Source organism: Streptacidiphilus sp. MAP12-16, from assembly GCF_041262165.1.
Lineage (GTDB): Bacteria > Actinomycetota > Actinomycetes > Streptomycetales > Streptomycetaceae > Streptacidiphilus.
Window position 1 is genome coordinate 1 of record NZ_JBGCBY010000005.1, and the last position, 112,547, is coordinate 112,547.

At 70.2% G+C, this 112,547-nt stretch carries 102 protein-coding genes and 5 pseudogenes (1 of these 107 running past the window's edge); 60 read left to right on the forward strand and 47 right to left on the reverse strand.

Translation table 11 applies throughout. The annotated features are described in order from the left end of the window. Positions 1 to 121: 121 nt before the first annotated feature. A complete protein-coding gene (locus ABIA33_RS07350; RefSeq protein ID WP_370078417.1) occupies positions 122 to 793 on the reverse strand; it encodes a VOC family protein in 672 nt (223 codons plus the stop codon). 174 nt (positions 794 to 967) lie between these two features. Here ABIA33_RS07350 and ABIA33_RS07355 point away from each other — a divergent pair, with 174 nt between their 5' ends. Beyond that, positions 968 to 1,507, forward strand: coding sequence for a transposase (locus tag ABIA33_RS07355; RefSeq protein ID WP_370078419.1), 540 nt, complete (start codon positions 968 to 970; stop codon positions 1,505 to 1,507). A 42-nt stretch (positions 1,508 to 1,549) separates the two neighbouring features. Here ABIA33_RS07355 and ABIA33_RS07360 read toward each other — a convergent pair whose 3' ends face one another. Further along, positions 1,550 to 1,729 carry a hypothetical protein gene (locus ABIA33_RS07360; RefSeq protein ID WP_370078421.1) on the reverse strand — a complete coding sequence of 60 codons (180 nt, stop codon included), beginning with the start codon at positions 1,727 to 1,729 and terminating at the stop codon, positions 1,550 to 1,552. A gap of 439 nt (positions 1,730 to 2,168) precedes the next feature. Further along, positions 2,169 to 3,092 carry an alpha/beta hydrolase gene (locus tag ABIA33_RS07365; RefSeq protein WP_370078423.1) on the reverse strand — a complete coding sequence of 308 codons (924 nt, stop codon included), beginning with the start codon at positions 3,090 to 3,092 and terminating at the stop codon, positions 2,169 to 2,171. Positions 3,093 to 3,162: 70 nt separating this feature from the next. Between ABIA33_RS07365 and ABIA33_RS07370 the strand changes: the two genes are divergently transcribed. The 3 genes from ABIA33_RS07370 to ABIA33_RS07380 all read left to right on the forward strand — a co-directional run bounded on the left by ABIA33_RS07370 (position 3,163) and on the right by ABIA33_RS07380 (position 5,300). Beyond that, entirely contained in the window at positions 3,163 to 3,639 is a 477-nt protein-coding gene (locus ABIA33_RS07370; RefSeq protein ID WP_370078425.1) for a MarR family winged helix-turn-helix transcriptional regulator, read from the forward strand. Positions 3,640 to 4,039: 400 nt separating this feature from the next. Further along, positions 4,040 to 4,774, forward strand: a complete 735-nt coding sequence (locus ABIA33_RS07375) for a class I SAM-dependent methyltransferase (RefSeq protein ID WP_370078428.1) — start codon at positions 4,040 to 4,042, stop codon at positions 4,772 to 4,774. 319 nt (positions 4,775 to 5,093) lie between these two features. Beyond that, complete coding sequence (locus ABIA33_RS07380) at positions 5,094 to 5,300, forward strand: hypothetical protein (RefSeq protein WP_370078430.1); 207 nt, start codon at positions 5,094 to 5,096, stop codon at positions 5,298 to 5,300. A gap of 89 nt (positions 5,301 to 5,389) precedes the next feature. On the opposite strand, the gene ABIA33_RS07385 is transcribed toward ABIA33_RS07380, so the two are convergent. Further along, the gene (locus tag ABIA33_RS07385) at positions 5,390 to 5,908 is read right to left on the reverse strand and encodes a winged helix-turn-helix transcriptional regulator (protein WP_370078432.1); all 519 of its coding nucleotides are present in this window, start codon (positions 5,906 to 5,908) and stop codon (positions 5,390 to 5,392) included. A 97-nt stretch (positions 5,909 to 6,005) separates the two neighbouring features. Between ABIA33_RS07385 and ABIA33_RS07390 the strand changes: the two genes are divergently transcribed. Both ABIA33_RS07390 and ABIA33_RS07395 read left to right on the forward strand, forming a co-directional pair. Beyond that, positions 6,006 to 6,791 (forward strand): SDR family oxidoreductase, encoded by a 786-nt coding sequence (locus tag ABIA33_RS07390; protein ID WP_370078434.1) that lies wholly within the window; start codon positions 6,006 to 6,008, stop codon positions 6,789 to 6,791. A gap of 25 nt (positions 6,792 to 6,816) precedes the next feature. After that, a complete protein-coding gene (locus ABIA33_RS07395; RefSeq protein WP_370078436.1) occupies positions 6,817 to 7,170 on the forward strand; it encodes a nuclear transport factor 2 family protein in 354 nt (117 codons plus the stop codon). A 259-nt stretch (positions 7,171 to 7,429) separates the two neighbouring features. Here the strand turns inward: ABIA33_RS07395 and ABIA33_RS07400 are convergent, their stop codons facing one another. Next, positions 7,430 to 8,347: a serine hydrolase domain-containing protein gene (locus ABIA33_RS07400; protein ID WP_370078438.1), complete on the reverse strand. Its 918-nt coding sequence runs from the start codon at positions 8,345 to 8,347 to the stop codon at positions 7,430 to 7,432. Positions 8,348 to 8,397: 50 nt separating this feature from the next. On the opposite strand from ABIA33_RS07400, the gene ABIA33_RS07405 reads away from it, so the two are divergent. The 5 genes and pseudogenes from ABIA33_RS07405 (at position 8,398) to ABIA33_RS07425 (ending at position 13,758) form a co-directional block, all read left to right on the forward strand. Next, the gene (locus ABIA33_RS07405) at positions 8,398 to 9,666 is read left to right on the forward strand and encodes a Tn3 family transposase (protein WP_370078440.1); all 1,269 of its coding nucleotides are present in this window, start codon (positions 8,398 to 8,400) and stop codon (positions 9,664 to 9,666) included. 125 nt (positions 9,667 to 9,791) lie between these two features. Continuing rightward, on the forward strand, positions 9,792 to 11,219 hold the full coding sequence (locus tag ABIA33_RS07410; protein WP_370078442.1) for a serine hydrolase domain-containing protein: 1,428 nt from the start codon (positions 9,792 to 9,794) through the stop codon (positions 11,217 to 11,219). Between the two features lie 368 nt (positions 11,220 to 11,587). Next, on the forward strand, positions 11,588 to 12,367 hold the full coding sequence (locus ABIA33_RS07415) for a heavy metal-responsive transcriptional regulator (RefSeq protein ID WP_370078444.1): 780 nt from the start codon (positions 11,588 to 11,590) through the stop codon (positions 12,365 to 12,367). Then, entirely contained in the window at positions 12,364 to 12,675 is a 312-nt protein-coding gene (locus tag ABIA33_RS07420; protein ID WP_370078446.1) for a hypothetical protein, read from the forward strand. The genes ABIA33_RS07415 and ABIA33_RS07420 overlap by 4 nt, the downstream gene beginning before the upstream one ends. Positions 12,676 to 12,782: 107 nt before the next feature. Beyond that, a pseudogene (locus ABIA33_RS07425) lies at positions 12,783 to 13,758 on the forward strand (arsenic resistance protein). Positions 13,759 to 13,970: 212 nt separating this feature from the next. On the opposite strand, the gene ABIA33_RS07430 reads toward ABIA33_RS07425, so the two are convergent. The 7 genes from ABIA33_RS07430 to ABIA33_RS07460 all read right to left on the reverse strand — a co-directional run bounded on the left by ABIA33_RS07430 (position 13,971) and on the right by ABIA33_RS07460 (position 19,242). Then, positions 13,971 to 14,483 carry a hypothetical protein gene (locus ABIA33_RS07430; RefSeq protein WP_370078448.1) on the reverse strand — a complete coding sequence of 171 codons (513 nt, stop codon included), beginning with the start codon at positions 14,481 to 14,483 and terminating at the stop codon, positions 13,971 to 13,973. Positions 14,484 to 14,553: 70 nt separating this feature from the next. After that, positions 14,554 to 14,853, reverse strand: coding sequence for a hypothetical protein (locus ABIA33_RS07435; protein ID WP_370078450.1), 300 nt, complete (start codon positions 14,851 to 14,853; stop codon positions 14,554 to 14,556). A gap of 242 nt (positions 14,854 to 15,095) precedes the next feature. Continuing rightward, the gene (locus ABIA33_RS07440) at positions 15,096 to 16,070 is read right to left on the reverse strand and encodes an aldo/keto reductase (protein WP_370078452.1); all 975 of its coding nucleotides are present in this window, start codon (positions 16,068 to 16,070) and stop codon (positions 15,096 to 15,098) included. Positions 16,071 to 16,111: 41 nt separating this feature from the next. Further along, positions 16,112 to 16,951 (reverse strand): SDR family oxidoreductase, encoded by an 840-nt coding sequence (locus ABIA33_RS07445; RefSeq protein ID WP_370078454.1) that lies wholly within the window; start codon positions 16,949 to 16,951, stop codon positions 16,112 to 16,114. Next, on the reverse strand, positions 16,948 to 17,736 hold the full coding sequence (locus ABIA33_RS07450) for a carboxymuconolactone decarboxylase family protein (RefSeq protein WP_370078456.1): 789 nt from the start codon (positions 17,734 to 17,736) through the stop codon (positions 16,948 to 16,950). The genes ABIA33_RS07445 and ABIA33_RS07450 overlap by 4 nt, the downstream gene beginning before the upstream one ends. After that, positions 17,733 to 18,767: an alcohol dehydrogenase catalytic domain-containing protein gene (locus ABIA33_RS07455; protein ID WP_370078458.1), complete on the reverse strand. Its 1,035-nt coding sequence runs from the start codon at positions 18,765 to 18,767 to the stop codon at positions 17,733 to 17,735. The genes ABIA33_RS07450 and ABIA33_RS07455 overlap by 4 nt, the downstream gene beginning before the upstream one ends. 73 nt (positions 18,768 to 18,840) lie before the next feature. Next, positions 18,841 to 19,242: a DUF2255 family protein gene (locus ABIA33_RS07460; protein ID WP_370078460.1), complete on the reverse strand. Its 402-nt coding sequence runs from the start codon at positions 19,240 to 19,242 to the stop codon at positions 18,841 to 18,843. A 231-nt stretch (positions 19,243 to 19,473) separates the two neighbouring features. On the opposite strand from ABIA33_RS07460, the gene ABIA33_RS07465 reads away from it, so the two are divergent. The 3 genes and pseudogenes from ABIA33_RS07465 to ABIA33_RS07475 form a co-directional block, all read left to right on the forward strand. Next, positions 19,474 to 20,373, forward strand: coding sequence for a helix-turn-helix transcriptional regulator (locus tag ABIA33_RS07465; RefSeq protein ID WP_370078462.1), 900 nt, complete (start codon positions 19,474 to 19,476; stop codon positions 20,371 to 20,373). Between the two features lie 264 nt (positions 20,374 to 20,637). Next, a pseudogene (locus ABIA33_RS07470) lies at positions 20,638 to 21,180 on the forward strand (aminotransferase class I/II-fold pyridoxal phosphate-dependent enzyme); the annotation flags it as partial. 95 nt (positions 21,181 to 21,275) lie between these two features. After that, positions 21,276 to 21,444 (forward strand): annotated as a pseudogene (locus ABIA33_RS07475) (transposase); the annotation flags it as partial. Positions 21,445 to 21,482: 38 nt separating this feature from the next. Here the strand turns inward: ABIA33_RS07475 and ABIA33_RS07480 are convergent. The 4 genes from ABIA33_RS07480 to ABIA33_RS07495 form a co-directional block, all read right to left on the reverse strand. Further along, a complete protein-coding gene (locus ABIA33_RS07480; protein WP_370078464.1) occupies positions 21,483 to 24,179 on the reverse strand; it encodes an RICIN domain-containing protein in 2,697 nt (898 codons plus the stop codon). A gap of 52 nt (positions 24,180 to 24,231) precedes the next feature. Further along, the gene (locus ABIA33_RS07485) at positions 24,232 to 24,777 is read right to left on the reverse strand and encodes a tannase/feruloyl esterase family alpha/beta hydrolase (RefSeq protein ID WP_370078466.1); all 546 of its coding nucleotides are present in this window, start codon (positions 24,775 to 24,777) and stop codon (positions 24,232 to 24,234) included. A 183-nt stretch (positions 24,778 to 24,960) separates the two neighbouring features. Beyond that, complete coding sequence (locus ABIA33_RS07490; protein WP_370078468.1) at positions 24,961 to 25,872, reverse strand: hypothetical protein; 912 nt, start codon at positions 25,870 to 25,872, stop codon at positions 24,961 to 24,963. Further along, the gene (locus ABIA33_RS07495; RefSeq protein WP_370078470.1) at positions 25,872 to 26,414 is read right to left on the reverse strand and encodes a SigE family RNA polymerase sigma factor; all 543 of its coding nucleotides are present in this window, start codon (positions 26,412 to 26,414) and stop codon (positions 25,872 to 25,874) included. The genes ABIA33_RS07490 and ABIA33_RS07495 overlap by 1 nt, the downstream gene beginning before the upstream one ends. A gap of 492 nt (positions 26,415 to 26,906) precedes the next feature. On the opposite strand from ABIA33_RS07495, the gene ABIA33_RS07500 reads away from it, so the two are divergent. Next, positions 26,907 to 28,550 carry a family 43 glycosylhydrolase gene (locus ABIA33_RS07500; protein WP_370078472.1) on the forward strand — a complete coding sequence of 548 codons (1,644 nt, stop codon included), beginning with the start codon at positions 26,907 to 26,909 and terminating at the stop codon, positions 28,548 to 28,550. A gap of 151 nt (positions 28,551 to 28,701) precedes the next feature. On the opposite strand, the pseudogene ABIA33_RS07505 reads toward ABIA33_RS07500, so the two are convergent. From ABIA33_RS07505 to ABIA33_RS07515, 3 genes and pseudogenes are all read right to left on the reverse strand, one after another. Then, positions 28,702 to 29,325 (reverse strand): annotated as a pseudogene (locus ABIA33_RS07505) (zinc-binding dehydrogenase); the annotation flags it as partial. Positions 29,326 to 29,350: 25 nt separating this feature from the next. Further along, complete coding sequence (locus ABIA33_RS07510) at positions 29,351 to 29,671, reverse strand: NIPSNAP family protein (protein WP_370078474.1); 321 nt, start codon at positions 29,669 to 29,671, stop codon at positions 29,351 to 29,353. A gap of 38 nt (positions 29,672 to 29,709) precedes the next feature. Further along, complete coding sequence (locus ABIA33_RS07515; protein ID WP_370078476.1) at positions 29,710 to 30,687, reverse strand: NADP-dependent oxidoreductase; 978 nt, start codon at positions 30,685 to 30,687, stop codon at positions 29,710 to 29,712. Positions 30,688 to 30,841: 154 nt separating this feature from the next. On the opposite strand from ABIA33_RS07515, the gene ABIA33_RS07520 reads away from it, so the two are divergent. The 5 genes and pseudogenes from ABIA33_RS07520 (at position 30,842) to ABIA33_RS07540 (ending at position 34,542) form a co-directional block, all read left to right on the forward strand. After that, positions 30,842 to 31,258 (forward strand): winged helix-turn-helix transcriptional regulator, encoded by a 417-nt coding sequence (locus ABIA33_RS07520; protein ID WP_370078478.1) that lies wholly within the window; start codon positions 30,842 to 30,844, stop codon positions 31,256 to 31,258. A 259-nt stretch (positions 31,259 to 31,517) separates the two neighbouring features. Next, on the forward strand, positions 31,518 to 32,177 hold the full coding sequence (locus ABIA33_RS07525; protein ID WP_370078480.1) for a GntR family transcriptional regulator: 660 nt from the start codon (positions 31,518 to 31,520) through the stop codon (positions 32,175 to 32,177). 58 nt (positions 32,178 to 32,235) lie between these two features. After that, positions 32,236 to 33,094: pseudogene (locus ABIA33_RS07530) on the forward strand (hypothetical protein). Positions 33,095 to 33,242: 148 nt separating this feature from the next. Then, complete coding sequence (locus tag ABIA33_RS07535; protein ID WP_370078482.1) at positions 33,243 to 33,824, forward strand: RBBP9/YdeN family alpha/beta hydrolase; 582 nt, start codon at positions 33,243 to 33,245, stop codon at positions 33,822 to 33,824. A gap of 250 nt (positions 33,825 to 34,074) precedes the next feature. Beyond that, positions 34,075 to 34,542 carry a hypothetical protein gene (locus ABIA33_RS07540; protein WP_370078484.1) on the forward strand — a complete coding sequence of 156 codons (468 nt, stop codon included), beginning with the start codon at positions 34,075 to 34,077 and terminating at the stop codon, positions 34,540 to 34,542. A 163-nt stretch (positions 34,543 to 34,705) separates the two neighbouring features. Here the strand turns inward: ABIA33_RS07540 and ABIA33_RS07545 are convergent, their stop codons facing one another. Next, positions 34,706 to 35,428 carry a hypothetical protein gene (locus ABIA33_RS07545; protein ID WP_370078486.1) on the reverse strand — a complete coding sequence of 241 codons (723 nt, stop codon included), beginning with the start codon at positions 35,426 to 35,428 and terminating at the stop codon, positions 34,706 to 34,708. 224 nt (positions 35,429 to 35,652) lie between these two features. Here ABIA33_RS07545 and ABIA33_RS07550 point away from each other — a divergent pair, with 224 nt between their 5' ends. Beyond that, complete coding sequence (locus ABIA33_RS07550; protein ID WP_370078488.1) at positions 35,653 to 36,132, forward strand: hypothetical protein; 480 nt, start codon at positions 35,653 to 35,655, stop codon at positions 36,130 to 36,132. Between the two features lie 97 nt (positions 36,133 to 36,229). On the opposite strand, the gene ABIA33_RS07555 is transcribed toward ABIA33_RS07550, so the two are convergent. The 3 genes from ABIA33_RS07555 to ABIA33_RS07565 form a co-directional block, all read right to left on the reverse strand. Continuing rightward, positions 36,230 to 36,676, reverse strand: coding sequence for a universal stress protein (locus ABIA33_RS07555; RefSeq protein WP_370078490.1), 447 nt, complete (start codon positions 36,674 to 36,676; stop codon positions 36,230 to 36,232). Between the two features lie 639 nt (positions 36,677 to 37,315). Continuing rightward, the gene (locus ABIA33_RS07560) at positions 37,316 to 37,648 is read right to left on the reverse strand and encodes a hypothetical protein (RefSeq protein ID WP_370078492.1); all 333 of its coding nucleotides are present in this window, start codon (positions 37,646 to 37,648) and stop codon (positions 37,316 to 37,318) included. A 469-nt stretch (positions 37,649 to 38,117) separates the two neighbouring features. Further along, positions 38,118 to 38,570: an ArsI/CadI family heavy metal resistance metalloenzyme gene (locus tag ABIA33_RS07565; RefSeq protein ID WP_370078494.1), complete on the reverse strand. Its 453-nt coding sequence runs from the start codon at positions 38,568 to 38,570 to the stop codon at positions 38,118 to 38,120. 93 nt (positions 38,571 to 38,663) lie between these two features. Between ABIA33_RS07565 and ABIA33_RS07570 the strand changes: the two genes are divergently transcribed. The 5 genes from ABIA33_RS07570 (at position 38,664) to ABIA33_RS07590 (ending at position 41,880) form a co-directional block, all read left to right on the forward strand. Next, on the forward strand, positions 38,664 to 39,050 hold the full coding sequence (locus ABIA33_RS07570) for an ArsR/SmtB family transcription factor (protein ID WP_370078496.1): 387 nt from the start codon (positions 38,664 to 38,666) through the stop codon (positions 39,048 to 39,050). Next, positions 39,047 to 39,793, forward strand: a complete 747-nt coding sequence (locus ABIA33_RS07575) for an aquaporin (RefSeq protein WP_370078497.1) — start codon at positions 39,047 to 39,049, stop codon at positions 39,791 to 39,793. Before ABIA33_RS07570 ends, ABIA33_RS07575 begins: the two co-directional genes overlap by 4 nt. Before the next feature lie 34 nt (positions 39,794 to 39,827). Beyond that, on the forward strand, positions 39,828 to 40,250 hold the full coding sequence (locus ABIA33_RS07580) for an arsenate reductase ArsC (protein ID WP_370078499.1): 423 nt from the start codon (positions 39,828 to 39,830) through the stop codon (positions 40,248 to 40,250). After that, a complete protein-coding gene (locus ABIA33_RS07585) occupies positions 40,247 to 40,399 on the forward strand; it encodes a hypothetical protein (RefSeq protein ID WP_370078501.1) in 153 nt (50 codons plus the stop codon). Before ABIA33_RS07580 ends, ABIA33_RS07585 begins: the two co-directional genes overlap by 4 nt. 266 nt (positions 40,400 to 40,665) lie before the next feature. Further along, a complete protein-coding gene (locus ABIA33_RS07590) occupies positions 40,666 to 41,880 on the forward strand; it encodes an FAD-dependent oxidoreductase (protein WP_370078503.1) in 1,215 nt (404 codons plus the stop codon). Between the two features lie 326 nt (positions 41,881 to 42,206). On the opposite strand, the gene ABIA33_RS07595 is transcribed toward ABIA33_RS07590, so the two are convergent. After that, positions 42,207 to 45,173 (reverse strand): CBM35 domain-containing protein, encoded by a 2,967-nt coding sequence (locus ABIA33_RS07595; RefSeq protein WP_370078505.1) that lies wholly within the window; start codon positions 45,171 to 45,173, stop codon positions 42,207 to 42,209. Between the two features lie 221 nt (positions 45,174 to 45,394). After that, positions 45,395 to 46,399: a LacI family DNA-binding transcriptional regulator gene (locus ABIA33_RS07600; protein WP_370078507.1), complete on the reverse strand. Its 1,005-nt coding sequence runs from the start codon at positions 46,397 to 46,399 to the stop codon at positions 45,395 to 45,397. 260 nt (positions 46,400 to 46,659) lie between these two features. On the opposite strand from ABIA33_RS07600, the gene ABIA33_RS07605 reads away from it, so the two are divergent. From ABIA33_RS07605 to ABIA33_RS07625, 5 genes are all read left to right on the forward strand, one after another. Next, positions 46,660 to 48,051 carry an ABC transporter substrate-binding protein gene (locus ABIA33_RS07605; protein WP_370078509.1) on the forward strand — a complete coding sequence of 464 codons (1,392 nt, stop codon included), beginning with the start codon at positions 46,660 to 46,662 and terminating at the stop codon, positions 48,049 to 48,051. Positions 48,052 to 48,111: 60 nt separating this feature from the next. Then, complete coding sequence (locus ABIA33_RS07610; protein ID WP_370078511.1) at positions 48,112 to 49,056, forward strand: carbohydrate ABC transporter permease; 945 nt, start codon at positions 48,112 to 48,114, stop codon at positions 49,054 to 49,056. A 5-nt stretch (positions 49,057 to 49,061) separates the two neighbouring features. Beyond that, positions 49,062 to 49,952 (forward strand): carbohydrate ABC transporter permease, encoded by an 891-nt coding sequence (locus tag ABIA33_RS07615; protein WP_370078513.1) that lies wholly within the window; start codon positions 49,062 to 49,064, stop codon positions 49,950 to 49,952. Between the two features lie 45 nt (positions 49,953 to 49,997). Further along, positions 49,998 to 52,631 (forward strand): discoidin domain-containing protein, encoded by a 2,634-nt coding sequence (locus ABIA33_RS07620; RefSeq protein WP_370078515.1) that lies wholly within the window; start codon positions 49,998 to 50,000, stop codon positions 52,629 to 52,631. A gap of 91 nt (positions 52,632 to 52,722) precedes the next feature. Beyond that, a complete protein-coding gene (locus tag ABIA33_RS07625) occupies positions 52,723 to 54,390 on the forward strand; it encodes a glycoside hydrolase family 13 protein (RefSeq protein WP_370078517.1) in 1,668 nt (555 codons plus the stop codon). A gap of 7 nt (positions 54,391 to 54,397) precedes the next feature. On the opposite strand, the gene ABIA33_RS07630 is transcribed toward ABIA33_RS07625, so the two are convergent. Beyond that, entirely contained in the window at positions 54,398 to 55,528 is a 1,131-nt protein-coding gene (locus tag ABIA33_RS07630) for a LacI family DNA-binding transcriptional regulator (protein WP_370078519.1), read from the reverse strand. A gap of 239 nt (positions 55,529 to 55,767) precedes the next feature. Then, positions 55,768 to 56,151, reverse strand: a complete 384-nt coding sequence (locus tag ABIA33_RS07635) for a VOC family protein (RefSeq protein ID WP_370078521.1) — start codon at positions 56,149 to 56,151, stop codon at positions 55,768 to 55,770. A 158-nt stretch (positions 56,152 to 56,309) separates the two neighbouring features. Between ABIA33_RS07635 and ABIA33_RS07640 the strand changes: the two genes are divergently transcribed. Beyond that, positions 56,310 to 56,606, forward strand: coding sequence for a hypothetical protein (locus tag ABIA33_RS07640; protein ID WP_370078523.1), 297 nt, complete (start codon positions 56,310 to 56,312; stop codon positions 56,604 to 56,606). 381 nt (positions 56,607 to 56,987) lie between these two features. Here ABIA33_RS07640 and ABIA33_RS07645 read toward each other — a convergent pair whose 3' ends face one another. After that, complete coding sequence (locus tag ABIA33_RS07645; protein ID WP_370078525.1) at positions 56,988 to 58,316, reverse strand: recombinase family protein; 1,329 nt, start codon at positions 58,314 to 58,316, stop codon at positions 56,988 to 56,990. A gap of 235 nt (positions 58,317 to 58,551) precedes the next feature. Beyond that, a complete protein-coding gene (locus ABIA33_RS07650; RefSeq protein WP_370078527.1) occupies positions 58,552 to 60,702 on the reverse strand; it encodes a putative Ig domain-containing protein in 2,151 nt (716 codons plus the stop codon). Between the two features lie 706 nt (positions 60,703 to 61,408). Here ABIA33_RS07650 and ABIA33_RS07655 point away from each other — a divergent pair. The 3 genes from ABIA33_RS07655 to ABIA33_RS07665 are packed head-to-tail and all read left to right on the forward strand — an operon-like array spanning position 61,409 to position 64,985. Continuing rightward, complete coding sequence (locus ABIA33_RS07655) at positions 61,409 to 62,233, forward strand: xanthine dehydrogenase family protein subunit M (RefSeq protein WP_370078529.1); 825 nt, start codon at positions 61,409 to 61,411, stop codon at positions 62,231 to 62,233. Then, positions 62,230 to 63,117, forward strand: a complete 888-nt coding sequence (locus ABIA33_RS07660) for a 2Fe-2S iron-sulfur cluster-binding protein (protein WP_370078531.1) — start codon at positions 62,230 to 62,232, stop codon at positions 63,115 to 63,117. Before ABIA33_RS07655 ends, ABIA33_RS07660 begins: the two co-directional genes overlap by 4 nt. Beyond that, complete coding sequence (locus ABIA33_RS07665) at positions 63,075 to 64,985, forward strand: xanthine dehydrogenase family protein molybdopterin-binding subunit (protein WP_370078533.1); 1,911 nt, start codon at positions 63,075 to 63,077, stop codon at positions 64,983 to 64,985. The genes ABIA33_RS07660 and ABIA33_RS07665 overlap by 43 nt, the downstream gene beginning before the upstream one ends. A gap of 259 nt (positions 64,986 to 65,244) precedes the next feature. On the opposite strand, the gene ABIA33_RS07670 is transcribed toward ABIA33_RS07665, so the two are convergent. Together ABIA33_RS07670 and ABIA33_RS07675 are read right to left on the reverse strand one after the other, a co-directional pair. Continuing rightward, a complete protein-coding gene (locus ABIA33_RS07670; protein ID WP_370078535.1) occupies positions 65,245 to 66,684 on the reverse strand; it encodes a cytosine permease in 1,440 nt (479 codons plus the stop codon). 5 nt (positions 66,685 to 66,689) lie between these two features. Next, on the reverse strand, positions 66,690 to 67,544 hold the full coding sequence (locus tag ABIA33_RS07675; RefSeq protein ID WP_370078537.1) for an N-acyl homoserine lactonase family protein: 855 nt from the start codon (positions 67,542 to 67,544) through the stop codon (positions 66,690 to 66,692). A gap of 428 nt (positions 67,545 to 67,972) precedes the next feature. On the opposite strand from ABIA33_RS07675, the gene nadE reads away from it, so the two are divergent. The 4 genes from nadE (at position 67,973) to ABIA33_RS07695 (ending at position 74,345) form a co-directional block, all read left to right on the forward strand. Next, positions 67,973 to 68,842: an ammonia-dependent NAD(+) synthetase gene (nadE, locus tag ABIA33_RS07680; RefSeq protein ID WP_370078539.1), complete on the forward strand. Its 870-nt coding sequence runs from the start codon at positions 67,973 to 67,975 to the stop codon at positions 68,840 to 68,842. A gap of 456 nt (positions 68,843 to 69,298) precedes the next feature. Continuing rightward, positions 69,299 to 70,495 carry an alanine--tRNA ligase-related protein gene (locus ABIA33_RS07685; protein ID WP_370078541.1) on the forward strand — a complete coding sequence of 399 codons (1,197 nt, stop codon included), beginning with the start codon at positions 69,299 to 69,301 and terminating at the stop codon, positions 70,493 to 70,495. Positions 70,496 to 70,691: 196 nt separating this feature from the next. Next, on the forward strand, positions 70,692 to 71,900 hold the full coding sequence (locus ABIA33_RS07690; protein ID WP_370078543.1) for a serine hydrolase domain-containing protein: 1,209 nt from the start codon (positions 70,692 to 70,694) through the stop codon (positions 71,898 to 71,900). A gap of 225 nt (positions 71,901 to 72,125) precedes the next feature. Beyond that, entirely contained in the window at positions 72,126 to 74,345 is a 2,220-nt protein-coding gene (locus tag ABIA33_RS07695) for an NADP-dependent isocitrate dehydrogenase (protein ID WP_370078545.1), read from the forward strand. Between the two features lie 182 nt (positions 74,346 to 74,527). Here ABIA33_RS07695 and ABIA33_RS07700 read toward each other — a convergent pair whose 3' ends face one another. After that, positions 74,528 to 74,803, reverse strand: a complete 276-nt coding sequence (locus ABIA33_RS07700) for a hypothetical protein (RefSeq protein WP_370078547.1) — start codon at positions 74,801 to 74,803, stop codon at positions 74,528 to 74,530. 167 nt (positions 74,804 to 74,970) lie between these two features. Here ABIA33_RS07700 and ABIA33_RS07705 point away from each other — a divergent pair, with 167 nt between their 5' ends. Further along, the gene (locus ABIA33_RS07705) at positions 74,971 to 75,615 is read left to right on the forward strand and encodes an MOSC domain-containing protein (RefSeq protein WP_370078549.1); all 645 of its coding nucleotides are present in this window, start codon (positions 74,971 to 74,973) and stop codon (positions 75,613 to 75,615) included. Between the two features lie 66 nt (positions 75,616 to 75,681). Beyond that, on the forward strand, positions 75,682 to 75,894 hold the full coding sequence (locus ABIA33_RS07710) for a hypothetical protein (RefSeq protein ID WP_370078551.1): 213 nt from the start codon (positions 75,682 to 75,684) through the stop codon (positions 75,892 to 75,894). Between the two features lie 76 nt (positions 75,895 to 75,970). Here ABIA33_RS07710 and ABIA33_RS07715 read toward each other — a convergent pair whose 3' ends face one another. After that, entirely contained in the window at positions 75,971 to 76,492 is a 522-nt protein-coding gene (locus ABIA33_RS07715) for a winged helix-turn-helix transcriptional regulator (protein ID WP_370078553.1), read from the reverse strand. A 60-nt stretch (positions 76,493 to 76,552) separates the two neighbouring features. On the opposite strand from ABIA33_RS07715, the gene ABIA33_RS07720 reads away from it, so the two are divergent. The 5 genes from ABIA33_RS07720 to ABIA33_RS07740 all read left to right on the forward strand — a co-directional run bounded on the left by ABIA33_RS07720 (position 76,553) and on the right by ABIA33_RS07740 (position 83,609). After that, positions 76,553 to 78,028 carry an MFS transporter gene (locus tag ABIA33_RS07720; protein ID WP_370078555.1) on the forward strand — a complete coding sequence of 492 codons (1,476 nt, stop codon included), beginning with the start codon at positions 76,553 to 76,555 and terminating at the stop codon, positions 78,026 to 78,028. A 125-nt stretch (positions 78,029 to 78,153) separates the two neighbouring features. Continuing rightward, on the forward strand, positions 78,154 to 79,143 hold the full coding sequence (locus tag ABIA33_RS07725; RefSeq protein WP_370078557.1) for a Gfo/Idh/MocA family protein: 990 nt from the start codon (positions 78,154 to 78,156) through the stop codon (positions 79,141 to 79,143). A gap of 420 nt (positions 79,144 to 79,563) precedes the next feature. Then, on the forward strand, positions 79,564 to 82,164 hold the full coding sequence (locus tag ABIA33_RS07730) for a discoidin domain-containing protein (RefSeq protein ID WP_370078559.1): 2,601 nt from the start codon (positions 79,564 to 79,566) through the stop codon (positions 82,162 to 82,164). A gap of 45 nt (positions 82,165 to 82,209) precedes the next feature. After that, positions 82,210 to 83,259, forward strand: coding sequence for a LacI family DNA-binding transcriptional regulator (locus tag ABIA33_RS07735; protein ID WP_370078561.1), 1,050 nt, complete (start codon positions 82,210 to 82,212; stop codon positions 83,257 to 83,259). A gap of 17 nt (positions 83,260 to 83,276) precedes the next feature. Continuing rightward, positions 83,277 to 83,609, forward strand: coding sequence for a ribosomal protein L7/L12 (locus tag ABIA33_RS07740; RefSeq protein WP_370078563.1), 333 nt, complete (start codon positions 83,277 to 83,279; stop codon positions 83,607 to 83,609). On the opposite strand, the gene ABIA33_RS07745 is transcribed toward ABIA33_RS07740, so the two are convergent. From ABIA33_RS07745 to ABIA33_RS07755, 3 genes are read right to left on the reverse strand one after another with little or no spacing between them, the layout of a single operon-like run. Continuing rightward, on the reverse strand, positions 83,594 to 84,463 hold the full coding sequence (locus ABIA33_RS07745; protein ID WP_370078565.1) for an amidohydrolase: 870 nt from the start codon (positions 84,461 to 84,463) through the stop codon (positions 83,594 to 83,596). The two genes, ABIA33_RS07740 and ABIA33_RS07745, sit on opposite strands and share 16 nt — an antisense overlap. Then, entirely contained in the window at positions 84,460 to 85,212 is a 753-nt protein-coding gene (locus ABIA33_RS07750) for an SDR family NAD(P)-dependent oxidoreductase (RefSeq protein WP_370078567.1), read from the reverse strand. Before ABIA33_RS07750 ends, ABIA33_RS07745 begins: the two co-directional genes overlap by 4 nt. Then, positions 85,209 to 86,600 carry an enolase C-terminal domain-like protein gene (locus ABIA33_RS07755; protein WP_370078569.1) on the reverse strand — a complete coding sequence of 464 codons (1,392 nt, stop codon included), beginning with the start codon at positions 86,598 to 86,600 and terminating at the stop codon, positions 85,209 to 85,211. The genes ABIA33_RS07750 and ABIA33_RS07755 overlap by 4 nt, the downstream gene beginning before the upstream one ends. A 323-nt stretch (positions 86,601 to 86,923) precedes the next feature. On the opposite strand from ABIA33_RS07755, the gene ABIA33_RS07760 reads away from it, so the two are divergent. The 3 genes from ABIA33_RS07760 to ABIA33_RS07770 all read left to right on the forward strand — a co-directional run bounded on the left by ABIA33_RS07760 (position 86,924) and on the right by ABIA33_RS07770 (position 90,668). Next, a complete protein-coding gene (locus ABIA33_RS07760) occupies positions 86,924 to 87,979 on the forward strand; it encodes a sugar ABC transporter substrate-binding protein (protein ID WP_370078571.1) in 1,056 nt (351 codons plus the stop codon). 77 nt (positions 87,980 to 88,056) lie between these two features. Beyond that, positions 88,057 to 89,592, forward strand: coding sequence for a sugar ABC transporter ATP-binding protein (locus tag ABIA33_RS07765; RefSeq protein WP_370078573.1), 1,536 nt, complete (start codon positions 88,057 to 88,059; stop codon positions 89,590 to 89,592). Continuing rightward, entirely contained in the window at positions 89,592 to 90,668 is a 1,077-nt protein-coding gene (locus tag ABIA33_RS07770) for an ABC transporter permease (protein WP_370078575.1), read from the forward strand. The genes ABIA33_RS07765 and ABIA33_RS07770 overlap by 1 nt, the downstream gene beginning before the upstream one ends. 7 nt (positions 90,669 to 90,675) lie before the next feature. Here the strand turns inward: ABIA33_RS07770 and ABIA33_RS07775 are convergent, their stop codons facing one another. The 4 genes from ABIA33_RS07775 to ABIA33_RS07790 form a co-directional block, all read right to left on the reverse strand. Then, the gene (locus tag ABIA33_RS07775; RefSeq protein WP_370078577.1) at positions 90,676 to 92,289 is read right to left on the reverse strand and encodes a peptide chain release factor 3; all 1,614 of its coding nucleotides are present in this window, start codon (positions 92,287 to 92,289) and stop codon (positions 90,676 to 90,678) included. Positions 92,290 to 92,477: 188 nt separating this feature from the next. Further along, positions 92,478 to 93,557, reverse strand: coding sequence for a Zn-dependent alcohol dehydrogenase (locus ABIA33_RS07780; protein WP_370078579.1), 1,080 nt, complete (start codon positions 93,555 to 93,557; stop codon positions 92,478 to 92,480). A 41-nt stretch (positions 93,558 to 93,598) separates the two neighbouring features. Next, the gene (locus ABIA33_RS07785) at positions 93,599 to 95,017 is read right to left on the reverse strand and encodes an aldehyde dehydrogenase family protein (protein ID WP_370078581.1); all 1,419 of its coding nucleotides are present in this window, start codon (positions 95,015 to 95,017) and stop codon (positions 93,599 to 93,601) included. 164 nt (positions 95,018 to 95,181) lie between these two features. Next, positions 95,182 to 97,065, reverse strand: a complete 1,884-nt coding sequence (locus ABIA33_RS07790) for an anti-sigma factor RsbA family regulatory protein (RefSeq protein WP_370078583.1) — start codon at positions 97,063 to 97,065, stop codon at positions 95,182 to 95,184. Between the two features lie 250 nt (positions 97,066 to 97,315). Between ABIA33_RS07790 and ABIA33_RS07795 the strand changes: the two genes are divergently transcribed. After that, positions 97,316 to 98,026, forward strand: coding sequence for a TetR/AcrR family transcriptional regulator (locus ABIA33_RS07795; protein ID WP_370078585.1), 711 nt, complete (start codon positions 97,316 to 97,318; stop codon positions 98,024 to 98,026). Positions 98,027 to 98,098: 72 nt separating this feature from the next. Here ABIA33_RS07795 and ABIA33_RS07800 read toward each other — a convergent pair whose 3' ends face one another. The 3 genes from ABIA33_RS07800 to ABIA33_RS07810 form a co-directional block, all read right to left on the reverse strand. Then, positions 98,099 to 98,815, reverse strand: coding sequence for an anti-sigma factor (locus tag ABIA33_RS07800; RefSeq protein WP_370078587.1), 717 nt, complete (start codon positions 98,813 to 98,815; stop codon positions 98,099 to 98,101). Next, positions 98,812 to 99,372, reverse strand: coding sequence for a sigma-70 family RNA polymerase sigma factor (locus ABIA33_RS07805; protein WP_370078589.1), 561 nt, complete (start codon positions 99,370 to 99,372; stop codon positions 98,812 to 98,814). The genes ABIA33_RS07800 and ABIA33_RS07805 overlap by 4 nt, the downstream gene beginning before the upstream one ends. 116 nt (positions 99,373 to 99,488) lie before the next feature. Further along, the gene (locus ABIA33_RS07810) at positions 99,489 to 100,064 is read right to left on the reverse strand and encodes a hypothetical protein (RefSeq protein ID WP_370078591.1); all 576 of its coding nucleotides are present in this window, start codon (positions 100,062 to 100,064) and stop codon (positions 99,489 to 99,491) included. 289 nt (positions 100,065 to 100,353) lie between these two features. Here ABIA33_RS07810 and ABIA33_RS07815 point away from each other — a divergent pair, with 289 nt between their 5' ends. Further along, complete coding sequence (locus ABIA33_RS07815) at positions 100,354 to 101,406, forward strand: CHRD domain-containing protein (RefSeq protein ID WP_370078593.1); 1,053 nt, start codon at positions 100,354 to 100,356, stop codon at positions 101,404 to 101,406. A 31-nt stretch (positions 101,407 to 101,437) separates the two neighbouring features. On the opposite strand, the gene ABIA33_RS07820 is transcribed toward ABIA33_RS07815, so the two are convergent. Next, complete coding sequence (locus ABIA33_RS07820) at positions 101,438 to 103,039, reverse strand: phytoene desaturase family protein (protein ID WP_370078595.1); 1,602 nt, start codon at positions 103,037 to 103,039, stop codon at positions 101,438 to 101,440. Between the two features lie 242 nt (positions 103,040 to 103,281). On the opposite strand from ABIA33_RS07820, the gene ABIA33_RS07825 reads away from it, so the two are divergent. Further along, positions 103,282 to 103,842 (forward strand): hypothetical protein, encoded by a 561-nt coding sequence (locus ABIA33_RS07825; protein ID WP_370078597.1) that lies wholly within the window; start codon positions 103,282 to 103,284, stop codon positions 103,840 to 103,842. 22 nt (positions 103,843 to 103,864) lie between these two features. On the opposite strand, the gene ABIA33_RS07830 is transcribed toward ABIA33_RS07825, so the two are convergent. Continuing rightward, complete coding sequence (locus ABIA33_RS07830) at positions 103,865 to 104,080, reverse strand: hypothetical protein (protein WP_370078599.1); 216 nt, start codon at positions 104,078 to 104,080, stop codon at positions 103,865 to 103,867. A gap of 113 nt (positions 104,081 to 104,193) precedes the next feature. Between ABIA33_RS07830 and ABIA33_RS07835 the strand changes: the two genes are divergently transcribed. Next, positions 104,194 to 104,907, forward strand: a complete 714-nt coding sequence (locus ABIA33_RS07835) for a bifunctional DNA primase/polymerase (protein WP_370078601.1) — start codon at positions 104,194 to 104,196, stop codon at positions 104,905 to 104,907. A 19-nt stretch (positions 104,908 to 104,926) separates the two neighbouring features. Here the strand turns inward: ABIA33_RS07835 and map are convergent, their stop codons facing one another. Continuing rightward, entirely contained in the window at positions 104,927 to 105,775 is an 849-nt protein-coding gene (map, locus tag ABIA33_RS07840; RefSeq protein WP_370078603.1) for a type I methionyl aminopeptidase, read from the reverse strand. A 115-nt stretch (positions 105,776 to 105,890) separates the two neighbouring features. Between map and ABIA33_RS07845 the strand changes: the two genes are divergently transcribed. The 6 genes from ABIA33_RS07845 (at position 105,891) to ABIA33_RS07870 (ending at position 111,369) form a co-directional block, all read left to right on the forward strand. Next, positions 105,891 to 106,088 (forward strand): hypothetical protein, encoded by a 198-nt coding sequence (locus ABIA33_RS07845; RefSeq protein ID WP_370078605.1) that lies wholly within the window; start codon positions 105,891 to 105,893, stop codon positions 106,086 to 106,088. A gap of 443 nt (positions 106,089 to 106,531) precedes the next feature. Then, entirely contained in the window at positions 106,532 to 107,602 is a 1,071-nt protein-coding gene (locus ABIA33_RS07850) for a DUF4129 domain-containing protein (RefSeq protein ID WP_370078607.1), read from the forward strand. Continuing rightward, complete coding sequence (locus ABIA33_RS07855) at positions 107,599 to 108,162, forward strand: hypothetical protein (protein WP_370078609.1); 564 nt, start codon at positions 107,599 to 107,601, stop codon at positions 108,160 to 108,162. Before ABIA33_RS07850 ends, ABIA33_RS07855 begins: the two co-directional genes overlap by 4 nt. Positions 108,163 to 108,323: 161 nt before the next feature. Beyond that, a complete protein-coding gene (locus ABIA33_RS07860; RefSeq protein WP_370079052.1) occupies positions 108,324 to 109,286 on the forward strand; it encodes an AAA family ATPase in 963 nt (320 codons plus the stop codon). Next, a complete protein-coding gene (locus ABIA33_RS07865) occupies positions 109,283 to 110,773 on the forward strand; it encodes a DUF58 domain-containing protein (protein ID WP_370078611.1) in 1,491 nt (496 codons plus the stop codon). Before ABIA33_RS07860 ends, ABIA33_RS07865 begins: the two co-directional genes overlap by 4 nt. Next, positions 110,770 to 111,369 (forward strand): hypothetical protein, encoded by a 600-nt coding sequence (locus ABIA33_RS07870; protein ID WP_370078613.1) that lies wholly within the window; start codon positions 110,770 to 110,772, stop codon positions 111,367 to 111,369. Before ABIA33_RS07865 ends, ABIA33_RS07870 begins: the two co-directional genes overlap by 4 nt. A 181-nt stretch (positions 111,370 to 111,550) precedes the next feature. On the opposite strand, the gene ABIA33_RS07875 is transcribed toward ABIA33_RS07870, so the two are convergent. Next, positions 111,551 to 112,165 (reverse strand): hypothetical protein, encoded by a 615-nt coding sequence (locus ABIA33_RS07875; RefSeq protein WP_370078615.1) that lies wholly within the window; start codon positions 112,163 to 112,165, stop codon positions 111,551 to 111,553. A gap of 47 nt (positions 112,166 to 112,212) precedes the next feature. Between ABIA33_RS07875 and npdG the strand changes: the two genes are divergently transcribed. Continuing rightward, positions 112,213 to 112,547, forward strand: the 5' portion of a protein-coding gene (gene npdG, locus ABIA33_RS07880) for an NADPH-dependent F420 reductase (RefSeq protein ID WP_370078617.1). 367 nt of this gene lie beyond the right edge of the window; 335 of the gene's 702 nt are visible here — the first part of the coding sequence; its start codon is at positions 112,213 to 112,215; the stop codon falls past the right edge of the window.

Sequence of the window (112,547 nt, forward strand, 5' to 3'; positions counted from 1 at the left end):
ACTTCACACTGTGGCGGCAACCAGAAGCCCACACCAGCCCTCCGACCAGGTCACTCCCACCAAAGCCCCGGACTTCTTCAGGGGCAAGTAGCTAGCCCCGCGTTCTGCCGCCTACGACGCGTCAGTCACGGTCCTGCCATGTGCACACGCAGACTTCATTGCCCTCGGAGTCTGCCAAGACCCAGAATGCTCGCGCACGGTCGTCGCTGACGAGCCGACCGCCGACCGCGAGGGCGGCTTCGACTCGGGCAACGGCATCGTCGTGCGGAACAGTCAGATCAAGATGAATTCTGTTGCGCTGCGTGCGCGGTTCGTCCATCTGCTGGAACCAGAGAGATGGACCGCCATAGGACGGGTCCACTAGGTCGGCGGGCGAAGTGACGTCGTCATACCCGAGTACCGCCTTCCAGAACGGGCGCACTGCGGGGATGTCCATCGCATCGATCGCGATTGCAAGGGACTGAACCGAATGATGAGCAGGGTGCGCGACCGTCTGGTAACCGGCCGTGCGAACTGCCTTCGTGATAGAGCGGGCTAGATCAACGTCCTGCGTAGTCACTCGAAATTTGCCACGTGTCTCCAGCGTGAGTTCCACTCGGTCGGCGGTCGCGCGCAGGCGCAGATGGTCGTTCGCGTGTGGGCCGGCGATGTCGACCGCAGCGCGGATGACTTCGCACGCGTCGAAGAGAGAGTCGACCGTGACAGCGGTGGTGAGGCAGTCGAGGAGGTACCGCCAGCCGAGGTCTTCAACTGCCAGCGACGCTTCGCTTTCCGTCAGAATCGTGTCAGCCATATGGTCATGCTCTCCAGTGTCGTCGTGGCTTCTCTGTACCCTACTCGGGCGTTTCGTGGAGGCGTGGTAGCAGCACGGCAGCTGTAGATCGTGACCTGGTGGGTGTCGGTGCTGGTCAGCGATACCGGAAGGCGTCTGTGGGTGTGACAGTGACCTCCGCGATCATGACGAGATGTGACTCACGATCAGTCCGCGGCGGCCGCGGCAACGGTAGCGCACGAGCGGCACCTGGAGTGCCTTGAGGACCTGATGGGCCGGTTGGCCTGCTGCTTTCCTCGGCGGGAGACGCGCGGGACGTTCCGTGAGCTGGCCGAGGGCCTGCTGATGGAGCTGGAGGACGTGAACTGCTGGACCCTGGCCGAGGCGATCGGGCATCCGGGGCCGCACCGGCTCCAGCACCTGCCCTCCCGCGCCCGCTGGGACGACCGGGCGGTCCTCGGCCAGGCGGCGGCGTGGGCCGTGGAACTCCTGGACGACGGCGACGGTGTGCTGATCGCGGACGAGACCGGCGACGCCGGTGCGACAGGAAGTAGTGCAGGGGTGCGCCCTCGTCGTTGCTGGAACAGGCCGACGGCAATCCGCTGGCCATCATCGAACTGTCCCGTGCCGCCCTCGAGGACTCCTCCTCCGGGCTTCGCGTCGGCGGGCCAGGGGAGGAGTTCGAGCTCCTGCTCCTGCAGGGCGATGACCAAACGCGCCACAGCGGCCGGGTGATGGGGGGCCGGGTGACGGACGGTCAGGCGACGGCGGGATCGGTCACAGGTCGGCCAGTTGGCAGGCCGGTTGCCGGTCCCGCCCGGCAGCGTGCGGCTCGGCGCCACGCCGGTGCACGCGCTCGGCGGTACGCCCCAGCCCGTGGCCGTCGCTGTCGGCGAACTCCTGCTGCTCGCGGCGGGATGGGAGCTGCTGGAGGGCCTGCCGCAGCTCCTGCAGCACTTGGCGCGAGCCGCCGACGCCGCCGGACGCCTTCTACACCTCGGCCCTGGCAGCCTCGGGCAAGCTCGACCCGAAAACCGTGCAGGCGCTGTCGCGGCACCGGCGCTTTGCGATGACCTGGGACACCTACGCCCATCCGCCCGTCGTAGCAGGCGGCGTACGAGTCACAACCTTCACTGCACTCGCCCGCCGAGAGTCCGGTCGGCTAGAAGCCGACGACGAGGGCACCGGATGATCCGTAGCGCCGGGACCCAACTCGATGGGCAGCCCCCGGTTTCCCTCCGTGGCGGTGGTGCATCTGGAGGCCAAAGGTGAGTTATCCACAGATTTCCATGACGGCTGTGGATAGTGGAGACCACATCCTGCTGGTGGATCGGGTCCAGCGCCAGTCGCCGTTACGAGCCGCCCAGCCTGCTGAATGGCCAGACGGCTCCGAGCTTCACCCGGCTGACGCGGCCGCCGTGTCGGGAATGTGGACGTGCTGGGTGAGGAAGAGGGCTGCGCGGTCCAGTGCCTGGTCGGCCTCGTCGAGAACGCCGGCGAAGGACTGGAACACGTGGGGTAGGTCGGCGGTGATGTCGAGGATCACGTCCACTCCGGCTACGCGGGCGCGGGCGGCCATGCGGGTGGAGTCGTCCAGGAGTACTTCGTTGGCGCCCGCTTGGAGGAGCATCGGGGGGAAGCCTGTCAGGTCGGCGAGGACGGCGGGGCTGAGCATGGGCAGGAGCGGGTCGGCTCCCGCCAGGTACATGGCCCCGGTGTGTCCCAGGCTCTCGCGGGTGAAGAACGGGTCGATGCCCGCCTTGGTGTCCATGCTCTCGCCCGTCCGGGTGGCGTCCAGGCCGGGGGAGAAGGCCACGATCGCGGCGGGCATGGGGAGACCGGCGTCGCGGGCGGCGAGGCAGGTGGTGACGCTGAGGCCGCCGCCGGCGGAGTCCCCGGCGAACGCGATGGTCGAAGGGTCTTCGCCGCTGTCGAGGAGGGCGCGGTAGGCGCTCAGTGCGTCCTGGATCGCGGCTGGGAACGGGTGTTCGGGGGCGAGCCGGTAGTCGAGCGAGTACGCCCTGAACCCGGTCCTGGCCGCGAGGTTCCCCGTCAGCGACAGCGCGGTCTCGGGGGAGCCGAACACGTAGGCGCCGCCGTGGAAGTACAGGATCGTCCCGGTGCGCGTCTCGTTGCCTGGCTCGACGTACAGCGCGGGTCGGTCGCCGAGCGTCGTCTCCGTGGTGCGGAGGCCGTCCGGGACGATCATCTGGGCCATCATCGCCTTGAATCCGGCTCGGATCGCCTCGACCGACTGGGGGCCCTCGGGCCGGGGCTGCCGCAGCATCGCATCGACCTGCGCGCGCTGTTCCTTGCTCATGATGTCTGCTCCTGCCGCAAGTATCTTCCGCTGCACTATATGCCGTGGCATCTAACCTAGACTACATGCCATGGCATCTAAAGTGAGCGGTGCGACGATCGACCTCCCGGGCTTCTTTGCCGACCTGGTCCGATGCGAGACGCGTCTGTACAACGCCCTCAACGACCGTCTTCGCGAGCGGCACGGGATCGTCACGTCGCAGTTCGAGTTCCTGCGCCACCTCCGCGACCACCCCGGGGCCCGGGTGGCGGACCTGGCGGCGGAGTTCGCCATTGGCATCGGGGCCACCAGTAAGGGCGTCGACCGCCTGGAGCGGCAGGGATGGGTTGCCCGCATGCCGAACCCGTCGGACCGCCGGTCGTCACTGCTCGAAGTGACCGACGGCGGCCTGCAGTTGGTCGACGCGGCAGAAGGGACCTTTACCGAGCGCTTGGCCGAGCTGATCGCAGATCCGCTCAAGGCGTCCCCCATGGCGGCCGCCGCGCAGGCCCTCTCGGAGCTGCGTTCCGTCCTGGAACGCGACCAGATCGGCACGCCCACAGGCTGACGCGTTTTCGCAACCCGGTCGAAACGCCAACAGCCAGGCATGATCAGCCTCGGTGCACCATCGGGGTTCTGCCCCCGGACTGATGCCTCTCCGCGGTCCGCAACTGGGAGCCGTAGGCCAGGACGCGCGTATATGCGTTCCGTGCCTGGCTTCTGGGTCGACCCGCCCGCCAACTCCTGACGACCAGCCAACTTCACACACGCCACCCGCAACCCAGCAGCCGATCACGAAAATGGCGAACCTTCAGTTGCCACGTTGAAGCCACTGCAAGGGTGTGGTCTCGTGGCGATCACCGAGAGTCCGGGGCGGGACAGGAGTTCTCTGAACTAGCGATCTCCTATCAGGGGGGCCGAAAGCAGGTTCTGGAGCGCCCGTATGGATCTCCAGTAGGTTGGCTCGGGTGATCGACTACAACGCCGAAGCTGACTCGTATGACGCCTCCCGCGGGGGTGAAGCCCGTGCCGCGGCGGCCGCGCAAGCCATCGAGCGCCTGCTGCCAGTGGGTATGCGGACGCTGGTGGATGTCGCATGCGGCACCGGAATTGTGACGAGGCGACTTTGCCGCCCCGGCCGGGTGGTCCTCGGACTGGACCGTTCGCCCGGCATGGCCACCATGGCAGTGAGCCGACTTCCGCGATCGCTCGCGCTTGCCGACGCCACCCGCCTGCCCGTAGGTACTGCTCGCACGGACGCGGTGACCATGATCTGGCTGCTGCACTTGCTTCCTGATGCAGCGCCAGTACTCGCCGAGGCCGCACGAGCGCTGCGCGGGGGCGGCGCGCTGGTCACCACTGTGGACAAGGACGAGGCGGCCTTCCATGTCGACAGTGACATCGCAGGCGTGACGGCGGAGGTGCGGAGCAAGCACGCCCCGGCGGCTGCCGACCAGTTCGACCAGGTGGTGAGCCTGGCAGCCGAGCACGGAATGCGTCCGGTCGGTGAGGTGACGTTTGTGGGAGTCGGTCAGGGCCGCAGTCCGCGCCAGTGGAGCGAGCGCATCGCCGCCGGCAGCTTCCCCTGGAGCCGACAGGCCGCACCGGCCGAGCTCGGTGAGATCTGCCGCAACTTGGCTGCGCTGCCCGCTCAGGACGTGCCCCGGCCAGATCCCGTCTATCGTCTCATCGCACTGGCGTGAGCCCCGCCGCGGACTGCGGCGTGACGAGCTCCTGACTGCATACCACCGGAAGTCCTTGCCCTCTCGAAGCTGCCGTCGCTTGAACATTCGACACCCCCTCGAAGCGGTGAGGCGGCCAGCTCGTCCATGACTGCCGAGCCGTCGGTAGAGTCGTGCCGGTGACAGTGAGCCGGGGCCGGTGGCCGAAGATCGACCAGGACAGTGCCATCGAGGACGTCGGGGAGCGGCTGGCCGACGCGGGGCTTGCCTAGCATCGTCACACGGCTCCGCCGGACCGAGCGCCATCAAAGCCGCGGCGAAGGACGGTGGCCAGATCAGCGTGTCCGCCATCGCCCGGCAGGCACGGGTGGACCGCACTTTCCTCTATCGCCACCGTGACCTCCTCGCCCTGGTCCACGCCGCCGCGCTTGAGCCGGCCGGGCAGGATCCGGCGGGCGCCACGCCGGTTGATGAGGATCCCCGTTGGAAACGACCGGTGTTGCTCCTCGCCTCACTTGATCCGGTTCTCAACGGCTGGGGAGGATAGGCAGGCGTATGTCGGCGATGAGTCGTTGCTGCCTGGTGGATCGGGTACGGCCCGTATTCCCGGCCCGGCTCAAGTCTGTCCGAGCAGCCTTACGCCTCTTCCGCGGGGATGGCCTGCCGTGTTACGTAGCGGTTGCGCATCGCGTCGCTCGCTGCGGGACCTGCGGTGAAGACATAGGTGCCGCTGTCGTCGAGTCGGCGGCCGGTCTTGGCGTCGACGACGACGGGCTCGACCTCCTCGCCGCTGCGCGCGTCGATGAGGATCATGCTGCGCTCAGCCGGTGTGAGACGGGAGTTGCCCCATGCAGCGAGGGCGACGATCACCGGACGCAGGGAGTGCCCGAGTTCGGTGAGGACGTACTCGTGGCGCACGGGGTTGGTCTGGTAGAGCCGGCGCTCCAGGAGTCCGTCCGCGACGAGCGTTTTCAGCCGCGTAGTGAGCATGCTGGAGGAGATGCCCAGGCTCTCCTGGAACTGGTCGAAGCGGGTGTAGCCGTCGAAGGCGTCGTGGAGGATCAGCAGCGTCCACCACTCGCCGACGTGTTCCACCGTCGTGGACAGCGGGCACTCCCGGTCCTCCAGCCTGATCCGGCTTGCCACGGCGACCATCCCCAGTTACTGCTAAAGTAGAAGTAAGTAGCTTCTATTCTAGCAGTCGTAGCGGGAGCGGTGCTTTCTGTGCCCGCACCCGGGAACGGAGCACACCGTGACCACATACATCAGCGAATCCCTCGAAGGCCGACGCGCTCTGGTCACCGGCGGCACCAAGGGCACCGGAGCCGCCATCGCCCGACGGCTCGCCGAGGCCGGCGCGACCGTGCTGGTCACCGCCCGCACCCGCCCCGACGACGCCGAGGAGAAGGCGTTCATCACCGCCGACCTGTCCACCGCCCATGGCGCGGCCCACGTCGCCGCCGAGGTGGACGCCCGCGTGGGAGGCGTTGACATCCTGGTCAACACCCTCGGCGGTTCCGAGGCACCGGCTGGAGGGTTCGCGGCGCTCGGCGAGGACGACTGGGCCAGGGAGCTGAACACGAACCTGCTGGCCGCCGTCCGCCTGGATCGCGCACTCCTGCCGTACATGATCGCCACGGGCAAGGGCGCGGTCGTGCACGTCACCTCGATCCAGCGCCGCATGCCGCTGTGGAACGGCACCCTGGCCTACGCCGCCGCCAAGGCCGCCCTGACCACCTACAGCAAGGGCCTGGCCAACCAGGTCGCCCCGCACGGCGTCCGCGTCAACACCGTCTCGCCCGGCTTCGTCCAGACCTCGGCCGCCGACAACCTCGTCGCCCGGATCGCCCACGACGCGGACATCACCCAGGAAGCGGCGCTGGGCCGGCTCATGGACTCCCTGGGCGGCATCCCGCTCGGCCGTCCCAACCGGCCCGAGGAGGTCGCCGAGCTCGTCGCCTTCCTCGTCTCCGACCGCGCCTCGGCCATCGTCGGTGCCGAACACGTCATCGACGGCGGCACCACCCCCACCGTCTGAACCCGCCACCACCCCAAGGATCGTCATGCACGACAACCAGCCCCGAACCCCGGACACCCTGCCCGAGGTGATCACCCGCTACCTCAAAGCGCACCGCGCCCACGACACCGCCACCGCGGTCACGGCGTTCACCGGCGAAGCCACAGTGATCGACGACGGCAACACCTACCAGGGCACCGAGGAGATCGAGGGGTGGCTCGGCCGATCCGCCACCGAATTCACCTACACCATCCACCTCACGAACGCCCAACAGACCGACGCGACCCGCTACATCGCCACCCACCACCTCGAAGGCAACTTCCCCGGCGGCACCATCGATCTGCGCTACCAGTTCACACTCCGCGACGACCTCATTGAACGCCTCGTCATCGAGCCCTGAGTCCGCTCACCTGCTGCCGCCTGCGCGACAAGCCCCGCTCACCTGAACCGCCCGTCCCAGCCGTCGTGCCAAGCCAGCCACCCGGCAACCAGGCCAGCCCTCACATTCGGCATCCACCCGCAGATCAGCACGCGCATGCCTGAGGAATCAAGGCGAGCAACTCCGGGCCATACCTCAGCACAGCGTGAGGAGATTCAAAGATCCCCATCACGGTGAGCCTGGCGTCTCGGCACGACGACGGTTGCCGCGCTGCTTGCCTTTATAGGCGGGCTACGATCTCTTCGTCTATTAGGGCTGTTATAGAGGTTCGCTGGGAGCCCCTCCCTTCCACGTGGGCGGTTACGGTTACCACCGCTTCCTTATCCGGGGAGATTATGCAGAGCTGGCCGTAGAGGCCTGCCATTTTGTACGTTTTATCCCCGGGGGTGCACCAGACGCCGAGGCCGTAACTGTCCGAGAGGCGGAAGCCTTCGTCTGTTGGATCCTTCACGGTCGGGACGGTTTCAGTCGCGATTCGTGCGCAGTATTCGGCGGGGACCAGCTGGCGGCCTTCGTGGCGGCCCTCGTCTAGCAGGAGGCGGCCGAAGCGGGCCAGTTCGGACGTCCTCAGGTAGAGGGCGCTCTCCGCTACCGGATGGCCGAGGGGGCAGGTGTGCCACTGGGGGTTGTGGATGGCCAGCGGGGTGAAGAGGCGGGGCAGCAGGTAGTCGCGGACGTTGGCGCCGGTCGCGGCGCGCAGAGAGCGGGCCGCTATGTACGGGCCGATGCCGGTGTACCTGAAATACGTGCCGGGCTCGTGCGCGAGCGGGGTCGCGAAGAAGTCAGCGGCTAGGTCCGGGACTACGACGGGGTCGTAGGCGGACCAGGAGTACGGGCTGCCGGACGTCATCATGAGCAAGTGCCGGAGCGTGACCTGGTCCAGGCGGGGCGCGGCAGAGCCGGCTAGCTCGGGGAAGTACTCGAGGGCGGGGTCGTCCAGGGCGAGGCGGCCTTCGGCTTCGGCGATGCCAAGCGCTACGGACGTAAAGGTCTTCGAGACCGACCGCACGTCGACCCGGTCGTCCGAGCGGAGCCTGCGTTCGACCGGCTCGGCACCGCGGCGGTAGATGTGCACTCCGTAGAGTTCCATGCCCTCTCGTTCGGCGGACCGGACCAGGGCGTCAATGAGTTCTCGCATGGCGGGGAGCCTAATAGCGGGGTCTGACATTCGCGCAGCTCACCGCCGAGTTGAAGAAGGTCCGCGGCAAGGAAGGCATCGTTTTCAAGTTGGCGGCGGCCGCTGTCGACAAGCCCGACGAGGTCGTACGCCGAGCCCTGTTGCCGGTGGTCGGGGAGAAGACGCTCCGTGAGCTGGTGGCCGAGGCGAAGGCGAATGAGAAGGTCTTCAAGGCCAAGGTCCGCACCACCCTGCGCTCCTCCTACAGCTCGTACTACCGGCAGATGCTGCCGCCGCTGCTGAACACGCTTGGCTTCAAGTGCAACAACACCGCCTACCAGCCGGTGACGGACGCGATGAGGCTGCTGAAGAAGTACGCCGACGTCGACGGAAAGACCCGCTTCTACGACGCCACAGAGGCCGTGTCGATGGACGGCGTGGTGCGTAAGGACTGGCGCGAGGCGGTCGTCGACGACAAAGGCAAGGTTGAGCGCATCCCGTACGAGCTGTGCGTCCTGGTCGCGCTACGGGACGAGGTCGCGGCGATGATCGAGGCCCTGCTGCGGCATTGCACGGACGCCGAGATCGAGTCCAACTACGTCGACACGCACGGCGCGAGCGTCGTGGGGTTCGCCTTCACCGAATTGCTCAACTTCCGTCTGCTCCCACGGTTGAAGAACATCGGCAGCATCCGTCTGTACCGGCCGGACGACACCCCGCCCGGCTGGCCTGCGCTCGGCGCCTCGCTGACGCGGCCGATCCGCTGGGAGCTGATCGAGCAGCAGTACGACCAGATGGTCAAGTACGCCACCGCACTCCGGCTCGGCACCGCCGAGGCGGAGCAGGTCCTGCGGCGCTTCACCCGAGGCGGCCCCAAGCACCCCACCTACGCCGCGCTCGAAGAACTGGGGCGCGCAGTTCGTACGGTCTTCGCATGCGATTACCTCGCGGGCCCCGGTCTGCGCCGCGAGATCCACGGCGGACTCCAGGTCGTCGAGAACTGGAACAGCGCGAACGCCGTGCTCCACTACGGCAAGGACGGCGCCCTGACCGGCCCGGGCAAGGAACACGCCGATTCCTCGATGCTCGCCCTGCACCTGCTGCAGTCCGCGCTCGTGCACGTCAACACCCTGCTGGTGGAACAGATCCTGGCCGAACCCGCGTGGGCGAAGAGGCTGAGCGACGAAGACCGGCGCGGCCTGACCGCGTTGTTCTGGTCGAACGTCAACCCGTACGGGACCTTCCGCCTGGACATGGACAAGCGCCTCGACCTGGGGCTCGCAGTGCCCCATCCCCGCACCCCAGCGGACACCGCCGTTGACGGTCCGGTCCTACCTTGATCCTCGTAATATATCGAGGTCATCGGTGATCCTGCTTCGTGATGACGGAGCCATTCCGTCACGGGGAGATGTGCTGTCGGTCGGCGGCGCGTCCCGGATCCGTGTGGATATGCTAGAAAGCCGGAATGCCGTCTCAGCGCACCCTGCTTCCCCGTTCGGCGCCTGCCGCCTCGGGGATATCGTCCCGTTCGATCTCCGCGATGCTGGACAGGCTCGAAGCACGATCCGGCGAGAGCCACTCCATTATGGTCGTGCACCGCGGTCACGTCGTGGCCGAAGGCTGGTGGGCGCCGTACTCGGCCGACCGCCCGCACCTTCTCTACTCGCTGACCAAGTCGTTCACGTCGATCGCCGTGGGGCTCGCGATCGGCGACGGGCTGCTCTCGCTGGACGACCGTGTGGTGGACGTGCTGCCCGACCGCGTCCCGGCCGACGTCTCGGAGCAGGGTCGCCGTATCACCGTTCACCACCTGCTGTCCATGACGTCCGGGCACCCCACCGACAGCCTCGCCGAGGCGTGGGAGCGGGAACCCGACGACTTGGTGAAGGGCTTCCTGAGCCTGCCGTTCGCCGCGGCCGAGGGAACGCGGCACGTCTACGACAACTCGACCACCTACATCCTGGCCCGGATGGTGGAGCGGGTCACGGGCCGCGGTCTTCCGGAGTTCCTCGACGTGCGCCTGTTTACGCCGATGGGCATCGACCACGCCGAGTGGGACCGGGTGGCCAGTGGCGCCGCCTTCGGATTCCACGGACTGCACTTGACGACCGAGGGCGTCGCCGCCTTCGGCGAACTGCTGCGGCGCGGAGGCATGTGGGGCGACCAACAACTCGTCCCACGCGGTTGGGTGGAGCTGGCGACCAGTCGGCACATCGACAGCGAGTGGATCCTGGACGGATCGGACCAGGCGGACTTCTCTTACGGCTACGGCTATCAGTTCTGGATGTCGCGTCACGGCTACCACGGCCATGGCTCCTATGCGCAGCAGTGTGTGGTCGTCCCGTCCCACGATCTCGTCGTCGCCGTGACCGCCCAAGGAGAGTCCCAGGACGTGCTCGACGCAGTTTGGGAGTGCCTGCTGCCCGGCGTGGGTCACGCGGGAAGCACCCAGGACGACGCGATCCTCGCTGATCGGCTGCAGCGACTGTCGCTGCAGCCGGTGCTGGGTTCGGCCGCTCCGGGGCGTGCGGCCAGTGCGAAACTCGACGCCTCGGCCGAGAGGTCGGCCCTGCCCGACGGAACGACGGTCACCGTCGATCCCACCGACGGCGGATGGCTCGTACGATTCGAGTCGCTCTTCGACGTTGAGGTCGGCCACGGCGACTGGCGGGAAAGCTCCCCGCTCGGCCGTCCTGTCGTCGCGGTCGGTGCCTGGCAGGGCAGCACCTACGTCGCCGATCTATACGTCATCACCACCCCGCACCGCGTTCGGCTGGCCGTCGACGCCGACGCAGGAACCGCGACGGCGACATGGAGCACCCTGCCCCTGACCGGCCCCAGCCTGGAACTGCACGTGCGGTCGCCGCTGATGACACGACCTGACGTTGCGTAGGACGGCGCTCCAGGACCTCTTGGATGTACACCGCATTCCTCGCCCAGCGGCACCTTGACCTCGACGAGTTCCACAACCGCGAGTGGAGCCGTATCCCCGGCGAACTACTTGCCCGCGATGCCGACCCGGGTTTCCCCTGTCTGCCAAGTCGTTTTGGCAGACTTTTTGGCAGATGTCGACTCTCTTGGAGCGTCCAGTCCAGGAATTGGCTGTGTCATCGATAAGCGACAGCGTTTGTTGCGGAGGGCTGACAGCATCCCGGTCGGCGGGAAAATGGTGTTGTTCAGATTTGGCAGCGGCCCGGTGGTTGCTTCTGATGTCGGAAGGTGCTTGACCTTCGAGTCGGGTCGAAGGTCTACCGTCGCGGCATGACCACGTACCGAATCTCGCAGTTGGCGGAGCGCTCAGGTGTTCCGGCCACGACCCTGCGCTTCTACGAGAGCGCCGGGCTGCTGCCGGCGGAGCGCACCGCGTCGGGCTACCGGCTCTACGGTGAGGCGGCGGTGGAGCGGCTGGCGTTCATCTCCTCGGCCAAGCTCCTGGGGCTGGCGCTGGAGGAGATCCGTGAGCTCCTGGAGGTGCGCGAGGACGGCGTGTGCGCCTCGGTCCGCGACCGTATGGTGCCGCTGGTCGCGGACCGGATCGCCGACACGCACCGGCGGATCGCGGAACTGTCCGCGTTCTCCGCGCACCTGGCCGCCGTCCACACGGGCCTGTCCGGGCCCGCGCCCGCGGGTGCCTGCGGGCCGGACTGCGGCTGCACGACCACCACCGCCAGCGCCCCGGGACCGGTGCCGGTCACCCTGTCGCCCAGCCGCCCCGAAGCTGTGCCCGGCCCCGAGGCGTGGCGGCAGGCTCCGGTGGCGTGCACCCTGGGCCGGACGGAACTGGCGGACCGCACCGACCAGTGGCGATCGATGGTCGACCGGGCCAAGGACCGGCACGCGATCGCGGACGGGGTACGGCTGGTCTTCCCCGCCACGGTGGAGCTGGCCGGTGAAGTGGCGGCGCTGGCAGCAGCCGAGCAGGGTTGCTGCGGGTTCCTCGACTTCACCCTGCACCTGACTCCCACCGCCCTGGAACTGAGCGTCCGCGCTCCCGAGGGCGCGGCGTCCATGCTGGCCGACCTGTTCGGAGCGACCGTATGAGCAATCCCCCTTCACCGCGTCCCGCCCGCCCCTGGGGCGTCCTCGGGGCCGGCGCGGCGGCAGCCCTGGCCTGCGCGGTGTGCTGTGCGGGCCCGCTGCTGGCGGTCCTCGGCACGATCGGCGCGGCCTCCGCGGTCGCCTCGGTGTGGGTGCCCGCACTCGCGGTTCTGGCCGTGGCTGTGTTCCTGGTACTGCTCCTGGTGCGCCGACGCCGACGCGCGGCGGCCTGCCGCACCGACCGCGCACCGGGGCCGGTGGATCTGCCCATGCCCCTCGCCGCGGGCACCACCGCCAAGCCCCGGTCCTGAACTACGGCGACACCGGGGCGGTGGCTGCTCGGATGCTGTGACCTGTGAGGATGGCTCGGCAGTGGCCGCCACCGGCGCGGTCGGCACGTGAGCAAGGAGCTTCCCCGGTGTCGCAGGAGTCCACGGGCGCGGTCGAGCGCATGGAGGACCACCAGGTCGCGGTCTACCTCGGGGCCATGGCGGCGGGGAGCCCTGGTCGGCTGGGCCGCGCCAGGCGCCGGGCCGGGCCTGGAGCACGCCATCAACCCGGTGCTGGGCACCCTGCTGTTCGTGACCTTCCTCCAGGTCCCCGCCGCGGAACTGCTGCGCTCGCTGCGCGACGGACGGTTCCTGATCGTCGCACTGGTGGTGAACTTCCTGGTGGTGCCGCTGGTGGTCGCCGCGATGTTCACCTTCCTGCCCGCTGACCAGGCCGTGCGGGTCGGGGTGTTGATGGTGCTGCTGTGCCCGTGCGTGGACTACGTCATCGTCTTCAGCGGGCTGGCCGGCGGCAGCAACCGCCGTCTGCTCGCCGCCACCCCGCTGGTCCTGCTCGTCCAGATGCTGCTGCTGCCGCTGTTCTTGTACCTGTTCTTGGGCTCGGACCTGGGCTCCATCGTGGCCGTGAGCCCGTTCCTGCGAGCCTTCGCCTTCCTGATCGCTATCCCCCTGGCCCTGGCCTGGGCCACCCAGGCGTGGGCCGCCCGCCGGGCCGCCGGCCAGAAAGTCGCCGATGCGGCGACGACCACGATGGTGCCGCTGATGGCCGCCACCCTGCTGGTCGTTGTCGCCTCCCAGGTCCCCAAGATCGGCAGCCACCTGGGCGACGTGGCCGCCGTCGTGCCCTTCTACGCCGCGTTCCTCCTCGTCATGGCCTTCGCCGGACGCGCCGTCGCTCGCCTGTTCGGCCTGGACGCCCCCGCCTCGCGGGCCATCGTGTTCACCGGAGCGACCCGCAACTCCCTGGTCGTCCTGCCCCTGGCCCTCGCCCTGCCCGACCGGCTCGCCCTGGCCGGCGTCGTGGTTGTCACCCAGACCCTCGTGGAAGTCGTCGGCATGGTGATCTACGTCAGAGCTGTGCCCCGCCTGGTCCCCAGCCCCTGACTCCGCGTGGCACGCGCAGCGCGGTGATGCTACTTCCCGACAACATTCTGCGAGCCAGTGATCAACAACCGCTGCCAACCCATCAACAAGCGCTCTCCAGTCACACCTACGTAGCCAGGGAATGTTGCCTCGCCCGCAGGCTCTCGGATGTTGCTGAGATGTGAGAGCAGCCATGTCAGAGCGAGGATGACGCTGCGCACCTGCGTCGGGATCTACTTCGGGTCGTCCGGGATGCTCGGCGGGAAGCCACAGGAGTCGATCAACTCGAAGACCAGGTCCTCAACGAACGGATGCGCGCGCTTGGCCAGGACGTCCGCGAGCGCTCTGGGGTCAGCGGAGAATCCGGCTGCGGCCGCCCACCGCTGGATGTGTTCGGCGGCGCCCGGGGCAGGCTCAGGTGCTCCGTATTCGGCTGCCATGGCCGGGTCCAGGAAGGTCGACCACACCGCCCCTGACGGGTCCAGGCCGCGAACCTGGCAGACGTCGCTATCCATCACGTTCGCGATCAGGATCGGGGCGCCGGTGGCTTCGACCAGCCCCTGGAAGGCGGCGAGCGAGTCATCTCGCACTCCGTGGTGGACCTGCAGGGTCTGCCAGCCGTCGGGACGCGGCCAGCACGACGACACGCAGTCGAGATGGCCGTCCGTGCAACCGGATGCGAACAGGGCGAATTCGCGGAGCGGTTGATCGCTGCGCGCCAAGACGAAGTCCCCAGTGAAGCCCACTACCCCTCCTCAGTCGATGGGCTCAAGGTATGCGATGGCAGTGACAGCGCGGACAGCGGGACGGCGGGGTTCAGCGGATCGCCAGCAGGAGCACGTCCAGCAGGCAGAGCACCCCCGTGGCGAGGAAGGGAACGCTCAGCACGATGATCACCAAGCCGCTGATGCGCCGGCTTCGACTTGTCGAGGGGCGCTCGACCAGTTGGCCGCCCCACTGCGCGGGCGATCCGGACGCGAGCGCCGAGTCGGCCATCGTGCGCTGGTGCCTGCCGGCCATCAGCAGTATCAGTCCTATCGCCAGGGAGAATGCGGCGGTCTCCAAGACGCTGCCGATCGTCGCGTGCTGCTGCGCCGCCGCGATTCGCAAGACCACGTGACTTGTTCCTTCTCCCCGGGGCAGAGTTACCCGGGCGATCTCCTCATACGGCCAGCAGCAGTGTCAAGATCCACCGCTCCGTTCCCCCTCACCCCGGCCTCCTCTTCGCACACAGCACAACCAAAGTCCCGAAGCAAGCACCAACCCGCTCTCACAACTCAGCGACATCAATCTCACGAGCGACCAGGCGCTCTCACGGCTGGGCAACATGCGCTCTCACAACTCACGAACAAAGCCAGTCAGCGCTCCATCATGCGCATCTGCGCCTCGTTGTGGGTGTTCCCGGCAGCCGCAGGGAGGCTGCTGAGTTGGGCGAGCTGCTCGTCGGTCAGCTGGACCGCGTCGGCGCCGGCGTTCTCCTCGATCCTGGCCACGCGGCGGGTGCCGGGGATGGGGGCGATGTCGTCCCCCTGGGCCAGCAGCCAGGCCAGGGCGACCTGGGCGGGGGTGGCGCCGATCTGGGTGGCGATGGCGGCGACCTGGTCGGCCAGGTGCAGGTTGTGCTGGAAGTTCTCGCTGCTGAACCTCGGGTTGCTGGCGCGGAAGTCCGAGGAGTCGAACTGGTCGGCGGAGCGGATCGTGCCGGTCAGGAAGCCGCGTCCGAGCGGGGAGAAGGGCACGAAGCCGATGCCCAGTTCACGCAGCGTCGGCAGGACGCGGGCTTCGGGGTCGCGGGTGAACAGCGAGTACTCGGACTGCACGGCGGTGACCGGGTGGACCGCGTGGGCGCGGCGGATGGTGTCGGGTCCGGCCTCGGACAGTCCGATGTGCCTGATCTTGCCCTCGGTGACCAGCTCCGCGAGGGCCCCGACGGTGTCCTCGATCGGGGTGCCGGGGTCGACGCGGTGCTGGTAGTACAGGTCGATGTGCTCGGTCCCCAGGCGCTTGAGGGAGCCCTCGACGGCGGTGCGGATGCTCGCCGGGCTGCTGTCCGGGCCCTGCTCGCGGCCGGTGTGGGAGATCAGACCGAACTTCGTCGCCAGCTGGACCTGGTCTCGGCGGCCCTTCAGGGCGCGGCCGACCAGTTCCTCGTTGGTGTAGGGGCCGTAGACCTCGGCGGTGTCGAGGAAGGTGACGCCCAGCTCCAGGGCGCGGTGGATGGTGCGGACGGACTGGTCGTCGTCGGTTCCGGCGCCGGTGTAGGCGGAGGACATTCCCATCGCGCCCAGCCCGATCCGGGACACGGCCAGGTCGCGCAATTGGATGTGCTGCATCGCTGCTTCTCTCCTCGTAGGTCGCTCTCGCGCTTGGTCGGTCATTCCCCGGCGGGGAAGTCGGTGGAGGCAGCCAGCTCGCGCTGCGCCTCGAAGCCCTCGACGCGCTTGCGCAGCACGCCGAGCGTGGCGTCCAGGGCCTGGGAGCCCAGCACGATGCGCAGCGGTGCGGGCTCGGTGTCGACGGATTCGATGATGCGTGCGGCCATGCGCTGCGCGTCACCCGGCGCCGGCGGGGCGGCGGGGTCGAGCATGGCCCGGAAGCCGTGGGCGGGGTTGCCCTCGTAGGCGTCCATGGGCTCGGCGATCTGGGCGCTGCCGGCGCGGAACTCGGTGCGGGCGCCACCGGGTTCCACGATGGTCACCCCGATGTTGAAGGGGGCGACCTCTTGGGCGACGGACTCGGTGAAGCCTTCGATGCCCCACTTGGTGGCGTGGTACATCGAGTTGCCGGGGAAGGCGACCTGCCCGCCGTAGGTGGACAGCTGCACGATGCGTCCCCCGCTCTGGGCGCGCAGGTGCGGCAGCGCCGCGCGGATCAGGGTGATCGAGCCGGTCAGGTTGGTGGCGATGATGTGGTCCACCTGCGCGTCGGTCACCTCCTCGGCCGCGCCGAACAGGCCGTAGCCGGCATTGGAGACCACCACGTCCACGCGGCCGGCGGCAAACGCCTCGTCCACGGCGGCCCGCACTGCGGCGGGGTCGGTGACGTCCAGGACACGGGCGGTGAAGGTGTCGGGGTATTGCTTGGTCAGGTCTTCGACCTTGGTCGTGTCGCGGACGGTGCCGATGACGCGGTCGCCGCGCTTCAGGAGCTGGGTGGTCAGAGCGTGGCCGAAGCCGCTGCTGACGCCGGTGATGAGCCAGGTGCGCGCGGTCATGACTTGTCCTTCTTGTCGGTGGCTGGGGCGGTGTCGTTGACGGCGGCCAGGGCGTTGAGAGTGCGGGGGTAGCCGATGAACGGCAGCAGCGCGGTCAGGACCGCGATCAGCACGGCGCGGCTGTTGCCGACGTTCAGGTTCGCGGCGACGTGGCCGCGGACCTGCGGGTCGGCACCGCCGAGCGCGGCGAGCATCGCGAAGGTCAGCAGCTCGCGGGTGGGCACGTCGATGCCGGTGCGGGTGTAGTGGTCGCCGAAGCAGTTGGCGCTCAGCAGCTCCTGGATGTGCCGCAGGTCAGCGGGCGCGTTCGCGTACATGGCGTCCACCGCCTGGTCGCCGACGATCTTCTTCTGCACTGCCAGGCCGTCTGCGGCGCGGGTGGCCGGGGTGGTGGTGGACTGCCCATCCAGCGGCAGCTCCACGCCGTGCTCGGTCAGCACTGTGTTGGTGGCGTGCAGGAAGTCGAAGACGCGGGCCATGCCCGCGTACGGCACGGCCTGGTAGACGATCTCCTTGGCTTGCACCGGGGTGACGCCGACGGTCAGGGCCGCGCCCAGCATCACGCGGTACTCGGCTACCGCGCCGATCGCGATCATCGCCGCGAGCTGCGTCATCAGGCGAGTGCGCTCGGGCAAGTCTGCGGTGTGGCGCAGGGTCTCGTCGAAGGCGAAGTCGTCGAAGTAGGCGATCAGTTCCGGGTCGGTGACCGCCAGGGTGGACACGTGGCCAGGGAACAGCCGCTCGTGGGCAGCAGCGGCAGCGTCGTTCGGCTTGGGAGTGGTCACGGGCGGATCGCCACCTTGAGGCTGGCGCGCTCGTTCATCGCCTGGTAGCCCTCGGCGATGTTTTCCAGGGGCAGGGTGCTGTCGAAGACGCGTCCGGGGTGGATCGAGCCGTCGAGGATGTGCGGCATCAGTTCCTCGATGTAGGCGCGGGCGGGGGCGACGCCACCGGTGAGGGTGATGTTGCGCAGGAAGTCGCCGAAGCCGAACGGCACCTCGGGGTACTGCGGGGCGCCGACGCGGCTGATGGTGCCTCCGGCCCGGACCACCCCGAAGCTCTGCGCCAGCGCGTCCTTCAAGCCCACGCACTCCAGGACCTTGCGGCTGCCCTCGCCGCCGGTCAGCTCCTTGACTCGGGCCACGCCCTCCTCGCCGCGCTCGGCAACCACGTCGGTGGCGCCGAAGTCGCGGCCGAGGTCGGTGCGGACCTGGTGGCGGCCCATCAGGATGATCTGCTCGGCCCCGAGCAGCTTCGCGGAGATCACCGCGCCCAGGCCCACCGCGCCGTCGCCGATGACGGTTACGGTGTCGCCGCGCTGGACGCCTGCGGTGCGGGCGGCGTGGTAGCCGGTGCACAGGACGTCGGACAGGGTCAGCAGGTCCGGCAGCAGCTCGGAGTCCTCGGCGACCGGGAGCTTGACCAGGGTGCCGTCCGCGTGCGGGACTCGGGCCGCTTGCCCCTGGCCGCCGTCGACGCCGTTCACGCCCCACTGCCCGCCGTGCACGCAGGAGGTCTGCAGGCCCTCGCGGCAGTACACGCAGGTGTTGTCGGAGTAGACGAACGGGGCCACCACCACATCGCCGCGCTTGAAGCCGCGTACCTCCGAGCCGGTCTCCTCGACCACGCCGAGGAACTCGTGCCCCATGTGGCGGGGCTGGTCGGTGGGTGCGAGGGACTTGTAAGGCCACAGGTCGCTGCCGCAGATGCAGGACAACACGATCCGCACCACAGCGTCGGTGGGCTGGTGGACCTTCGGGTCGTCGACGTCTTCGACACGCACATCGTCGGCGGCGTACATCAAGGTGGCGCGCATGATCAGGCACTCCTCAAAGAGCTGGGCTGGCTTGGGCGGGGTGGCCGGTGCATGGGCCTTGGCACGGGTGGGGTCAGCGCGGTTCCAGGCGCAGGGTGGAGGCGCGGGCCTGGTCGGTCAGGACGTGGTCGACGATGCTCGTGTAGCGCCCGTACTTGGTCCGGTAGGCGGCGTCGACGGCGGCGTGCTCTTCCGGGGCGGCCTCGCGGAAGGCGACGTCCCGCTCCAGGCCGCCGGCCTGGATGCGGCCCTGGCGGCGGGACTGCGCGCCGCGGTACCAGGGCCCGCTGGTGCCCTTGACCGAGCGCACGTACAGGTGATCGCCAGCGCGGACCACCCACATCGTCACCGCGTCCCGCAGCGTGCCGTCGGCGCGCTCCGAGCTCAGGTCCAGCTCCTCGGTCGAGCCGACCTGCGCCAGGTCGGTGCCGTCCCATTCCGCCATGATCATTCCCTTCATCCGGTGGAGCGCCATGCCCGGACCACCGTCGCCCGACGCCAGAAGGGGCGCCAGTCGGGCACGGTCCGTCCGGCGTTTGCCGCGCTGATTGCCGTGGTCTATTGCGGGGACCGCTCCACATCTTCGAGACTGCCCGAACGCGCTCGTGCCAGGCAGGCCGAGTTCTGCCAGGGAGCCGCCAGCGGGGGTATGACAGGGCCCCCCTGTGCGGGCGTGTCGCAGGGGCGGCGGGGTGAGACTGGGTGGATGGCACCCGAGCAGCACAGCAGCGGCGAGGAACTGGGACGCTTCCTGCGGGCCCGGCGTACTCAGACCAGTCCCCAGTCCGCCGGCCTGACCCCCGGCCCCGGCGTACGGCGCACCCCTGGGCTGCGACGCGAGGAACTGGCCACGCTCGCCGGGGTCAGCATCGACTACTACACCCGCCTGGAACGCGGCAAGGAGACCCGGCCCAGCCCGGCCGTGGTCGACGCCCTGGCCCGCGCGCTCCAGCTCGACGACGCCGAACACCAGCACCTGCACGACCTGGCCGTGCGCGCCGCCCGCTACGCACCCCAGCCCGCACCGGCGCCCAGCCGCACCGTGCGCCCCCACGTGAAGCTGCTGCTGGAGGCGGTGCGCCCCAATCCCGCCTACGTCGTCAGCCGCAGCATGGACCTCCTGGCCCACAACCCCGGCGGCCTGGCCCTGTACGCCGGGGTTGAGGACTGGCCCGTCACCCAGCGCAACCTCGCGCGCTACCTTTTCCTGCACCCCGCTGCCCACGAGGTCTTCCCCGACTGGGACAACCAGATACGCGGCTGCGTGGCCCGGCTGCGCGCCCTGGCCGGCACCGACCCCGACGCCCCCGACCTCACCCGCCTGGTCGGCGAGCTACTGCTGAAGAGCCCGGACTTCGCCGGGCTGTGGGAACGCTACGAGGTCACCGGCCGTAAGAACACCACCAAGACCTTCCAGCACCCCCAGGTCGGCACCGTCACCCTGGCCTTCCAGGGCATGGCCCTGGAAGGCACCCCTGGCCACCGCCTCGGCGTCTACACCGCCGAACCCGGCACCCCCGACCACGACGCGGTCCTCCTGCTCGACATGACCGCCCCACAAACAGCGGCCCAGCCGGGTTCCCGCACTGGTAGCCACGCTGACTGACCGGACTGCGCAGGCCCCGTATCGAACGCCGGTGGGGTCGCAGCCTGTGATGTCACCCTCGTAGGGATCCGCCAAGGTGTTCGCGCGCGCCCGGTGACCGTCGCTCGGGACGGGGATGGGGCGTCGAGGAGCATGGGGATGCACCTTGGCCGCCATGTCACTCGGACGAGTGAGGTGGCCGCACGCGGAGGCTGTTCTGGACGACGCTGATCCGTAGCGTCGGCGGAGGGATACGTCGTTGTCTCGACAGCCAGTTGAGCCCTACTGGCGGCGGAGGGGACAGTGGTGACACGCCCGGGCAGCGGCACATTCGTCGCCGCCCGCCGCACTCGCGCGGGCATCGAAGTCCCGGACACCTCCTGGCAGGCAGTGGCGCTGGCGGGACGCGACCTGGATCCGAGTGCTGCGGACGGTCCGTCAGGTAGCCTGCCGGACGGGGTGATCGCGATGGCCGGTGGCTACCTGCACGAATCGCTCCAGCCGACCAGGGCGTTGGGCGCGGCCCTGGCCCGCGCGGCGCGCCGCCCGGATGCCTGGGACCGCGCCCCGACAGCGGGCCTGGCGCCGCTGCGTGCGATCTTCGCCCGACAGGTCGGTGGCGCGGTGAGTCCGGACGACGTGCTGGTCACCGGCGGTGCGCAGGGCGCCCTGTCGATGGTGTTCCGCGCGATCGCCGCACCGGGCAGCCCAATCCTGGTCGAGTCGCCGACCTACCCCGGCGCCCTGGCCGCCGCCCGGGCGGCGGGGCTGCGCCCGGTGCCCGTCCCGATGGACGACGACGGCATCCGTCCCGACCTGCTGGCCGACTTCGACTGCACCCATTCCATGCATGTTTCTGACAGGCCGGGCGGGAGCCCCTGCGGCATGTGGAGCATGAGCCACTGCTTGGGCACCGGGAGGTCGTGAGCGAGTGGCAGAACCGGCCCGTCTACCCCGGTGCTGTTCGTCGACGCCATCCAGGTCAAGATCCATGACGGGCAGGTCGCCAACCGGGCGATCTACGTGGTGCTGGGCGCCACCGTGGACGGCACCCGCGACATCCTGGGCTTGTGGGCCGGCCAGCGGCGTGGCGGGGCGGCTCAGGGCCGCCCCGCCACCTGCGGGTTGGGTCAGGACGGGTCGGCGTAGAGCACGCCGCGTCCGTTGGTGCCGAGGTAGACCCGGCCGTAGACGTCGGGGTCACCGGTGATGACGCCGCCGAGGCCGCCGAACTGGTGCTGGTCGTCGTTGATCCGGGTCCAGGTCGCGCCGGCGTCGATCGAGCGGAAGACCCCGGTAACGCCGCTGACTGTTCCGGTGAGGTAGAGGGCCTGGTAGCTCGTGCCGGGGGCTGCCTTGCCGAAGCCGATTCCGATGGCCGACTGCACGGCGTCGGCGGCCGTCTTGGCGAAGCTGGTGCCGCCGTTGGCGGAGTGCAGCAGTCCGCTGCCGGTGGCGATCCACAGCTCCCCGGCGATGCCCGGAACGGCCTTGAGTTGGCCGCCGCCGAGCCCGGTGGTGCGGGCGGTGAAGCTCCTGCCGCCGTCAGTGCTGGCGTAGAGGGTGCCGTTGCTGAGGGAGTAGAAGACTCCGGCGGTCGAGCGGTCCGCCGCCACCAGCACGTCGGTGGGTAGCCCGGCCACGGCGCTCCAGGTCGCGCCCTTGTCGGTGGAGCGGTACGGGCTCTGGCCTGCCGGGGCCCATACGACGGTGGCGCCGTCCGCAGACACGGCAACCGTGCCGCCTGCGGCGCCAGGGACCGGGACACCGGTGAAGGGGGACCAGGTGCTGCCACCGTCAGTGGAGTACGCGCCGTGCTGCGCGCCGCCGGTGCCGACGCGGACGATGAAGGCGGGCGAGGACTGGGCGAAGTCGATGCCGGTGGTGTTGTTGAACAGCGGTCCGGACAGGGCGCTGCTGGGTTCCTTGGTTACGTCGACGTGGCGGAACCCGCTGACATCGCCGAGTGCGCTGATGATCGAGGCGCCACCAGGCGGGGCGATCAGGCCCAGTACTGCGGTCTCCTCCAGCCCGTGGGCTCCCACTGTCCAGTGGGTGCTGCCGCCGCTGTCGGAAGCGGTCACGTCAGCGCTGGTCCAGATGCCCGAGCCGGTGCCGTACAGGACGTGCCCGGAGGCGAAGGGGTCGATCGCAAGCGCGCCCATCCAGTGGCCGATCCTGGTGCCCTCGTACGGGGCGGCCGAGTCGTCGCGAACCGAGGTGGCACCCAGCGCTGTCCAGGAGGAGCCGCCGTCGGTGCTGCGGTAGATCTCGTCGGACGGCCACCAGCGATCGAGGGTGGTGACCATGACGGTGGACGGATGCTGGGCGTCCACTGCGAGTCCCGCGAAGCCGTAGTTGCCGCTGGACGGCGAGATATCCTTCCAACGTCCGCTATTCGGCGTGTACTTCCATACCGATCCGGCCGTCACCCCGTTCGGCCCGACGGCGTTGCCGTAGGTCAGATACAGGGAGCCGTCGCCGGAGAGAACACCGTGCTGCGGCAGCTGGCCGCTGGGCTGGCCGGGCACCGCCTGCCAACTGCTGCCCCCGTCGGTGCTGCGGTACAGCGAGGTTCCGCTGTCCGCGACCCCGACGTAGATGGTCCCGCTGTGGGCCGCGTCGAAGGTGACGAAGGACAGGCCGACTCCGCTGCTCGCGCCGCCGTTGACCGGAAAGCTGCCGACCTGACTCCACGTCACACCGTAGTCCGTGCTGCGCCACAGGCCGTTCTTGCGCGTACCGAGGTAGAGCGTGCCGTGGTTGTTCGGGTCGATCGCCAGGCGCTCGCCCATCGAGCGGCCGTCCTCGTTCGAGCCCAACTTGAAGGGCAGGTCGGTTCGCTGGAAGGTCCTGCCCGCGTCAGTGGAGCGCAGGATCGCGGCGTTGCCCGCCCAACTGCTGGTGTACGTCCCGACTGCCAGGTACAGGCGGTCGGGGTCGACGGGATCGGTGGCCAGGCTCTCTATGCCCAGCAGGTTCGCATCCTTGCTGCTTACCCAGTCGGTGAGCGGGATCCACCTCTTGTTGGTTGCGTCCCAGTGGTAGGCGCCGCCCATGTCGGTGCGCGCGTACAGCAGGTCCTTGCGGCTGGGGTTGAACACCAGCCCGTCCACGAATCCGCCGCCGTTGATCTCGGCATTGCGCCAGGTGTACGGGCCCGAGGAGGCCGCGGGCGAAGCCGAGGACGAGGGCGAAGACGGCGCGGTGGGTGCCGCACCGGTACCGGACACCTTCACCAGTGTCCACTGCTGGTTGGCGCCTCCGTTGGAGGGCCACTGCTCGACGGTGGCGCCGTTGGCGCCGGAATGGCGTTTGACGTCAAGCAGTTCGCCGCTGTTGCGCGAGGTGAGGGTGATCGTGCCGCCGGCCGTGTCCCCGATCTTCCACTGTTGGCTGGCGGAACCGCTGACGCTCGACTGCTGGACCGTGGCGCCCTTGGTGGTCGCCGCGCCTGTGACGTCCAGCGCCTTGCCGCTGTTGCGGTTGACCAGTTCGTAGAAGCCGTCGCTGGTGGGTTTCACTTGCCACTGCTGGTTGGCGGTGTCCTGATCGGTCCACTGGTCGACCAAGGCGCCGTCAGCGGTCGAGAAGCCTGCCACGTCCAGCGCCTTGCCGCTGTGCACGGATATCAGCCGGTAGTACGCGGTGGCATCGACCGTTGCTGCCTCGGATCGTGGCTGCGACAACAGCAGGTAGGGCCCAACGATGGCGGGTACTCCCAGCAGTAGGACGGTCGCGCTCCACCGCCGCCGGTGACGACCGCGAGCCGGCGGGGGCTGGTGGCCTGCACGGTGGGAGGGGCGCAGGCCCCTGATGTCGCTCATAGGACGCGATCTCCTTGACTGCGGCGTGGTGAGCCGCGTGAACTTGGCAGACTCAGGAACAGATCGCTGGGTCTGCCCGTAAGTGGTCGCGGTGCGGGAAAAGGTTGCCGCGCCTGTGGAATTTTTTCCTCACGTCCAACCGCGCCCGGCGGGCTCGAGGCCGAGCAACAGTCAAAAGTTGTGGATGAGTTGACCTGGTGCTCAACGCGACCTCTCTGCATGGTTGATGCCGCGTTTGCCCTTGCGCCGCCTGCAGCCCCGGCGACCATGCATGGCAGACGTCCTGCTGTCGAGCGCTCGGGTGCGAGAGCCGCTGGTAGTAGTCGAGCATCCCGGCCGGCGGGGTTGTCTGGTCGGCCCAGCCGTCCCAGATGATGAGCTTGCCGCCGGCGCGCCGGAACGAACTCAGGTCCAGGCTCATGGCGTTGCCGTCGACGCCGGCCGGTGTCAGTTGGTGGAGAGCCTTGGCGGTGAACTGGAAGGTGTCGACGGAGGATCCGGGGGTGCCGATCGGGTAGGCGGCATTGCTGAGGAAGCTGTCCGGGAAAGGGCGCAGGGACTGCCCGTTGACGGGGACGGACGTGCCGGCCCAGGCCAACTCCGATCTCATCGAGAGGGTCGGCTCATGCAGTCCAGTGGCGTGGCCTGATCAGCACCGTTGGGGGCGGGCGTACGTGCGTCTCGCGCCTCGCGGGCCTCCGGACTTCCGGCGCGTGCCGCCCTGTCGGCCGCGGCGAGTCGTCCCACATAGTCCGCGAGCGTCAGGCCCGCCTCGATGTGTTCAGTGCGTCGCGTAGAAGTTCCCGAACACCTCGACCTGGGTTGTCCGGGCGGTCGCAGTGGCCCAGTACGTGTCCTGGCCCGCGTCCCGACCGCCGGACGCGTGGTTGTACTGGCCCGCGAACTCGTACGTGCCCGGCGTCAGAGTGGCGCCCGGCTTGAGGGTGAACTCGTAGACGAGCGCGTCGCTGTCGCGGGTCACGGTGGTGACCAGATCAGCGGCGGGGACCGTGGACCAGGCCCCGGTGTTCGCCAGAGCCGGGGTGAGCGCCACGCGCAGCCGCACGTCGAGAGCGGTGATGGTCTCGTGGTTCTTCAGCGTGATGTCGCTCTGCGACCAGTTGTCGATGCTGTTGGGGTCGACCGAGCCGTCCGACCACAGGAATCCCTGTTGGACCCGGGTGCTCGCGGTCGGGCTCGCCGTTGATGAAGCGGTCGCGGTCGCGGTCGCGGTAGCCGAAGCGACCGCGGACGCGGGCGATGTGGCGGCGTGGCCGGGCGGCCCCGTCCCCGTCGTGGGCGCCGCGGAGGAGCCGTGGCTGCGGGCCGGCGTGCTGGTCGCCGTGCCGACCTGTGGAGCCGGCCTCGCCGGTGCGCTGGACTCGACCGGTCGCGGATCGGTGTAGTGGCCCACCGCAGCCCACGTCCCGGCAACGCTCAGCCCGAGAACGGCGGCGACCGCCGCCGCGGTCCCTGCCACCCGGAAGCCCGAGCGCCGCGCCGCGACGGGCTTGCCCCGCCTCGGCGCCACCCGGCCCGGCTCCCTGCGACCGCGCTCGATCCGGGCCAGCATCGCCTCACGATCGGGCCGGTGGCTTGCGGCTTCGGCCTTCAGGTCCCCGCGCAGTTCGTCGCGAAGCCCGTCACCGCACACGTCGTGGAGCGCGTCACCGCGGGCGTCATGGTGCGCCATCAGCTCTCCCCTCCGTTCTCGGGCTGCGCGCGCAGCAGCTCGGCCAGCTGCGCCGCACCGCGCGCGGTCTGGCTCTTCACCGTTCCCACCGAGATGCCGAGAGTACGCGCCGTCTCCTGCTCGGAGAGATCGAAGGCGTAACGCAGCACCAAGCAGGCCCGTCGCCGGTACGGGACCAGCCGCAACGCGCTGCGCACGTCAACAACGGCCGGCACGTCCGCGTCCGTGCTGTGTGCCCGGTCGCGCCACAGCGTGCCCCAGCCGCGCTGGCCCAGGCGTTCCCGTCCGAGCTTGCGGATTCGGTTGCGGCACAGGTTGGCGACCACGCCGCGCGCGTAAGCAGACGGGCTGTCCGCGGCGCTGACCCGATCCCAGTGCCGCCAGACCTCGAGCAGCGCGTCGGCGGCAATGTCGTCGGCCGCGTCCGGCTCGCCGGTCAACAGGTAGGCGAGGCGGGACAGTTCGGCGTGCCGCCGTTCGAAGAAGGCGTGGAACTCACCGTCGGTGACGGCATCGCGAGATACGGTCGTGCCGAATGTCACCGTCGCCCCCTCCTGAACTCCCGTACCTTGCCGAGCCCGCCGCCCCGGACCACCTCACCGGATGCAGCGGTGCAGGAGTGCAGGAGTGCATGACCTTACCGGCAAGTACGTCGATGTGGTCGACCGGGCTCAGTCGACGAGACCGCCACCACCACGCCGGTGAGGAGTCGTTCGCGCGGCGTCAAGTACAGACCTTGTACCGGCAGTGCTCTCCTGCCCAGGCCACCGGCACCACGCTCAAGCTCGCCCTGCGCCGATGGAACGGCTGGCGTCGCTATCCACGCGCACGCAGCAGCATTCACCCCGTCGGCCTCCTCGTCGCTCCGGCCAATCGAGCCATGCCCGTCCGCAGTCCCGCCCCACGCAGCGGTCGTCTCCCCGCCGTGGCGCGCACAGGGCTGGCCCATTGCTCGCGAATACGTTCGACACTACATTCGCCGACTGTGCCCGGGGCCCTGGGCGACCTGCCCGCCGTGACGAGGACCAGCTCAGATGAACCCCACCCCGATGATCCGCAATCCGATCCTGCCGGGGTCGCACCCGGATCCCTCACTGCTGCACGTTGGCGAGGACTTCTACCTGGCGACCTCGACCTTCGAGTGGTACCCCGGCGTACGCCTGCACACCTCCCGTGACCTGGTGCACTGGCGGCCACTTGGCGGCGCGCTCGACAGCCGGGCATTGCTGGACCTGGCGGGCTGCCCGGACTCCGGCGGCGTGTGGGCCCCGAACCTGAGCCATGCCGACGGCCTGTTCCACCTCGTGTACTCCAACGTGTCTACGTACGCGGGCGGCTTCACCGACTGCCCCAACTACCTGGTCACCGCACCCTCGATCCGGGGGCCGTGGTCCGATCCGATCCCGCTGCACGCCCGCGGGTTCGACGCGTCCCTCTTCCACGACGGGCCCGACAGCTGGCTGCTCAACATGGTCCACGACTGGCGGCCGGGACACGGCGGCTCGGCCGGGCTGGAGGCCACCCGCTACGACCGGACCGCCCGCTGCCTGGTCGGCGATCCCGTACCGATCGACCTGGGAGCCCAGGCAGGCTGGATCGAGGGTCCCAACCTCTACCGCCGCGATCCCTGGTACTACCTGCTCACCGCCGACGGCGGCACCGGCTACCAGCACCAGGTCATGGTGGCCCGCTCCCGTTCACTGGCGGGGCCGTACGAACGCGACCCGCACGGTCCGCTGCTCACCGCGCGCGACCACCCCGAACTGCCCCTGCAGAAGGCCGGGCACGGCAGTCTCGCGCACACCGGCTCCGGCCAGTGGTACCTGGCCTACCTCGCTGCCCGCCCCGTCAGCACCCACGGACCCTGCGTGCTGGGCCGGGAGACCGCCCTGGCCCCGGTGACATGGACGCACGAGGACTGGCCGAGGACCGAGACCGGACTACCCCAACTGCTCGTCCCTGCACCGGACCTGACCCCTTCAGCATGGACCGCCTCCCAGGCCGAACACGGACCAGACCAGCACGAGCAGGACGAGGACGACTTCGACCGCTGCGAACTCGGCCCGCACTGGTCGACTCTGCGGCGCCCCGCGACACCTGACTGGCTCTCGCTGACCGAACGCCCCTCGCACCTGCGACTGCACGGCGGCCGTTCACCACAGAGCCTGGTCGGCCCCAGCCTGGTAGCCCGCAGGATCACCGCCGCGCGCTGCTCCTTTGAATCCGTGATGGAGTACCGGGCACGCGGCTACCAGCACCTGGCCGGGATAACCGCTTACTACAACACCCGGAACTGGTACTACCTTCACGTCACCACGGCCGACGACGGAAACGCCGAAATCCGCCTGGCCACCTGTGACCAGGGTCGCACCACCGTCGACACCACACACCGGGCAGTCATAGGCGACCTCACACGCCTGCGCCTCGGGCTGGACCTCGATGGACCGGACCTGCGATTCCGCCTCGACACAGGCACCGGCTGGCGGCCGTTCGGAACCCCGCTCGACGCGACTGTGCTCTCCGACGAACATGCCGAAGACTTCGATGGCGATCAGATCCGCTCCCTCGGCTTCACCGGAGCGTTCGTCGGCCTGTGGGTATGGGATCTCAACGGCCACGGCCACTACGCGGACTTCGACCAAGCCACCTACGCCACCACCTTGCCCACCTGTCTTTGAGAGAGGATGTTTCGTCTTTATATGATGCGCTATTAGGTTGTTCCGTCCCTGGTTTGGATGGGACTGCTGATGGTGGACGGGCTGCTGGTACTGACGTTGCTTTGAGGAGACGGTCTCGTCCGGCCTCTCCCCGCAGGGAACGGTGAACTACGGTGAGGGTGATGTTGCGCAGGAACTCCATGAACCCGAAGGGGACTTCGGGGTACTGCGGGGCACCGACTCGGCTGATGGTGCCGCCGTCGCGGACCACGCCAGCCGACTGGACCAGGGCGTCCTTGAGGCCGACGCATTCCAGCACCCGGTCGGTGCCGGTGCCGCCAGTCAGCTCGCGCAAGGCGGCGACGCCGTCCTGGCCGCGCCCGGCCACCACGTCGGTGGCGCCGAACTCGCGCCCGAGGTCGGTGCGCTGGATGTGGCGGCCCATCAGGATGATCCGCTCGGCGCCGAGCAGCTTCGCGGAGATGACCGCGGACAGGCCGACCGCGCCGTCGCCGATGACGGTGACGCTGTCGCCAGCTTGGACTCCGGCGGTGCGGGCGGCGTAGCAGCCGGTGCACAGCACATCGGACAGGGTCAGCAGGTCGGGCAGCAGCTCGGAGTCCTCGCCGACCGGGAGCTTGACCAGGGTGCCGTCGGCGAAGGGGATGCGGGCGGCCTCGCCCTGGCCACCGTCGACGCCGCCGACACCCCACTTTCCGCCGTGGCGGCAGGAGGTGGTCAGGCCCCGGCGGCAGTTCTCGCAGGTGCCGTCCGAGTAGGTGAACGGGACCACGACCTGGGTGTTCTCCTGCGAGGTGGCGTTACTGCAACGGTGAGGCGGGCGTGGGGATGGCGCGGGTGACGACGGACTGCTCCGGGATCAGCAGTCCGTAGACCACCGGTCCGATCTCGTTCTTCCAGCGGTCGCTCTCGTACACGGCCGCGTACTGCGCCTCGCGCTGGGCCTCGTCCTCGAAGCGGCGGATCCAGATGTAGCCGTCCTGGTCCTGCTCGTCGGTGAACGAGGCGACGACGTCGATGCCCTTGGAGGTCTGGAACGGGATGACCACGGCCTCCATATAGCGGACCCATTCGTCGCGCCGTCCGGGCTGGCTCTGGTAGCGGCGGATCTCGTAGAACATGTGGGTGCTCCTTTCCCGTCGGGGATCCCGGTCGGGGATCAGGCCGTGGTGCGGAGGACGAGCTTTCCGCGGGTGCGGCCGTGCTCACCCCGGATGTGGGCGTGGGCGGCCTGCTCCAGTGGGAAGACCTCCTCGACCTCGACCGCGACCTCTCCCGCGTCGATGAGTGCGGCGATGCGCGCGAGCGCCGGGCCGTCCGGCTCCACGAGGAACGGGGTGACCCGGACCTCGCGCGCCGCCGCCGCGTCGGCCAGTTCAGGCGAGACGCCGGCGGGGATGGCGACGAGGAGGCCGCCGGGGTGCAGCACCTCCAGCGAGCGCAGGCTGGTCTTGTCGTGGGCATCACCGACCAGGTCGATGACGACGTCGATGTCCCGGGCAGCGTCCTCGAAGCGGACGGTGCTGTAGTCGATGACCTCGTCGGCCCCGAGCTCCTTGAGCCACGCGTGGCGGGCGCCACTGGCGGTGGCGATGACGTGCGCGCCGAGGTGCTTGGCGAACTGGACCGCGAAGTGCCCGACCCCGCCGGCCGCAGCGTGGACCAGCACGCGCTGCCCGGCACGGATGTCGGCGGTGTCCACCAGTGCCTGCCATGCGGTCAGTGCCGCGAGCGGCACGGCGGCGGCCTGCTCGTGACCGACCGTCGCCGGCTTGCGGGCGAACTGCCGGGCGGGGGCGGTGACGTACTCGGCGTAGCCGCTGGCGGCGCGCGGGAACCAGGGCATCCCGTAGACCTCGTCACCCACCGCCAGCGTGGTCACGCCGAAGCCGACCTCTTCCACCACGCCGGAGACGTCCCAGCCGAGCACGAAGGGCGGCTGACCGAGCACTCCGGCCATGCCGGTACCGCCCCGCGTCTTCCAGTCCACCGGGTTCACCCCGGCGGCGTGCACGCGCACCAGCACCTCCGTCGGCAGCGGCTGCGGCCGGGGCACCTCGTGGACCCGCAGCACCTCCGGCCCCCCGAAACCGTCCTGGACCACTGCGCGCATCGTCTTCGTCTTCTCTGCGGACATGTTTCATCCCTCGAAATCGCATGGTGCGGAAAGCCGTTCGGCGCTCCTGGGCCGTGGCCTCCGCGCTGGCGGGAATGACGCTAGGCCCGCGGGTGTAGTTACCTGCAAGGGGAACTACTTCCCGTTGGGAAGCATCCAGGTGAGGAGCGCATGAATGACGACCAGCTGCCCGACCGGCCAGCACTCGCACCACGACGTCTACGCCGCGCAGTGCCCGTGTCGCGCGCTGCTCGACCTGCTGGCCAACAAATGGTCCGCCCTGGCCGTCGGGGCACTCGAAGAGGGACCCCAGCGGTTCGGCGCACTCCAACGCCGGCTCCAGGGCGTCAGCCCCAAGGTGCTCACCCAGACCTTGCGCCGCCTGGAGGACTTCGGACTCGTCGACCGCACCGTCTACCCGGCCGTTCCGCTGCACGTTGAATACGCCCTCACCGCCCTCGGCAAGAGCGCCGCCGTCCCCCTCAACCAGCTCCGCACTTGGGTCGAGGACAACATCGATCAAACTCGGGCCGAGCCGCGTACATGCCAGCATCGAGACGCCGTGGCTGCTGTTGCCGACACTTTGCAATGAATGGCCAGATCGCACGGGAGGCGTGGTGGTGAAGTCGGCCTGGCACTCTCGGGGCTCCGGCGAATGTGTTGTGTTCGGGCTCCGCGGCGGTGGATTCCTCGGTCGCCGGCGGTCGTTGTGCTGTGTGCGGGCCGGCCGCATACGGTGGCGCTCCCCTGCGGTGTCTGCCTCGCCGTGGTACGGCTCGTTCCCCGCTGCTGCTCGTCGCCACGGCCGTGGTGATCAGGAAGAGCCCGGGCACGGTCGCGGGCTCGATGCGTTGCCCCATCAGGCCTACGCCCGCCTGCGGGACGCGATCATGCGAGGGGACTACGCCCCCGGTGACGCCCTCAAACCGCAGGACCTCGCCAGGGAACAGGGCGTGAGCCTGGCCGTCGTGCGCGAGGCGCTCGTACGGGTGGTCGGCGAGGGCCTCGCCGACCGGCTGCCCAACCGCGGATTCGCCGTCCCTGCCTTCTCCGACCGCCGCTGGCAGGAGATCACCGAGGCCCGCTGGACCATCGAACCGGTCATGCTGCGGATGTCCGTCGAGCGCGGTGACGTCGACTGGGAGGCCCGCGTACGAGCCGCCCACCACCGTCTGACCCGCACCCCGGCGTACGTGCCGGAGGAGGGCGAGTACTACAGCGGCGCATGGTCCCAAGCCCACCGGGTCTTCCATCGCACCCTGCTGGAGGGGTGCGGCAACCCCGTCCTGCTGGAGACCTTCGACCGGATGTGGACCGCGAGCGAACTGGCCCGCCGCTGGTCGGCGCACCGCAATCCCGACCGGGACGGCGTCGGCGAGCACCGCCGGCTGGAGGAGACGGCGCTCGCCCGCGACGCCAACACCGCGGCCGAGGTACTGGCCCAGCACCTCACGCTGACCGCGGCCGAACTGACCGGCGGTACCTGCCACGAACCCGCAAAGGAAGCCTGATGCGCCTCGCCGACCCGGCCGGACGACCGCACCCGATCACCGACACCGGAGCCACGGCATGACGTCATTCGAGGCGAGTGCGGGCCGCCACTGCCACAACGCCGTCAATCCCCTGCACTCATGTGTGTACTTCGCGCCGGAGCTGGGGGACGAACTCGCGGGGCTCGGGCTGGAACGCGGAGCCATGGCCTACTTCGCGGGTCGCGCTGCCCCGCTCGGGGCGGTCGACGCGGGCACCGTCACCGCGACGTTCTACAACTTCAACCACGAGCATGTGCGGCGGTACATCCCCGCCGCATGGGCCGTCACCACGCCGAAGGCGGTGCTCACAGCCCGGCTGCGCGGCGCGGACGGAACGCTGCGGCGGCTGCTCGGGCAGGAGACTCTCGCGTCGAAGGAGATCGCCGAGGCGGCCGGGCTGGCGCTGCGCGCCACCGAAGCGTGCCGCCCAGAGGCGCGGCCGCTGTACGCCGCGAACGCCGGCCTGCCTGTGCCCGAGGAACCCCACCTGGCCCTGTGGCACGCTGCGACGCTGCTGCGCGAGCACCGCGGTGACGGTCACCTCGCCGCCCTGGCGGTCGCCGGCCTGACCGGGATCGAGGCGCTGGTCCTGCACAACGCAACCGGCAAGGCGCCGACGTCAGAGCTGTTCAAGCGAACCCGCGGCTGGTCCGCGGAGCAGTGGGCCGCCGCCCGGGACCGGTTGCGCGAGCGCGGCCTGCTGGACGCGGCGGGCGACCTCACGGAGTCGGGCGCGGCCCTGCGCGATGAAGCCGAGGTGCTCACCGACCGCCTCGACGCCGCCCCGTACAACCACCTCGGCCGCCACCGCGCGCCTCACCGAGCTGGCCGGCGGCGTCACCAGAACCCTCAGGACGGCGGGCGCTTTCCCCGTGGTGCACTTCGGCCGGGGCTGAGGGCCGGGGCACACATCTTGCGTCGGGAGTTTGCAGCTGTCTGTTGTCCGTTTACGCAGTGAACTGGTCACCGGTCTCCGCTGCACTCGCCACCCCGCGATAGAGAGTGCCGAACAGCACGGACATCCACGGCTTGTAGGGTGCGGCCATGTGGAACCGCAGCTTTCTGATCCTCCATGGCGTCGAGAACCGCCGCCCGGCCGAGCACTGGCAGTACGACCTCGCCCAGCGGCTCAGGGAACACCGGGAGCAGGTCTTCTACCCTCAACTGCCCGACCCCGACCGGCCGACACTCGCCGCCTGGATCGAGGCGATCGAGGCCGAGTTGGGAATGATGCGCGGGGAGCGCATCGTCCTGTGCCACAGCCTGGCCTGCGCGGCCTGGCTCCACCTCGCGGCAAACCGCGGTGACATACCCGCTGCCGATCGCGTGCTCTTGGTGAGTCCGCCGGGGCCGGCGATGTTCTCCTGGGAGGTGATAGCCGGGTTCACGCCGGCGTCCCTCGATCTGACCAGGTTGAAGCTCGCCGTGGCAACACCTCGGCTGGTGTGCTCGGACAACGACCCGTACTGCCCGGAGGGCGCCGCCGAGATCTTTGGTCAGCCGCTCGGCTGCGACGTGGATCTGTTGGCGGGCGCCGGGCATGTGGCCGTCCCTGACGGCTACGGCCACTGGGCCTCGGTGCTGGACTGGTGTGTGGATCCCACCACACGCCTGACCGTCAACTAGCCACAAAGGGCGGAGAAAGGGCGGCCGTCGCCGCGGCTTCGACTTCCTGGCGGAAGTGGTGGCTCTCCAGGGACAACCTCTGGATGTCGGCCACGGCCAGCCCGAGATGCTCGGACAGCTCAGTGCAGGAGCGCCGCAGTACGGCGTTGTTCCTGCGCAACTCGTCGTAGCGGTCGCCGCCCGGGGCGTCGCCCCCAGCCGGGCAGCGGGATCAGGCGGCGGTTCGTACTGCCTCGGTCATGTCGGGGAAGTGCCGCCAGAAGGTGGCGTTGGCGAGGCCGAGGCGGCGGCGATCAGGCTCGCCACGCTGCCCGAGGGCGGCCCGACCGGTTCGCTCTTCGAGGACGAGGGCGTCGTCCCCTGGTGGCCCCGAATCCGCCAGTCATTGGCCAACGCCTATGCGCAAGCCGGCCAGTTGAACAGGGCTGTGGAAACCGCGGCCGCCGTGGTCGCGGACAGCCGACAACTGCACGGGGAGGGCCACCATCTGACACTGGGAAGGCGAGCGGACCGCGCCGAGATCCTGAGCAGCGCAGGCCTGGTCGACCAGGCGATCACCGAGTACGAGGCGCTACTGTCCGATCTGCCACCGGACTACGCGGAGAGCCATGTGCGCGTTGGGGCCCGCCGACCTTCGGTCGGCGGGCCCCAACGGTTGACGATGGGTCAGGTCAGGGCACTTTCCGCAGCGGCGGAACGCCGGGGAGGCGGCCGATGACGGGCCTGGCGGCTTCCGGGGTGGCCAGGAGCGCGACGATGGTGATCGACTGCTGGCAGTGCGGGCAGTCGCGTGAGTGGGGAGATCGCCCGAGCAGGTTTGGCCAGGGCCAGCGCAGAGAACCTGCTTCTCTCGCTCCGGTCGGCCCCGCCCGCAGGGCGTCTCAGTACTGCTCGGCCACTTGCTCGGCGATCGAGAACTCGGCGCCGCACTCGCCGCACGTTCCCAAGCCGAACAGGTAGGTGAGGGCGAGCGCGACGGTGTCGACCCCGGTCTCGCTGGCCGCGTCATAGAGTACGCGCGCAGGCCCCGACAGGTCGTCCGGCTCGGCGGCGCGAAGCGGCGAGCCCTCCGGATCGCCGTGCGCCCAGTCGCCAACGGCGGAGAAGTAGCCGGCACCACCGATGGAGACGAACACCCCCATCTCGCATTCGGGACAGAACACTTCGATCGTCTCGTCGGCCAACACCTCAAGGGCCGAGGACCAGACGGGGACAGCGTCAAGTGCCATGACAGTCTGCAGCAGATAGATGTAGAAGACCGGATCCGCCGGTAGGCGGATCCGGGCATGGGCCAGCGTCCGCAGTCGCTTGATCGGAGCGCCGTACTGACCACGGGTCTCGTCATCGGCGTCAGCGGCGATCGCTCCGGCCAGGATCAAGGCATTGTCACCGTGTGTGCCCGCCTCGCTTCCCAGATCGGCAAGCAGAGCGAGGGCAGCGAAGCTCGCCGAGTAGACACTGCCCTGGTGGCACAACCGCGACCACAGGTCTCTCCAGACTTCGTCGTTGCGCTCGGTGCCAAGCCGTTCGAACAGGGCCGGGACGTCCTCGGCGGTGCCATACGCATGCTCCAACTGCGACCAATCCGTCATGCGGGCATCCAACCAAGCCGTCCCTCGCCAGCTCGCAGCAGGGCAGGGCTACCGCCGGCCAGCACCGACGTGGGGAATCATGTGAGCAGGTCTGGCCAACAGCAGAGCAGTGGGTGGGGAAATTCAAGGTTCTGACCGCGATTCCGTGAGTGATCTTGGGCCTGGTGTAATGCCAGGGTGATGTCGAGCGCCGGGAACCGGGGCAGCTCGGCGTGTGGGTGGGGACGGGTGGAGAGATGGCGGTAGTAGATCCTCGGGATGCTCTGATGGGGTCGACGCGGGCGGGCTGGGAGCTGATGCCTCTGGAAGGCGTCGGGCCGCTGTGTTTCGGCGTGAGTATCACTGAGGTCGCCGCAGTACTACCGGGAATGACCGAGCTGCGTCGGTTCCAGGCCGACCCGTCATCTCGGGAGACCCTGGGTGTGGAGTTCGGCTTGGGGCCTGCTGAACCTGCCGTGTACGCCTACTTCGTCGGCAGCCGGCTGTTCTGCGTTGCGGTCGATGCGGTCCACGGACCCCAGGTGACGCTCTGGGGAAGGGAGTTGACCGGCTGCATCCCAGCTGATCTGGAGCGGTTCCTCTCGCATGCTCATGAGTGCGGGGTGATCGACGCGTCCTACGGTCCGCGGGGGAATCCTGGAGCCAACGGGCTCGGTTTGGTCGTGCGGGTACAGGAGGTTTCGTGCGGGCACAGGAGGTTACTGCCGGTGTGGTGACCCGGCCGGTCATGGTGGGCCACGCCTGGGCCGACCGGTGCACCGACGACTGGGAAGGCGCAATCCCGGAAAGCGAGTGGGTTGGCTTTCAGTGGACCTACCCAGGCCATCCACAGCACCTGGGGCAGGTGGCATGGTGGGTGAGGTGCTGTCCGACGGAGCCGAGCAGGGCTTCGGGGAACCCGCCGTGCCCGCGGTTCCCCACAACCAGCAATGCGGCGCCCTGGGCTTCGTCCAGCAACACGCCGGCCGGGTGGCCCTGGACAACTCGGGTACCGATCTCGACGGGATGATCGGGCCCGATGGCTTCATCGATGGTCTCGGTGAGGATCTTGCGGGCGCTGTCTTGCCAGTCGAACGAGGGCTCCCCGGCCGGGGACCAGCCGGTCCAGTTGTGCGGGAAGTCCCAGGCGATCGCCGCCACAAGGGCGTCGCCGGTCAGTTCAGCCTGCCGGACGGCCCACCGTAGGGCAGCTTTCGAGGGTTCGGAACCATCGACGCCGACCACGATCCGTGGGGCGTGTACCGCGGCCGCGTCGCTCATCGCGCACTTCCGTGTCTGCTGGAAACGTCCGTCACGTCAGCCTGCGTGCTTTCCACTGTCTCCGGCAGCGGGTGCGGCTGCCACTGCACCGGTTGACGCTCTCCAGGCAGGTGTACTGCCCCCGATCAGGGAACGCTCTGCGCTCGATCACAGTGGGCGGGCGACCACCTACTAACCCAGCCGGTGCTCTTTCCCACCGAGGGGCTGGACAACCACCCCGGCGTAACCTCCGCCATCGTCGGCCCGCGCACCATGAAAGCGCCTCGTCGGGATCATGTTCCGCAGCGAGTTACGGCGTCGCGGTCGCTACCGCGCGGTCCAGACCGAGCACCCGGCGGCATGGATCGTCAGCATGACGACCGTGCCGCCGGCGAGAACTTCCCGCGTTTGCGAGACTGTGCAGCACAGGGACGGTGCCCATGTCTGCTGGGGACCAGAGCGGTCCTCGTCCCGGTCCGGAAGCACTGTACGCGGCCACGCAGGTTCCGCAGGCAGCGTCGGCCGAGGCGGCGGGTGGCGCCTGGCCAGCTCGATGGGGACCCCAAGAGCTCGCGCTCGGGCCTGCAGGCGGCGGCGGTCGCGTCGTTCGGACATGGCGCCACTGTGCCCCGCCGAACCCTGTCCGCGCCACCGCCGTACTCAACACACCGCACGAACGTCGAAGGACGCAGAGCTCGCCTCCGCAGGTTGAGAGCCGGGCAAAGCACTTGATCTCGACGGCGCGGGGGTCCGGCGGCGTGGCGAATCGTTCCTGCTGCGGGCGGTCGCACGGCTCGCCGATTCACCGGCAGGGACAACCGCGCCGACTGGACAGCACCACTGCGGCCTCTGTGGCCAACCAGCACTGCCGCCCGCGTCGGAATAGTCGGGCACCATGAAATCCCGCCAGACAAGGGCCCGCTCGACGTCGACCTCCTTGGCCCGGTCGACGTCGGCCACCGGCACCACGACGACTTCGAGTTTCATGTCCATGACCCGCGCCTCCTGCGCTCGTCCGAGGACTGCCGACAAGGCGAGACTCGCACGGCCCGGTCGCCGGGGCACGCCAGGGATTCGCATGGGTCGATGTGGGCAAGGGGGAAGCTCACGGGCCCGAGCGGCCCCGCCCGTCAGTCCGGTCCCGCACGCTGTGACGATCGAGGAGGTTGGGCAGGGAGTACCTGGTCACGACAACCACCCGAGTGTCGGACGGAACCTCGACGCAGGGAACTGGAGGACATCCGGGCACGCCAGGCTGCCCGCCCTCGCCCGGGGACGGCTCCAGGGGCGAGTACGCCCCCGAACCCGGCGGGCCAGGGCAACCCGCTCACCGTCCGCTGACCAGAGCCCCAGTCGGCAGTCCCGAACTGCCCCGGCCCGGACTGGGAAGTGATCGTACGTGGGAGCTTCCCGCCGGCCACTGTCAGGCGTTGCGGCAGGCGCCCCTGACCGGTCACGACGATCAGCAGCAGCTGGAAGCCGCTGTCCCCGGCACTCCTGCGGAGGCAATGGAGCAACACGTGCTGCCCTCCTGCTTGGTCAGCGCGTCGGCATCCGCCTTGACCACGTAGACCTCCCAGGGCTCCCGGCCGGGGCCATGGACCCACACTTTGTCCTGCACGGCATAACAGCAGGAGGTCTCGTTCTCCTCCACGGTCGCGAGGCCCTCGGCGACGAGCCTTGACGTCGCCGCAGTCACCTGCTCGGTCGACTCGACCTCGACGCCGAGGTGGTCCAGGCGGGTCTCCTGGCCGGGCTCGCCCTCGATCAGGACGAGCTTGAGCGGAGGCTCCGTGATGGCGAAGTTCGCGTATCCGGGGCGGTGCTTGGCTGGCTCGGCGCCGAAGAGCTTGGAGTAGAACGCGACCGACGCGTCGAGGTCGGCGACGTTGAGGGCGAGCTGGACGCGGGACATGGCGAACCTCCGCAGACGTGAACAGCCTGTTTCGACGGATGTCGATGCAGTTCGAGCTTGCCCTCCTGAATCGACGAATGTCAACATAGACGTATGTCGAAATCAGAGTTGCCGGTCATCGACCAGGACGCGGGAGCCTGCTGCTCGCCGATGGTCCGTGAGCCGCTGGATGAGAGTGCGGCCGTGGACCTGGCCAGGATGTTCAAGGCCCTGTCGGACCCGATCCGGCTGCGGCTGCTGTCGCTGATCGCCTCGCATCAGGGCGGCGAGGCCTGCGTCTGCGATCTGACCGGCCCGTTCGACGTCTCCCAGCCCACCATCTCCCACCACCTGAAGGTGCTGCGCGAGGCCGGCCTGGTCGACAGCGAACGTCGCGGGACCTGGGTCTACTACTGGGTGCTACCCGCCGCCCTGGCCACGCTCTCCTCCCTCCTCCAGGCGCCCGCCGACACCCCCGCAGCGGTCGGCGGCGGCAGATGACCGCCCCCGCCCCGCTCGCGCGCCGAGCCGCAGCCGAAGCCGTCGGGACCGCCGTCCTGGTCGCCGTGGTGATCGGCTCCGGCATCCAGGCCACCAACCTGACCTCCGACGTCGGCCTGCAACTGCTGGCGAACTGCCTGGCGACCGTCTTCGGCCTGGCTGTGCTGATCGCACTGTTCGGCCCGGTCTCCGGCGCCCACTTCAACCCCGCCGTCACCCTGGCCGCCTGGTTGAACGGCCGCCGCGACCAGGGCGGCCCCGACCTGCGCGAGGTCGGCGTCTATGCACTCGCGCAGACGTCGGGTGCGATCGGCGGGGCGGTGCTGGCCAACGCGATGTTCGCCAAGCCCCTGGTCTCCTGGTCGACCCACCACCGCTCAGCGGGACATCTGTGGCTCGCCGAGGCGGTCGCGACCGCCGGTCTGGTGCTGCTGATCTTCGGACTCGGGCGGACTGGACGCGACCGGCTCGCCCCGCTGGCGGTCGCCGCGTGGATCGGTGCCGCCTACTGGTTCACCTCGTCCACCAGCTTTGCGAACCCGGCAGTGACTCTGGGCCGGATGTTCAGCGACACCTTCGCCGGGATCGCCCCCTCCTCCGCCCCGGCATTCATCGCCGCCCAGCTGCTCGGCGCCGCGATCGGCCTGGGCCTGCTGGCGGTGGTCTTCGGCCGCTTTCGGCCCGCCGAGCCCGCTCCGCTCGTAGCCCAGGACGAACGTGAACTCGCCCCGTCCGGCCGCTGACCTGCCCGACCTCCTGCACGAATCGAGTCGCCCCGTGAACCAGTTCCGCCCGTCGGTGCTGTTCGTCTGCGTGCACAACGCGGGCCGGTCCCAGATGGCCTCCGCCTTCCTGACCCACCTCTCCGACGGGCGGGTCGAGGTCCGCTCGGCCGGCTCCGCCCCCGCCGACGCGGTCAACCCCGCCGTCGTCGAGGCGATGAAGGAGGTCGGCATCGACATCTCCGCCGAGATCCCCAAGGTGCTGACCACCGAAGCCGTCCAGGACTCGGATGTGGTCATCACGATGGGCTGCGGCGACGCCTGTCCGATCTTCCCCGGCAAGCGCTATCTCGACTGGAAGCTGGATGACCCCGCCGGCCAGGGAGTCGACGCGGTGCGGCCGATCCGCGACCAGATCCGGGCCCGCATCACCGGCCTGCTCGCCGAACTCGACGTCCATGGGGGCGAATCCGCATGATCGGTGCCGGGATCCGGATCGAGGCGATGACCGCCGACCACGCCGACCAGGTCCTCGCGACCTACCAACTCGGCACCGGCAAAGGCAACGCGACCTTCGAGAGCCAGGCCCCCCAGTTGGGACGTCTTCGACCGCAAGCGCTCGACTGACCACCGCGTCGTCGCGCACGACGGGACCGGCCGGAGGCGAGCGCGAGCTCCACCCATTCGCGCGGGACGAGCCGCTGGTGGTTTCGTGCGGGAGGGTGTCGATGCGTTGCTGGGGCCTGCCTCTGAACCTGTGTTAGCTTGGTTGGCGGACGTACAAAAGTCACGGTCCGGTAGGTAGTCCGGATGGCGGTCATGCGCTCGTACGGTGCCCCTGGGGCACGTCCGGTGCGTCCCTTTTCGTTTCAATGTCGAGAAGGGACACAGCTGTGTCGGATCTGCATGTCATCATCGCCGGGGGCGGCCTGGGCGGCCTTACCCTCGCGCAGGGGCTCCACCGCGCGGGGATCAGCGTCGCGGTGTACGAGAAGGACCCCACCGCGGCCTTCCGGAACCAGGGTTACCGCATCCGCATCAACTCTGACGGCATCACCGCGCTCAAGGCGGTGCTGATGCCGCCGGCGTTCGAGCTGTTCGCGGCCACGGCCGGGAACCCCGGGTCGCGCATGGACGCGTTCGACCACCAGCTGAACCTGCTGCACGCCCAGGAACTCCCGCCCGCCCCGGACCTGCCGGGCGGCGGGCACCTGGCGGTCAATCGCATGACGCTACGTCAGATCCTCTTGTCCGGCCTGGACAAGGCCATGCACCACGGTGCCCGGCTCACCCACTACGACACTGACCGGTCGGGCGCGGTGACCGCGCACTTCGCGGACGGCAGCAGCGCCACGGGTGATGTTCTGATCGGCGCCGACGGGGTCAACTCGGCGGTTCGCAAGCAGTACCTGCCCCAGGCTCGGGTCGTCGACGCCGGACTGCGACTGCTCTACGGCAAGGTCAAGCTCGCGGGCGACGAGGCCCGAGCCCTGGTCCCGCCCGAGTTGCTCGGACTGTGGACCACCGTCATCGGCCCGGGCAAGCGCTTCGTGGGACTCGCCCCTGTGCAGTACCGCGAGTCGATGCACCAGGCGTCGGCGCGGCTGGCTCCCGACATCGAGCTCAGCGACGACAGCGACTACCTTGCGTGCGTCTTCGGTGCCCGCCGCGAGCAGATTCCCTGCACGGATGAGGAGTTGTTCGCGATGACAGGCGCGGAACTGCAGGCGCTCACGCTCTCCCTGGTGGAGGGGTGGCATCCTGGGCTGGTCGGGATCGTGTCCCGTCAGGACCCCGCCTCGATCTTCCCGGTCTCGGTGCGCACCAGCGTGCCCGTCGCGGGGTGGAAGACCACCTCGGTCACCCTGCTGGGCGATGCCATCCACGTCATGAGCCCGGCCATCGGCGTCGGCGCGAACACCGCGCTGCGTGACGCGCGCGTCCTGACCGGCCGCCTCGTCCAGGCCGCCGGTGGTCGGCCGCTCGCGGAGGCCCTGCGCGCGTACGAGGAGGAGATGATCGGCTACGGCTTCGATGCCGTGCGCGAATCGGCCGGTCGCGGACACCGCCTGGTGGGCCAGGACCCACTACCCTCCCCACAGGAGTAGGCGTCGGCTGTCCAGGGCCTGCTTGAACTCCAACGTGCGGACCGGTGGCGGGTCCAGGCCGTGCGTCTGGATCCGCCACCGGGACGACGGGCGCGAGAACATCCCGGATGGACGGTCGCCGTCGCCGCCGCGCGGACCGGCGCGCGGGCAGCTCGGTTCGGCAGCAGCTGCCAATCCGCGACTTCGGCAAGCTCCATGCCAAGGCGTTGGCGCAGGCGCAGCCGAAGTCGTCCAGGCGCACACGATCTCCTCGCTCACCATCGCCTCGGGACCCACGAAGACCCCCGCCACGAAGTAGCCCGAGGGCCGTCGTGGCGGGGGAGTGCTCAGAAGCCGCTGTCTCCCGGTCCTCGGTTGATGGTGTAGCCACCGGGGTTGTTCAGACCGCCGGAGGTGGCGCCGGTGACGGTGACGTAGTTGGCGGTCATGCTGCCGGTGACACTGGAGATGTCGATGCCGTAGGTCCCGGCGCCGTTGACGGACAGGTGGTCCAGAGTGAGGTTGCTGATCTGCTTCGCGTAGCTGAGCAGGACACCCTGGTAACTGGCGTTGCTGATGCTGTTGTTGTTGATGGTGACCGGTTGCGTCATGTCGTAGAGGTTCGCGTAGATCCACAGGGCGCCCATGGCCGAGCCCCAGTTGGTGTTGTAGGAGCCGGCCCGCAGCAAGGCGTTGCCGCTCACCGTGGTCGGGCCCGTGAAGCCCGCCCCGAAACGGGTGCTGACGGTGATGCCGGAGCCGAAGGCGACCGTGTCGGAGACCAGGTTGCCGGATACGGCGTTGTTGCCGCCGCCGTAGACGCCGATGCCGTTGGCCTGGATCGGGCTGCTGACGGTGTTGTTCGTCAGCGAGCAGCCGGTGACATTGCCGCCCTCGGTGTCGAGCGCGAGCTCGTCGTCGCCGGTGTTGCGCACCTCGGTCTGGTCGACTCGGGTGTTGCTACTACCGCCGTGGACGTGCAGGCCGTCGGCGAAGACGTCGCGGATGCGGTCACCGACGACGTAGAGGCCGTTGCCGGGTGCGGCCCAGAGACCGACCTTGGCGTGCTCGATCCACACGTCGTAGATCAGCGAGCCGGAGCCGAAGCTGCCCTCGATGCCCGCCGCGCCGGAGTCGTTGTTGCGTGAGGTCTGGTCGCCGGAGATGGTCAGGTCGGCGATCTGGCTGCTGCCGCCCGTGGCGAAGAGACCGCCCGCGCCGTTGACCGCGGTGGACTTGATCGTGGTGTACCAGGTGCCCGCGCCGCGCACGGCGATGTTGGCGAGGTTGATCCGGCCTGAGATGTCGTAGCTGCCGGCCGGGAACCAGAGGCCCTGGCCGGTGCCGGAGAGGGCGCTGAGCGCGCTGTTGATCGCGGCCGTGTCGTCGGCGCCGCTGTCGGGGGTGACGCCGTAGTTGGTGACCGATACGTAGCCGGCGCCGGGCATGGTGAACGCCGGGTCGACCTGCTCAGCGTCCAGCACGTCGATGGTGTAGGAGGAGGCGCTGTCGGCGGCGTCCTTCTGCAGTTTGAGCACGGTGCCGGCGGGCCAGTTGCCGATCAGGGCGCGGGTCTCGTCGTAGAAGTGGTGCGCCGGGCCGCTGCTGGGCGTGTGGGTGTCGTAGTAGCCGCCGCCGTAGAGCCAGGAGTACTGGGTCGTGAGGCTCAGGTCCTGGATCTTGGTGGCGCCAGCGTAGAGCGCCAGTGGTGCCGTGGCGGTCGAGCCGTCGGTGTTGGCGGGGATGGAGTAGCGCAGTACCACGGCGTTGGCCGGCTTGGTCAGGGTGAACTGCACGTACTGGCCGGTCGCGGTGAGTTGGACGGCCTGACGGCCGGTCGACTCGGCCTGCAGGCTGGGGTAGCTGGTGCTGTAGGGCAGCACGGTGCCGTTGGTCTGGGCCGAGGCCGCCGGGTACTCGGTGTAGGGCACGGTCGCGCCCTGGGCGGCGAGCGCCGTTCCGCCGCTGACTTGGAGGTTGTTCACAGCGAGATTGCCGGTGTCGCCGGAGTCGGTCTGCAGTGCGATCAGGTTGAGGCCGGTGCGCAGGGTGACGTTCTGTGCGGTGCTCAGCAGCCAGCCGCTGCCGGAGGGCAGGCTGAGCCGGGAGTTCTTGACACCATTCAGGTAGAGGGAGATCGTCTGCGCGGAGCCGGTGGAGTTGGCGTATCCGAAGGTCACCGGGTAGCTGCCGGCGGTCGGCACGTCGGCGGTGAAGTCGACGACGGAGCCGGTCGCGGTGAAGCCGGTCAGATAGCCGCTGCCGGTGTATCCGGTGAGGGTGGTGGCGAGGGCCGGTCCGCCGGTGGAGAAGGCGGTGGCGGCCTGGTAGACCAGCGCGGAGCCGCCGCCACCGGTGCTGGTAGGCGTGGGTGACGGGCTGCTGGACGTGGGGCTGCCGACACTGATGTTGTCGAGGTTGACGTTGCCGCTGTCGGCGGTGTCGTACTTGTAGGCGATGCTGTTGCCGCCTGCGGTGAGGGTGAGCGTGTCGGCCTTGGTGCCCCAGGTGTTCCAGTCGGCGGTGGCCGGGAGCTGGTCCTGCTGCGCCTTGACGCCGTTGACGTAGACCGAGAGCGTCATCGTCGAGCCGGTGCCGTTGGCATAACGGAGCGTCACGGGCGTGGCACCGGCGCCCGAGGCGGCCACCGTGAAGACGGTGTCGGCGCTGCCCTTGTTGCTGTCGGTGTAGCCGCCGACGAACCCCGTGCCTGTGTAGCCAGTGTGATCGGTCGCGACGACGGCGCCGCCGGAGAGTGCGGCGTTCTCCGCCTCGTACTGGCCCGGTGGGGGAGCGGCCACCGGGGCGAGGGTGGTGTTGTCGAGGTTGACGTTGCCGCTGTCGGTCGCGTCGAACGCGTAGGCGATGGTGTCGCTGCCGCTGGTGAGGCTCACCGTGGTTGCGACCGTGCCCCAGGTGTTCCAGTCGGCGGTGGCGGGCAGGGAGATCTGTCCGAGCTTGGTGCCGTTGACGTGGACGGAGAGCGTCATCGTCGCGCCTGTGCCGTTGGCGTAGCGCAGCGTCGAGGTGTAGCTGCCGGTGCTCGGCGCGCTGACGGTGAAGAGGGTGTCGGCGTTGCCTTTGTTGCTGTCGGTGTAGCCGCCGACGAAGCCGGTGCCGGTGTAACCGGTGTGATCGGTGGCGACGGCGGCACCGCCGGAGAGGGCTGCGTTCTCAGCCTCGTAGACCGTGGCCGCGGCGTGCGCGGCTGGGGCAGACCAGCCGACGGCGAGAGTCAGCAGCAGGGCGAGGACGGCGAGCACGGCGGCCGGAAGCACGCGGGCGTGCCGGTGCCCCAGGGGAGTGGCGGGCATGTCGCTCCAGGGTGGGAGAGGAGCCGGGTGAATGGACCGCACGGTAGCCCCGCCGGCAATTCCGCACAATGAAGAGCGCAGCAGTCGAAAGAATCGGCTGATGCGCTGTCAACTCCTCTGACATTCCTTGCGAACAATGCTGAGCTGCAGAATCCGGCACGTGGAGGGGAGGGTATCCGTACACGCCGTGAAATTCCCGCCTGAATTCCGTCGCTTCCTTGCTATGCCTTTTGCGTGCCCTTCGGGCGCCAGACCCCGGTGGATCCGCGCACTACCAGCTCCGGCTCGTGCAGCAGTTCCTTGGGCGTCGGGGCGTTGCCTTCGATCTGGTTGACGAGCAGCTGCACCGCCGCGCGGGCCATCGCCTCGATCGGCTGGCGCAGCGTGGTCAGCGGCGGATCGGTGTAGTTCATGAAGGCGGAGTCGTCGAAGCCGATGGCGGAGAAGTCCCGCGGCACCTCCAGCCCGGCCCGTCGGGCGGCCCGGATCGCGCCCAGCGCGAGGATGTCGCTGCCGCAGATAAGCCCCGTCGCGCCGGCCCGGATCAGGTCGCCGGCCGTGGCCTGGCCGCCCTCGAAGGAGAAGAGCGCGTGGCCGACAGAGTCGGCCGGGTTCATCCCGTGGCGGCGCGACAGCGCGGTGAAGGCGGCCGTCTTGCGTTGCGAGGGGATGTGCTCGGCCGGGCCGACCAGCAGGCCGATCCGGCGGTGGCCGAGCGCGTGCAGGTGGGCGAACGCCTGCTCCACCGCGACCGCGTCGTCGGTGGAGACCTGCGGAAAGCCGGCCCAGTCCACGGCCGCGTTGAGCAGGACGACAGGGACGCCGCGCTGCAGCAGGTTGCCGTGCTCCTCGAGGCTCAGGCCGCCGCAGAAGACCACGCCGGAGACCTGCTGGTCGAGCAGCATCGTCACGTACTCGGCCTCGGTGAGACCGCCGGCCGAGCGAGTGCAGAGCACAGGCGTGAAACCGAGCTGGACCAGCGCGCCGCCGACCATCTCCGCCAGCGCGGGGAAGATCGGGTTCTGTAGCTCGGGCAGCACCAGACCGACCAATCGGGCCCGCACGCCGCGCAGTTGGGTGGGCCGTTCGTAGCCGAGCACGTCCAGTGCGGTCAGCACCGCCTGGCGGGTGCTGTCGGAGACGCCCGGCTTGCCGTTGAGGACCCGGCTCACCGTCGCCTCGCTGACGCCGACCTTCCGGGCCACTTCCGCGAGTCTGCGAGTCATGCGGGCACTATGTCATATCTTTGCGTGAGATTGCGCTGGTGCGACATCAACTTTCTATTGGATGTCTACTTTTTGCGCATATAAGTTTCTCTATTGCATGCGATCTCGGTCGCCCGTAGCTTGTGCTGCACGCCGGGCCGAGACCGCCGCCCCAACTCGGGGACGCGGCCCTGACCTGCCTCTTCTTGTACCCAGCACGCCTTCAGCACGCCACCAGCACGGCCACCTCCGCATCATAACCTCACCTTCAGGGACCGAAGATGACCGGTAACAGAGCAGCCAGCAGAGCCCGCACCGCCGCAGCCGTCGCCCTCGCGACGGGCCTGGCTCTCACCGCCTCCGCGTGCGGCAGCTCCGGCAACTCCACCCAGGCCGGCACAAACGACGGCAAGGTCACCATCACCGTCGGCTGCGAGCCGCCCACCACCCAGGCGCAGCCGCGCGCCAACTGGCTCGCCGACGTCGCCGCCTTCGAGAAGCTCAACCCGAACATCACCGTCAAGGGCGACGACAGCAACCCCTGCGACGACCCGGCCACCTTCAACGCCAAGCTGGCCAGCGGCAAGATGGACGACGTCTTCTACACCTACTTCACCGACGGCGCCAACGTCGTCTCCTCCGGCCAGGCCGCCGACATCCAGCAGTACGCGAGCCAGATCCACGGCCTGTCCGACATCCAGCCGGCGCTGCTCGACATCTACCGTCAGGGCGGCGCCGACTCGGGGCACCTCTACGGCATCCCCAAGGGTAACTACAGCCTGGGGCTGGTCTATAGCAAGACCCTGTTCCAGAAGGCCGGGCTCGACCCCAACAAGCCGCCGACCACCTGGGACCAGGTCGAGGCCGACGCCATCGCCATCAGCAAGCTGGGCGGCGGCAACATCGGCTACGCCGACTACAGCGCGGCCAACACCGGCGGCTGGCACTTCACCGCCGAGCTCTACTCGCGCGGCGGCACCATGGTCGCCCCGGACGGCAAGTCCGCCAACTTCGACGACGCCAACGGCCTGGCAGTGCTGCAGTTCCTGCACAAGATGCGGTTCACTGACAACGTCATGGGAACCAAGCAGGGTCTGCAGTACAACGACCTGCTGCAGATGATGGCCTCCGGCAAGCTCGGCATGTACGTCGGCGACCCGGTCACCCTCACCACCATCCACGACCAGTACCACGTCTCTTACGACGACATGGCCGTCGGGCCGATGCCCGGCCAGCAGGCCACCCTGGTCGGCGGCGACGGCTACATGTTCAACAAGAAGGACACCCCGGCGCAGATCCGGGCCGGCATCGCGTTCGTCAACTACGAGTTCCTCACCTCCGGCCAGGGCCTGAACTTCGACTACGTTCGGAAGGCCACCCAGAAGGAGCCGGTCGGCCTGCCCGAGCCGGACCTGTGGACGGGAGCCAGCGCCTCCGCCGACGCGACCGCTATGGCCAAGTACGCCAACATCCCGACGCAGAACTTCGCTGCCTATGTCGCCGCGCTGCCGTCCATGAAGCTGCTCGTCGAGCCGCCGCAGGCGCAGGCCATCTACGCCCAGGGCGACAAGGCCATGAACACCGCGCTGACCGACCCCAACGCCGACCTGCAGAAGCTGCTGGACACCTTCAAGACGGCCACCAACGGCATCCTGGCCAACGCCCAGCAGTAGACCGGCTGCGCCCAGCAGTAAACCGGCTGCGACGTACGGACGAGACGAGAGCTCCCACCCATGGCGACGATGAACCTGACCCGCGCGGTGGCCCGCGAGCTGCGGGAGGGCGCGCCGACCCGGCGCGCCCCCCTGGGCCGCCGGCTGCGCCGGAACGCCACCGCCTACCTCTTCCTGGCGGGCGCGATCCTCTGCTTCGCGACGTTCTCCTGGTATCCCATGATCCGCGAAGTGATCATGAGCTTCCAGTACACCAACTTCGCGGGCGACACCAGGTGGGTGGGACTCCACAACTACCAACGCGTGCTGCACGACCCGGACTTCTGGGCCGCCTGGCGCACCACCGGCCTGTTCACACTGTTCGCGCTGCTGCTCGGCTACGCGGTGCCCTTCCTGCTCGCGGTCGTGATGAACGAACTGCGGCACGCCCGCTCCTACTTCCGGCTGCTGGTCTACCTCCCGGTCATGATGCCGCCGGTGGCCGCCGCCTTCCTGTGGAAGTGGTTCTACACCCCGGACGACTCAGGCCTGTTCAACGCCGTGCTGCACGCGCTCGGCCTGCCGAGCGTCCAGTGGCTGCAGTCCTCGCACGCGCTCGCCGTGCTCTGCCTGGTCCTCTTCTCGACCTGGATCAACATGGGCGGCACCGTGCTGGTCTACCTCGCCTCGCTGCAGAGCATTCCCGGCGAGCTCTACGAGGCCGCCGAGCTCGACGGGGCCGGACTGCTGCGCCGGGTCTGGCACGTGACGGTGCCGCAGACCCGGCTGATCCTCTCGATGATGCTGCTGCTCCAGATCGTCGGGACCATGCAGGTCTTCCTGGAGCCATACATCATCACCGGCTCCGCCAACGACACCACCTCGGTGGTCTACCTGATCTACCAGTACGCCTTCAACTACAACAGCTACGGCAGCGCCGCCGCCCTCGGCGTGCTGCTGCTGCTCGTCCTGATCGCCTTCGCGGGCGGCTACCTGTGGCTCAGCCGCCGCACCGAGGAGGAGTAGGCCCGATGTCCGCCTTCGACGCCCCGACTCGCACCCTGATCTCGCAGGCCCAACTCGCCCGCCCGATCGGGCGGACCGTCTACTGGACGGTCTTCTGGGTACTGGTCGCCCTCTTCGCGCTGGCCTTCCTCTTTCCGCTCTACTGGATGGTCAGCGGCGGCCTGAAGTCCCCGCAGGAGATCATCAGGACGCCGCCCTCCCTGGTGCCGGTCTCGCCGGCCGTCTCCAACTACGCGAGCGCCTGGCACGACCTGAACCTGGGCCGGCTGATCCTCAACACCACGCTCTACGCCCTCGGCGCGCTCGGCTTCCAACTGGTCTTCGACGTGGCTGCCGCGTACGCGCTCTCCAAACTGCGGCCGGTCTTCGGCAGCGCCGTGCTCTTCGCGATGCTGGCCACGCTGATGATCCCGACCACGGTCATCGTGCTGCCCGCGTATCTCACCGCCAACGACCTGCCGTTCCTGCACTGGAGTCTGCTGAACACACCGTGGGCGATCTGGCTGCCCTCGGTGGCCAACGCCTTCAACATCTTCCTGCTGAAACGGTTCTTCGACTCGATCCCCGCTGAACTGCTGGCCGCCGCCGCGATCGACGGGGCCGGCCCACTGCGCACGCTCTGGTCGGTCGTCCTGCCGATGTCCCGGCCGATCCTCGGCGTGGTCTCCATCTTCGCCGTCGTCGCGGTCTGGAAGGACTTCCTCTGGCCGCTGCTGGTGCTGACCGACACCTCCTCGCAGACCGTGAACGTCGGCATCAACCAACTGCACGTCGGCGTCCCCGAGAACGTCTTCGTCGCGGCGCTGGCCATCGCCAGCGTGCCGACCGTCGTCTTCTTCCTCTTCTTCCAGCGCAACATCATGGCCGGGCTCACCGCCGGCTCGATGAAGGGCTGACCTCAGAGGTCCCCTCTTAGCCTCCCGCCACCAGGAGCCGATCCCATGACCGCACCAAGCGCCGCCGGCCGGCGGCGCAGAACCGATCTGCCCGCACTCGCCGCACTGCTGCTCGCAGCACCGCTCGTGCTGCTCCCGGCCGGCACCGCCCGCGCCGCCGCCGACGAACCCGCCCGGCCCGAGGCCGGTGCCGCCGTCCCCTTCACCGAGCAGAACGCCGCCACCAGCCCGCACGCCCGCACCAACGGCAGCGTGCTCAAGCCCGACTACCACTACGGCACCCTTGCCGCCGAGGCCACCGGCCGTACCGCCGTGCAGTTGGTGGGCCAGGGCACGTACGTCAGCTTCACCCTCACCCGGCCCGCCGACGCGGTCGACTTCCACTACGCGATCCCCGACTCCCTCCACGGCGGCGGCATCAACGCGCCGCTCGACCTCTATGTCGACGGCAGGCACGAGACCGCGCTCCAGCTCACCTCGCAGTTCAGCTGGCTCTACGGCAACTACCCCTTCAGCAACAACCCCTGGGTGGGCAAGCCGGACGGGCAGGTCCCGCATGATTTCTACAACGACGTCCGCTACCGCTTCGGGCGCACCCTGCCCGCAGGCACAGTGGTGAAGCTCCAGGTCGACGCAGGCGACAACGCGCCCTGGTACGTCATCAACACCGCCGACTTCGAGCAGGTCGCCGCCCCGGCTGCGAAGCCGGTCGGTTTCCTCGACGCCACGGCGGCGCCCTATGCGGTGGACAACACCGGCGCCACCGACACGACCACCGCACTGCAGGCGGCCATCGACGCGGCGTCGGCGTCCGGCCAGGGCCTCTACCTCCCGCCGGGTACGTACACGCTGAACCGCCCCTTGAGCGTCGACAAGGTGACCATCGCCGGCGCGGGCGAGTGGTACACCGTGCTGACCGGTCACAACGTCTCCTTCGCCGGCAAGCAGAACCCGCCCAGCACCCACGTCGACATCTCCGGGCTGGCGATCTTCGGCAACGTCGGCGTCCGCGACGACAGCAACAGCGCCGACACCGGCTTCAACGGCGGCTTCAGCGACTCGCGGATCTCCCACATCTGGATCCAGAACGAGAAGGTCGGCGCTTGGATCATCGGCCCCAGCACCGGACTGACCCTGGATCACCTGCGGATCCAGGACACCACCGCCGATGGCGTCAACCTCAACGCCGCCGACGGGCCGGTCACCCACACGTCGATCACGCAGAACTTCCTGCGCAACACCGGCGACGACGGCCTGGCCTTGTGGTCCCAGAACTACGGCGACACCCAGGACGTGCTCAGCCACAACACCGTCGACTCGCCGGGCCTGGCCAACAACATCGGCGTCTACGGCTCCGGCGCGGACGACGTGATCAGCGACAACCTGCTCCAGGACACGGTCACCCGTGGCGGCGGAATCGGCATCGGGCAGCGCTTCGGCTCGGTCCCGATGAGCGGGCCTCTGCGCATCACCGGCAACACCCTGGTCCGCACCGGCCAGTGGGACCCGGGCTGGGACTACGGTGTCGGCGCGATCTGGTTCGACCCGCAGCAGGGTCCGATGACCGCGCCGACCGAGGTCCGCGACAACACCATCCTGGCCAGCCCTTACTCGGCATTCATGTTCCAGAACTCGAACGCTTATGTCGGTCCCGCCGTGACCACCCCGCCGAGCAGCGGAAACCCGGTCAGCAACGTGCGTATCGAGGACAACCGGGTGAGCAGCGTCGCCAGCTACGTGTTCCAGGACCAGGCCCCGGGCGAGGTGAACGTCTCCGGGACGCGGGCAAGCGGCGTCGGCTTGGCCGGCGTTTTCAGCTGCGGTGCGGGCTTCGCGCTCAAGGACGGCGGCGGTAACTCCGGCTGGCAGCACAGCACGGCCTGCGGGCTGCCTGAGCGTTCGCCGCTGTGGGCCTATCCCGGGACGACCACCTTCGAGGCCGCGACGGTCGGACAGAGCACGCCGGTGCAGAAGGTCGTCGTGATGAACACCGCAGCGCGGACCGCCGCGCTCGGCACGGCGACGGCGAGCCCCGGCTTCACCGCGGCACCCGACCCGGTCCACCCCTGCGGCCCCACCCTGGACGCCGCCGCACCGACCGACACGGCCTCCTGGTGCGTTCTCGATGTCACGTTCACCCCGGCAGCCGCCGGGATCACCCAGGGCACGCTCACCCTGCCCAGCGACCAGGGCGGCACGCCGACCACCATCCAGCTCGTCGGCAGCACCGACCCGCTCGGCGGCGACGGCGGGGTGGCCCCGCCCAGCAACCTGGCGCTGAGCGCCACACTGACCGCGAGCACCGCCCTGGCCGGCTTCCCCGCCTCCAACGCCAACGACGGCAACGACGGCTCGTATTGGGAGAGCCAGGACGGCACCGGATTCCCGCAGACGCTCACCGCCGACCTCGGCGCGACGCAGCAGGAACGGACGGTCACGCTCACCCTGCCGTCCAACTGGGGTGCCCGTACCCAGACGCTCGCCCTGCTCGGCTCGAACGACGGCAGCAGCTTCGCCACCCTCGTCCCTTCCGCCGACTACGTCTTCGACCCGACGAACGGCAACGTGGTCACCATCACCCTCCCGGCCGGGACGAGCGAGCGGTACCTACGGCTCGTCGCCACCGGCAACACCGGCTGGCAGGCGGCGCAGCTCTCCGAGTTCGAGATCTTCGACTAGCCGTCACCCCCGAACCGGTGTCTGGGACGCGCACCCTGACCGTGCGTCCCAGACACCCCATCCCCCATTCCGCGATGAGGAGCACCAGTCCATGGCAGTCCGTACACGTGGCACCGACCCGGCCGAGCACTGGTGGCGCACCGCCGTGATCTACCAGGTCTACGTCCGCTCGTTCGCGGACGCGAACGGCGACGGCGTCGGCGACCTGGCCGGGGTCCGCGCCAAGTTGCCCTATTTGGCCGGACTCGGCGTCGACGCGCTCTGGTTCAACCCCTGGTACGCCTCGCCCATGGCCGACGCCGGCTACGACGTCGCCGACTACCGCCGGATCGACCCGGCCTTCGGGGAACTCGCGGAGGCCGAAGCGCTGATAGCGGAGGCCCACGCACTGGGGCTGCGGATCATCGTCGACATCGTGCCCAACCACGTCTCCGACCGGCACGCCTGGTTCCAGGAGGCACTGGCGTCCGGGCCCGGTTCGGCCGCCCGCGAGCTCTTCTGGTTCCGCCCGGGAGGCGGGGCGGACGGCGAACTGCCGCCCAACGACTGGAACTCCGAGTTCGGCGGCCCCGCCTGGACCCGGGTACCCAACCCCGACAGCACACCCGGGGAGTGGTATCTGCACCTCTTCGCAGCCGAACAGCCGGACCTGAACTGGAACAACGCCAAGGTCCGCGAGGAACTGGAGTCGGTGCTGCGGTTCTGGTTCGACCGGGGCGTGGACGGCGTCCGGATCGACTCGGCGACCATGCCGGCCAAGGACCCGGCCCTGCCCTCCTTCGGGCCCGACTTCACCCAGACCTCGCCGCCGGTGCCGCACCCCTTCGTCGACCGCGACGAGGTGCACGAGATATACCGCTCCTGGCGAGTGGTGGCCGACTCCTACGCCGAGCCCAAGGCACTGATCGGCGAGGTCTGGCTGGCCGATCCGGAGCGTTTCGCTGCCTACCTGCGGCCCGACGAGATGCACGCCGCCTTCAACTTCGACTACCTCAACTGCCCCTGGGACGCCGACAGGCTTCGCGCGGTCGTCGACGAGACCCTGGCCGCGCACGCCCCGGTCGGCGCGCCCGCGACCTGGGTGCTCTCCAACCACGACGTCACCCGGCACGTCACCCGCTACGGCCGCGCCGACACCTCGATGGGACGCAGCCCGCAACAGCACGGCGCCCCTACCGACCTCGCCCTCGGCACCCGCAGGGGCCGCGCGGCGCTGCTGCTCAACCTGGCCCTGCCCGGCTCCTGCTACCTCTACCAGGGAGAGGAGCTCGGCCTGTGGGAGGTCAGCGACATCCCACCGGAGGCCCGGCAGGACCCGTTCTTCTTCCGCAGCGGCGGGGCGGACCTCGGGCGCGACGGCTGCCGGGTGCCGCTGCCGTGGTCGGGCCAGGCGTCGCCGTTCGGCTTCAGTCCAACCGGCGCGACGGCCGAGCCATGGCTGCCCCAGCCCGCGGCCTGGGCGACGCAGACCGCCGAGGCGCTGGACGGGCAGCCGGACTCGATCCTGCAGCTCTATCGCGCGGCGCTGGCCCTGCGACGGGAGCTGTCGTCCCTGCACAGCCGGGAGTTCGGCTGGGCGGGCGCGGCCGCGGGGGAGGTGCTGGACTTCCACCGGGGCGACGGCTTCCGGTGCCTGGTCAACCTCTCCGCGCAGGCGGTCCCGCTGCCGGAGGCTGCGGAGCTGCTGCTCGCCAGTGCCGATACGGCCGAGAGCGGGCGCGCGCTGCCCCCGGACACGACGGTCTGGCTGCGGGTCTGAGGAGAGCTCAGACCCGGGACAGTCGCGACACCGGCGCTGCCGCGTGCTCTGCCTGTTCCGCCTGTTCCACCTGCTCCGCGGCTTCTGCTGCGGTGCGGGTGGTGCCGGCGAGGGCCGGTCCGGTGGAGCCGCGCACCACTAGCTCCGGCTCGTGCAGCAATTCCTTGGGGGTAGGGGCGCTGCCGCTGATCTGGTTGACCAGCAGGGTGACCGCGGCGCGGGCCATCGCGTCGATCGGCTGGCGCAGGGTGGTCAGCGGCGGATCGGTGTAGTTCATGAAGGCGGAGTCGTCGTAGCCGACCACCGAGACGTCCCCCGGCACCGACAGTCCAGACCGCTTGGCCGCCCGGATCGCGCCGAGAGCCAGGATGTCGCTCCCGCAGATCAGAGCGGTCGCGCCGGCCCCGAGCAGATCGGCCGCGGCGGCCTGGCCGCCCTCGAAGGAGAAGAGCGCGTGGCCGATGCGGCCGCGCGGATCGGTTCCGGTGCGGAGGCAGAGGCGGACGAATGACTCTGCCTTGCGACGGGAGGGGGTATGGTCGGCGGGCCCGACGAGCAGACCGATCCGCCGGTGGCCCAGGGCCCACAGGTGGTTGAACGCTTGCTCGACCGCGGCCGCGTCGTCGGTGGAGACCTGCGGGAAGCCCAGCTTGCCGCCACGCAGTGGGTCGACCAGGAAGCGCTCCGGAATGGCGGCGTAGTCGACCGCCGCGTTCAGCAGCACCACGGGTACGCCCCGGCCGAGCAGCTGCTGGTACTCGTCCGCGCTGAGCCCACCGCAGAAGACCACTCCGGAGACTTGCTGGTCGAGCAGCATGGTCACGTACTCGGCCTCCGTAAGGCCGCCCGCGGTCCGGGTGCAGAGCACGGGCGTGAAGCCGAGCTGGACCAGCGCGCCGCCGACCCCTTCGGCGATCGCGGGGAAGATCGGGTTCTGCAGCTCCGGCACCACCAGTCCGACCAGGCGGGCCCGTACCCCGCGCAGTTGGGTGGGACGCTCGTACCCGAGCACGTCCAGGGCGGTGAGCACGGCCTGACGGGTGCTGTCGGAGACGCCGGGCTTGCCGTTGAGGACCCGGCTCACCGTCGCCTCGCTCACGCCGACTTTTCTGGCCACTTCTGCGAGTCTGCGAGTCATGCTCTGCATGATTGCGAATCATCATTAAGTTGCATAGCTCGAATTCTAAATTACATACATAAGTTGAGTATTTGCTTGACCTTTGCGCTCGACAACGCAAGAAGCCGAACTCGACTGTCCGCCGAGGTGCCTTCATCGTGGCTGTTCAGCCATGGCGGAGGATGCGAGATTCGAACTCTCTCGCCCCCTGACGTCCCCGGCCCCGCCCTCCGGCTCTGATCCGAGTCAGGCCCAGCCGGTCATGCCTCGTCGAAGCACAGGCAGAAGGGATGGCCGGCCGGGTCGAAGAGCACCCGGACGTTCTTCTGCGGCTGGTGCTTCGCCACAGTGGCGCCCAGGGCGACCGCCTCGGCGACCGCCGAGTCCAGATCGCCGACCTGGAAGTCGAAGTGCATCATTGGGCGCTGTTCCCCGTCGGCCGGAGGCCAGACCGGAGCCCGATAGCCTTCCGCCTGCTGGAACACGAAGAACGGCCCTTGTGGGGAGGCGGCGACGATAGCCGTTCCCGGCTCCTGGTGCCCGATGTGCCAACCCAGGAGTTCGGCGTAGAAATGTGCCAAGCCACTGGGGTCCGGCGCCTCGATCGTCGTTCCCCACCACATGCCACCCGTTCGTGATCTCATGCCGACAGCCTGCCTCATCGGCACGTTCTTGTCGTGGGCTTGACCGGGTAACTGTCGAGGGCCGCGTGGCGGATGCTGTGAGGCGCTCACGCAGCAGGCCCGTCAGCAGCCAGGGGGCGAGATAGTTCACGGGGGTCATCTCGGACAGCCCCTCGGTCGTGACCCGCTGGGAGAACGCGTGCCCCCCGCATTGTGGGGTCGCGGTCCTGGGCGGTGAACACGCCGTCATCCACCCGCAGTTGCCGGGAGTGTCCAGCAACGCCTGCCTCATCGACGGCCGACTCCTCCACCCCGGCGACGCGTTGGTCATCCCTTCCGGTCCCGCCGAAGTCCTGCTCGCCCCGGCGGGCGGGCGCTGGATGAAGATCAGTGGGGGCATCGACTGCCTCCACGAGGTCGCGCCCAACACCGCAGTGCCGATTCACCAGGCAGGCCCCTGCCGGCGGCGTTCATAGGCAGGGTGTCGCCGAACTCGACGACGCGGGGCTACCTGCTGGGGTTGCGTCGGACCGCGAAGCGTCCCTGCCTTCCACTTTGGCCCGCTGCTCCGAGTGGCGCGGCCCGGAGGGAGCCCTAAGTTCCTACGGGAGTGCGTACTCCCGGATCCCGGGACGGAATCGGAGCCTCTACGCGGTGTTCACCAGCTGATTCCGGCCGCCACCGGCAGGTGGTCGCTGCCGGTGGCCGGCAGCACCCACGAACTCTCCGGCTCCACGCCGCGGACCAGGATCTAGGCGGCCCAGCCCTCGTCGGTGGCGGTTCCGCGCAGCGCGGCCCGCCCGGCGGCTCGACCCCACTCGTCGGCTCGGTCCACAGGGGGTGGTCGGCGGGGCTCGTCAGGGATGGTGAGCTGGGCGTCGGAGGGCTTGGACGCGGTTGGGGTCGAAGGTGTTGCGGCTGGTGGTGGTCGCTGAGATGTGGATCCGGGTGAAGAGGTAGCGCAGGACCTGAGCCTTGTGTTCGGGGGGGAGGCGGTTCCAGCCGAAGAGGGCTCCACGGCCCGTGACCACGCCGTCGAGTGCGTCGGCTGGACGGATGGTGACGGTCCGGTGGGCGGCTCTCGCGCCGAGGCCGGTCGTGGGGTGGGCGGTGATGGCCGGGCTGGTGTCGAGGCTGGTGGCGTCCAGATCCTGGAGGAGACGGATGGCCTCCTCGGCGACGAGGGCCTCCAGCGGCTCGGCGCCGATGCGGCGTGCACAGCGGTCCGGAGTCACTGCGCTGGCCGAGGCGCAGACGTAGGTGGGGTACGTCCCCAGGATGGCGCCGACCATGGCGCGTTCGCAGCGGCTGCACCAGGCCAGTCCGGTGAGCGGGTAGAAGCGGATCGGGCGGCGTTCGGCACTGCGCCTTTCGGATTCCTGCTGCCGCAGGCGGCGGGTTTGCTGCCAGGTGTCCAGGCTCACGCAGGGCGCCCACACGGCGGTGACGGGCCGCCCGGAGGCGGCGCGGACGATGTGGCCGTCTTTGACGCGCAGTCCGGCGTAGCGCGGGGCGTCGAGGATCCGGGTGATGCCGCTGACGGTCCAGGCTTTGCCGGTGGCGGTGGGGATGCTGCGGTGGTTGAGGTCGAGGGCGATGGCACGTCGGGTGTTCCCGGCCAGGTACTGGTTGTAGATGTCCTGGACCACCGCGGCTTCGGTGTCGATCAGCGCGGTCATGCCGGATGTGTATCCGTAGGCGCGCAGGCCTCCGCCGTGCGCGCGCCCTGCTTGTGCGGCCTCCTGGTGCGCGGTGCGGGCGTGGTGGGCCAGCGCTTCGCGGGTTGCGCATGTCGCCTGTGTGCGGTCGATTTCTGCTTGACGTACCAGCGGGTCGTTGAGGTCGCGGGGGTGGCCGTGCAGGATCAGTTGGTGATCGGCGGCGGTGGTCAGAAGCTGGGCCAGGGCGTGGGGTAGGTGGTCCAGGCGCTCGGCGCGGTGGAGGAACAGGTGGCGGAAGTCGCCCGATCGCGCACTGGTGATCATCTGCTGCCAGGCGGGCGGGGTGGCGTTGTTGGCCCACGCGGTGAGCTGCGTGTCGACGAACACGTGCCGGGTGGGGATCTCAATCCCCAGGGCGTCCGCTGCCTGGCGGTTGAGGCGCTCCTGCTCGGCGACGGTCGTCTGGAGTGGCTCGTGCCTGGCGGGCGCCCAGCAGTAGACCGCTCCGTGGGGGAGTTCTGGCATGGTGGCACCGTCTTTGAGGGGTGCGGTGATCGCGAGATCCGCACCGTCCGACCGGAGCTGGCTGCGGTGTGGCGCTCGATCGGACGGTGGCTGGTCGTCGCATGTGGCCGGGCCGGCCGGGGAGTTGGAACGCGGCCGCGGTCTCGCGCGGGCGAGTGAATGCGGCCGGCTCACCTGCGAGCGTAGTAGCGGTCGCAGGTGAGCCGGGTGGTTCCGCAGGGTCAGTGCGGGACGGTCAGCTGACGTTGAGTGCGGTGTCGTCGATGACGAAGCTGGTCTGCAGGGACGAGTCCTCGGAGCCGGTGAACTTGAGAGTCACCGTCTGTCCGGCGTAGCTGGACAGGTTGAAGGACTTCAGGCTGTAACCGGAGTTGTGGTTGAGGTTGGAGTAGGTGGCGATGGTGGTGCTGCCGATCTGCACCTTGAGGGTGTCGTAGGCGGTGCTGGTGGTGGTCTCGGAGGTGTCGATGTGCAGGTAGAAGTTGAGCGTCGCCGTGCAGCCCGCCGGGATGGTCACGGTCTGCGCGAGCGTGTCGGTGTGGGTGCTGCCGTAGCCGTCGAGCCAGGCCTTCCAGCTGCCGGAGTGGGCGGGTTCACTGCTGGAGTTGTCGATGACACCGGCGGTGGCGGACCAGGGTGCGGCGCTGCCGGTCTCGAAGCCGGGGTTGCCCAGCTTCTGCCCCGGGCTGCCGCAGCCACCGCCGCCGGAGCCGGCGACGGTCCAGCTGAAGGAGGTCGAGCCGGACGCGGTGCCGGAGGAGGCGGTGACCGTGACGTTGCTGGTGGCTGCGGTGGTGGGGGTGCCGGAGATCAGGCCGCTGGAGGAGATGGTCAGGCCGGCCGGGAGTCCGGTGGCCGTGTAGCTGAGCGACTTGCCGGCCGAGTCGGTGGCCTTGATCTGCAGTGAAGCGGCGGTGCCGACGTTGCCGGTCTGGTTGCCCGGGTTGGTGACCGAGACGGTCTCGGTGCTGGTCGGGTTGACCGTCCAGCTGAAGCTGGCGCTGCCCGAGGCGCCGGTGCTGTCCGTGGCCTTCACCGTGACGCTGCTGGTGGCTGCGGTGGTGGGGGTGCCGGAGATCAGGCCGCCGGAGGAGATGCTCAGGCCGGCCGGAAGCCCGGTGGCCGTGTAGCTGAGGCTCGCGCCGCCGGAGTCGGTACCGGAGATCTGCAGGGAGACTGCGGAGCCGACCGTGGAGTTCTGGTTGCCCGGGCTGGTCACCGTGACGGTGTTGCCGCCGTGGTTGAGGATCGGGTGGGAGATCGCGCAGGCGTTGGTGTCGTTGGACCAGCTGGCCTGCTCGGAGAAGGTGCCGGTGCCCATGGAGATGTTGGCGGCTCCGCCGGCGGTGCCGGGGGCGAGCCAGGCGCACTCGTCGGAGTTCTCCTGGCCGTTGAAGGAGCTGCCGGACTGCTGGTTGGTCCATCCGCCGGCCGGGAACTGGTCGGACATCGTCTCGTGCCATTCGTGGCCGAGGGTCATGGTCCAGCCGTCGAGGGTTCCGGGGGAGTTGACGAAGCCGACGCCGCAGCCGGAGCCGGAGTCCATGTTGTAGGGCTGGTTGGAGAAGGCGAGGTCGCCGTAGGGGGAGTTCACGGCGCCGCCGGTCAGCGAGCTGTCCCCGGTGTAGTCGTGCCAGGCGCAGTACTGCCCCTGGTAGTTGTCCGGGTTGCTGCCGGTGGGGGAGAGGATCACGTAGTAGGCGTCGCGGTTGGCCGCGGCCGTGGTGTTCCCGAAATGGCCGGCCGCGTTGACGGCCTCCGTGCCGAGCTGGTTGCCGGATGCGGCGCTGGGCGAGGCGGCCGAGTTGTCGTACCAGACGCCGGACAGGACGCCGCCGCTCTGGTACGGGATGAAGCTGCCGTTGGTGGGGCAGCTCGTGGCGCCGGCCGAGACGTTCGGGCCGTCGCACCACTGGGTCAGCTCCGCGGACCACAGCTCGTTGCCGGTGCCGATGCCCTTGAACATCTCCTGGGCGACCGCGGCCGCGCCGTCCGGGTCGCCGGAGAAGGTCGCGTCGCCGCTGCCGTTGGTGCTCTGGCTGCCCCACTGCGAGCCGTAAAAGACCAGGTAGACCTTGGCGTGGCCGTCCAGGACGCCGACACCGTTGGTGCCGCCTCCGTAGGACAGCGTTTCCGGGCCGGTGGCGGCCTGCGGCGAGGCGTGCGAGGCGGCCCAGGACTTCATCTTCGCGTTCTGCGAGATGGTCGGCAGGACGCCGTGCCGGTAGGAGTGCTGATAGGCCGGGCTGTAGGGGTTGGCCGACGATGACACGGCGGCGGACGCCTGCGGGGCGGCCATGCCGAGCGCTGCCACACCGGCCAGGGCGAGCGACGCGAGACCGGTCAGGGCCGCGCGCGCCGTCCTACGGCGAAGGGGTATGCCCATTGTGTGGGGGATCCTCTCTTGTGGGCAGCGTGAGTGACTGCCCGTCAGCTGGAACCGGAGGCGCAGCCACTCGTAATATGTCGTGCACACATCAATTCGAAGGCCACAAGGATGCACCTGCGTTGGAGGTGAACGAAACTGAGTGGCTGTCACCACCGGCTGTGGTGTGTGCTTCAAGCTAGAGAAGCAGGGGGGTGAACGCCCGTCAATACACCCTTCCAGACCGCTTTGGGCCGAAAAGATCAAGGATCTTACCGTTCGGTAAATCTCAGCACGTGGGAACGGTCAACGCGCGTAGTTGCGACGCCACTACAAACCGCGTCCGTTCGTTGCGCGCCCGGGCCCGAGCCCCGGTTCGTTGCCGCAGCCGCCCGCAAACAGTCGGCACGCATCGCCGCGCGCGTCAGTGCCTACCAAGCGCTGCCCGGCCTCGGCTACCCGGCAGCCGACGACCGCACGACCGCACGACCGCACGATCGCACGATCGCCGAAGTACTCACCGCCAACGGCGTCGAGGTCGAACTCTCCTGCGAACAAGACATCTGCACCCCGGTCGAGCGAGTCGCCAACAGCCAGATCACCATCCTTTCGCCGCTGGTTGATCCTCCAGTCCGCAGGTGAATCGCATGTGTGCGGCACCACTCGTTTCGGTCGCCCGGCATTGCTTCAATCGCAGTAATCGTATGGTCGAGGACGCTGGAGCGACGTGGATCTGAACACGGTGGTGGAGGTGTGCGACGCTCGCCGTCGCGAAACGTGGCGGCCCGGTGATGCCTGGCTGGGCGGCGGCACGTACCTGTTCTCGGAGCCGCAGCCGCACATCCGCAGGCTGATCGATCTGAGCCGGATGGACTGGGAATCGCTGACGGTGACCGCCGAGGGAGACCTGGAGATCGCCGCGACCTGCACGATCGCCGAGCTCTCCCGATTCCCGAAGCCGACCCACTGGGTCGCCGGGCCGCTGTTCGAGCAGTGCTGCCGGGCGTTCCTCGCGTCGTGGAAGATCTGGAACATGGCCACCGTCGGCGGCAACCTGTGCAACGGGCTGCCCGCCGGGCCGATGATCTCGCTGACAGCAGCGCTCGACGGCATCTGCCTGCTGCAGTCCCAGACGGGCGCTGTGCGCCAGATCCCGGTCGCGGACTTCGTGGTCGGCGCCGGTGTCAAGGTGCTCGAACCCGGCGAGCTGCTCCGTTCGATCACCCTGCCGGCCCGTGCGCTCGGCAGCCGTACCGCGTTCAGGCAGGCCTCGCTCTACGGGTTGGGCCGATCCGGCGCGCTGGTGATCGGCGCGCTTGACCCGGTCGACGGGATGCTGACCATGACCGTCACAGCCTCGACCGTGCGGCCGATCCGCATGCGGTTCGCGCTGCCGCCGAACGCGGAGGCCGTGCGCGAGGCGGTCGAGTACGCGATCGCGCCGGACGAGTACTACGACGACATCCACGGACTGCCGGCCTGGCGAAGGCATATGACCTTTCGCTTCGCCGAGGAGATCCGCCGTGAACTGACCGAGGAAGGTGGACGATGAGCTTCGAGGTCCGCGTCAACGACCAGGACTTCGACGCCGAGCCCCGCCCCGGGCAGTGTCTGCGCACCTACCTGCGCGACCGTGGCTGGTTCGGGGTGAAGAAGGGCTGCGATGCCGGCGACTGCGGTGCGTGCACCGTCCAGGTCGACGGCAAGCCCGTGCACAGCTGCATCTACCCGGCCGTGTGCGCCGAGGGCCGCTCGGTGACCACTGTCGAGGGGCTGGCCAAGGACGGCGAACTTCATCCGATGCAGCAGAAGTTCCTGGACGCCCAGGGCTTCCAGTGCGGTTTCTGCACCGCCGGGTTCCTGATGACCACCTCGGCCCTCGATGAGGAGCAACTCACGGACCTGCCACGGTCGTTGAAGGGAAACCTGTGCCGCTGCACCGGCTACCGGGCGATCGAGGACGCCATTCGCGGGGTCAGGCACACCGAACAGCCCCGCGCCGGGCAGGCCGTCGGTCGCAGCCTCGGCGCGCCGGCCGGGCCGCAGGTGGTCACCGGCACCGCCCGCTACACCTTCGACATCGAGGTCGAGGGGCTGCTGCACATGAAGCTGCTGCGCTCCCCGCACCCGCACGCCCGGATCATCTCGATCGACACCTCGGCCGCGCTGCGGGCGCCGGGGGTGCACGCGGTGTTCACCCACCACGACGCGCCGGACAGGCTGTACTCCTCTGCCCGGCACGAGCACCCCACTGAGGACCCGGACGACACCCGGGTGCTGGACGACGTGGTCCGCTTCGTCGGGCAGCGCGTGGCGGCCGTGGTAGCCGACAGCGAGGGGCTGCCGAGGAGGGCTGCCGCCGGATCGCCGTCGAGTACGAGGAACTCCCGTACGTGGTCGACCCGGAGCTGGCGATGCTGCCCGGTGCACCAGTGATTCACCCGAAGGGTCCGGAGTCGCGCATCTTCCGTGCCGCGGACAACGTCTGCGGCGAGGTGCACGGCGAGATGGGCAGCGTCGAACGGGGTTTCGCCGAGGCTGACGTCGTCTATGAGGAGACCTTCCAGACCCAACGGGTGCAGCACGCCAGCCTGGAGACGCATGGCTGTGTCGCCTGGTTCGAGGAGAACGAGGAGACCGGCGAGGAACGGATCGCGGTTCGCTCGTCCACCCAGGTGCCCTTCCTGACCCGGCGTGCGCTGTGCGCGCTGTACGACCTGCCGCAGGACAAGGTCAGGGTGGTCGCGGGCCGGGTCGGCGGCGGGTTCGGCGGCAAGCAGGAGATGCTGACCGAGGACATCGTCGTGCTGGCCGCGCTGAAGCTGCACCGTCCGGTCAAGCTGGAATTCACCCGCCCCGAGCAGTTCTACGGCGCGACCACCCGCCACCCGTTCAAGATCACGGTGAGGGTCGGTGCCCGGACTGACGGCACTCTGACGGCTCTGCAATTCCGAGTGGTCTCCAACACCGGCGCGTACGGCAACCACGGCCCGGCGGTGATATTCCACAGCGTGGGCGAGTCGATGGGCGTGTACAAGGCGCCGAACAAGAAGGTGAACGCCTACTCCGTCTACACCAACTGCGTGCCCGCCGGGGCGTTCCGCGGCTACGGGCTTGGCCAGGTGACCTTCGCTCTGGAGTCGGCGATGGACGAGCTGGCCCGACGCCTGGGCATCGATCCGCTGATCCTGCGCGAGAAGAACGTCATCGGCCCTGGCGACCACATGGAGGGCCCCTGCGGCGAGGAGGAGGATCTGCACATCGCCAGCTACGGCCTGGACCAGTGCCTCCAGGTGGTGCGCGACGCCATCGCCGACGACCGCAGCGCCGAACAGGCACCCGAAGGATGGCTGATCGGCCAGGGCTTCGCCATGGCCGCCATCGCCACTGGCCCGCCCGGCGGCCACTTCGCCGACGCGACGGTGAAGCTGCTGGAGGACGGCACGTACGACATCGCCGTCGGTACGGCGGAGTTCGGCAACGGCACCACCACCGTGCACAAGCAGATCACCGCGGGGGCGCTCGGCACCACGGTGGACCGTATCGCGATCCGGCAGTCCGACACCGATGTCGTCCGGCACGACACCGGCGCCTTCGGCTCGGCGGGGACGGTGGTCGCCGGCAAGGCGGTGATGAAGGCCGCCAACGCGCTTGCCGAGCAGATCCTCTCCTTCACCGCCGAATATGCCCGCACGTCGCGCAGCCTGCTGCGGCTCACCGCCGACGCGGTCGAGTGCGACGGGCGGCTGGTGTCCCTCAAGGAGGTCTTCGAGGCAGCGCGTGGCAGGGGAGTCGACCTGGCAGCCGACGGTCACTGGGGCGGCTCCCCGCGCTCGGTGGCCTTCAACTCGCAGTGGTTCCGTCTGGCGGTCGACCCCGACAGCGGCGAGATAAGGATCCTGCGCAGCGTCCACGGGGCGGATGCCGGAAAGGTCATGAACCCTTTGCAGTGCCGCGGCCAGGTCGAGGGCGGCGTCGCCCAGGCCCTCGGCGCGACCCTCTTCGAACAGGTCCTCGTGGACGAACGCGGTCAGGTCACCACCGCCGCCTTCCGCCGCTACCGACTGCCGACCTACGCCGACGTGCCGCGCACCGAGGTCCACTTCACGGAGACCTCGGACGCCATCGGGCCGCTCGGCGCCAAGTCGATGAGCGAGAGCCCCTTCAATCCGGTCCCGCCCGCCTTCGCCAACGCCCTGCGCGACGCCACCGGCATCCGCTTCACCGAGGCCCCCTTCCTCCGCGACAAGGTCTGGCAGGCCATCAGCGAGCACCGCGCCAGGACGCGCGCACAGCGTGCATGAGAGGTCCTCGCCCGTCTGAACCGCCGACTCCGCGACTCGGTTCGGGCAGCAAGCGGGGCCCTGGATGCAAAAGCTGGAGCCTTGCGGCCGTGGAGCCGACGAACGACTGAACTCCCGCCCTGTGAACGCTGCTTGAAAGAGCTGGACGGCTTGCACATCGGGGTGGCGTGGGCGACGCGATAGCTGCAGGACCGGCGCGAATCGAAACCGGTGCTCCGACCCGCCGAGTCCGGTCGGCGCCTGCCGATCGGGCAGGCCTTCAGTGGTCGTCTTGGTGGGTCTGGGCGGTGGAGGGCGCAAGCGCCGGGATTCGGCGCAGGGTGATGTGGCACAAGGCGGCGAGTGCGAAGCCGACTGCGGAGGTGATGTCTCCGATTGCGGGGTGGGCCTTGGCGATCGGACCGGTGTAGTAGCTCTGGTTGCTGAACAGCCAGACCGACACGGCCGCGCCCAGGAGGAAGGAGAGCAGACCCGACCAGTTCGTGAAGCGCGGGTCGGTGAGGCGGGTACCGATGTCCTCACGTCGCGTCAGGAATCGCTCGGTGAGGTACACCGCGATCCAGGGGCCGACCCAGTAGCTGATGATGAGGAGGAAGTTCTCGTAGCGGCTGCCGGAGTCCTTCAGTCCGGTGAGGGCGACCGCAGTTCCGAGGACTCCGAAGACGATGACCGCCCAGGCGCGCGTGGATCTGACCGGGAGCCTGATTCCGAGGGTGGTGAAGGAGACGGCAGCGGAGTAGATGTTGAGGGCGTTCGCGCATACGCCGCCCAGGATGATCGCCAGCAGGGTGAGGTCCGCCAGAGGGCTTGGCAGAAGACCGGTGAAGGCCGCGGTGGGTGAGGCGTTGGGATCGGTTGCGATGGTGGCGGAGGCGGCACCGGCGGCCAGGAGAACGGCGTTGGAGCCGAAGTTGCCGACCGCCGGCCACAGGCCGGTCTGCCACCTCGGGGCTGTCGACGGGAGGTAGCGGGTGTAGTCGGAGGCGAAGGGCGTCCAGCCGCCCGCGTAGCCGAAGGCGGCTCCGGCGGTGAGGAGGAATCCGCCGGAGCCGCCGCCGTGGCTGGGAGCACCGAGGTGGGCCTTGCCGAGGGTGGCCACCGTGGCGGTCAGGAACACCACGACCAGGACCGGCATGGCGAAGCGCTCGAACCGGTGGATGAGATTGTGGCCCAGGAAGCCGGCCAGGATCTGAAGCGCGGCCACGGCGAGCAGGCTGGGTATCTTGGGCAGGCCCAGGAGGGTGTTCAGGGCGAGGGCCGCGCTGACGCTGTTCACAGCGAACCAGCCCAATCCGGCGGTCAGCGTGTTCACCGCGGCCGGAACGCAGTTGCCGAGGCGCCCGAAGGCCAGACGGCTGAGCGCCATCTGCGGAAGTCCGTGCAGCGGACCGTCCTGGCTGAGCAGGCCCAGGCAGAGCGAGGCGAGGCCGGTGCCGAGGAGCAGGGCGGCCATCGCCTGCCAGAAGCTGAGTCCGAAGGCCGAGACGGCGAGGACGCCGATGAAGACGGTGGCGAACTCCATGTTGGGCGAGGTCCAGGTCCACAGCAGATGCAGCGGTCTGCCGTGGCGCTCGGCGGCTGGGATGGCCTCGGATCCCGCCGCCTCGACGGCGAGGACCTTGGAGCCGTATGCGGATTGCGATTCTGACGGAGCATCAAGGGCGGTGGGTCTCGCAGGTGCGTCGCTGGACTGGGTCATTCGTCTCACTTGCCTTCACTGGAGAGGGGCATGGCGCTCGTCGAGTGATGCCCGGCGAATCGGGTGTGGAGTTCGGAGGTCAACGCCGGCCAGACCACCGGATCGTGGCCGGGAACCAGGCGGTAGTTGCGTTCGGCGGCGATGCGCTTGAGCTTGCGGATCTGCTCGACGGTCTCCGCAGGTTCCACACCGACGGTGGCGCCGATCGCGAGCTCGTGCTCGATGTTCTCGGTGAGGTCTGCGGCGTCGAAGGCGAAGACGAATCCGCCCCCGCCGACCGAGTCGTCCAGATCCACCACGAAGCTCTGGTGTCCGGGAGTGTGACCCGCCGTCAGAACCGCGGTGACGCCAGGAGCGATCTCGGCGTCACCGTCAGCGACCTCCCAGAGCATGTCGGGGTGGTCGAAGTCGATCCGGTTGACTGCGTTGCGCTCGGGGATCGGGTGGGGTGAGAACCCGAAGTCGAGCTCGGCCCGCTGGACGTGCACCGGCACCCGTCCGGCAAAGTGCCTGAGGCCGCCGGCGTGGTCGTGGTGCAGATGGCTCATGCCGACCGCGTAGATCCTGTCCATGTCGATGCCCGCGCGGGCCAGGGCCTCTTCCAGCGGCTCCCCCGGGCCCGGCAGGATGGGACGGTAGGCCGGATCGCCGAAGAAGCGCCGACGCAGGGCGGCGTCGTTGATCAGCGCGGTGTTGAATCCGGTGTCCAGCAGCATCCAGCCGCCATCACACTCCAGCAGCACTCCCGGAGTGGGTTCGCGCAGGCGCTGCTCGGGCGGAGCTCCGTGGACGGAGATCGACTTGGGCAGGTCCTCCCAGCCGAGAGTGAGCAGGATGATCCGACGTACGCCGTTCTTCACAGGAGCTCCCAGGTCGGCAGCCGACGATGGGGCAGCCGGGCGCGGCATGCCTCCCGGGCCTCTGACCCGCCGGGAAACGGGGGCTCAACGGGGATCGGGTTGTTCACCATGCTGGTCCTCCTGGTGTGAGCGGCGGACGGAGGTGAGCGGCTCAAGCCCGACCCACTGCCGAAGTCTCGGGGAGCGGGTCTTGCTCAGTGGCGTCAAGCCGCAGGGCGCGTCCGTCGGGCCATGGCCGCGACCGGGGACCAACCGTGCCGCAGCTCAATACCTGTCAGGTGACAGAAATTAGGGCCGCCGGGTTTCACCGCGATGTCACGCCCATGTCGGCACGGTAAGAGGCCGCCTGGCCAAGCCGATCGCGGACGACTCTGGGTTCCTCACAGGACGGGGGCTCGTCCGCGTGTTGCGGCCAGTACAGTACGTGGATGGTGAAGCTACGGGAGCAGATTCTTGCCGAACTCGGCGTCAAGGCGACCATTGTGCCCAAAGTCGAAATCCGGCAACGGGTCGACTTCCTCAAGGACTACCTGCGGTCGACCCCGGCCAAGGGCTACGTGCTCGGGATCAGTGGCGGCCAGGACAGCACGCTGACCGGCAGGTTGTGCCAGCTCGCCAGCGAGGAGCTACGTGCCGAGGGGCATGAGGCCACCTTCGTCGCGGTGCGGCTGCCCTACGGCGTGCAGGCCGACGAGCACGACGCGCAGATCGCGTTGGGGTTCATCCAGCCCGACCGGACGATCGCGGTGAACGTCAAGCCGAGTGCGGACGCCGTCGCCGCCGAGGCGGCGCTCGGCCTGCGGGAGCTGCTGGGCAGGGGGTCCCCCCGTCCGGAGGATGAGGGCGAGCCGAAGCTGCGGGACTTCGTGCGCGGCAACATCAAGGCCCGCGAACGCATGGTGATCCAGTACTCGATCGCCGGGCAGCTGGGCCTGCTCGTCGTGGGCACCGACCACGCGGCCGAGGCGGTGACCGGCTTCTTCACCAAGTACGGCGACGGAGGTGTCGACATCACCCCGCTGACCGGACTGACCAAGCGCCAAGGTGCGGCCCTGCTACAGGAGTTGGGTGCACCCCCGAGTGTCTGGGAGAAGGTGCCGACCGCCGACCTCGAGGACGACCGGCCCGCCCTGCCCGACGAGGTGGCACTCGGCCTGACGTACACCCAGATCGACGACTATCTGGAAGGCGCCGACGTCACGCCGGACCTGGCGGCGAAGGTGGAGTCGGTCTACCTCGCGACCCGGCACAAGCGAGCCGTTCCGGTCACCCCACTCGACGACTGGTGGCGGCGTTGATCCCGCACCGCTCTGGAGCTGCCGGCGCAGCACCGCGTTCTCGTGCCGTAGCACCAGCAGTTCCGCGTCCTTGACGGACTCCCGGCTCAACACAGCACTTCCGGTACGGACGGCCGCGCACGGGTGGCCCGGTACAGCAGCGAGATGGTTACCGGCGTCGCGTCGCAGCGACCGCCGATAGCTTTCTGCACGCATCCGCCCACCTGCGGCTGTTCTGTGGCCGAGCACGGAAATGGGGGGCGGGGCCGCACGCGCCGCTGGTAGCGTCGGCGGTATGCAGGTCATCACGCGCAGCATCGCCGCGGCCGCACGAGCTATCAGCTCGCCGGTTGCCGCTGCCTGACCTCCCTCCCGCCGGCGACCGGAAACGGTCCGCCGGTGCGTCGTTCGACACCCTTTCGCTTGCCTGTGCCAGCGCGGTCGTTTCCGGTCCCCAAGACCCGAAGGGCCCGTGCCATGAACACCGAACAGACCGTCAGCACATTCGTCGACTTCTTCCGTGAGCGCGGACACCAGCGCATCACCGGCGACTCGCTGCTGCCGCCTCCCGGAGACCCGGTGCTGTTCACCACCTCCGGCATGCATCCGCTCACGCCTTACCTGGAGGGCCGTCCGCACCCGCTCGGACGGCGCCTGGTCGGTCTCCAACGCTGCCTGCGCACCACCGATCTGGACGAAGTCGGCGACAGCACCCACCTGACGGTGTTCGAGATGCTCGGCTCCTGGTCGCTGGGAAACTACGACGGCTCGCAGAGTCTGCGGTGGGGTTACGAACTCCTCCGTGACGGCTACGGCCTCCACCCCGACCGGCTGCACGTCACCGTCTTCGGCGGTGACGAAGAGGTCGGCCCCGATACCGAGTCCCTGCGCACCTGGAACGAGCTCGGAGTGCCCGTGGAACTCACAGGGGAGGACAACTGGTGGTCGAACGGTCCCACCGGGCCGTGCGGACCCGACTCCGAGATCTTCGTATGGACCGGGGACATGCCACCGCGGGGGACACCGAGCACTGACCCGCAGTGGGTCGAGGTCTGGAACCACGTGAAGATGCGCTACCGCCGTCACGACGACGGCCGCCTCGAACCCCTCGTGCAGACCAGCATCGACACCGGGCTGGGACTGGAACGGCTGGTCACGATCCTGCAGAAGAAGGGCTCCGTGTTCGAGTGCGACGTCTTCGAGCCGTGGATGAGTGTCATCCCGACCGTGTGGGGCGCGGACCAGACGTCACTGCGCATCATCGTCGACCACCTGCGCTCCGGCATCGTCGTCATCGGCGACGGGATCACCCCGTCCAACACAGGGCGCGGCTACGTGCTGCGCCGGCTGGTGCGGCGCGTGCTGACCATCCTGTGGCGTGACGACTCCACCCGTACCCTGTCCGACCTGCCGGTGGACCTCCTGGAACACACCCGCGACCACTTCCGGCAGACGAGCGACGTCGGGCACGTGCGTGACGTGCTGCTCACCGAAGAGCGGCGGTTCCTCGGCCTGTTGGAGCGCGGCCGGGTGGTCCTGTCGCGTCAGGGCCTCACTGGCGGGCCGTTGACCGAGGAACAGTACGACTATCTTCACGACACCCACGGCTTGCCCCGTGAGCTGGTCCTCGGCCTTCTCACCCCGAACCGCGCTGACGGCGTCGCCCCGCGCTGACCCGCGCTGACCCGCGCTCACGGCGCAGGGGGGGTGCGGCGCTGCGCTGCTCGTGTGCGTGTCCGCCGAGGCCCTGGCCCGGTCCGTGCGCGGTCCGGGCCAGGGACCGGGCCTCGGGCGAGTGCTGTGCCGCCGGACGGGTGCCTGCCGGAGTGTTCTGCTCCGTTTCCCGGTTCCCCGGTGCACATAGTGCGATATGACCCGTACACGGACAGCAGTGCTCTGCGCCGCCACGCTGATCGCGGCGACGCTCCCGACCATGGCCGGCGCCGCCACCCGGACTGTCGCCCGAGAGTCGCACGCCTGTGTCAGCTCTCCGAAGCCCGCGCGCGGCGAGGCTCGCCGAGTCCTCGCCACCGCCAAGCGGGCCAAGAAGGAACTCGACCTGAAATCCGTGCTGCTGCGGGTCACTGTCAACGGCCGACCGCTCGTCACCGACGCGCTCGGCGAGTCCATGACCCGCGTTCCCGCCGAGCCGGACATGCACTTCCGCGCCGGTTCGGTCGGCATCGCCTACCTGGGCACCATCCTGCTTCAGCTCGTGGAAGAGAGGAAGGTCCGCCTCGACGACCCGGTCTCGCGCTGGCTGCCCGAGCTGCCGCACGCTCACCGGATCACCCTGCGCATGCTCGGCAGCTCCACCTCGGGCCTCGCGGACTACGTCACCGACCCCCAGTTCATCTCCGCGCTGGAGGCCGCGCCGTTCCGCCAGTGGACTCGGGCGGAGGTCGTCGGCATCTCCACGGGCCACCCGCTGCTGTACAGGCCCGGAACCAACTGGAGCTACTCCCACGCCAACTTTCAGATCCTCGGCGCCGCCCTGGAGAAGATCACCCACACTCGGCTCGACCGCCTGCTGGAACAGCGCGTGACGGGCCCGCTCCGACTGCGCGACACCCGCAACAGCTACACCCCCGACATCCAGGCCCCCGTCCTGCACGCCTTCACCGCCGAACGCGGCAGCTACGAGGAATCGACGTTCTGGAACCCCTCGTGGACCACCGCGCCCGGTGCCGTCATCACCACCGACATCTGCGACCTGGCCCGATCGGCCCAGGCCATCGGCGCAGGAGAACTGCTCTCGCGGCGTGCCTACCGGGTCCAGCTCGACCCCGGCACGGTCGGCCTCGGCAAGGCCACCCGCACCTGTCCCGCCACCGTCTGCCTGACCAACACCGAAGCCACGCACTTCGGGCTCGGGATCATCGTGCTGAACGGCTGGATCGTGCAGAACCCCTCATTCTCCGGCTACGCCGCCATCCAGGCCTACCTCCCGGCCGAACACCTGGCCATCGCGGTCGCAACCACCAAGGGCCCCACCACTCCTGACGGCAACACGGCCCAGACCATCGCCGAGCGCATCGCCGCCGTCCTGGCTCCGAGCCACCCCCTGGCCACCCACTGACCCGCTCCCGCGGAGTCGATGAGGTTCGTGGTGGGCGCTGACGGCGCGGACCGTGCCGGCGTCCATGACGACGATGCGGTCGGCGGCGCCAGGACGACCCGGGACGGGCGTTTCGTACTCGTCCTACCGGACACGGGCCGGATCCAGGGCAGGGTCGGTGTCGAGGAGGGGCAATCACGAGATATCTTGATGTCGAGACGTTTTCCGACGTGAAGCGGAGTACCGGTGACTGACTCGACCATCATCTATACACACACTGACGAGGCCCCGGCCCTGGCCACGTACTCGTTCCTGCCTGTGGTCCAGGCCTACGCCTCGACAGCGGGCGTCCGGGTGGAGACCCGCGACATCTCCCTGGCCGGGCGGATCATCGCGAGCTTCCCGGAGCGTCTCGAGGAGGGCCAGCGCATCGGCGACGCCCTCGCCGAGCTGGGCGCGCTTGCCAAGACCCCCGAGGCCAACATCATCAAGCTGCCGAACATCTCGGCCTCGATCCCGCAGCTCAAGGCGGCGATCGCGGAGCTCCAGCAGCAGGGCTACGCGCTGCCGGACTACCCCGACGACCCGCAGTCCGACGAGGACCGGGACGTTCGCGCCCGCTATGACAAGGTCAAGGGCAGCGCCGTCAACCCGGTGCTGCGTGAGGGCAACTCCGACCGGCGCGCGCCCGCCTCGGTCAAGAACTACGCCAAGGCGCACCCGCACCGCATGGGCGCCTGGACGCCCGACTCGAAGACGAACGTCGCCCACATGGACGCCGACGACTTCCGTTCCACCGAGCGGTCCGCTGTCGTAGCCGAGGACGGTTCGCTGCGCATCGAGCTGGCCGCCGCCGACGGCAGCACCACGGTCCTGCGCGAGTCGGTGCCCGTGCTCGCCGGTGAGGTCGTGGACGCGTCCGTCATGCACGTGGCGGCGCTGCGCGAGTTCTTCGCGGCCCAGGTCGCCCGCGCCAAGGCCGAGGGCGTGCTGTTCTCGGTGCACCTCAAGGCCACGATGATGAAGGTCTCCGACCCGATCATCTTCGGCCACGTGGTGCGGGCCTTCTTCCCGAAGACCTTCGCCCAGTACGGCGAGGTACTCGCCGCCGCTGGGCTGAGCCCGAACAACGGACTCGGCGGAATCCTCAAGGGTCTGGACGCGCTGCCGGAGGGCGCGGCGATCAAGGCGTCGTTCGACGCCGAGCTGGCCGAGGGCCCGGCCCTGGCGATGGTCGACTCCGACCGCGGCATCACCAACCTGCACGTCCCCAGCGACGTCATCGTCGACGCCTCCATGCCGGCCATGATCCGCACCTCCGGCCACATGTGGGGCCCGGACGGGAAAGAGGCCGACACCCTCGCGGTCATCCCCGACAGCAGCTACGCCGGCGTCTACCAGGTCGTCATCGACGACTGCCGTGCCCACGGCGCCTTCGACCCGGCCACCATGGGCTCGGTGCCGAACGTCGGCCTGATGGCGCAGGCGGCCGAGGAGTACGGCAGCCACGACAAGACCTTCGAGATCCACGCCGACGGCACGGTCCGGGTCGTCGACAACGCCGGCAACGTCGTGCTGGAGCAGCCGGTGAGCACCGGCGACGTCTTCCGCATGTGCCAGACCAAGGACGTGCCGATCCGCGACTGGGTCAAGCTCGCGGTCCACCGCGCCCGCGTCACCGGCACCCCGACGGTGTTCTGGCTCGACGAGAGCCGCGCGCACGACGCCAACCTGATCGCCAAGGTCAGGGCGTACCTGCCCGAGTACGACACCGACGGGCTGCAGATCGAGATCATGTCGCCGGAGAAGGCGACCGCGTTCACGCTGGAGCGCATCCGCCGCGGTGAGGACGCCATCTCGGTCACCGGCAACGTGCTGCGCGACTACCTGACCGACCTGTTCCCGATCCTGGAGCTCGGTACGAGCGCCAAGATGCTCTCCGTCGTCCCGCTGATCAACGGGGGCGGCCTGTTCGAAACGGGCGCGGGCGGCTCCGCGCCCAAGCACGTCCAGCAGCTGCTCAAGGAGAACTACCTGCGCTGGGACAGCCTGGGCGAGTTCTTCGCGCTCGCGGCCAGCTTCGAGCACCTCGCGCAGACCACGGGCAACGCGCACGCCCAGGTCCTCGCCGACACGCTCGACCGGGCGACCGGCACCTTCCTCAACGAGGACAAGTCGCCGAGCCGTCGCCTGGGCGGCATCGACAACCGCGGCAGCCACTTCTACCTGGCGCTCTACTGGGCCCAGGAGCTGGCCAGGCAGACCGATGACGCGCAGCTGGCCGAGGCCTTCGCGGGTCTCGCCAAGACGCTGGCCGAGCAGGAGCGGACCATCGTCGACGAGCTGCTCGCTGTCCAGGGCTCGCCGGTCGACATCGGCGGCTACTACCAGCCCGACCCCGCCAAGGCGGCGGCCGTGATGCGTCCGTCGAAGACCCTCAACGAGGCGCTCGCGACCCTCGGCTGAAGCGATCCGCGCGGGAGTTCCGCGCGGTGAGGGGAAAGGTCCCCGGGCCCCGTCCGCCGCTCCGCGGCGACCGTCCAACGGCGGCCCGCGGGACCTTTTCCCACGTCTCGCCTCGATGCCGGAGCCCGCTTCGATGCGAGCCCGCCTCGACGCTGGAGCCCGGCACCTGGAGCCTGGGCGGCTCAGACGCCACGTAGGGCCGCGTCGCACTCCGGGCATCGCCTGCTGCGGTGCTCGGGCGGGAACCATGGCTCTCCGGGGGCGGACGGCCGGTAGGGCTCCACTTCCATCTCGGTGGCATCGGCTCCGCAGACGGTGCGGGTGAGCGGGCGGTCCGGAGCGTCCGGGGCGGCCTCGGCGGCATGTACCCACCGGGCCCGTGCGCCGATGTCGACTTCGCGCGAGTCGATCACCTCGGTCGAGGGCTCCAGCTCCAGCAGCACGATGATTGCGTTCACGCTCTGAGCCTGCACTGACTGCCGTCGCGGCGCACCCCGGCCGGGAGCCGCCCTCGAAGCTGCGACCGGACCGTCGTGACCGGACCGTCGTGACCGGACCGTCGGTCAGTCCAGGCGGAGCGAAAAACATGTCGCCCGAGCCGGCGGCGGACCGTAGCGTCGCCCCCATGAAGCTGCTCTCGGTCAATGTCGGCAGGCCCCGCCCCAACCCGTGGAAGGGCCTGAGTGCGACGGGCATCGACAAGCGGCCCGTCGACGGTCCGGTGGCCGTTACCGCCCCCGGGCCCAAGGGCACCGGCGAGGTCGGCCTCGCCGGTGACCGGGTCTACGACCTCAAGCACCACGGCGGCGTTGACCAGGCCGTCTACGCCTATGCCCGCGAGGATCTCGACAGCTGGGGCGTCGAGCTGAGCCGACAGCTGGAGAACGGCGCCTTTGGGGAGAACCTCACGACCGTGGGCCTGGACGTCAACGGTGCGCTGATCGGCGAGCGTTGGCGGATCGGGCCCGATGTCGTCCTGGAGGTGTCGTGTGCGCGGATCCCCTGTTCGACCTTCCAGGGCTGGCTGGAGCGCGACGGTTGGATCAAGCGATTCACGCAGGCAGCAGTGCCCGGAGCGTATCTGCGGGTGATCGAGCCCGGCGACATCCGCGCGGCCGACCCGATCGAGATCGTGCACCGCCCCGACCACGACGTGACCGTCGCGCTCGTCTTCCGTGCGATGACGTTGGAGCCGGAGCTGCTGTCGCGACTGCTGGTCGCCGACGCTCTGCCGCAGGAGGAGAAGGAGCGCGCCCGCAGGCGTACCTGACGGATCTTCAGTAGCTGTTCATGCAGTTCAGAGGCCATTGTCAGACCCTGCTGCGAGACTGCGGTCATGAACGACCACGGCATCTGGGGCGGCTCCACTGACGGGGCGTTGGCACTGCTGCTGCGTACGGGGTGGACCGACGTCCTCCCCGGCTCGCTGCGGATCGACGACAGCTTGTTCGGCCGCGTCTTCTGGGCGCTCGACCTCGACGGACGGTCCGTCACCGGTTCGCTGACGGAGGTCTACGCCATCAGCGGGGCTGCCGTCCTGGCCGCCTAGCCTGCGGCAGGCGACGACCCCGCCGGCTCAAGGTCTGGAGCCGGGCCGGCATCCGGTTGGGTTGTGTAGTGATCGACTATGACGGCGAGGTCGCGCTGTCCTGGTCCGGGACGGGGCCCTCGCGGTCCCAGCCGGGGGAGTGGATGTCGAGGCTGACGTCGCCGTTGTGGACCTCCTGGCCGCAGGTGCGGCAGGTCCAGGCCGCGTCGAGGGGGTGGACGGGCTGGTCCTGGTCGTCGGCGGGCCGGTGCAGGAGGGTCACCGGAGGGTCGGGCAGCAGCCATCGGTCGCCCCAGGCGAGCAGGGACTGGGTGAGCGGAGCGAGGTCCCGGCCGGCTTCCGTGAGGTGGTACTCGTAGCGCAGCGGCCGCTCGCTGTACGGGCGGCGCTCGACCACGCCGGCCTCCTCGAGTGCGCGCAGGCGCGCGGTGAGGCGGTCCCGGGGCGCTCCGGTGTTGCGGACGATCCGGTCGAAGCGGTGGTTGCCGTAGAAGAGCTCGCGCACGGCGAGCAGCGCCCACTTCTCGCCGAGGACCTGGAGCGCCGCGGCGATGGAGCAGGGGCGTCCCGGGATGTGGTGGGCGGCGGGCGTGGTCATTCCACCAGCCTGCCACAGAGGGTTGCATTCTCAAACCCAGTAGGGCTAGCGTGCCGGGGCATGGAGATAGTAGGGATATCAAACTCACTTGCCCCGGGGTCAACCGCCGCCGCCGACCCGCCCAGTACCCGGCCGGCCCGGCGGGGCGCCTTCCTGGTCGTGGCAGCAGCGGTCTTCGTGTCCAACCTGGACCTGTTCATCGTCAACGTCGCTCTTCCGGCGATGCAGGGCCGGTTCCACGGCAGCACTCTCGCCTCGCTCTCCTGGGTCCTCAACGGCTACGCCATCGTCTTCGCCGCGCTGCTCGTGGCGGCGGGGCGGTTGGCCGACCGGATCGGCCACCGCACGGTCTTCCTCGCCGGCCTCGCGGTCTTCACCGCCGCCTCCGTGCTCTGCGCGGGCGCGCCCGGAGTGGGCTGGCTGATCGCCGCCCGGGTCGTGCAGGCCGCAGGCGCGGCCGCGCTGATGCCCACCTCGCTGGCCCTGCTGCTCGACGGGACGCCCCCGGCCCGGCGTCCCGGTGCGATCCGGGCCTGGGCCTCGATCGGCGGGATCGCCGCAGGCCTCGGTCCGGTACTCGGCGGCCTGCTGGTCGAGGCCGACTGGCGCTGGGTGTTCCTGGCCAACGTCCCGGTCGGCGTCGCCGCCCTGGCAGCGGGCGTACGCGTGCTGCCGCGCGTCCAGGGGAAGGAGGCCGGTCTGCTGCCGGACCTGTTCGGGGCGGTGCTGCTCACCGCCGCCATCGCCGCACTCGCTGTGGCACTGGTCAAGGGCGACGCCTGGGGCTGGGGTTCGGTCCGGGTAGTCGGCGGCTTCGTCGCGTCGGCGCTGCTGACGGTGTGGTTCCTGCTGCGTTCGGCGCGCCACCCGGCCCCGATCGTCGAGCTGCCGCTGCTGCGTGTGCCGACCTTCGCCGCCGCCAACGTGGCCCTGCTGCTCTTCACCGTCGCCTTCGCCGGGATGCTGCTGACCTCGGTGCTCTGGTGCCAGCAGGTGTGGGGATACTCCGCACTGCGTACCGGGCTCGCCATCGCGCCGGGCCCGCTGCTGGTCCCGCCGATCGCTCTGGGCAGCGGCTGGCTGCTGCGGCGGCTCGGCCACGGCCGTCTCGCCGCGCTCGGCACGCTGCTCTTCGCCGGCGGGATCGGCTGGTGGGCGGCGTCGATCGGCGTCGAACGCGGCTACGCCACCGAGCTGCTGCCCGGCATGCTGCTCACCGGCGTCGGCGTGGGGCTCACCCTGCCCACTCTGATCGGGGCCGCGGCGGCGGCGCTCCCGCCCGCGCGCTTCGCGACCGGTTCGGCGGTGACCACGATGGGCCGTCAGATCGGCGCTGTGATCGGGGTCGCGGTGGCGGTGAGCCTGCTCGGCACCCCGCACAGCCCGCAGGCCGCGCTGGACGCGTTCCGGCACGGCTGGGCCGCGGTGATCGCTGCCGCGCTGCTGGCCTGTGGCGCGGCGCTGCTGCTGATGGTCGCGCAGCGTCGCGAGAGCGGGGCCGGCGGGGCAGGCGGGGCGAATGGTCGCGTGAGCTGACTCCGGCCAGGCTTGGTCGGCGTGGCCGTGGCGATTCGCCGGTCCGGTTGGCACGATGGGCGCGAACGTCCCCGCCGGTCGGGCCACGACCGACGAAGTCCCGTGAAGCACAGTGAGGGTCCCGCATGACGCAGCTCCGGATCGGTGTCCTCGGCGCCGCTCGCATCGCTCCCTCCGCGCTGGTCCGGCCTGCGGCGAAGGTGCCGGAGGCCGTCGTCACCGCCGTCGCCGCCCGCGATCCCGAGCGTGCCCGGCGGTTCGCGGCCAAGCACGGCATCCCCACCGTCCACGCCGGATACCAGGAGCTGCTCGACGACAAGGACGTCGACGCCGTCTACAACCCGCTGCCCAACGCACTCCACGCGCGGTGGACGCTGAGCGCTCTCGCCGCGGGCAAGCACGTCCTGTGCGAGAAGCCGTTCACCGCCAACGCCGTCGAGGCCCGCGCGGTGGCCGATGCGGCGAGCGCCTCCGGACTGGTCGTCATGGAGGCCTTCCACTACCGCTACCACCCGATGGCGGCCCGGATGCGCGAGATCCTGGACAGCGGTGAGCTGGGTACGGTCCGCTCCGTCGAGACCGCGATGTGCTTCCCGCTGCCTGTGTTCGGTGACATCCGGTACAGCTATCCGCTGGGCGGCGGCGCGCTGATGGACGGCGGCTGCTACGCCCTGCACCTGCTGCGGCTGCTCGGCGAGGGGACCCCGGAGGTCGTCCGGGCCGTGGCGACCCGGCGCGGCCCGGACATCGACCGCGCGATGACCGCTGAGCTGCGCTTCCCCGGTGGGGCCAGCGGCCGGATCACCACCTCCCTGTGGTCCCACCGGCTGCTGGACTTCAGCGCCAGGGTGCGCGGTGACCGCGGCGAGCTCAAGATCACCAACTATCTCGCCCCGCACCTCTTCAACCGGCTCACCGTCAGGACGGCGGCCGGTACCCGGCGGGAACGGGTGCGTGGCGGCCACACCTACACCTACCAGCTGCGGGCGTTCACCGAGGCGGTGCTGCACGGCGGACCGGTGCTCACGCCCGCCGAGGACGCCGTCGTCACGATGAGTCTGATCGACGACATCTACCGGGCTGCGGGGATGCGCCCGCGCGGTGACCTCGACTGACGCCGCCCAAGGGCGTCGCCGGCTGACGGCGGCGGGGCGTCCGGCTGACGGGCCCTGGGGGTGCTCCGCGGAAGTCCTGCGAGGCTCGCGGCGTCTGGCACGGCACCTGGCCGCGTTGTCGTCGATCCCCAACCAACCACGGTTGGCTCTCTCCTCCGCCACGCCCATGCACCGCACCAGACGCCGCTCGTACCCTCGCACCACTTCCGCGGAGCACCCCTAGTCAGTTCCGGCGCGTCAACTGTCTTGACGCGGGCCTGGGCGGGCGCAAAACTCGCAGCCGAGAGAGCGCTCTCACGCCTCCCCGTCAGGGTGCCTCGATCGCTTCAAGGACACAGCTGGCGCCGGGTCCAGTCATGGACCCGGTGTCGCTCCGCCATGCCCTCCCCCACCCTCCGTCTCATCGCGCAGGAGATGCACATGAGATCCGCTCCCATCCGAGCGTCACAGCAGTCCGGGCGAACCGGGCTCTGGACCGTGCTGCTGGTGCTCGCCGCCATGCTCGCGGTGTTCCTCACCCCGCCGACGGCCGCGCACGCCGCCGACTCCCTGCTCTCGCAGGGGAAGACGGCGACCGCCTCGTCCACCGAGAACGCGGGCACGCCCGCGTCTGCAGCCGTGGACGGCAACACCGGTACCCGCTGGTCCAGCGCCTTCAGCGACCCGCAGTGGCTCGAGGTCGACCTGGGCGCCAGCGCCTCCGTCGACAAGGTCGTCCTGAACTGGGAGGCCGCGTACGGCAAGGCGTACCAGATCCAGGTCTCGGCGGACGGGACGAACTGGACCTCGATCTACTCCACCACGACGGGCGCGGGCGGCATCGAGACCCTCAGCGTCACCGGCACCGGCCGCTACGTCCGGATGTACGGCACGGCGCGCGCCACCACATACGGCTACTCGCTCTGGGAGTTCCAGGTCTACGGCACCACCGGCGGCACGGGCGGCGGTTGCGGCACCACCAACGCGGCGCAGGGCATGACGGCGACCGCCTCGTCCACCGAGAACGCGGGCACCCCCGCCTCCGCGGCCGTGGACGGCAACACCGGCACCCGCTGGTCCAGCGCCTACAGCGACCCGCAGTGGCTCCAGGTCGACCTCGGCTCGTCCGTGACGGTCTGCCAGGTCGTCCTGAACTGGGAGGCCGCGTACGGCAAGGCGTACCAGATCCAGGTCTCGGCGGACGGGACGAACTGGACCTCGATCTACTCCACCACGACGGGCGCTGGCGGCATCGAGACCCTCAACGTCACCGGCACCGGCCGCTACATCAGGATGTACGGCACGGCGCGCGCCACCGGATACGGCTACTCCCTCTGGGAGTTCACCGTGCACACCACCGGCGGCGGCACGGTCACCGGCCCGCCGACCACGGACACCCCCGACTTCGGGCCCAACGTCACCATCTTCGACCCGTCGATGTCCACGACCAGCATCCAGAGCACCCTGGACACCGTCTTCAACCAGCAGCAGACCAACCAGTTCGGCACCCAGCGCAACGCGCTGCTGTTCAAGCCCGGCAGCTACAGCGTCAGCGCCAACGTCGGCTTCAACACCCAGGTCGCCGGTCTGGGCCTGTCGCCCGACGACGTCAACATCAACGGCTATGTCACCGTCGACGCGGGCTGGTTCAACGGCAACGCCACCCAGAACTTCTGGCGCGAGGCCGAGAACTTCTCGGTCACCCCGCCGAGCGGCACCGACACCTGGGCCGTCGCCCAGGGCGCGTCGCTGCGCCGGGTGGACGTGCACGGCAACCTCAAGCTGGACCCGACCGGTGACGGCTGGGCCAGCGGCGGCTTCCTCGCCGACTCGCGGATCAGCGGAGCCGTGAACTCCGGCTCCCAGCAGCAGTGGATGTCCCGCAACAACACCTGGGGCAGCTGGAACGGCTCCGTGTGGAACATGGTCTTCGTCGGCGACACCAACGCGCCCGCGCAGAACTTCCCCAACCCCTCGCACACCGTCGTCGCGCAGACGCCGACCTCCCGCGAGAAGCCGTTCCTCTACGTGGACCAGTCGACCGGCCTGTACAAGGTCTTCGTCCCCGGCCTGCAGACCAACAGCAGCGGCGCCACCTGGATCAACGGCACCCCGGCCGGGACCTCCCTGCCGATGCACACCTTCTACGTAACCAAGCCCGGCGACACCGCTGAGACGATGAACTCCGCGCTCGCGGCGGGCGACAATCTCCTGGTCACCCCGGGCGTCTACCACCTCGACCAGACCCTCCAGGTCACCCGCCCGGACACGGTCGTGCTGGGCATGGGCCTGGCCACCCTGGTGCCGGACAACGGCGTCACCGCGATCTCCACCGCCGACGTCGACGGAGTCCGCATCGCGGGCTTCCTGATCGACGCCGGGACCACCAACTCCGCCTCCCTGGTGCAGATCGGCCCGGCCGGGGCGAGCGTCGACCACAGCGCCGACCCGACCACCGTCCAGGACCTCTACGTCCGCATCGGCGGCACCGGCGCGGTCGGCAAGGCGACCAACAGCCTGGTCATCAACAGCCGCAACACCATCGGCGACAACCTCTGGCTGTGGCGCGCCGACCACGGCAGCAACACCGGCTGGGCGGTCAACACGGCCGACACCGGGCTGCTCGTCAACGGCGACAACGTCACCATGTACGGGCTGGCGGTGGAGCACTTCCAGAAGTACGAGGTGCTCTGGAACGGCAACGGCGGACGCACCTACTTCTTCCAGAACGAGATGCCCTACGACCCGCCCAACCAGGCCGCCTGGATGAACGGAGCAAACCGCGGCTACCCCGCCTACAAGGTCGCCGACAGCGTGACCAGCCACGAGGCATGGGGCGTCGGCAGCTACTGCTACTTCAACGTCGACCCGACGGTCGTCTCGGAGCACGCCTTCGAGGTGCCCAACACGGCGGGCGTGCTGTTCCACGACCTCGCCACGGTGTCGCTCGGCGGCGTCGGCACCATCAACCACGTCATCGACAACGCCGGCGGGACGGCGAACTCCACCACCAACAACGTCTACCTCGTGTCGTATCCGTGAGTCACCGCTGAAACAGGGTCGGCGGCGTCCGGGTATAACTACCTCATGAACAGGAAGCCGCCGTCCATGGGGTCGGTCACGCTCGAGGACGTGGCCCGGGTCGCAGGTGTGTCCCGGGCCACGGTCTCTCGCGTCATCAACGGCAGTACCACCGTGGACCCGGCGCTGCGCCAGCTCGTCGAGGGCGCGGTCGCCGCCACCAACTACGTGCCCAACCGGGCCGCCCGCTCGCTGGTCACCCGGCGGACGGACTCGATCGCGCTGGTCGTCTCCGAGGCCGAGCAGCGCGCCGTGGCGGACCCCTTTCTCGGCCGGATGTTCACCGACCCGTTCTTCGGGCGGGTCGTCACCGGGGTCATGGAGGTGATCCGTCCGCGCGGCGTCCAGCTGGTGCTGATGCTCGTGGACGACGCCGCCTCCCGCACCAACCTGATCAGCTACCTTCGCCAGGGCCACGTCGACGGCGTGGTGCTGATCTGCGGCCATGCCGCGGACCCGCTGCCCGGGATGCTCGCCGAGGCCCAGGTCCCCGCCGTGCTCTCGGGCCGTCCCGGCCAGTCCACCTCGATCAGCTTCGTCGAGGCGGACCAGCGCGCGGGTGCGACCCTGGCCGTCGAGCATCTGGTCGCCACCGGGAGGCGGCGGATCGCCACCCTCTCCGGGCCGCTGGACATGGCGTCCGCACAGGAGCGCCTCGCCGGGTTCCGGGAGGCCCTGGCCGCGCACGGTCTCCCGGAGGAGGGCATGGTCGAGGGCGACTTCACCCAGGCCGGCGGCGCGGCGGCGATGCGCCGGCTGCTCGCCGAGGCCCCGGAGCTGGACGCGGTGTTCGTCGCCTCCGACCTGATGGCGCTGGGCGCGCTGCCGGTCCTCAACCGAGCGGGTCGGCGCGTCCCCGAGGACGTCGCGCTGGTCGGCTTCGACGACAGCAGCGCCGCGCTGGCCTGCGACCCCCCGCTGACCACGGTCCGGCAGCCGCTTGAGGAGATGGCGGCGCGGATGGCGCAGCTGCTGCTGCAGCAGATCGTGGAGCCCGCGGAGGCCCTGCAGTCGGCGGTGTTCCACCCGACGCTGGTTGTCCGCGAGTCGGCCTGATGTCGTAGGTTCTGGCCATGAGTATTTTCGACAAGACGGACGGCCACGGCGGCCCGGAGCCCGACACCGAGGCCAGGCTCCGGTCGATCGAGGCCAAGCTCGACGCCGTCATGGCGCACCTCGGCATCGGCACCGGGCCGTCCGACGCGGTTCCCCCGGGCGCGCTCCCGGTACCCGGCGGGTTCTCCGCTCTGGATCCGCGCGGCATGCCCGAGGTGATGGACTGGGTGCACCGGGAGAAGCTGATCCAGGCCATCAAGAGCTACCGCACCATCACCGGGGTCGGCCTGCGGGAGGCCAAGGAGGCCGTCGACAGCGTCGCCTGGGAGGTCCGTCAGCGCAGGCGGTAGGCCCGCTGCGCGGTCCGCCCGAAGATCTCTGCCTGCTCGTCGGGGCTGAGGTCGGCGGTGAGGGCGCGCGCGGTGTCCAGCACCTCGCCATAGGAGGAGCGGGCGGCGAGCAGGCAGACCGGCCAGTCGGAGCCGAACATCAGCCGGGAGGGGCCGAAGGCGTCCAGCGCGGTGTCGGTCCAGGGGCGCAGGCCCGCGACCGTCCAGGACGCCCAGTCGGCCTCGGTGACCAGGCCGGACAGCTTCGCGGTGGTGTTCGGCAGGGTGGCCAGGGCCCGCAGCTCCGTCGCCCAGGGTTCGGAGGTGCCCTCGGCGACGGGGGGTTTGCCCAGGTGGTCCAGGATGAAGCGGAGCTGCGGCAGCGCGCGGGCGGCGGCGGTCGCAGCGGGGAGCTGGTGCGGCTGCACCAGCAGGTCGTACGCCAGCCCGGCCGCCGCCACCGCGGCGAGGCCGTGCAGCACCTCGGGGCGGCAGAGCCACTGCGGGTCCGGCTCGGACTGGACCTGGTGCCGGATACCCACGAGGGCGTCCCCGCCCGGGAGTTCACGCAGCTCGGCCAGGGTGTCGGCGATGCCGGGCGCGGTGAGGTCGGTCCAACCGACGACGCCCGCGACCAGGTCGCCGGATGCCGCGAGGGCCAGGAACTCGGGCGTCTCCTCCGCGACGGTGACGGTCTGCACCAGGACGCTGCGGCCGACCCCGGCCGCCGCCGCCTGCGGGGCCAGCTCGGCGAGGGTGAAGTCGCGGCGCAGCGACGCGAGTTCCGGGCCGGTGATCCAGTCCTGGTCGCGGACGGAGAGGTCCCAGAGGTGGTGGTGCGCGTCGGTGACCTGCAGGCCGGGGGTCGCGTTCACTGGGCCGGACGCAGTCGCAGTCCGGCCATGCCGCCGTCCACGGCCAGCGCGGTGCCGGTGACGGACGCGGCCGTGGGGCCGGCCAGGTAGACGATGGCTGCGGCCACCTCCTCGGCGGTGACCAGGCGGCCGATGGGCTGGCGGGCGTCGAGGGCGGCGCGTTCGGCGGCCGGGTCGGGTGCGGCGTCGAGCAGCCGGCCGACCCACGGGGTGTCGGCCGTACCCGGGTTGACGCAGTTGACGCGGATGCCCTCGCGGATGTGGTCGGCGGCCATGGCGAGGGTGAGCGACAGCACCGCGCCCTTGCTGGCGGAGTACAGGGCGCGTTGCGGCAGCCCGGCGGTGGCGGCGATGGAGCAGGTGTTGACGATCGAGGCGTGGGCGGAGGCACGCAGGTGCGGCAGCGCCGCGCGGGTGGTGCGGACCAGGCCGAGGACGTTGACGTCCAGCACCCGGTGCCACTCCTGGTCGGCGTTGTCGGCGACGGTGCCGACAGCGCCGATGCCCGCGTTGTTGACCAGGATGTCGAGGCCGCCGAGCACGTCGATCGCCTCCGCGACGGCGGCGCGCACCGAGGCGTCGTCGGCGAGGTCGGCCCGGATACCGTGCAGGGGCTTCTCCACCGTGTCGACCGTCAGGTCGAGTACGGCGACGTCGGCGCCGTGGGCGGCCAGCAGCAGGGCGGTGGCCCGCCCGATGCCGGAGGCGCCACCGGTTACCAGGGCGCGTAGTCCGGTGAGTTCGGTCATCGGGAGGTCTCCTCGGTGGTGGTGAGGGCAGTCTGCGGGGTGTCCGGGGTGGTGACAAGTCCGCCGCCGGCGAGGGCGTCCGCCGCCCAGAACGCCCCGGTGGGGTAGGTGAACTCGGCGATGGAGCCGGGCTTCATGTCGGCGGAGAAGCCGGGGGCCAACGGTGCCAGGTAGTGGCCGCGGGAGATGCCGACCGGATGGACGAAGTGCTGGTGCAGATGGTCGACGTACTCGATGACCCGGTCGTCCGTCGTCCCGGACACCGCGACGAAGTCGAACATCGCCAGGTGCTGGACCAGCTCGCACAGGCCCACTCCGCCCGCGTGCGGGCACACCGGGACGCCGAAGCGCGCGGCGAGCAGCAGGATGGCCAGGTTCTCGTTGACCCCGCCGACCCGGGCGGCGTCGAGTTGCAGCACGTCGATGGCGCCGGCCTGGAGCAGCTGCTTGAAGATGATCCGGTTCTGGACGTGCTCGCCGGTGGCGACCTTGACCGGGGCGACTCCGGCGCGGATGGCGGCATGGCCGAGGACGTCGTCGGGACTGGTGGGCTCCTCGATCCAGTACGGGTCGAACTCGGCCAGGGCCTTGGTCCAGGCGATGGCCTCGTCCACGCCCCAGCGCTGGTTGGCGTCGATGGCCATCCGGGTCGCGGGGCCGATAGCGGCGCGGGCGGCGCGGCAGCGGCGGATGTCGTCGGCGAGGTCCGAGCCGACCTTCAGCTTGATCTGGGTGAAGCCGTCGGCGAGGGCGTCGTGGGCGAGGCGGGTGAGCTTCTCGTCGGAGTAGCCGAGCCAGCCGGGGGAGGTGGTGTAGCCGGGGTAGCCGTCCGTGCGGAGCCGCGCCTCGCGCTCCCCGCGTCCTTCGCGTGCGCCTCGCAGCAGGTCCAAGGCCTGTTCGCGGGTCAGCGCGTCCTCGATATAGCGGAAGTCGACCTGGGAGACCAGCCATTCGGGCTCGGCGTCGGCCAGGAGCTTCCACAGCGGCTTGCCGGCCCGCTTGGCGGCGAGGTCCCAGACGGCGTTGACGACGGCGCCGACGGCCATGTGCATCACCCCCTTCTCCGGTCCGAGCCAACGCAGTTGGCTGTCGCCGACGAGGGCTCGGGACAGCGCGCCGGGGTCGGCGCACAGCTCGGCCACGTCGCGGCCGACGACATGCAGGCGGAGCGCCTCGATCGCGGCGACCTGGACGTCGTTGCCGCGGCCGATGGTGAAGGTGAAGCCGTGCCCCTCCAACCCGTCGTCGGTGTCGGTGCGCAGGATCAGGTAGGCGGCCGAGTAGTCGGGGTCCGGGTTCATCGCGTCGGAGCCGTCGAGCTCACGTGACGTGGGAAACCGGATGTCGTAGGTGTCCACCCCGACGATGCGTGCGGTCGCTGCGGACAAGGGTGTTCCTCTCACCGGCGGAGACAGAGGGGAGCCAGGGACCTCACAGCAAAGGTCGGAGGGGCTGGCTTGGATGGGGAGTCTACGGATCGCCCATCCGGCGCGCAAGGCAAACATCGGATGTGTGAGCCGTGACGGAATTGAGCCAGTACGCAGTCTTGTCAGCAGGGGTAATACGGTCGTAACGTCCTGCTCGCCAGAAGTGGAACCCGGAGAGCGTGCTCTCCAGGGGGAGGGACTCCGCGCTGCAGTACTGAAGCGCTCCTTCGTTTCCTCTCATACATCGGATGTCAAGACTCGCACAGACCGGGAGTGTGAAGGTCATGAACCGCAGAGCCACCCGTACCGCAGCAGCAGTCGCATCGGTGCTCCTTGTCACCGGCCTCGCCGCCTGTAACCGCGGCAGTGCCACCACCGCAACGGCGGGCGGCTCCGCGGCGGCCAAGCCGCCGATCGGCGTCGACCTGCCGCGCTCCGACTCGGACTTCTGGAACTCCTACGCGCAGTACGTCCAGAAGGACGCGACCACCGACGGGATCAACGAGCTGCCGGTCAGCAACTCCCAGAACGACATCACCAAGCTCGTCGCCAACGTCCAGGTCTTCGAGAACACCGGCGCCAAGGCCATCGTGATGGCCCCTCAGGACACCGGGGCCGTGGCCACCACCCTGGACACCCTCGCGTCCAAGAACATCCCGGTCGTCAGCGTCGACACCAGGCCCGACAAGGGCAAGGTCTACATGGTCGTCCGCGCCGACAACCGCGCCTACGGCACCCAGGCCTGCAAGTTCCTCGGCGACCAGCTCAAGGGCAAGGGCAAGGTCGCCGAGTTCGAGGGCGACCTCACCTCCATCAACGGCCGCGACCGCTCCGAGGCGTTCGGCGCCTGCATGAAGCAGAACTACCCGGGTATCCAGGTCTTCGCGCTGCCCACCGACTGGAAGGGCGACGTCGCCTCCAGCAAGCTGCAGACCACCCTGGCCCAGAACCCCGACCTCAACGGCATCTACATGCAGGCGGGCGGCGTCTTCCTGCAGCCCACCCTCGCGCTGCTGCAGCAGAAGGGCCTGCTCAAGCCGGCCGGCACGCCCGGCCACATCACCATCATCTCCAACGACGGCATCCCGCAGGAGTTCGACGCGATCCGCAAGGGCCAGATCGACGCGACCATCTCCCAGCCGGCCGACCTGTACGCCAAGTACGCCCTCTTCTACGCGGAGGCCGCCGTCGCCGGCAAGACCTTCCAGCCCGGCCCGACCGACCACAACTCGACCATCATCCAGATCCCCAACGGACTTGAGGACCAGCTTCCCGCGCCACTGGTCACCAAGACCAACGTGGACGACAAGTCCCTTTGGGGTAACAGCGTCTCGAAGTAGCGAACGGCTGCCAGAGTCGTCGCGACTCGGAACTCGAACTCGGAACTCGAACTCGGAACGCCGAAAGGACCACCGTCGTGGCCGACACGCCACCTGCGACACCCCCCGGTACGCCCCCCGTGGTCGAGGCCCACGGGATCACCAAGCGCTTCGGCGTCACCGTCGCCCTGCGCGACGCGCAGATCGTCGTCGCGCCCGGGGAGTCCCATGCGCTGGTCGGCCGCAACGGAGCGGGAAAATCCACGCTGGTGTCGATCCTCACCGGGATGCAGCGCCCTGACACCGGCAGCCTCAGCTTCGGCGGGCAACCCGCACCCTCCTTCGGGGACACCGCAGCCTGGCGCGCCAGGGTCGCCTGCGTGTACCAGCGCTCCACCGTCATCCCGGAACTGACGGTGGCTGAGAACCTCTTCCTCGATCGGCAGAGCGAGGGCGCGTTCCGCCCGATCCGCTGGAAGCAGCTACGTCGCCGTGCCGCCGACCTGCTCGGCGAGTACGGCGTCGACGTCGACCCTGCCGCGCTGACCCGGGATCTGACGGTGGAGCAGCGCCAGTTCGTGGAGATCGCCCGGGCGCTGTCCTTCGGCGCCCGCTTCATCATCCTGGACGAGCCCACCGCCAAGCTCGACGCACGCGGCATCGAGCGCCTCTTCGCCAAGCTGCGCGAGCTCCAACGGTCCGGCGTGGCCTTCCTCTTCATCTCGCACCACCTCCCCGAGGTGTACGAGCTGTGCACCAGCGTCACCGTCTACCGCGACGCCCGCCACATCGTCACCTCGCCGGTCGCCGAGTTGGACCGGACTGCCCTGGTCGAGGCCATGACGGGGGAGAGCGAGGCACCCGACGCGACCTCGACCACGGTCGGGGCGCCCGAGGTTCACACCGGCGATGAGATCGACGACCTGCTGACCGTCGACCGTCTCAGTCTCCCCGGCGCCTACGAGGAGTTGTCGCTCTCCGTGCGCGCGGGGGAGGTCGTGGGTCTCGCCGGGGCGACGGCCAGCGGCAACGTCCAGTTCGGCGAGACCCTCGCCGGGCTGCACCGCCCCGCCGCCGGCACGGTCGCCGTCGGCGGACGGACCGTCAGGTCCGGTTCCATCCCCGGCGCGCTGGCCGCAGGCGTCGGTCTGGTCCCTGAGGACCGCCACCTGCAGGGCCTGGTCGTCGGCCGCAGCGTCGCCGAGAACGCGACCCTCACCGTGACCAGCCAGCTCGGCCCCTACGGGACCGTGCTGCCGTCCCGGATCGCCGCCTTCGCCGGGCGCATGATCAAGGACCTGGACATCAGAACGCCCGGCCCGGCCACCGCGGTCGCCGCACTCTCTGGCGGCAACCAGCAGAAGGTCGTCGTCGCCCGCGCGCTCGCCACCGACCCGCAGGTCCTGGTAGCGATCCGGCCCACCAACGGCGTGGACGTCAAGTCCAAGGAGTTCCTGCTGAGCCGCATCCGCAGGCACGCCGAGGAGGGGCGGGCGGCGCTGATCGTCTCCGACGAGCTCGACGACCTGCGCAGCTGTGACCGCGTCCTGGCGATGTTCCACGGACGCGTCGTCGGGGAGTTCAGCCCCGGCTGGAGCGACGAGCAGCTCGTCGCGGCAATGGAAGGCCTGTGATGGAAAGGGAAGCAATGCCCGGCGCGATCGACACGACGACGAGCACGACCACCACTACGACGGACGGCGCACCCGCCTCCGGCGCCGACCCGGTCGGCGCGCGTCGCGGACTGGACCTCAAGCGCTACCGCGACCTCTCGCTCGTGCCTGTGCTCCTCGTCCTCGGGATCATCGGCTTCATCGTCTCCCCGGCGTTCCTCACCTCGGCGAACCTCATCGGCGTCGCCCAGCAGTCCACCGAGCTCAGCCTGCTGGTGCTGGCCGAGGCGCTGATCCTGATCTGCGGCCGGATGGACCTGTCGCTCGAGTCCACCATCGGCGTCGCCCCCGTCATCGCGGTCTGGATGGTGCTGCCCACCCACGGCGGGCGCTTCAACGGCCTCGGGTTGTTCCCCGGCTGGACCGCCATCCCGCTCTGCCTGCTGGTCGGTGCGCTCATCGGCGGCCTCAACGGCTTCCTGATCCTCAAGCTGCGGTTGAACGGGTTCATCGTCACCCTCGGAGGACTCACCATGCTGCGCGGCCTGCAGGTAGCCCTCTCCCAGGGCCAGTCGATCGTCAACCTGCCCGGCTCCTTCACCTACCTGGGCAGCAGCTCCTGGCTGGGCGTCCCCGCCGCGATCTGGATCTGCGTCGTCCTCTTCGCCCTCGGCGGCTGCGCCCTCGCCTGGTTGCGCCACGGCCGCGCGCTCTACGCGATCGGCGGCAACGCGGAGGCCGCCCGCACGGCGGGGATCCGGGTCGACCGGATCACCTGGATCGTCCTCATCGTCGGCGGCCTGCTCGCCGCATTCGCCGGCGTCCTCTACACCGGCCACTACGGCTCCATCTCCGCCGACCAGGGCAGCGGCTGGATCTTCCAGGTCTTCGCCGCCACGGTCATCGGTGGCGTCAGCCTCAACGGTGGCCGCGGCACCCTCTTCGGCGCCCTCACCGGCGTCCTGACGCTGCAACTCGTCGTCAACGTGATGACCCTGGCCGGCGTCCCGCCGCTGTGGAACCAGTGCCTCAACGGCGCGATCATCATCATCGCCCTGATCATCTCCCGCTTCACCTCGGGCGAGAAGCAGGAGTGACGATCCGTCAGTCGGCGGTGGCGATCAGGGCTTCGAGCTTCACGTCGGGGTTGCTGCGGACGAAGCTGTTCATCTGCCACTTGTCGCCGAACAGGGCCAGTAGCACGTCGTCCGAGCGGCGGGTCAGGGCCTCACCGGTGATCAGGCGGGAGCGGTGCAGGGTCGCCGCGCCCTCCGCGTCGGTGACGCGGGCGATGTTGTAGGGGAGGTAGTCCAGGGCGATGGGGGACGAGAACTCGTGCTCCATGCGGTGCAGGACGACGTCGAACTGCATCGGGCCCACCGCCGCCAGGACCGGGGCCTGGTCGCCGCGCCGGTCGGAGACCAGGACCTGCACCACGCCTTCCTCGTCCAGCTGCGAGATGCCCTTGCGGAACTGCTTGGAGCGGCTGATGTCCTTCGGCCGGGCGACCGCGAAGTGCTCGGGGGCGAACGCGGGCAGCGCCGGGAACTCGGCCTTCTTGCCCGCGTAGAGGGTGTCGCCGACGCGCAGCGCAGTGGCGTTGATCAGGCCGACCACGTCGCCCGGGTAGGAGGTGTCGACGACGGTCCGCTCCGCGCCGAAGACGGTGTGCGCGTACTTGGTCGCGAACGAGCGGCCGCTCGCCGCCCGGGTCACGCTCATCCCGCGCTCGAACACGCCCGAGCAGACGCGGACGAAGGCGATGCGGTCGCGGTGCGCCGGGTCCATGTTCGCCTGGATCTTGAACACCAGTCCGGAGAAGTCCGTCGCGACCTCCCGCTCACCGCCCTTGGCCAGCGGGCGCGGGCCGGGCGGCGGGGCGATGTCGACGACCGCGTCCAGCAGCAGTCCCACACCGATGTTGGTCAGCGCCGCACCGAAGAAGACCGGTGAGATCTTCCCCGCACGGAACGCCTCCTCGTCCCAGCCGGGGCCGGAGGACAGCACCAGCTCCAGCTCCTCCAGGGCGGTCTGCCAGACCTCGCCCTCCTCCGCCTCCGCCTGCTCGTGGGTGAGGCGCTCCTCGACGGCCTTGTGCGTGCCGCCGGGGACGCGGGTGAAGCGCAGCATCTGCTCGGTGTCCGAAGCCTGGACCAGGCCACGGAGGTTGCCCGCGTTGCCGACCGGCCACACCACCGGCACGGGCGTGATGTCCAGCACGTTCTGGATGTCGTCCAGCAGTTCCAGGGCCTCGCGGCCACGACGGTCCCACTTGTTGATGAAGGTGATCACCGGGACGCCGCGGTGGCGGCACACGGAGAACAGCTTGCGGGTCTGCTCCTCCAGCCCCTTTGCCGCGTCCACCAGCATGATCGCGCAGTCGACGGCGGCGAGGACCCGGTAGGTGTCCTCGGAGAAGTCGGCGTGGCCGGGGGTGTCGACCAGGTTCATCACGTGGTCGCGGTGCCCGAACTGCAGCGCGGCGGAGGTGACCGAGATGCCGCGTTCGCGCTCCAGCTCCATCCAGTCGCTGGTCACGCCCCGCCGTCCGCTCTTGCCGTGCACGGCGCCGGCCGAGGTGATCGCCTGCGCGTGCAGTGCCAGGGCCTCGGTGAGCGTGGACTTGCCGGCGTCCGGGTGGCTGATCACGGCGAAGGTGCGACGCCGCCCGGCCTCGCTGAGTACCTGCGTTGCGGTGGCGGGCTGGTCGGAGCTCACGTGAATTCCTCGGTCCTGGAGCAAGCGGGTGAACGAACCACCTTAACGCACTGCGGGCAGGTGCCAGACACCTAAGGGGCGCGGGGAACTGCGCTGCCAGCGATGCACCTTCGTAGATGGTTGGCAGCGCACGCCGTTGATCAAGCAGAGCCCCGCGCCCCTATAGGTTGTAGGCGGTTGCCCTCTGACTAGAAGATCACCAAGGAGCGTCCGCCGCGCCCCGCGGCCATCCGCTCGAACGCCGCCGGGATCTCGTCCAGGGTGATCCGGTCGGTGATCAGCGACTCCAGGTCGAGCCGCCCCGCGCGCACGTGCTCGGCCAGCACCGGGAGGTCCCGGACCGGGTCGCTGTTGCCGTAGACGCAGGCCGTGAGCGTTCGGGCGAAGTGGAAGACCTCCAGCGCGGAGAAAGACACCATGTCCTCCTTGCCTCCGATGCCGACCACGGTGGTCCGCCCGCCGCGGCGGGTCGCGGACCAGGCGGCGCGGATGGTGCTGCCCCGGCCCACGCACTCGAACGCGTGGTCCGCGCCGTGGCCGCCGGTGAGCTTGCGGACGGCCTTGGCCGTCTGCTCGTCGGCGACCAGGAAGTCCGTCGCGCCGTGGCGGCGGGCGAGCTCCTCCTTCTCGGGGGTGACGTCCACCGCGATGATCGGGGACGCGCCGGCGATCCGGGCGGACTGCAGCACGGCCAGGCCGACGCCGCCGAGCCCGTAGACCACCACGGACTCGCCCGCGCGGACCTTCGCCGCGTTGTGGACCGCGCCGTAGCCGGTGAGCACGGCGCAGCCGAGCAGCGCGGCGGAGGTGAGCGGGACGCCTTCGGGGAGGGGGATCAGCGCGCGCTCGCTGACGACCGTCTCCTCGGCGAACGCGGCGACGCCCAGGCCGGGGTAGAGCTCGGTGCCGTCCGCCAGCGAGGCGTAGGTCTCGACCGAGGCGGCGTACTGGTTCTCGCACAGCCACGGCTCGCCGAGGCCGCAGAGGTGGCAGTGGCCGCAGGCCGGGGCCCAGTTGAGGACGACGCGGTCGCCGGGGCGCACGGTGCTGAGGCCCTCGCCGACGGACACGACGGTGCCCGCACCCTCGTGTCCAAGGACCACCGGGGTGGCCGCGCGCAACACGCCGGTCGTCATCGACAGGTCGGAGTGGCAGACGCCGGCGGCGGCCAGCTTCACCCGCACCCGGCCGGGGCCGGGTTCGGGCAGCTCGATCTCGGTGAGCTCCAGGGGTGCGCCCAGGGCTGGGAGCAGGGCGGCGCGGACCATGGTGAACCTCTTGCTTCGCAGTGGGGGCCGGGGATCGGGGGTCAGAACTGCAGTGACTTGGGCTGGAGGAACTCCTCCAGGCCGTGCCGCCCCAACTCGCGGCCGACGCCCGAGCCCTTGTAGCCGCCGAACGGGGCGAGGGGGTTGAAGCGGCCGCCGTTGATGTCGATCTGACCGGCGTCCATGCCGCGCGCGAACGCGGCGGCGGTCTCGTTGTCGGCGGCCCAGACGCCGCCCGCGAGGCCGTAGTCGGTGCCGTTGGCGATCTCCAGGGCATGCGCCTCGTCGCGGTAGGCGATGATCGACAGGACCGGGCCGAAGATCTCCTCCTGGGCGACGGTCGCGTCCGGGGTGACGTCGGCGAGGACGGTCGGGCGGACGTAGAAGCCGACCGGCAGGCCCTCGGGGGCCTCGGGGCCTCCGGCGACGACGCGGGCGCCCTCGCCCACGGCGGTCTCGATGTAGCGGCGCACGCGGTCGCGCTGCCTGGCGTTGACGACGGGGCCGAGGCGGGTCTCGGCGGCGGTCGGGTCACCGGGCACGTACTTGGCGGCGGCCTTGGCGGCGATGGCCACCGCCTCCTCGTACTGGTCCTGGTGGACCAGCAGCCGGGTCCAGGCGCTGCAGGTCTGGCCGGAGTTGGCGAAGACGTTGCCGACGTTGACGTTGACGGCGCGGCCCAGGTCGGCGCCGGGGAGGACGACGTTGGCGGACTTGCCGCCGAGCTCCAGGGCGACGCGCTTGATGCCGCCGCCGGCCGTCTCCGCGATGCTGCGGCCGACGGCGGTGGAGCCGGTGAACGAGACCAGGTCCACGTCGGGGTGCGCGGCCAGGGCCGCGCCCGCGACCGCGCCGATGCCGGTGACCAGGTTGAACACGCCGGCGGGGAAGCCCGCCTCATGGACGATCTGCGCGAACAGCCGGGCGACCAGCGGGGTGTCCTCGGCGGGCTTGAGGACCACGGTGCAGCCGGCGGCGATGGCGGGGACGACCTTCGCGACGATCTGGTGCAGCGGGTAGTTCCACGGTGTGATCGCGGCGACGACCCCGGCGGGCTCGGCGTAGACGATGGAGTTGCCGACCTGCTCGCTGAACTCGTACTCGGCGAGGATGTTCAGGTAGGAGTGGGCGACCCCCAGGGGCAGGGCGGCCTGGACGGAGGTGGCGAAGCCGATCGGGCAGCCGAGTTCGGCGACGACGGTCTCGGCGATCTCGGCCTGGCGGGCGGCGAGACCGTCCCGCAGCCGGGTGAGGTGGTCCAGGCGGAGCTCGGGGGTGGTCGCGCCCCAGCTGCGGGCGGCGGCGCGGGCGGCGGCGACGGCCGCGTCGACGTCCTCCCGGGTGCCGGCCGGGACGGATGCGATGACCTGCTCGGTCGCCGGGTTCAGTACCGGGACGGACTCGGTCCCGAGGGAGGGCCGCCACTCGCCGCCGATGTACTGATCTCCATGCTGCTGCACCAGGTGGTCCTTCCGTCGCGGCTGCGCTGCCGACCTTAACTAGCGATGCTAGTTAATGCCGCGGGGCGCGCCCGACGCAAGGGGCGAGGGCAGTGCCGCGCGTCACGGCAACGGCCGTCCCGGCCTGGTCGGGACAGCTCTCCGGGTCGTCAGGGCCGGTCAGTTCAGGTCGGGCCCGGTACGTCGCGCTGCCGTAGGTCCTCGGCGCGTGGGCCGGCGAGCTCCATCCGTACGGCGCACCCGGCCGCTCCCGTGCGGACCTCGACGGTCTCGCAGATCTGCCGGGCCAGCCAGAGGCCCTCGCCGGGCCGGGGGCCCTCGGTGCGCGGCAGGCGGTAGCCCAGCAGCGGGTCGTCCAGGGCGCTGTCGGCTGGGTGCACCCCGGGCTGCAGCAGCTCGACGGCGACGGTGCGGGGGCGGCTCCAGATGGTGACCGAGGCGGGCCGGTCCGGCACGGCGGAGGAGTCCACCGCAGCGTGCGCCAGCAGCCGGGCGACCTCGGCGACTGCCAGCACCAGTAGCTCGACCCGCTCGCCGGCCAGGCCGAGCGCCGTCGCGTGGGTGGAGACGAATCCGCGCAGCCGGGTCGCCCCGGGCATGGGGTCGCTCCAGCTGAGCCTGGCCGCCCCGGAGGGGGCGGGCTCCAGCGGGGGAGCGGGTGCCTCCTCTGCCTGGAAACGGCTTGGCTCCAGGTAGTCGGGGGAGGGGCCGCTGAGCTCGCCGCAGACGGAATCGGGGTGCGTGCGCAGCGCGTCGGCGAGCACGTCCGGCGGGGCGATCCGGCTGTCGTAGGGGCAGATCATCCAGATGTTCGTGTCCGCGAGAAGAGAGTTGAGGTGCGACTCCATCCGCTTCCACGCTGCCGCCTCGGCCCGGGAACGTCCGGCCCACACCGGCTCAGCGAGGATCCTCACGTGGGCGTCGGCACGACCCGGGGGGCGTTGGGACGACACGTGGCGCCAATAGCGTTCGAATGCGGCTACGCGTTGCGGCGGGCGGCGGCCGAAGTAGGCGGTCTCGGCGAAATCCAGCCGTTCGGCTCGCTCGCCCAGGGCGTCGCCGAGCAGTTCCAGGTTGGCCGAGGTGGTGGCCGCGAGCACCGGCTCGCCCCGGCGGAAGCCTTCCTCGACGAAGGGCAGCGCCATGGCCAGGAACTCCTGGTCGGAGCCGTAGACGCAGACCTGGTGGCGGAAGTCGGGGTTGGGCGAGCGGAAGCTGCTGGCGGCGTCCCACCCGGCCATCCTGATCACCCGGCGGACGTGCGGTGCGGGGCGCTCCAGGTGCATGGCCCGTCCGTCGCCCAGATCCTGACGGGTGGTCACCAGGAGTCGCAGGCCCTCCAGATCGATGAAGTCGAGACCCGACATGTCGACATGGAGATCCTCCTCGGTCGAGGACTCGGCCAGGACCGCGTCGAGGGCCTTGGCCAGCGGGGTGTGCCCCTCCTCGCCGACGGCGCCGGTCAGGCCGAGGCCAGGCGTGTCGCCGTGGCGGCGGCGGATCACCAGCTCGCCGTTCTCGAACTGCGCGTTCTCGGTGGCCCTGCCGTCGTGGGCCTGGTCCACCGCGACCATGTCGGCGGCGGCGAAGGCTCTGTGGTCGTACTGGCACAGGGCCAGCACCTTGCCGCCCACCGCCAGCGGCGACACCGCCTGCTCGTAGGCGATGATCTCCGACATGAGGATGCCGTGCCGGGCCACCCAGCCGGTCTCGCCGGTGACCCGCAGCAGCCGGAAGCCCTCCGCCCCGGCCTGCGCGATCAACGCCTCCAGCAGGCTGACGGTCCGTTCGATATCGAAGCGTCCGTCCAGCAGGTAGGTCTGCTCCGCGGTGACCAGCACCAACTGCCCGGTCGCGGACAGGCCGTCCACGTCGATGCCGGAGCCGATCAGCGTCTCCCTGACCCGGACCAGCGCGGGGCCGTCGTCCTCGGCGAGGTAGAGGACCTTGTCGTTGGCCGCGATCCCGTCACGCACGAAGGAGGTCGTCACCGCCGCACGCTCGCGCTCGTCGCCGAAGACGAAGCAGAGGTGGTCGTTGGGCCGCACCGCCCCGACCGGAACCGGTCCGGCAGCAGGGCGGGGATCAGGCGCGCGAACGGAGCCAGGGGCTGGGCTCAGAAGAGGGACCTGGGTGGTGGCCACGTGGGCCTCCCTCGTGCCGGCGACGACCGAGTGTCGCGGATGGCTCAAATCTAGGGCGCGCCAGGAGATCGAGTACGCCGCTTCGTGCAATCGGGCGCCGCCGGGCTCGGTCGGCGGAGGGATGCCGCTCGCCGTCAGCCCCTAGACTCGCCCAATGCGACCGGATGCACACCTCGCCGCGACGAGTGCCACGAGTGCCACAGCCGTCCCCGCGACCAAGGCCAAGCGGGTGCCGCGTGCCCAGCGCGAGCAGCAGATGCTCGACGCGGCGGTGTCCGTGTTCTCCCGCTGCGGCTACCACGCCGCCTCCATGGACGAGATCGCCGAGGCCTCCGACGTCTCGAAGCCGATGCTGTACCTCTACCTGGGGTCCAAGGAGGAGCTCTTCGCCGCCTGCATCCGCCGTGAGGCGGACCGGCTGATCCAGGCCGTCGGCCTGGCCGCCGAACCGGGTCTGGAGACCGGCGAGCAACTGCGGCGCGGCCTGACCGCGTTCTTCGCCTTCGTCGCCGAGCACCGGGACAGCTGGATCGTGCTCTACCAGCAGGCCCGAGCCCAGGGCGAGCCGATCGTCGAGGAGGTCGCCGCCGCCCGCCGCCAGGTCGTGGACGCGGTCACGGCGCTGGTACGCCGCGCCGCGCTCGACTCGGTGCCGCGTCCCCGGCGCGGCGACAACCCCGACCGGGGCGAGGCCGCCGCCGTCGCTCAGGCGATCGTCGGCGCGGCCGACGCCCTGGCCGGCTGGGTCCTGGACACCGGGCCCGAGCCGCCGGAGGAGACGGCCCGACGCCTGATGTCGGTGATCTGGATAGGTCTCGAACCCCGCCTCAACGGCGCCCGCTACGCGGTGGAGCCGCGGGAGTAGGCAGGACCGCAGCAGCAGGCAGGACCGCAGCAGCAGGCACCGTCGACGGAGTCGGCGTCGCGCCGCCGCCCGTCACAGCGGAACCGTCACGAAGGTGTGCCCGGCGGTGTTCTGGACCGAGACGGATGCGACGTCGCCCGGGGCGACCAGCGCGGAGCCGTCGAGGGTGATGCCGTTACGGGCGGCCGCAGGCGACACCAGCCAGCTGCCCGCGACCTGGCGTACACCGTCCCGGCCGGTCACCACCAGCTCGCAACGCTGACCGGCTGGGACGCCGGTGACCGCGGCGCTCACCCGCACCCAACCAGCGGCCGGGGTCACCGTCACGGTCATCCGCGCCCCTGACATCGAGTCAGTAAACGACTCAGTCCTGGTCCCCGCGGGCGGCGGCGTCACCGTGGCAGTGACCAGAGGCGCCGGACCGACCGCGCTGATCTGCGGTTTTGTGGCCTGGCCGACCAGCACCCCGCCGCCGAGGACCGCCGCGGCCGCCACCGCGGCCGCCACGCCCACCGTCACCCAGCTGCGCCGCTGCCGCGCGCCCCGCTCCGCGCGGGCCTGCCGCAGCGTCCGCTGCAGCAGCAGGTCACCGTCCTCGGGCCGCCCGTCGAGGAACAGTTCCGGGGGCACCTCCCCGAGAGCCCGCTCCAGGTCCTGAAGCTCCGCGACCTCGCGGCGGCACACCTCGCAGGAGAGGAGGTGCTCCTCGACCGACGCGGTCTCCTCCGCTTCGAGCGCGCCGAGGACGTAGGCGCCGAGGAGTCCTCCGTCGTGCTGCTCCGTGTTCATGCCGCCACCTCCTTCAACGTCGCCGGCTTGCCCGCGTACGACTCCCGTAGTGCCCGTAGTGCGTAGTGCGCCCGGGATTTGACTGTCCCCGGCGGCACGCCCAGCAGCGCGGCGGCCTCGGCGACGCTGCGCCCCTGGTAGTAGATGGCCCGCAGCACGTCCCTGTGGTCGGGGGAGAGCTGGTCCAGTGCCTCCATCATCACCAGCGAGTCCACGACCGTGTCGGCGTGGTCGCGCTCGACCGGCACCGTGGCCAGGGTCTCGGACACCTCGGCGACCTCGGCCGGGCGAGCCGCCTTGGCGCGGAACCGGTCGGTGATCAGGTTGCGCTCCACGGTGAGCAGCCAACCGCGCACCGAGCCACGGTTGTTGACCAGCACCTCGGGGTGCCGCCAGGCGCGGATGAGGGTCTCCTGCACCACGTCCTCCGCAGCCGCGCGGTCACCGGTCAGCCGGGTCGCATAGGCGAGCAGCGCACGCCCGTGTTCCTCGTAGAGCGTTCGGATCAGTGCCTCGTCCGTAGCGCCCTGTCGGGTGCCGCTCCTTGTCCCCGCCATCCGCCCCACTCCTCCGTCGGGATGTGTCACACCAGGCACGTACGGTGGACGAGAAAGGTTCAACCGCTGCGGCTTCCGTTGACCCGTCCGGACGGCCCGTGATCGTGACCGTCCGGTCAGTATCCGCTCGAGTAGCCGGAGTTGCCGCCCTGGGACTGGCCCTGCGACTCGTCCTGGGCCTTCGCGCCGAGTGGGGTGCTCGCGAACCAGGTGCCGCCCACGCCCTGCCCGTTGACCTGCCCGGCCGCGGTGTCCCCGGCGAAGCGGTACAGCGGCCAGCCGTTGAGCGTCAGCTGCTTGGTGCCGTCGGCGCGGGTGACCGTGCCGACCAGCCCGGAGCTGACGCCGTTCAGGGAGACCTTGTCCTGCACGGTCGCGGGCGGCCACTTCGACGCGCAGGCGCCGGCGCAGTTGGACGCTGACGGGTTGCTGGTGTCCTTGTCGAACCGGTAGAGGGTCCGGCCGTCGGCGTCCGTCACGATGGGACCGAGCTGGGCGGTGTTCACCGCGACCAGCTTCACGCCGCCGTCCGCCGCAGGGGCAGAGGCCGGGACAGAGGCGGGCGCGGAGGCGGGCGCGGGGGCCTGCGCGCTGGTGGTGGTGGCGAGGGGGTTGCACGCGGTGGCGGTCAGCGCGAGGGCGGCGATTCCGGAGGCGGCGAGCACGCGGCCGCGGTCGGTGAGCTTGGACATGGCGAATTCCCCCAAGAATGAGGCGGATTGAGTGGAGATGGGCGTCTTCGTGACGCTCGCACCGTCAACACGGATGCCACTCCTGGGGAGTTCAACGACGACGGCGAATTTTTCTGAGGTTTCCGAACCGGCCGGATCGCGCGCGAGACGAGAATCCGCAGCCCCCGGTTCAGGGCAGGGCGCGTGATTCTCCTCGCAGTCGCCGGTCGAACCCGGCGCCGGGGCCCTCCGTGTGGAGGGGGACGGTACGGCGCATGGGGCGCCGCACCCCGCTCGGAAGGAACCGGTCATGCTTCGCATCAGGACCCGCCGTGCCGCCTGGACCCTCGCCGCCACCGCGGCGCTCACCGTCGCGGCGACCACCGCCGCCTATCCCGTGCTCGCGGACAGCGGGCGCACCGCCGCCAAGGCGGGCAGCGGAACCGGCTCGGGCGCCGGCTCGGCCTCGGGCGCTGCCATGAGCGGCATGAGCGGCATGAGCGCCATGCCGGCCGCCGCCACGGTCACCCCCGACACCTCCGGAACCGCCGTGTACCTCGCGGCGAGCCTGATCGGCCGCAACGAGGTCCCGGTCGCCGGCAAGCCCAAGGTGGGCGACCCCGACGGGCGGGCGGTCGAGCTGCTCCGCATCCAGGGAAACCAGGTCTCGTTCGCCCTCAGCTGGAAGGGCATCGCCGCGCCGACCGAGGCCCACGTCCACCTCGGCGCCAAGGGAGTGAACGGCAAGGTCGAGATCGCCCTCTTCGCCACCGCCCTGCCGGGCAGCCTCAACTCGGTCACCGGAACCGTCACGGTCGCCGACCGGGCCCTGCTCGCCTCGCTGCGCAGCGACCCAGGCGCGTTCTACGCCAACATCCACACCGCCGAGTTCCCCGGCGGCGCCGTGCGCGGCCAACTGCACCGCCTGACCCACTCCGTGGAGATCTCGCCGAGTTCCGTGTCGGAGGCGTCGGTGGTCCGGGGTGAGCAGGTCTACGCCTGCACGGCGCAGCCCGGCGGGGGCTACGCCTTCACCCAGCACAACGTCTCCGCCCTGCTCGGCGCGGGCATCCGGCACTCCTTCGTCAAGGCCGACGCGGGCCCGCCGCAGTGGGTCGCGCCCGACGGCAGCGCCGTCACCGGCACAGTGGTCAGCAAGACTCCGAACGGGCAGGGCGACATCCCCGAGCTGGACCTGACCGCTGCCCGCTCCGGCGCGCGCAGCGGCCTGCTTGCCGACACGGACGAGGTGCTGCGCCTCAACACCGTCGGCGGCGTCGCCCCCTCCGGCAGCTGCGACCCGCACCGGACCCCGATCGCCGAGGTGCCCTACCAGGCGGACTACCTCTTCATCGACGGCTGACACCTGCTCGGCGCCGGCGTCCCTGGCGGGGTCACTTCCCCAGGGCCGCCATCGCGGCGTTGTGCCCGGGGATGCCGCTGACGCCGCCGCCGCGAACCGCGCCCGCACCGCACAACAGGACGTTGGCATACCCGGTGCCCACGCCCCAGCGGCCGGACGCCGCCGCCTCGTCGGCGTAGGGGAACGCGAGGTCGCGGTGGAAGATGTTGCCTCCCGGCAGGCCGAGGTCCTGTTCGAGGTCGAGCGGGCTCCGCGCCTCGATGCAGGGCCGGCCGTCGGCGTCCAGCGCCAGGCAGTCTGCCAGCGGTTCGTCCAGCACCGCGTCGAGCTGCGCCAGGACCGCCGCCAGCGCCGCTTCCCGTACGGCGTCGTGGTCACCGGTGGCGAACAGCCGTGCGGGTAGGTGCAGTCCGAACAGAGTGAGGGTCTGGTAGCCCTGGCGGCGCAGGTCGGGGCCGAGGATCGACGGGTCGGTCAGCGAGTGGCAGTAGATCTCCGAGGGTGCGGCGGCCGGGATCGCGCCGCTCGCGGCCTCCCGGTAGGCAGTCTCCAACTGCCCGTACGACTCGGCGATGTGGAACGTTCCGGCGAAGGCGGCGCGTGGATCCACCGCGCGGTCGCGCAGCCGGGGCAGCCGCCGCAGCAGCATGTTGACCTTGAGCTGCGAGCCCTCCGGTCCGGGCTCGGACGGAGCGTCGCCGAGCAGCTGGTCCAGCGTCCGGGGCGCGGCGTTGCACAGTACCTGCGTCGCGCCCACCACCTGCTCTTCGCCCTCGGCGCCGCGGGAGTCGCGGAAGGACACCTCGGCGGTGACGCCGTCCGTCCGAATGGCCGTCACCTCACAGCCCGTCAGCAGTTCGGTCCCCGCGGCAAGGGCGGTCGTGGCCAGGGCGTCCGTGAGCGCCCCCATCCCTCCGACCGGGACGTCCCAGTCGCCGGTCCCGTTGCCGATGACGTGGTAGAGGAAGCACCGGTTCTGGCGCAGCGACAGGTCGTGGGCGTGCGTGAACGTCCCGATCAGGGCGTCGGTGAGCACCACGCCCCGGACCAGGTCGTCGGCGAACGCTTCCTCCACCGCCTCTCCGAGGGGTCGTTCGAACAGCGCCTCCCAGGTCCCGTCGTCACCGATCCTGCGCCGCAGCTCCTCCCGCTGCGGCAGCGGCTCGGTGAGCGTCGGGAAGACCGCCTCGGCGACCCGCCGGGTCCGCCCGTAGAACTCCTGCCATGCGCGGAACTCCTGGTCCGATCCGGTCAGCGCGCGGAACGCGGCAGCCGTCGCCGCCTCGTCCCCGTTGTCGACCAGCAGCCCGGTCGGGCGTCCCTCGCGCACCGTCGGCGTGTACGAGGAGATCCTGCGCCGCCGCAGCTCCACCCGCAGACCCAGATCCGCCATGATCTGCCGCGGCAGCAGGCTGACCAGGTACGAGTACCGCGACAGTCGCGCGTCCACCCCGGCGAACGCCTGCGTGGACACCGCCGCGCCGCCGGTGTGCCCCAGGCGCTCCAGCAGCAGGACGCTCCGCCCCGCCCTGGCCAGGTAGGCGGCGGCGACCAGGCCGTTGTGGCCTCCGCCGACGATCACGACGTCATAGTGGGAGCGGAGCGGAGCGGCGGGGGCAGGGTGATCATTCATACGCCCGTCCTACCAGCCCGCCCGCCTCCCCACCAGCCCCGACCCGGCGCCTCACGGCCTCCCCCGACGGCTGGCTGCCGACCCCGCCGGCCGAGGAGCCCGCCCCCAGCCTTTGACGCCGGGTCCGACCCGAGGCGGCCCCGGGCGGCGGCGCCTCACCCGTTCGGGCCGCGGCGGGTCGCTGCCCGTCGGGGCCCGTGTGAGCGTGGGCCGGAGTCCACGCGACATTTCCGGAGGTCCCCGTGCCGACGCCGTCACCCCGCCTGCGCACCTCGATCATCGCGGTGGCGCTGGCCGCGTCCCTGCTGGTGCTGCCCGCCTGCTCCAAAAAGAGCAGCACCTCGACCAGTGCGGCGGGTGCCAGCCCGACCAGCAGTGCGGACCAGATCAAGTTCGCCAAGACGAAGTTCGTCGCGAACGCCGGCCTCGGCGCAGGTGCCGCGTACCAGTGGCTGTACAAGCCGTTCAAGGCCGGCACCTTCAGGAGCGGCGCCAGCGGCAGGACCGCCGCGCTCGTCAAGGGCGCCCTTGCCGCGGCCTTCACCTACAACAGGCTGAAGGCCGCACTCAACGACGCCAAGGGCGACCCGACGCTGTCCAAGGCCACGGATGCGTTGCAGTCCAGTGTCGACAGCATCAAGAGCCTGCCCAGCAAGATCAAGGGCGGCACCGCCACCGACGCCGACTTCAACCAGGCCCAGGCTGTCGTCGCCGGTGTGAAGCAGGCCGGCGCGCAGAACGGCCTCAACATCACCGACCAGGTGCCTTCGGCGAGCCAGCTGACTCAGATGGTGACCAGCTGACCGACCCGGCGGGGTCGGCCGGCTAGCCCTCGCCCTGGTAGGTGTAGCGCCAGCGTCGGCGGCCGTCCGTGCCGCGCACCTCCTCGCGGTGGTACACCAGTACCTGCGCGGCCACGTCCCCGTGCGCGGGCACCGGCACCCGGTACTCCTTGGGGACGCGCTCGGCGAGGTTGACCGCCACCGGCAGCACCCTGCCGTCGAGGGGGCCGCCGACGAACTGGGTGTGGGCTTGTCGCATGTGCACAGCTTGGCACTTTCAGCCCCCTGCACACAGCACGGCCGTCGCACCCGTATCCTGCTCTGTACACATCCCGGCAACCCTGGGACGCGTGTGGAGGCGAGAGGGGCTCGATGGAATCCACGAGCAAGCGCGGCAGTTGGTGGCGCAGACGGCCCGGCACAGGTGCCCGGACGGTCGCCCCGGCGGGTGCGGTCGAGGCCGCTTCCCGACTGGAACAGCTGCTTCGCGCGGTGCGCGCGGGCTTCCCTGTGGCCCCGGCTGCCCACGCCGTCGACTACCGGTGCTCCTGCGGCCGGGTCGGCTGTCCGGCCCCCGCGCAGCACCCCCTGTCCTTCGCCTGGCAGTCCCAGGCCACCGTGGACATCGAGCAGGTCACCCGCTGGCTGGCCCGCGAACCCGAGACGAACGCGGTCACCGCGACCGGCCGCAGCCACGACGTGCTCGACGTGCCGGCCGAGGCGGGACGCCTCGCCCTGGAGCGCATCGACGAGCTGGGCGTCGCGGTCGGGCCGGTGGCGGCGATCGGTGACGACCGCTTCCTCTTCTTCACGACCAGCCGCTCCGCGCTCGACGAGGACGAGTGGTGGACCTCCGAGCTGGACACCAGCCCCGAGGACGTCTCCGAGCACCCGGGGCTGCGCTGGCACACCCGCGGCAGCTACGTGCTGCTGCCGCCGTCCCGGCTGGCCGACGGCTCGACGGTGACCTGGGTACGCGACCCAGGGCAGCCGCTGCCGGATCCGCTGCGGGTGCTGGAGGTGCTCACCGACGCCTGCACCGCGGTGGGCGCGGTCGCCGTCGGCGAGCAGTGGCTCATCGGCTGAGGTCACCCCAGGAGCGGGGCTAGGGAAGCGTCAGGATCTCGCTGCCGTCCTCCGTGACCACGAGCGTGTGCTCGAACTGCGCGGTGCGCCCGCGGTCCTTGGTGACGACCGTCCAGCCGTCCGCCCAGATGTCGTGCTGGTACGTGCCCAGCGTCAGCATCGGCTCGATGGTGAAGGTCATTCCCGGCTGCATCACCGTGGTGGCGTAGGGGCTGTCGTAGTGCGGCACGATCAGCCCGGAGTGGAACGACGTGTTGATGCCGTGGCCGGTGAAGTCGCGCACGACACCGTAGTTGAACCGCTTGGCGTAGGACTCGATGACCCGCCCGATGATGTTGATCTGCCGTCCGGGCTTCACCGCCGCGATACCGCGCCGGGTCGCCTCCAGGGTCCGCTCCACCAGCAGCTTGGACTCCTCGTCCACGTCGCCGACCAGGAACGTGGCGTTGAGGTCGCCGTGCACGCCGTGGATGAACGCGGTCACGTCCAGATTGACGATGTCGCCGTCCTGCAGCACCGTCGAGTCCGGGATGCCGTGGCAGATCACCTCGTTGACCGAGGTGCAGATCGACTTGGGGAAGCCCCGGTAGCCCAGGTCGGAGGGGTAGGCGTCGTGGTCGCACATGTACTCGTGCGCGATCCGGTCCAGCTCGTCCGTGGTCACGCCCGGCGCGATCACCGCGGCGGCCGCGTCCATGGCGCGGGCGGCGATCCGGCCCGCGATCCGCATCTTCTCGACCGTCTCCGCCGTCTGCACCTCGGGCCCCGTGTACGGCGCCGGAGCCTTGCGGCCGACGTACTCGGGGCGCGGGATGTGCGCAGGGACGCTGCGGGTGGGCGAGAGGGTTCCGGGAACAAGGGGAGACATGTCCGTAATCCTAACGATCCGTAAGACGATCAGTGCTCAGGCGTGCGACCGGCCCTCCGGGGCAGGATTGTCCCTGCAGGGACGCTACCGGGACGACGATCGAAGGAGCACGTCAATGAGCGGCACCGACGAGGGCGTGGACAAGGCCGAGGGTTGGTACTACTGCCTCAAGCACAAGACCGTGGAGCAGGGCATGGTCTGCCCGGCGCGCAACCGGCTCGGGCCGTACGCGAGCGCGGCGGAGGCGGGCCGGGCGCTGGAGATCGCCAAGGAGCGCAACGAGGCATGGGACAACGACCCGCGCTGGAAGTAGGGCCTGTCCGGCCGGACCGGCCCTGACGACCTGGGGAGCGATAGGGCTCAGGCGCCCACCGCCCGGCACCTCCGCTTGCCGCGTTGCCGCTCTCACATCAGCGGCCGGCGCCGCGGGGCCCCAGTAGCTCCGCCACAAGGGCGTCCCGGCGCCTTGCCATCGAAGCCACGCGGCGGAGCCGCACAGTGTCACTGCGACGGCGTGCGCTGACCCGAGCGCTGTCGCTCCCCAGGTCGTAAGAGGGCGCCGGCGCAGCGAGACGCATCGGATTCGGTCAGGACACGAGGACGAGTCGGGCAATCCCGGCATGCCCTTGGCGGCGGGGTCCGGGCCGTGCCAGGGTGGCCGTCAAGACCGGTTCGCCTGCGTACCTCGTCGGCGTACTGCGCTGACACAGCACGCGGACCGGTGAGGACAAGGCACGGGCACGGGGGCGCACTGGCGTGGCGGACGAGACAGGTACGGCGGAGCGGTCAGCCCGCCGACCGGCCCCCGCGCATCCGACCCGCAGCCGCCCGATCCTTCCCCGCGCTGCGATCGTCGGACTCGCCGTCCTCGGGCTGGTGGTCGCCGCTCTCTGCCTGCACTCCGCCGGCTCCGACCCGCTCGGCGGGATCGGGCCGCTGCACGACGAGTGGCTGCTCGTCGCCCTGGTCTGCGTCGCCGGAGGCTGGTACCTCGGCGGGAAGTACCACGCCCGGCAGAACGAACGCCCGATGGGAACGCCGGGCGAGGGGCGGCTCATCACGCTGACCCGCGTCACGCTCATCCTCACGATCATGGTCACCTTCGTCGCCCTCGTGCTGCTCGGCGGCAAGAAGTCGGCGAACTCCACGGCCCCGCCGCCGCCGCTCCCCCCGGAGCCGCGCAGCCCCGCACCGACCGCCTGGGCGCAGCCCCCCGACCTCCACCAGGCGCAGGCCAAGCCGCGCCCGTTCCCGCTGGGTGAGCTCCTGCTGGTGCTCGGCGGCCTGGCGTTCGCCGCCGCTCTCGTCGCCCTGGTGGTCGTGGTTCTGCGCTGGCTCAGCACTCGGGCCGCCCCCGCCCCCGAACTGACCGCGTCACTCGCCGCCGCCGACGAGAGCACGGCCCTCTCCGATGCCGTCAGTGCCGGGCGGCTGGCCCTGCACGGAGAGGACGTCCGCGCCGCCGTCATCGCCTGCTACGCCGCGATGGAGGACTCCCTCGGGGCCGGCGGCGTCGGCCGACAGGCCGCCGACAGCCCGGCCGACCTGCTGCGTCGTGCCACCGAGGCCGGGCTGCTGGCGGGCACGGCACCCCAGGAGCTCGCCGAACTGTTCCGCGAGGCGCGCTACTCCAGCCACACCATGGCCGACGCCGAGCTGCGCCGGGCCCGCGCCGCGCTCGACGCCATCAGCGCGGGCCTGGCGGAGCACCGCGCGTCGGCGCAGGCCGCGACGCAGCCCGCGACGCAGACGGATGCACAGGTCGGCACCGGGACGCTCGCCGCCGGAGCTGACGCCGCCGCGCCGGAAGAGGTGACCCGCCCGTGAGCGCCCGCCGCGCCCCGCGACTCGCCGTGATCCCCGAGGCTCTCGCCGTCCTCGGGCTCGCCGCAGCCGGTGCCGAGACCGCCCTCGCACTGGTCGGCGGGCTGCCCGCCGCGGCCGCCGGCGCCGGGGTGATCGTCGCGGTCGCGCTCCTCGCCGCGCGCTTCGTCCACGGCGCGGAAGCCATGGACAGCGACTACCGACGCAAGGTCCGCCTGGTAAGCAGCCGCGAGCCCACGCTGCGCTACTGGGACGCCGCCATCGAGGACGCCCGCGACTCCCTCGCGGGCTACGAACTCCACCTCCGCCCGCTGCTGCAGCGCCTCTACGCGGTACGGCTCGCCGAGCGGCACGGCGTTTCCCTGCACACCCAGCCCAGGCAGGCGGCGGCGATCATCGGCCCCGAGCTGTGGCCCTGGATCGACCCGTCCCGGCCGCGCCTCAGCCCGGCGGCGGGCGGCGGCGGGTCGGCCCGCGCCCCGCGCGTCGATCCCCGGCTCGCACCCGCCACGATTCCCGCCCCACTGCTGACCGCCCTGGTCGAGCGCCTGGAACAGATGTGACGATACCTCAGCAGACGACACCTCAGCAGCCGACACCTCAGCAGACGACCCGGACCCCCGACCGAGGAGCCAGCCCTGTGACCGCCCTCCCGTCGCCCACCACCACCCTTGACGGAGGCGCGCCGCGCCGCCCCTCCTCTGACCCGCAGGACACCTCCGTCCTGACGCCGCAGCAGGCGGGCGCCCGTGCCCACGCCGTCCTCGACGAGGTCGAGTGCGCCGTCGTCGGCAAGCGCGCCGCACTGGAGCTGGTCATGCTCGGCGTCCTCGCGGGCGGACACGTGCTCATCGAGGACCTGCCGGGCCTCGGCAAGACCCTGCTCGCGCGCTCCTTCGCGACGGTGCTCGGCCTGGACTTCAGCCGGATCCAGTTCACGCCGGACCTGCTGCCCTCCGACGTGTCCGGCGCGCCGATCTACGACCAGCGCAGCGGCGAGATGGTGTTCCGTCCAGGACCCGTCTTCACCAACCTCCTCCTCGCGGACGAGATCAACCGCACCCCGCCCAAGACGCAGGCGGCGCTGCTGGAGGCCATGGCCGAGGCGCAGGTCTCCGTCGACGGCGTCACCCGCCCGCTGCCCGCGCCGTTCGTGGTCATCGCCACGGACAACCCGATCGAGTACGAGGGCACCTACACCCTCCCCGAGGCCCAGCTCGACCGTTTCCTACTGCGCGTGCGCATGGGATACCTGCCGGTCGCCGACGAGGCCGCGATGCTCAGGGCCCGTCTGGACCGGGCCGCCCCCGAGGCCGTGCTGAAGCCACTGTCCGACCCCGCCGAGGTGCTCGCGATGCGGGACAGCCTGGAGCGGGTCGAGATCGACGACGACCTCGTCGACTACATCGTCGCCCTGATCGACGCGACCAGGAAGCACGCCCAGATCCAGGTTGGCGCGTCCCCGCGCGGCGGCCTCGCCCTGGTCCAACTCGCCCGCGCTCGCGCCGTCATGGCCGGACGGGACTTCGTCACCCCCGAGGACGTCAAGGCCGTCGCGGTCCCAGCGCTGGCGCATCGGATCAGCCTGCGGCCCGAGCTGTGGGTGCGCCGGATCAGCTCCGACGACGTCATCGCCGCGCTGGTCGAGTCCGTTGCCACGCCCCGCACCACACCCCGCTCGGCATGACGGCATCTCCTCCGCGCGGGGACAGCCCCGAGACCTCTCCCGAGGAGCGGGTCAGGGCCACGGTCCGGGCCGCTGCCCGGTCCTCGGCCCAGCAGGCTGCGAAACCCCAGGTCCGGCGAGCGGCACAGCCGACGGCCGGGCCGCAGGCGCCGCCCCAGCCGCAGGCGCCGCCCGAAGTCCGCCGCGCCCTCGGCGGCGACGGCGCGCCCCGACCGGACGCCGAAGCGCCCGCCCCCCGGCCGGACGGCTGGCGTCCCGCCGAACGGGCGCTGCGCCTGGCCACCGTCGCCGCCGTCGCGGTCGCGGCAGCGCTGCTCACCGGGCAGCCGTGGCTGCTCGCCCTCGCGACAGGACCCGCCTGCCTACTGGCTCTCGCCGGCTCCGGCCGCACCCGTCCGGCCGACGCCCGTGCCACCGCCGAGGCGTCCACCCGCCGCTGCTTCGAGGGCGAGCCCGTCACCGCACGGATCACCGTCGCCTTCGACGGGGTGTCCGGCTGGATCGACCCCGGCGTCGCACCCGGCCCCGGCACCGAACTGCGGTCCGTGCGGGTCGACGGACCCCTCGTCACCCTCGGCTTCACCGCCCGCCGGTGGGGCCGCTGGTCGCTGGGCATCGTCGACCTCGACCTGTACGACGCCGGCGGCCTCGCCCGCAGCACCCTGCGCGTCGACCTGGGCGAGGTCGAGGTCTTTCCGCTGCCCGCCGACGGCACCTTCACCCCGATCCCGGTGCGCCTGCCGGACCGCCTCGGCGAGCACACCGCGCGGCAGAGCGGCGAGGGCATCGAGGTCATCGGCGTCCGCCCGCACGTGTGGGGCGAGCGCCAGCGCCGCATCCACTGGCCGTCCACGACCCGGCGCGGCAGCATCCAGATCAACCAGTTCGCCGCCGAGCGCGCCGCGGACGCGGTCGTCCTGCTCGACGCCTTCAGCGATGTCGCGGACCCCGCGACGGGACGGTCCAGCCTGGACGAGTCGCTGCGCGTCGCCGCCGGGCTCGTCCGCACGTACCTGCGGAGCCATGACCGCGTCGGTATCGTCTCGGTCGGCGGCAAACTGCACTGGCTGCAGCCGGGTTCGGGCGACGCCCACTTCTACCGCATCGTGCAGACGGTCCTCGACGTCCGCCGCGACCTGGCCTTCCACACCCCCGACCTGAACCGGCTGCCACCGCCCGCGCTGCCCCACGGCGCGCTGGTGTACGCGGTCACCCCGCTCGCGGACAACCGCGTCATGGACGTCCTCGGCGGGCTCGCCGAACGCGGCAACCCGGTCGTCGTCGTGGAGATCCCGATCGGCGACCCGCGCGTCGCGGACGGCGACGCGGTGGAGCAGCTAGCGCTGCGCCTGTGGCGGCTGGACCGCGAGGCGGTGCGCTTCAGCCTCGTCGAGAAGGGGATCCCGGTCGTCCCCTGGCAGGGCGAGACCCTCGACCTCTCACTTGCCCCGCTGCTCCGCACCCGCCTCCAAGGGAGGATCAGTTGACCCCCCACCCCACCCCCGCGCCCGCGCCCGCGCCGGAGGCGGCGCAGCTGTGGGCCGTGCCCTCGCGGAGCCGCGACCTCGAATGGTCGGTACGGCTCCTCGGCTGCGCCATCGCGGTGCTCGTCACCGACCCGACCGCATGGCTCAGCCGACCCCCGATCGACCTGTTGCTGCCGCTGCTCGCGGTCGTCGGGGCGTGGTTCGCGGCCCCGCCGCTGACGGCACGTCCGGTCGCCAGCGGTTTCCGCTGGTACACGCGGCTGGCCCGGCACCGGAACACTGCCTTCGCCGTGGGCTGCGTCCTGCTCGCCGCCGCCAACCGGCCCCCGGGATGGCTCGCGGCCTGCGACACGGCGCTGCTGCTGACCTACCTGCTGTGCGTCGACGCGGTGGCCGCGGGGCCGCCGGGCGCACGGCTCGTGCGTCGCCCGCTCGCGCTGCTCACCGCCTACGGCGCGAGCGCGCTCGTCCTCACTGCCGCGCTGCTGCCCGTCGCAGCGACCGGCACCTGGGCCCGGCTCCTCGCCGCCCTCGCCCTCGGTGCCTCCGGCGCCGCGGTCGCGGGCGCCGTGTGGGTGCGCCGGGACCGCACCTGAGGCCGCGCGCCCAAGCGCACGCCGGCGGCACCGCCAGTCGCCGCACGCGCCTGGCGTGCCGTCAGCTCACCCCAGCGCGGCGCCCCCTCGGCCGCCCCGCGTGACCTCGCCGCGGTCGCGAGCTCAGCCCACCAGCTCCGCGCCCGGCCCAGCTTGCGCCATGGGCAGCTCTGCCCGGCGCTCACCAGCGCATGGGCGGTTGCGGCGCGGACAGCCGGTCCACCAGCTGGGTGAGCCTGCCACGCAGCGCACCCCCACGACGCAGCGGTGCGGGCGACTCCCCGGCGGCGGCACTGACCAGGTGCTGCACAACGTCGAAGGTCAGCGTGTCGTCGACGGCGGGGATGGTCAGCGATTCGTGCGCCAGGCCGCGCAGTTCGCGGTCGTCGGCCTCCAGGGCCAGGACGGTCGCGCCGCTGCGCCGGGCATCGTGCACCCGTTCCAGCAGGCCCGCGCCGCTGGCTTCGGGGGCGACCACGAACACGGTCTCGCCGCGACGCGCCTGCTCCAGCCGCTGGAGCGGCACGGACAGGTGCGGCGGAGCGCCGGGCGGGACGGTGTGCCGGACCAGGGTGGGGGAGAGCTGCGGCAGACCGGACCAGGCGGCCTCGTCGTCGAGGTGCGCGGCGAGGTGCCACGGCTCCTCGTGCTCCGTGCCCACCAGCAGCAGTCCGCCCGGCGTCGCGGTCGTGCGGGTGACGGCGCCGCGGAGCGTTCCCGCGAAGCCGCACGTCCGCTCCAGCCACGGCGTCCCGGCGAGCAGCTCACGCAACACTGTGACCCTGACCGCATCCATGCCCACCATGCTCCCGCAGGTGGCGGCGCTGATGGGAGGATTCGGGAATGAGTACACCTGAAGGAATCAGCACGCCCGCCCGCAGCCCGTACGACCTGCCGGACGTCTCCGGGCTCGTCGTCGGCGTCCTCGGTGGCACCGGGCCGCAGGGCCGCGGTCTGGCCTACCGGCTCGCCAAGGCAGGCCAGCAGGTGGTGCTCGGCTCGCGCAGTGCGGAGCGGGCCCACGAGAAGGCTGCCGAACTGGGCTGCGGTGTCAGGGGCGCGGACAACGCCACCACGGCCGCCGAGAGCGACATCGTGATCGTGGCAGTTCCCTGGGAGGGCCACGCGGAACTGCTGGCTTCGCTGCGCACCGAGCTCGCCGGGAAGATCGTCGTGGA

Excerpts from the sequence above, each read along its gene's own strand:
- ABIA33_RS07600 (WP_370078507.1), bottom strand. The coding sequence starts at position 46,399 with ATGACTCGCAGACTCGCGGAAGTGGCCCGGAAGGTCGGCGTCAGCGAG.
- ABIA33_RS07460 (WP_370078460.1), bottom strand. The coding sequence starts at position 19,242 with ATGGCGCTCCACCGGATGAAGGGAATGATCATGGCGGAATGGGACGGC.
- ABIA33_RS07720 (WP_370078555.1), top strand. The coding sequence starts at position 76,553 with ATGGAGATAGTAGGGATATCAAACTCACTTGCCCCGGGGTCAACCGCC.
- ABIA33_RS07350 (WP_370078417.1), bottom strand. The coding sequence starts at position 793 with ATGGCTGACACGATTCTGACGGAAAGCGAAGCGTCGCTGGCAGTTGAA.
- ABIA33_RS07690 (WP_370078543.1), top strand. The coding sequence starts at position 70,692 with ATGACCCGTACACGGACAGCAGTGCTCTGCGCCGCCACGCTGATCGCG.
- ABIA33_RS07565 (WP_370078494.1), bottom strand. The coding sequence starts at position 38,570 with ATGTCCCGCGTCCAGCTCGCCCTCAACGTCGCCGACCTCGACGCGTCG.
- map (WP_370078603.1), bottom strand. The coding sequence starts at position 105,775 with ATGTCTCCCCTTGTTCCCGGAACCCTCTCGCCCACCCGCAGCGTCCCT.
- ABIA33_RS07685 (WP_370078541.1), top strand. The coding sequence starts at position 69,299 with ATGAACACCGAACAGACCGTCAGCACATTCGTCGACTTCTTCCGTGAG.
- ABIA33_RS07605 (WP_370078509.1), top strand. The coding sequence starts at position 46,660 with ATGACCGGTAACAGAGCAGCCAGCAGAGCCCGCACCGCCGCAGCCGTC.
- ABIA33_RS07780 (WP_370078579.1), bottom strand. The coding sequence starts at position 93,557 with ATGGTCCGCGCCGCCCTGCTCCCAGCCCTGGGCGCACCCCTGGAGCTC.
- ABIA33_RS07615 (WP_370078513.1), top strand. The coding sequence starts at position 49,062 with ATGTCCGCCTTCGACGCCCCGACTCGCACCCTGATCTCGCAGGCCCAA.
- ABIA33_RS07770 (WP_370078575.1), top strand. The coding sequence starts at position 89,592 with ATGGAAAGGGAAGCAATGCCCGGCGCGATCGACACGACGACGAGCACG.
- ABIA33_RS07490 (WP_370078468.1), bottom strand. The coding sequence starts at position 25,872 with ATGGCGCACCATGACGCCCGCGGTGACGCGCTCCACGACGTGTGCGGT.
- ABIA33_RS07410 (WP_370078442.1), top strand. The coding sequence starts at position 9,792 with ATGCCGTCTCAGCGCACCCTGCTTCCCCGTTCGGCGCCTGCCGCCTCG.
- ABIA33_RS07670 (WP_370078535.1), bottom strand. The coding sequence starts at position 66,684 with ATGACCCAGTCCAGCGACGCACCTGCGAGACCCACCGCCCTTGATGCT.
- ABIA33_RS07445 (WP_370078454.1), bottom strand. The coding sequence starts at position 16,951 with ATGACCGCGCGCACCTGGCTCATCACCGGCGTCAGCAGCGGCTTCGGC.
- ABIA33_RS07730 (WP_370078559.1), top strand. The coding sequence starts at position 79,564 with ATGAGATCCGCTCCCATCCGAGCGTCACAGCAGTCCGGGCGAACCGGG.
- ABIA33_RS07595 (WP_370078505.1), bottom strand. The coding sequence starts at position 45,173 with ATGCCCGCCACTCCCCTGGGGCACCGGCACGCCCGCGTGCTTCCGGCC.
- ABIA33_RS07420 (WP_370078446.1), top strand. The coding sequence starts at position 12,364 with ATGAGCAATCCCCCTTCACCGCGTCCCGCCCGCCCCTGGGGCGTCCTC.
- ABIA33_RS07630 (WP_370078519.1), bottom strand. The coding sequence starts at position 55,528 with ATGACTCGCAGACTCGCAGAAGTGGCCAGAAAAGTCGGCGTGAGCGAG.
- ABIA33_RS07715 (WP_370078553.1), bottom strand. The coding sequence starts at position 76,492 with ATGACCACGCCCGCCGCCCACCACATCCCGGGACGCCCCTGCTCCATC.
- ABIA33_RS07465 (WP_370078462.1), top strand. The coding sequence starts at position 19,474 with ATGGCACCCGAGCAGCACAGCAGCGGCGAGGAACTGGGACGCTTCCTG.
- ABIA33_RS07660 (WP_370078531.1), top strand. The coding sequence starts at position 62,230 with ATGAGCTTCGAGGTCCGCGTCAACGACCAGGACTTCGACGCCGAGCCC.
- ABIA33_RS07760 (WP_370078571.1), top strand. The coding sequence starts at position 86,924 with ATGAACCGCAGAGCCACCCGTACCGCAGCAGCAGTCGCATCGGTGCTC.
- nadE (WP_370078539.1), top strand. The coding sequence starts at position 67,973 with ATGGTGAAGCTACGGGAGCAGATTCTTGCCGAACTCGGCGTCAAGGCG.
- ABIA33_RS07575 (WP_370078497.1), top strand. The coding sequence starts at position 39,047 with ATGACCGCCCCCGCCCCGCTCGCGCGCCGAGCCGCAGCCGAAGCCGTC.
- ABIA33_RS07645 (WP_370078525.1), bottom strand. The coding sequence starts at position 58,316 with ATGCCAGAACTCCCCCACGGAGCGGTCTACTGCTGGGCGCCCGCCAGG.
- ABIA33_RS07750 (WP_370078567.1), bottom strand. The coding sequence starts at position 85,212 with ATGACCGAACTCACCGGACTACGCGCCCTGGTAACCGGTGGCGCCTCC.
- ABIA33_RS07415 (WP_370078444.1), top strand. The coding sequence starts at position 11,588 with ATGACCACGTACCGAATCTCGCAGTTGGCGGAGCGCTCAGGTGTTCCG.
- ABIA33_RS07370 (WP_370078425.1), top strand. The coding sequence starts at position 3,163 with ATGGCATCTAAAGTGAGCGGTGCGACGATCGACCTCCCGGGCTTCTTT.
- ABIA33_RS07570 (WP_370078496.1), top strand. The coding sequence starts at position 38,664 with ATGTCGAAATCAGAGTTGCCGGTCATCGACCAGGACGCGGGAGCCTGC.
- ABIA33_RS07510 (WP_370078474.1), bottom strand. The coding sequence starts at position 29,671 with ATGTTCTACGAGATCCGCCGCTACCAGAGCCAGCCCGGACGGCGCGAC.
- ABIA33_RS07625 (WP_370078517.1), top strand. The coding sequence starts at position 52,723 with ATGGCAGTCCGTACACGTGGCACCGACCCGGCCGAGCACTGGTGGCGC.
- ABIA33_RS07810 (WP_370078591.1), bottom strand. The coding sequence starts at position 100,064 with ATGTCCAAGCTCACCGACCGCGGCCGCGTGCTCGCCGCCTCCGGAATC.
- ABIA33_RS07705 (WP_370078549.1), top strand. The coding sequence starts at position 74,971 with ATGAAGCTGCTCTCGGTCAATGTCGGCAGGCCCCGCCCCAACCCGTGG.
- ABIA33_RS07515 (WP_370078476.1), bottom strand. The coding sequence starts at position 30,687 with ATGTCCGCAGAGAAGACGAAGACGATGCGCGCAGTGGTCCAGGACGGT.
- ABIA33_RS07500 (WP_370078472.1), top strand. The coding sequence starts at position 26,907 with ATGAACCCCACCCCGATGATCCGCAATCCGATCCTGCCGGGGTCGCAC.
- ABIA33_RS07815 (WP_370078593.1), top strand. The coding sequence starts at position 100,354 with ATGCTTCGCATCAGGACCCGCCGTGCCGCCTGGACCCTCGCCGCCACC.
- ABIA33_RS07805 (WP_370078589.1), bottom strand. The coding sequence starts at position 99,372 with ATGGCGGGGACAAGGAGCGGCACCCGACAGGGCGCTACGGACGAGGCA.
- ABIA33_RS07735 (WP_370078561.1), top strand. The coding sequence starts at position 82,210 with ATGAACAGGAAGCCGCCGTCCATGGGGTCGGTCACGCTCGAGGACGTG.
- ABIA33_RS07650 (WP_370078527.1), bottom strand. The coding sequence starts at position 60,702 with ATGGGCATACCCCTTCGCCGTAGGACGGCGCGCGCGGCCCTGACCGGT.
- ABIA33_RS07875 (WP_370078615.1), bottom strand. The coding sequence starts at position 112,165 with ATGGATGCGGTCAGGGTCACAGTGTTGCGTGAGCTGCTCGCCGGGACG.
- ABIA33_RS07620 (WP_370078515.1), top strand. The coding sequence starts at position 49,998 with ATGACCGCACCAAGCGCCGCCGGCCGGCGGCGCAGAACCGATCTGCCC.
- ABIA33_RS07795 (WP_370078585.1), top strand. The coding sequence starts at position 97,316 with ATGCGACCGGATGCACACCTCGCCGCGACGAGTGCCACGAGTGCCACA.
- ABIA33_RS07635 (WP_370078521.1), bottom strand. The coding sequence starts at position 56,151 with ATGAGATCACGAACGGGTGGCATGTGGTGGGGAACGACGATCGAGGCG.
- ABIA33_RS07455 (WP_370078458.1), bottom strand. The coding sequence starts at position 18,767 with ATGCGCGCCACCTTGATGTACGCCGCCGACGATGTGCGTGTCGAAGAC.
- ABIA33_RS07480 (WP_370078464.1), bottom strand. The coding sequence starts at position 24,179 with ATGAGCGACATCAGGGGCCTGCGCCCCTCCCACCGTGCAGGCCACCAG.
- ABIA33_RS07845 (WP_370078605.1), top strand. The coding sequence starts at position 105,891 with ATGAGCGGCACCGACGAGGGCGTGGACAAGGCCGAGGGTTGGTACTAC.
- ABIA33_RS07555 (WP_370078490.1), bottom strand. The coding sequence starts at position 36,676 with ATGAGCGACGCGGCCGCGGTACACGCCCCACGGATCGTGGTCGGCGTC.
- ABIA33_RS07740 (WP_370078563.1), top strand. The coding sequence starts at position 83,277 with ATGAGTATTTTCGACAAGACGGACGGCCACGGCGGCCCGGAGCCCGAC.
- ABIA33_RS07835 (WP_370078601.1), top strand. The coding sequence starts at position 104,194 with ATGGAATCCACGAGCAAGCGCGGCAGTTGGTGGCGCAGACGGCCCGGC.
- ABIA33_RS07395 (WP_370078436.1), top strand. The coding sequence starts at position 6,817 with ATGCACGACAACCAGCCCCGAACCCCGGACACCCTGCCCGAGGTGATC.
- ABIA33_RS07385 (WP_370078432.1), bottom strand. The coding sequence starts at position 5,908 with ATGGTCGCCGTGGCAAGCCGGATCAGGCTGGAGGACCGGGAGTGCCCG.
- ABIA33_RS07365 (WP_370078423.1), bottom strand. The coding sequence starts at position 3,092 with ATGAGCAAGGAACAGCGCGCGCAGGTCGATGCGATGCTGCGGCAGCCC.
- ABIA33_RS07610 (WP_370078511.1), top strand. The coding sequence starts at position 48,112 with ATGGCGACGATGAACCTGACCCGCGCGGTGGCCCGCGAGCTGCGGGAG.
- ABIA33_RS07820 (WP_370078595.1), bottom strand. The coding sequence starts at position 103,039 with ATGAATGATCACCCTGCCCCCGCCGCTCCGCTCCGCTCCCACTATGAC.
- ABIA33_RS07830 (WP_370078599.1), bottom strand. The coding sequence starts at position 104,080 with ATGCGACAAGCCCACACCCAGTTCGTCGGCGGCCCCCTCGACGGCAGG.
- ABIA33_RS07550 (WP_370078488.1), top strand. The coding sequence starts at position 35,653 with ATGGCGGTAGTAGATCCTCGGGATGCTCTGATGGGGTCGACGCGGGCG.
- ABIA33_RS07560 (WP_370078492.1), bottom strand. The coding sequence starts at position 37,648 with ATGGACATGAAACTCGAAGTCGTCGTGGTGCCGGTGGCCGACGTCGAC.
- ABIA33_RS07865 (WP_370078611.1), top strand. The coding sequence starts at position 109,283 with ATGACGGCATCTCCTCCGCGCGGGGACAGCCCCGAGACCTCTCCCGAG.
- ABIA33_RS07400 (WP_370078438.1), bottom strand. The coding sequence starts at position 8,347 with ATGCGAGAACTCATTGACGCCCTGGTCCGGTCCGCCGAACGAGAGGGC.
- ABIA33_RS07535 (WP_370078482.1), top strand. The coding sequence starts at position 33,243 with ATGTGGAACCGCAGCTTTCTGATCCTCCATGGCGTCGAGAACCGCCGC.
- ABIA33_RS07520 (WP_370078478.1), top strand. The coding sequence starts at position 30,842 with ATGACGACCAGCTGCCCGACCGGCCAGCACTCGCACCACGACGTCTAC.
- ABIA33_RS07725 (WP_370078557.1), top strand. The coding sequence starts at position 78,154 with ATGACGCAGCTCCGGATCGGTGTCCTCGGCGCCGCTCGCATCGCTCCC.
- ABIA33_RS07710 (WP_370078551.1), top strand. The coding sequence starts at position 75,682 with ATGAACGACCACGGCATCTGGGGCGGCTCCACTGACGGGGCGTTGGCA.
- ABIA33_RS07585 (WP_370078501.1), top strand. The coding sequence starts at position 40,247 with ATGATCGGTGCCGGGATCCGGATCGAGGCGATGACCGCCGACCACGCC.
- ABIA33_RS07440 (WP_370078452.1), bottom strand. The coding sequence starts at position 16,070 with ATGCAGCACATCCAATTGCGCGACCTGGCCGTGTCCCGGATCGGGCTG.
- ABIA33_RS07800 (WP_370078587.1), bottom strand. The coding sequence starts at position 98,815 with ATGAACACGGAGCAGCACGACGGAGGACTCCTCGGCGCCTACGTCCTC.